The organism is Mesorhizobium sp. P3_A10 (assembly GCF_056403175.1).
In genome coordinates, this window is sequence record NZ_JBFUFZ010000006.1 from 169,388 (window position 1) to 281,627 (window position 112,240).

The following is a 112,240-nucleotide window of genomic DNA, read 5'->3' on the forward strand; positions in this document are numbered from 1 at the left end:
GTCCGCTCCCGTATCCAGCACATTTACGGGCGCGAGGCCCGCGTCGTTTTCCCGCCGGTTGCCCTCGCAGAACTGCCCTGTGTCGAGGACAAGCATGACTACTATGTCTCGGCATCTTTCCTCGCGCCGTACAAGCGCACCGACCTCGTCATCCGGGCCTTCAACGAGATGCCGTCGCGGCGGCTGGTCATCGTTGGCGAAGGGCAGCAATCAGCCACCCTGCGGGCGCTTGCCGGCCCGAATGTCACCTTCTCGGGTTATCTGCCCCGGCAAGACTATGTGAACACCCTGGCACGCGCAAAGGCGATGGTCTTTGCGGGCTGCGAGGATTTTGGCATAGCACTGGCCGAGGCGCAGGCCTGCGGAACGCCGCTGATCGCCTTCGGCCGCGGCGGAGCGGTCGACATTGTGCGACGCCTTGGGTCATCGCCCGAACCGACAGGGGTGTTGTTCAAGGCTCAAACCGTCGACCACCTCAAGGAGGCAGTCGAGCGGTTCGAAGAGAACCGCCATGCCATCGCGCCCCGCGCTTGCGCCAGGAATGCAGAACGTTTTTCCGAAGATAATTTCGACCGCGCCATCCTGGAATCGCTCGGGGCCGTCCAGGCACTGCACGAGATCATGTGAACTCTCGAGCCCTGACGACCTTCGTTTCCGTGTCGACGCCGTCTGCGGCCGCCATCGCCTTGAGATAGCGCAAGGCCGTCGCTCTCCAGCTGTATGCCGAGGCTCTCACCCGTCCCTTGCTTTTCATCTGCAGTCGCAGGGCGTCAGAATTGCGCAGCTGCATGAATCGGTCGAACCATGCCTCCGGGTCGTCGGGCGACGCAAACAACGCTGCGTTCGCGCAGACTTCAGGCAGGCTGGCTCGGTCGGAAGCCACCACTGGGCAGCCGACCGCCATCGCCTCGAGGGCGGGGAGGCCGAAGCCCTCCGTGAGCGAGGGGAAAGCCAGGCATAATGAGTCCCCGAGGAGCGCAGCCAACTCGCCATCGGAAATGCGGCCAAGCCACTGGATGTTTTGGGCTTTTGCACTGGTTGGTCCTGACTTGAAAACGCGCGAATCCGACATGCCGACAATCGCAATCCTGAGCCCGGCTTCGGCAAGGCGGTCAGCCATGTCCAGGATAAGCCCTACATTCTTGTGGGGTGCGGTACTGCCGATCATGACGATGGTTTCCCGCGAGGCCGCCATTCGTGTCCTGACCGAGTGTTCAGGCGTCCATCGCGAGGCATGCTCATGGCCGTTCTGGGCTACGAAAGCCCGTTGCGCGCGGATGACGCCGCGGTGGACCAGTTCGCCCAGCGAGTAGTCGGAAACCGTCGAAACACGCCACGCCGTCTTGCCGAGACATGGCAGCAACGTTTTGTAGAAGCTCCTGAAGGCACGCGAATAGCTTTGCGGCGCATTCCAGACATTTGCATCATGGATGCAGACGATATGCTTTCGGGAAAGCAGTGGTCCCGTGTTGCAGAGGCTGAGCAGTCCGCCTCCGTCGAGCGACAAAGGGAGTTGCGTCTGCTCCCAGATATGGCCGCTCGTGCGGCCGATCTCGCGGCGCTCGATGAAAGCCAGGGGGATCTTATCGGAGCCGGGGGGACAGTGCAGTCCGAGTTCGAGGCCCCGAGCGAGGGGATCCTGTTCCGCCATCAAGGCGTCGAGCGAGCGGACGACCTCGCGCGCGTAACGCTGGACGCCTGTTGTCGGCTGGGAAAGAAAACGCCCGTTGATTGTCCAGCGCCGTGCCATCGCGTCCCCTTTTGTGGCCTTCAGTGTGGGGCTGCGAAGACGCCGGGTCACCATGGCCATCGGGTCATCCGGTTAACCGGGAAGCATCCGGATAGGCGAGGTCCGGCATTGTGCCTACCTCAAACGTCTGAGGACCTTAGTGCCCCCGGGAATGCTAGTCTCGCCCAGGGCGCCGAAAGGACCGGGGAAGGTGGACATGGGCAAGCTCGAGTTCGGCACGACGCAGGCGCCACTGCCAAGACCGGCCGGACGGTTGAATGGCCACCACGCTGAGACACCACTGGCGAGATCGCCTGCCAACGCTGCCCATTCCGCGATCGGGCATTCCGCCTGGGCGTGGGCGGACCGGGATGCGCCAAGACGACGCTGGACGATAAACGGAGACTTCACGACGCTTCGGCCGACCGGAGTTGCCCGCTATGCCCGCGAGGTGACCATGGCCCTCGATGCCCTCCTTTCGGAAGGGCATCCGCTCGGTCGCGACCTGGAGATCGATCTCGTGGTGCCGCGTCCGCTCTCGGAACCTTTCCGCCTCGATGCCATCCCCGTCCGGGTCGTTCCTGAATTCAGCAGGCCGCGACTGCCGCAATTCTGGGTGCAGGCGCAGTTGCCCTGGCACGTGCCGGGAGGATTGCTGAGCTTCTGCAATCTCGCTCCCGTCGCGCTGCGGCGCCAGATCGCGTGCATCCACGATATGCACACCAGGCTCATGCCGTCGAGCTACGGGTTCGGTTTCCGCTGGGCGCACCGCCTGATCCTGCCGGCACTCGGCAGGCGGGCTGCCCGCATCACCACCGTCTCACAACTCTCGCGCAACCATCTGATAGATTTTGGCATCGCGCCGGACGAAAACATCGTCGTCACCTACAACGGCAGCGACCATGCGAAGAGATGGGATGCAACGAGATCGTCGCTGGCCGTCGACCGCGGCAGGCCGTATGTCCTCTGCCTCGGAAGGCGAGATCAGGAATACAAGAACATGGGGCTTCTCGCCAGGCTGGCCCCGCTTCTCGACGAGATGGGCCTCGATCTCTGGATGCCGGGCGATGTCGACGAGACCACGGTCCTGCGCTATGTCCCGGAAATGCCCGGCAACATCGTCCTGCTTGGCCGCATAGGGGACGACGACTTCAAGAAGGCGCTCGAAGGCGCTTTGTGCTTCCTGTTTCCGTCACGCATCGAGGGTTTTGGGCTACCCGCTGTCGAAGCGATGGCATCTGGTTGCCCGGTCGTGGCCTCGACCTCGCCATGCCTTCCTGAAATCTGCGGGGATTCGGCTCTCTATGCCGATCCAGACGACGTCCAGTCGTGGGCCGAGGCTGTCCGCCTGCTGATGCTCGCCCAAGACTTGCGGCAGCGATTGATCACCAAGGGGCACGCGAGGGCGAGCAGTTATTCCTGGCGTTGGATCGCGTGGAAATATCTCGAACTCATGGTTCACGTCGACGCCGATTTCGGGGAGTTCCGCAATTGACCGGCTGCCCGGCCCGCAGCAAGAAGAGCAGCGGCGGGTCAAAGCCCATATGCCTCAAACTGAGTAGTGATGCGCCATTTGGGTCAGTTCTCCGGTCCGCTCGGCACTGGTAAACTGGTCAGGGGGACCACTGGGCACTTGTATCGGCTTCCTTGGGTGGGGCGATGGTCTTCTCAACGATCGGCACGGGCAGCTTCGCATCGATAACGTCCAGGGCAACCGCGGAATACCAGCCGGCTGCCCGGACTGCTCAGGCCAGGAGGTTCTGGAACAATCCTCAGCTTCTGAGATTGGTATCCGCCTACGCCATCGCCTACATCCACATGGCTGGAGTGGTGAGCGCCGCCCACATTGATCCGGCTGTCCTGGCCGTTTTCCGTTTCGGAACGGATCTGTTCATGGTTCTGGCGGGTTTTCTCACCGCGCACGTGCTCGGCAACAATGGCAAGTCGGCCGGCGCCTATTTGCGAACGAGGCTCATTCGAATCGTGCCCTTGTATTGGATCTTCACGGTTCTCGCATTCCTTGTCGAAAACTACGCGATGAAAAGCCATCCGAAGTCCTTGTACGAGCTTTTCATGTCGCTCGCCTTCGTGCCCTCCGGACCCTATCCGATCCTGTACCCGACCTGGACACTACTGGTAATCGTCGAATTCAGCCTGATCATCGCGGCTTTCCAACTCATCAGCGTGAAAAACGGGATCTTCTATTCCGCCGCCTTCGCGGTTCTTCTGGCGGCCGCAGGCCAGACGTTGAACATCGAGAACCCCATTTTTAGGTTTTACACCAACCCCATCCTGATCGATTTCGCCCTCGGCATCATCATCTACTGGCTTGCCAACTCCGGGCCGTTCCCTGTCAAACTGCCGCAGCGCGGGGCCGTTGCCCTCGCGGCGGCGGCAGTCGCCATCGGAGCCATAGCCGCGATCTTGCGACCTTTCTGTTGGCCGGCACTGCCCCGTCTCCTCGCGCTCGGCGTGCCGATGTCGCTGCTGTTGCTGGGGGTTGTCGCGCTCGAGCAGCTCGGCGTCTACAGCGACTCCAAGCTCTTGAACTTTCTCGCCAAATGCACCTACGCGATCTACCTGACCCACTGGTTCGTGGATATCGTATCCGAGAAGCTCGTTACCGAAAGCGGAAATTCGGCGGGGCTCGCCACGGTGCTGTTGTTCGCGACGCCCGTGGCCTTAACCTGCGTTTCAGTGCTGGTTTATCTTTATGCGGAGGTGCCGCTGACCCGATATCTTTCCAATCGGTTCCCCGGCCAGAGCCGTAGCCTTGCCTGAGCTCGGTGCCCGCCTGGAGTGATTGCCACGGAGCGCCCTCGCGCGGCTACGCCATCAGCGGTCCAGCGCAGATGATCTCGTTGGCGTAGTGGTGCACTCAGGTCATCGGGTGCGTGACAAGACGCCCGTTGCCATGTCGCGGCAGTCAGTCGGCCGATCGCGCACGCCTCTATTGGGCCGCAACAAGGCGGTCGCCGAACCGGAGCACCTTGTCGGCCGTTTCGGTGCCGTCATCGTAGAGCTTGACGACTTCCTCTGGCAGGAGCCGGTTGACGTCGGCCGCGCAGATGTAGTCTCGCATGGTGGTTCCCGTGCTGCGGGAATCCACGTTGGCGGCGCCGCGGCGGGCGACCACGTCATCGAGATGCACCGTCCTGAAGTCGATGCTGTACCTCGCGACGCTGGTTGTGTTCGGAACGGTTTCGTGCAGCTGCGCGCCGGAGAAGGCGATGATGCCGCCGGGCGGCGGCAGGTAGCGGAGCGATCGTTCGTTCAATTCCTGCTGTGGCTTCGGCTGCTCCCGGGCATCGCTCTTGACGTGCTTGGCGGCGTCGGCGCGGTTCTTGGTGTTCCATTCGTAGTAATTATAGATTTCGGAATTGTTCTTCACCGGGGTATCGAAGTAGCCGGGATAGAAGCCCATCGCGTTTTCCGGATCGAGCGAATAGATCGGAATCCACCAGTTGATCTGGCACATCGGAGCCGAATACCAGGTGTCGCGATGCGGATGGAAAGCGTAGGCGATCCCTGACGACAGGAAATGGGACGGATATGCCGACCTCATCCTCGGTACGTCGAAATAGAGGTTTTCAAGGTCCATCCCCCGCTCCTGCATGATAAGGGAGATCAGCCTCTTGCATTCCGGGTGGTGGATGAAGGCGGGTTTGGTCTTGCCAAGAATCGAGGCGACGTGCTCCGCCGTCAAGTGCTCGTGAACCGCTCGCGGGTCATGCGGTGCGAACGCCGCTTCCAGCATCTCCCTGGCGAGGCCGATCAAGGCCTCGGTATTCGGTGTCGCCGAGAAGACAAAAATGTCTCCCGAGTAAAGCCTCCGGCGACGCTGTTCGTCATTGTGGTTCGAGTCGATGAACAAAGCTGCCATGGAAATATCCCCCGGAAACGGCTGCCGCAAATGCACGCGCCGGCTTCGAAAACTAACCTGCCGACCGCCGTCGGCGACAGCGCCTCATTCGGAGTAGGGAGCCAGGTGAGGCATGGCATTTTGTCTTAGCGACCTCGTGGCCAAAAGTAGCATCCCGTAAGCCTATCAGCCGAGGCACGAATGCTGGCGCAGACCTATTGCGGGCATCGCCGGGCACTCCACCGACGCCGACCTTTCTTGGGCACTGCTAACCCTTTTGGTCGATTGCTATCCCATAGCCTTTTAGACGGCATGACCTTCCAGCCGATCTGTTAGAGGATCGCTTCGGGGACCTAAGCCTTTGTCCTCGAACATGGTTTGGCGCCGTTCCGGGGTCACATCAGTTTGGATCGACAACAAGGCGTCTCACGAGAGGAACCTGTGCTGATGTCCAGCATCAATGTAGTCATACCTTGCTACAACGCCGGTCGGTTCCTCGCGCAATGTGTACACAGTGTACTTTCGCAAAACTTCGATGATCTCCGGATCGTTGTAATCGACAATGCGTCAACGGACGACAGCGTGGAGGTGGCGCGCCGACTTGCTGCCGAGGACAGCCGGGTTGAAGTCGTGTGCCACGCCAGGAACCTGGGACCGGTTGCGTCCTACAATGAAGGCGTGGACCTGGCGCGCGGCGACTACTTCATGCTTTTGTGCGCCGACGATCTGTTGACGGACGGCTCGCTCCGACGCGCAGTTGAGGTCCTCGATAGCAATCCCAGGGCTGTCTTAACCATCGGGCCCAAGCTCGACATGGTTGAGGGGGAAAACTTCGTCGAGCCGAGTCAGTCAGATCGCTGGCGAGTAACGGAAGGAGCGCGGTTTATCGAGGACTGCTGCCGCCATCTCGGCAATTCCATTGCCCTGGGAGCGGTGTTGGTCAGGATGGCTACGCAAAAGGCGGCGGGTCACTACCGCGCGTCGCTTCCCCACGCAAACGACCTGGAGCTGGTGCTTCGTCTGGCCCAGTTGGGGTCGGTCGTGGAATTCGAGGGCGCTCTCGGTATCAATCGTGTGCATCCGGCACAGATAACGGCCGTCCAATTTTCAGACAAACTAACCCAGTTGAAGCAACGACAGGCCGTATTTGACAGCTTCTTCTCGCGGGAAGGCGCTGCCATGCCGGGGGCAAGCCGATTGCATCGCATAGCCCTCCACAAGATTGCCGACGTTGCCTATTGGCAGGCTGTCTTGAATCTGTTGCGGGGAAAGACTGCCTTTGGTGTCGAGCTGCTCAGATATTGCTTTTCGTTGACACCCGCATCGAGGCTGTTTCCGCCGCTGGGACATTTCTATCGATCGAAGGGATCCTTCAAACGCGCGCTGTTGGTGCTTTCAGGCCGGGGCTTGGGGGGGCAACATCGGGGAGACCACGGCCGGGGTGGCGAAATTCGTGGCAAGCAGGATGTAGCGTTTACCCGTCCTCGCCATTAGCTCAACGGGCTCCATTGCCAAAGCATATCCAACCTGGGGGTACTCGGCCCCTGCGGAAATGCCAATGGAAACAGCCGAAATGTTCCCGCAGCCACCGGTCGATGTGTGTGCTTTATCAGGCGCTGGCCCGTTGCCGGCGCCGGAAGCTCAGCAGCACGTCCTGGAACAGGTTCAACTGTCCGAACACGAACAGCAAGACGAATCCGTAGATGCCACTCAGAACCACTCCTCCCGCCAGCAGCCGCACAAGGGAAGGAACCTCTGGGCCGAGATAGTGTTGCAGCGCCAGCGCGCCGGCCGAGGCCACCATGCCCGACATCCACGGCCTCACGATCACACGCAACAGATCCCCGACTGAAACCGGCGTGCCATGCAGGCTCCAGGCCAGGTGCGGATAGAGCCAGAGCATCAGCGCCGTCGAGTAGCTGAGGGCCACGCCCTCGGGGCCGAAGGAAATCCCGATGCAGTAGGAAACGATGACGAGAGGGGCGATGGCAAAGGCTATGTACAGGCTGCGCTTCTGCTTGCCGGTCGCGATCAGCAGCCAATACGTCGGATTGATGATTCCGAACACCAGGATGGTAGGGGCGAGCAGCCGAAAGATAGTGGCCGACTCCGTCCATTGCGGGCCCAGAATTACGGTGACGATGTCATGTGCGAACACACATGAGAACATTGTAATGGGTACCGTTACCGCAATGACGATCGAATACCCCTTGAGATAGAAGTTCCGCAACCGCGCGGGATCGTCCTGCATTCGCGACAAGGCGGAAAACAGCACCGCTCCGACGGCGCCGTTGATGGTCGCCGTGGGGATGCCGATCAGCTGAAAAGCCCGGGTATACAGTCCAAGCGGCCCGGCGCCCCAGAACCGCCCGAGAAGGACTTTCTCGGCGTTGTAGCCGACATAGACGACCAGGTTGTTCAGCGTGACGGTTCCACCGAAATGCAGGAGCGAGCGGATGTTGGCGCCGCGCCGGGGCGGTCCAGGAATCCAGCCGGTGGCGATCCAGAAGCCCAGGCTGTTGATTGCCGGTGAGATAAGCGTCGGGGCGATCAGTGCCCAATATCCAAAGCCATGCAACGCAAGCAGCACTCCAACCACAACGCCCACACACAGGGCGCTCGTATCGATCGCGCTCAGCGTGACATACCGCAGATTGCGCTCCAGCAGCGCGGCATGCTGAACCCCGGCGGCATTGAGCAGGAACCCTGGAGCGATCGCGAAGGCTATCCAGAGCAGGCGTGGCTCATGATAAAACGTGGAGATGAGGTAGGCGCTCCCGGCGCACAGCAGCGTGAGGAGGATACCTACCAATATGTTGACCCAGAAAAGCGCCGAGACCTGCTCAATCGAAATCTCATGCTTTTGGATGGTCGCGGAGGACAGCCCGGCGGTGGTAAAGGCATCGAAAATGCCTGTGAGCGCCACCACCATCGCAACCAGGCCAAAATCGTTGGGGCTGAGCAGGCGTGCCAGTATGGCAATGTAGCCTACCTTGAGTATCAGGTTCGCGGCCTGGTTCGCCATTCTGGCGACGCCACTTTGAACGGCTTCGCTCTTAAGGCTGCCGGCCTCGCGTTTCGCAACCAGGGGCTCGTTGTTCATGTGCCGCTGACTGCATGCGGGCGTGTCTCAGCTTGAGCGGCCGGCGCATGCCTTCTCTGATCAATCATCTCGCCAGGCACCCGTTCCAGCCAAATTTCTCGCCACCAGGGATACACGGCTCTCGGGCAGTGCATCCGGCAATCGCTATAACGTGAGTTGCAGCAGACTTTATCCAGGATGACGGCCGGACCCCTGAGACTGTTGATAAGTCCGGTCTTTTCATTGACGAACGTTGTTACGCGCGACCTGACTTTGAAGGTGTGACCACAATAAGGGACCATCTCCGCGTCGAAATACAGGCCACGGTTCTTATTGTCGGTGTCCAAGGTTTTGAGGATTTCTTCATAGGACCTGACCCTGATCAGCTCGCCGGGCTGAAGATCAAGCTTGATCGTTGGAGCCGGCTGGCCGGTGGGTATTGATCCCCGATATCGCGGGAATGGAACGCCTCCGTAGAGGCGTTGCACCCTGTCATAGACCCGGCTGACGCCCGCTGACAGCCTGGTGAGGCCCAAACGGCGGGTGTAGTGATAGCAACTGAATACCGCCACATAAACGAACCCCACGAAGAGGCGCCATCCGCCGGCATTTCCCGATGAATAGTCTTCCAGATACTGCCGAACATCCCACCAGGGAAGGGGGGTAGTCGCCTCCAGAAGTTCCGTGGCCTGGCATGAGTATCTCGGGCCACCCGAAATCGGCTGGCTCTTGGCGCGGGTGCCAGCCAGTACATCGCTTTCTGTGCAACCCTTTCCATTGGCCATCGTGGCCCGCAGCGGGATAGGCTCGTTCGAGGACGCCGAGTCCACAGGCTTGAGCCATGCCTCCTTCCAGAATACCAGGCACGCCGCCTGACAGCCTCCAAACGCGCTGCCGTCGCACCTCAGATTTTCAAGGTGGATGCCGTCGGATAGTTTGCGTCCGCCAGCAAAGTTGATCGTGTCGCATGTCTTGTGCGCGCGCTTGTAGACGCGAAAGCGGCGACCGCAATATTGAAACATCTGCGGCATGAACGGAAGCTTCTCAAGCCGACCATCTCTGTCCAGCGTACGAAGGATTTCTTCCTTCGACCGAACCTCCACCCAGTCGCCGGCCCTCAGTGACATGCAGCACTCCCGTTCACAGCGCGCTCCGCAACCAAAGCCATTTGCCTGGCGCCAGACCATACCATCCCCGGATTCCGACTGCCGGCCCCGAATTAGCGGTAGCGACCCACCACCTTTGACTGAGTGCGTCTCGCCGTCATTTTGGGCTCAAGCAGGAGCGCGCTGACTGCGGAAAGCGGTTCTGTGCGAGGATGCCGGATCGCTGGTGCGGAGCGGTCTTACGACTATGCGCAATAATCTGGAGTGTGCTCAGCAGCATGCCTCGGTATTGGCGGAAAACCTTCCAAAGGGAAGACAGGGTATCCATCGGACGTAGGATGCCCTCCCCGGAGGGATGCGTTGTGTTACCGCAGGACGCACCTAGGCTCTGAAACCTTGTTCTGACACGGCGGGAAATCCGATGAGCGGGCAAAACCGCGAGCTGTATGGACTTCAAATTCTCCGCGCCATTGCGGCCTCAGCTGTAATAGTCCGCCACACTCTTGAGATGTCCGATGGATCGGAAGCCGGACGCTTCAGTCCTCACTGGATAGCAACTTCCGGTGGTGCAGGGGTCGATCTGTTCTTCGTGATTAGCGGCTTCATTATGGTCTATGTGAGCTTTCCGCCTGGTCGGCTCCCGGAAACACCGAAGGACTTCATTATCAAGCGAGCAACGCGCATATTCCCATTGTACTGGATATGCAGTGCAGCCATTGTTGCAATATCCGTAGCCGGTTTCTTGCGAAACAAACAAATAGACTCGTATACGGTAATAAATTCAGTTCTATTGTTGCCTGGAGATAAGTTGATTTACGTCGCCTGGACGCTTTCGTACGAGATATATTTCTATCTGGTTTTTTCGGTGTGCCTCATGTTTGGGAGGATGGCGCCAACATCGGTCGGGGCGATCCTTCTGATGATACTTGGGATTGCTTTTGGGGGAGGAATTGAGAATCCGACATTTGCTAGTTTCGTCTCCAGCCCTCTCGTTCTGGAGTTTTGTTTCGGTATCCTCTTGGCCTTGTTCTTTTCAAGCGGCGGAAAAAGGAAAATCTCACCAACTCTCAGTATTCTCGGGTTTCTTGCCATAGTGGTGTCTTCGATCGTGGTAACGCGTCCCGATTTGTCCGACACTTTCCGGGTCATCGTGTGGGGCCTTCCGGCCACTTTGATCGTGGCGGCTTTCCTCAAAGTCGGGCGGCCGCAATCGAGAGCGGGGCGAGCAGCCGTGCTGCTAGGCGATTCATCCTACGCGATCTACCTGACCCACATCTTCGTTATGATGGCATATGGCTTGGCAATTAAGTCGACCTTTGTCGGGGGAATGTCACAAGCCGTCTTCGTTCCCGGCGTTATTTTCATATGCCTTGTTGTCGGTGTGTTGGCGCACCTACTCGTGGAAAAGCCACTTCTACAATTCATTTGGAAGGTCACAAAACATCAGCGGAGGCAGCGGCCGCTGGAGTCTAGCAGTTTGACGGGGTGATTCCCGCGGCGGCCATGACGATGCGGTCTCCGATCAGGGTACCTCCGAATGGGGTACTATGGGAACCCGATTCACCCGTATGGTGAAATTGCTTCCTACAACCGCAGTCCCGACTATCCACGCTGAATTGTCGGTCGGCCAGGGAGACTCTTGCCATGTCTTTTCGTTTCGCAGTTGCTGCAGCCTGCCTGCTGGCGACAGCCGCGCCGGCTTCCGCCGATTTCCTCTGGGGCGTCAACGGCCATCCGATAGCTGCCTATATGGGCGTCCCGATCGAAAGGCAGCTCGATTTCATTAGGGATCTCGGCTTGAAATCGTACCGGGTCAACGTCACCGGCGAGGACAATGCAGATAGCCTTGCCCAGCTTGTCGATGCCGGAAAGGCGAGGGGGATCGAGATCCTGCCAGTCATCACTCCGGCTGCCATCGATCTGGACAAGAACAGCCCGGACGAGCTTTACGGGAAAACCAGGAAACTGGCGGTGGCCCTCGGCACCAGATTCAAGAACGACATCCGTGTTTGGGAACTCGGCAACGAGATGGAGAACTATGCCATCATCAAGCCCTGTGAGAAACGCGATGACGGCTCGCAGTATCCATGTGGATGGGGGCCGGCAGGAGGGACGGGAACGCTCGACTACTACGGCCCGCGCTGGGCGAAGGTGAGCGCCGTCCTGAAAGGCCTGTCCGACGGCATGACAGAGGTCGACCCGGGGATCAGGAAGGCGTTGGGCACCGCCGGATGGGGCCACACTGGCGCTTTCGCGCGGATGAAGCAGGACGGGATCGCCTGGGACATCTCGGTCTGGCACATGTATGGCGAAGATCCAGAATGGGCTTTTCGTGAAATTTCGGGCTACGGCAAACCGATCTGGGTCACCGAATTCAACAATCCCGGCGGAAGTGAGCGCAGCGAACAGCAACAGGCCGATGGCATCAAGCAGGCAATGACGCGGCTTGGCGAGCTCAAGGCGAAGTACAAGGTCGAGGCCGCATACATCTACGAACTGCTCGACGAGACCTACTGGGCCCCGGGTTTCGAAGCCAATATGGGGTTGGTGAGGCTCGTGCCTTCCTCCGATGGCAAATGGCAGACCGGCGAACCGAAGCCTGCCTACAAGACGGTGCGAGACTTCACCCGCGGTCCCCTGCCGATAGTCAAGCCGCATCGGGACTGCGACACCGAGACTACGGCGGCAAACGAGTCCGTGCCGGTGCGGCAGGCAAGTTTCGTCTACTGCCTCATCCTAGGCCACAAGGGCGACGAGGCCGGCGTAAATCAGTGGTCGGCAGCACTTGAAGGCGGAGAGACCAAACTCACCGACATGATCATGGAAATGCTGCGCTCGGACGAGTTCGAAGCCAGATATGCCATGATCGGCCTGACCGATCGCGCCTATGTCGGGTTTTTGTATCTGCTGCTTCTGAACCGTCCCGCTGACAGCTACGGGCTTGACACCTATGTCCATCAGTTGCGTGCGGGCGCAATGACGCGTGAGGCCGTGGCCTTCGGAATCGTCACTTCGGCGGAGTTCAAATCCGTACACGCCGCCATCCGCGAGGCACCCGCTGTCGCTACTCCCGGGTGAAATTGAACCGATGGGCGCCGTTCGTTCTCGAGGGTCGGGAAAAGCTGATGAAGAGGCCGATGGAAGCGTCGCAACGCGGCGCCGGCTCGCGAAAGACAATCCTCACCACCCGAAAGGTGCAGTTGGCGAGAGGGCTTCATCCAACGGGGCACCCTGATCGCCTATTGGTGTTTCTCCCCACTACTTGAGCCCAGGTACCCCCCTTGGCATTGGGTCTTGTACTCGATCAGACCAAAGTAGTGCCCTTGGAGGACGGCAGCGGATCCGTGCGGAACTGCGGCGCATGCTCGCGGCGGCGGGTGAAGCGGCTTTCGAAGTAGCGGAACGAAAGCTCGGCGGCGGTCAATGTCAGCGTATAGGAGGCGAGGAAGCCAATGATTTTCCATCCGATGGACCAATTTTCCGGCAGCTGGAAAATTGCCGACATGAAAAGGCTGGAGACCAGTATCGCGAGCGGATGGTAGACATAAGCGCCGTAGGAGATTTCTCCGATGCGCTGCAGCAGGCGCGGCCTGAGCAGCCAATCGATCAACGGGTCTCTGGCAGCTGCCAGCGCAACCAACCCTCCGGCGGCCGCCGCCATGGCGGTATAGAGGAAGACCTCGCGATACTGACCCCAGAGGATACCGGATAGAACGTTTCGGAACATGTCCAGGCCTCGATCGCCTGCCGCATAGTTCAGGCCGATATAGACAGAAGCATAGATCGCAAGCGTGGCGCCGCCTGCAACGGCAAGCGGGCGTGCGATCCTGCCGAGGACCCCCCTTTGGTTCGCCAAGGCCAGCAGCGCGCCCGTCGCGAACGAATCGGTATGCAGGAAAGAACCCGAATAGATTGCGTAGGCGCTGGCTTCGCTGTCCCATCCAAGATGGGCCACCAGGAAAGAAGCCACCAGGCGCAGGACAGGGGAAGCGAGAAGCGCGACCAGCAAGAGAACTGCCACCGTGCGGCGGGACACCAGAAACCAAAGCAACCCATAGACGGCATAAAACTGCATCTCGATTGAAATCGTCCACAAATGCCCTACTGGCCACGATGGAAGCTCGCCGCGTCCGAGGACCATGGCGACATTGTTGATGAAGCCCAGCAGCGACCCCACGGCAACCATATCTGTGCCGGCTCCGGTGGCGAGGCAAACCAGCACGCCCAAGCCGATATAGGCATAGTAGACCGGTACGATCCGGAGGGCCCGGCGGCGGAAAAATCTTGCCAGACCCCGTCTTGCCGGCAAGTCAGACTGTCGGCCGATCATGGCAAGGGTCACGACGTAACCAGAGATGACGAAAAACAACCAGACCCCGGTCCATCCGAAGGGGAGGAGGCCGTTGTGCTGCGCCACCACGGCCGTCATTGCGAAACATCTTAGCGTATCGATTGATCCGACGCGGTTGCTGCCGTGTTGAAGCCCTGGGGAACGCGAGTCCATCGATGTTCCTCTGCTGCGAAGTTCCTTCGCGGGAATTCGCCCGGCGCAGCGATCGTTCCGAAAGGATCAACTCCGAGCTTATTTTTCGCACACGGGCGGCACGATTTCTCTTCAGTCTTTCGATTTAAAAAGGACACGCGGCTGCTCGCTGGACAGCCAAAAGAAGTAAGACTCCGGATGTTGCCCCGGCAAGTTGCAAGCCACATCTGCATCGGAGGTATTTTCCCTCTCTGATCAGGAAGAGCCGACGAATAGGCCGATGGAGCCATCACGATGCGGCGGACGGTGCTCTGAAGAAATTCCTCCGAAAGGATTAGGCGCGCACCACCCGAAAGGTGCAGTTGGCGGCAGGGCTTCGTCCAACGGGGCACCCTGATCGCCTATTGATGTTCTCCCTCACAGTTTTCCGCCCAAGTAGCCTCTGCGCGATCATATCCGCTGGAGAATAGGTGTGCGATGAAAGTCATGGTGACCGGCCATCAAGGCTATATCGGCTCGGTGATGGTGCCGATGCTGCTCAGTGCGGGGCACTCGGTGACGGGTTACGACAGCGATCTCTACCGGCGCTGTACCTTTGCTTCGGGCGGAGAGCAGGCTAACGTTCCGTCCATCCAAAAGGACGTCAGGGATGTGGATGCGCGCGACCTCGAAGGGTTCGATGCCGTCATCCACCTTGCGGCTCTTTCCAACGATCCGCTGTCCGATCTGGATCCGGGCATCACCTACGAGATCAACCACAGGGGCACCGTCCGTTTCGCGAAGGCGGCCAAGGAGGCCGGCGTGTCGCGCTTCCTGCTTGCGTCATCGTGCAGCAACTACGGACAGGCGGGCGACGGAATGGTCGACGAAACGGCCGTGCTGAACCCGGTTACGGCCTATGGCTGGTCCAAGGTGCTTTCGGAACGGGATATTTCAGAACTGGCCGACAGCAGCTTCTCTCCCATCTATTTCCGACCCGCCACGGCCTACGGTCTGTCGCCCCGGCTCCGCTTCGACATCGTGCTGAACAATCTGGTTGCCTGGGCCGTCACCAAGGGCATGATCCTGCTGAAGTCCGACGGGACACCATGGCGGCCGATCGTCCACATCGAGGACATTTCAAGGGCGTTCATCGCCGGTCTGGAAGCGCCGCGCGAGATCATCCACAACGAAGCCTTCAATGTGGGACGGACGGACCACAACTACAGGATCCGCGACATAGCCGAGATTGTCGCCAAGGTCGTACCGGGCTGCCGGCTTGAGTTCGCGTCGGATGCTGGTCCCGACAAGCGGTCCTATCGCGTCAGCTTCGACAAGATCGCGCGCGCTCTTCCTGCCTTCAAGCCGCAATGGGATGCGCGCAGGGGCGCCGAGCAGCTTTACCAGGCCTACAGCAAGTCGAATGTCACGCTCGAGGAATTCGAGGGGCCGCGCTTCCAGCGCATCGGTCACATCCGCTACCTTTTGGCCAGCGGACTTCTCGACGCGCGGATGCGGGTCACCGAACCTTCGCGAACGCTGGAGGCAGCGGCAGGGTAATCGGATGGAGCACGTGAACCCCGACGGACTTGGCCCCCCGCCGGCTTCCACCGGCGTCGGCCAGGAAATCTATGCCTTGGCCGAACGCCTCTTTCCGATTTGCAGGAGCATCACCGGAGACGGTGTGCGACGAACGCTGGATATCCTGTCTAGGGACGTTGACCTGGAACGGCATGAGGTGCCCACCGGGACGCAGCTGTTCGACTGGACAGTTCCACAGGAGTGGAACATCCGCTCGGCGAGCATTGCGGGCCTGGACGGGCAAACGGTGGTAGACTTTGCCGACTCCAACCTGCACGTCGTCAACTACAGCGTGGCCTTCAAGGGAACCCTGACGCTCGATCAATTGCGGCCGCACATCCATACATTGCCTGAACAGCCGGGCTTAATCCCGTACCGCACCTCCTACTACGCCCCGACATGGGGTTTCTGCATGGCCCACGATCGTCTGACCGAGATGCCTGACGGTCTCTATCAGGTGAAGATCGATGCCGAGCTGAAGGACGGCAGCCTGACTTATGGCGAATACCTGCACCGCGGGCAGACAGAGCGGGAATTCCTCCTCTCGGCACACATATGCCACCCGTCGCTGGCCAACGACAACTGTTCAGGCCTGGCCCTGCTGGCGACCCTTGCGAGAAGCCTGAAGGCAAGGAAAACGCGATACAGCTACCGCTTCCTGTTCGCTCCGGGCACGATCGGCGCGCTCGCGTGGCTGTCCCGCAACGAGGGCCGGACGCATCTCATTGACCATGGTCTGGTGCTGTCATGCGTGGGCGATGCAGGAAGCCCGGCATACAAGCGCAGCCGCCGCGGCGACGCCTTCATCGACCGCGCCATGGCCAATGTGCTCGGGCGCGAAGCCGGGGCAAAGCTGATGGATTTCTCCCCTTACGGCTATGACGAGAGGCAATATTGTTCGCCGGGTTTCAATCTTCCGGTCGGCATGTTCCAGCGGAGCGTCCACGGCACATTTCCCGAATACCACACGTCTGCCGACAATCTCGACTTCATCAGGCCGGAGCACTTGGAGGATTCCTTACGCATTCTGATGGACGTGATCGACATCGTCGAAGGGGACTGGACGCCGTTGAACCTTTTTCCCAAGGGCGAACCGCAACTCGGCAGGCGCGGCCTCTACGCCGCGCTGGGAGGGCAGAAGTCTTCGGGCGCCACCTCGATGTCCCTGCTCTGGGTGTTGAATCTCGCCGACGGGCAGCATTCGCTTCTGGCGATGGCGGAACGCTCGGGCCTGCCATTCGGGGAGCTGGCCGCCGCCGCGAAATTGCTGTCGGATCATGGTCTCCTGGCCGCGGCTTTATAAGACGCCAGCGGCAGTCCGCTGCTTGAGCAGCGGCCACGTCATGTCCCTTTCCGACATCGCCGTCGGCATCAAAGGCCAGCCTATCGAAAAGGCAGGGTCGTTGTAGCGGACACCCGTCGACGCGTGAGGCGTATAGAACTGCGATATGAGGTATGAGACCTCGGCATCATCCGTCAGGGTCTGGAGCCCGTGGGCGAACCCTGCAGGGATGTAGACCTGTTTCATGTTTTCGGGCGTCAGCTCGAAGGCCAGCCAGTTGTGGCGTGTCGGCGAGTCCAGGCGCAGGTCAACGACAACATCGAAAATCGCGCCGCGGACACAGGAGACGACCTTCACCTCGGTGTATGGTTCCTCCTGATAATGCAGCCCCCGAAGGGTTCCCTTTCTGACCGAATGTGCCCGGCTGTGCTGGACAAAGCGCGTCGCCAGGCCGCAATCGGCCATCTCCTTTTCGCAGAAGAGACGGGTGAACGCGCCGCGGTCGTCAATCACCGGCGTCGGCTCGATCAGCCAGACACCTTTCAGCTCCGTTTCGGTAAACTGCATGTCGCCCTAAACCCCAGTGGCCGGCAGTCCGATTGTCGACACCGCGTGCCCGGGCTGGAAGAGCTACCTAAGCCTTAGGTGGCTTCTCCGATCGCGGTATGCCGGGGCCGGCGGCACTACCCGTTCGGTGGTCTCGGCGGCGCCATTGCATCTGCCGTTTCCCTATAAGGATTAAGGCGCCCAACGGATTGGCAAATCGAACCCATGGGCGCTGCGTCCTAACCTGCGTCGAAAAAGAAGCACTCTCCAAAGAAGGTCTCTCTACGGAGGCGCGGAGGGCACAGGTTCATCGTCAAGCCCCCGCGTTTCCGTCTTTCACACCATCGCGCCAGGAGTACCGAATGAACATTGAGGCTGTCGAAATCGTTCGCGACCACAACACGACACGCCGGAATGTTGGTTGCAGGCTCTGCGGATCGCGCCTGCGTCACACTCTGGTCGACCTTGGCATGTCGCCTCCTTGCGAGAGCTTCCTGCAAGCCGAACAGCTTGACCAGATGGAACTCTATTTTCCGCTCAACGTCCTGGTCTGCGAGAGCTGTTACCTGGTGCAGCTCAAAGAGTATTTGAGCCCTGAGACCATTTTCAGCGAATACGCCTACTTCTCTTCATTTTCGACAAGCTGGGTGGCCCACTCGAAAGCCTATTGCGAAGCGATCACGAAGCGACTTGGACTTGGCGCCCACAGCTTTGCAGTGGAACTGGCAAGCAATGACGGTTACCTGCTGCAGCACTTCCTGCCACTGGGCGTTCCCGTACTTGGCGTCGAGCCGGCGGCCAACGTTGCGCGCGCGGCGGTCGAGAAGGGCGTGCCCACCCGGGTCGACTTCTTCGGGGTGCGGCTGGCACGTCAGATGGTGGCCGAAGGGCTAAGCGCCGATCTGATCATTGGCAACAACGTCCTGGCGCAGGTGCCCGACCTCAACGACTTCGTCGCCGGAATGAAAATCCTGCTCAAACCAGAGGGCGTCGTCACCCTTGAGTTCCCGCACATCGAGCGGCTGATGGCCGAGAACCAGTTCGACACCATCTACCACGAGCACTTTTCATATTTCTCATTGCTGACGATCGACCTGATGGCGGCCCGCCATGGACTGCGGCTGATCGACGTCGAGGAGCTGCCCACCCACGGCGGCTCGCTGCGTGTGTATCTCGCCCACGAGGGCAGCAGCAGGGCCACTCACGACCATATCGCTGAACTCCTTGATCGCGAAAAGCGGCATGGGCTTACGGAAATGACGACCTACACCTCGTTCGCCTACAAGGCGCAGCGCGCGAAGCGCGATCTCCTCGCGTTCCTGGTCTCGGCCAAAAACGAGGGCAAAAGGATTTGCGGTTATGGCGCGCCTGGCAAGGGCAACACGCTGCTCAACTACTGCGCCATCGGCACCGACTTCCTCGACTTCACGGTGGACCGCAATCCCTACAAGCACGGTCGCTTCACGCCGGGCATGCACATCCCGATCAAGCCCATCGACGCGATCGACCAGGCCAAGCCGGACTACATCCTGATCCTTCCGTGGAACCTGAAGGACGAGATCATCAAGCAGATGCACCATGTCGCCGCCTGGAACGCGAAATTCGTGGTGCCAATTCCGTTCGTAACCGTGATTGATCCATCGGAGCTACACAGATGAAAGTCGTTCTTTTCTGCGGCGGCCGCGGCACCCGGATTCGCGATTATTCCGAAAGCATACCGAAGCCGATGATTCCGCTCGGCCCCCAGCCGATCCTGCGCCACGTCATGCAGTGGTATAGCGACTACGGGCATGACGAATTCGTGCTGTGCATGGGCTACAAGGCCAACATCATCAAGGATTTCTTCCTGAATACCCGGCCGCAGACCTTTTCCGATTGCGTGGTCACGCACGGAGGGGAGGACGTGAAGCTGCTCGGCGACACGGTCAAGGACTGGAGCATCACCCTGCTCGACACAGGCATCTGGCGCAACATCGGCGAGCGCCTGTGGGCCGCGCAAAACCACGTCAGGAACGAGAAGATGTTCCTGGCCAATTATTCCGACGGCCTGACCGATGTCGACCTCGACGATATGATCAGGAAATTCGAGGCCAGTGGCAAGATCGGCTGCTTCCTCGCCGTGCACGCGCCACTGACATACCATCTGGCCGACATCGCGGAAGATGGCCGCGTACGCGAGTTCCGTGCGGCGCAGACATCGGAGATCTGGATCAATGGCGGCTACTTCATTTTCCGCCCCGAGATCTTCGACTACATGCGTGACGGCGAGGAACTCGTTGTCGAACCCTTCAAGCGGCTGATCGATGACAACATGCTGATGGCATACAAGCACGAAGGGTTCTGGCGTTCGATGGACACGTTGCGCGATTGGCAATCGCTCGAAGACATGGTCGAAAAAGGCGACATGCCCTGGAACATGAGGGTCACCGCCGAGAAGAACAGGCGCAGCGTCGTGTTGGCCGCATCATGATGGGCCTTGGCCTCGCACGTCGCGGGGAGGAACTCTCAATCCTTTGCCTTGGAGCCCATTCCGACGACATCGAGATCGGCGCCGGAGGCACGATACTCGGCCTGATCGCGTCGGGGGTCAAACTGAACGTCCACTGGTGCGTGCTGAGCGCAGGCGGCCTGCGCTCAGCGGAAGCCAGGAGGTCGGCCGAGGCCTTTCTCGAAGGATCGCGCTCGTCGACGGTCGATGTCGCGGATTTCGAAGACAGCTACTTCCCCGCCCACAGCCGATCGATAAAGCAATGGCTGATCGAGGTAAGATCACGGGTTGATCCCGACGTGGTGTTTACCCACGCCAGGTTCGACGCCCATCAGGACCACCGGGAGGTCAACCAACTGACCTGGAACGTGTTCCGCGATCATCTGGTGCTCGAATACGAGATCCCGAAATGGGATGGCGACCTTTGCCAGCCCAATGCCTATGTGTCGCTCACGGCCGCCGTGCTGGAACGCAAGATCGAACTCCTCCACGAGCACTTCGGGACGCAGCGCTCCAAGGACTGGTTCGACCGCGAGACATTCGCCGGGCTTGCGAGATTGCGCGGGATGGAATGCCGGGCACCCGAGCATTTTGCCGAGGCGTTCACACTCCGGAAGGCCAAAATTCTTTAGCAGTTTTTCGCAAATTCCCCCGCGAAAAAACTAACGGTGGATCAACCAACAAATCGCGTGAAGAGCCATTGAACTTGCCGGGCGATCTGCTAACAAATTCCTCTGTCGCCGTCGGGCGACGTCCGCTGAAAAAGACACAGAAGCAGCCAGCCATTCAAGGCCGGCGGATTTTTACTATCCATTTTGAAGTTGGGGAATCATCAACGTGGGCAAAGAAGAAATTGCTCGTGGATTTTCGCTCAGCGAAGCCCGGATCGGAACGGTGGAGGGGGGAGAATCCGGTGTTCTGGTGTGGAAATCCGACCAGCTGGTCGCCGTCCTTACCGAGATTGATGAGGAAGCCTATAGCACGAAAGGCAAATGGTTCCTCGAGACCGGCTTCGGGCTGCTGAGCGGGCAGCACAAGAACTTCGATACGATCGAGGAAGCCATTAGATGGGTGGGCAGATACACCTTCCCTGAGCCTGTTCCCGCTGTAGATTGATCGGCGGTCGCCAAGGCGGCAAGCCGCCCTGTACAGGTCCCTGAGAGCCCTCTCGACCTGTGTTCTGATACCTTCGTCGCCGGAGGGATATTGAACCGTTTGTCAGATTGTCAGACAGCCTTCGTCGACGTCCCAGACATGACACCCCAAACGGCGCGAGGACGAGATTCGCCGCGTAGGTGTGGCTGCTGCCAGCGACCTGATGCTATTCACTGCAATGGGTCATTCAACTTTCAAAGGCTGAACGCGCGAAAACGGCCCGCCGGGATTCGCCAAGGCGGGCCGTCTTATCGCTCGCAATCACTCTTCAACCAGAGCTCCTTCTGCGAAGAGATCGTTGACCTTATAGGCGACTTCCGTCCGGTTGGTCGCCTTCAGCTTCTTCATGATGTTTCGGATGTGGACCTTCACTGTGCTTTCGCGCAGGTTCAGTTCGTAGGCGATGATCTTGTTCGCCTTGCCGCGCCGGAGCGCCTGGGCGACCTCGGCCTGCCTGAGCGTGAACATGCCCGTCAACGGCCGCGTGTCGCAGCTGCCTGAATCTATCAGGTGCCGCATCGAAAGGACACTGCTCGCCGGGACGAAGATGCCTCCCGCCGCTGCAAGGTTGATCGCCTCGACACACACGTCGATCCCGACCGAAGTCGGAATGTAGCCGCGTGCGCCGCATTCGAGAGCCGTCAGTATCTGTGCAAGGTCTTCGGTGTCGGCCAGGATAACCACCGGCACCGATTTGAACTCGGACGAAATATGCCTGATCTCGTCCGCGATGCCATGATCGGTGACTTTCCTGCCGCCAAGGTTGAAGAGTATGGCAGCGAGGGGAGGGGCCGAACCCTTCTTCACCCGCCATTCTTCGATCGAACCCATGGCGACGACCGCCATGCCGAGTTCGTGGTCCTCGAGGGCCGATGCGAGACACTCGCGGTCTAGGGCCCTTCCGTCCAGGATGAGGAGGCATTGCCTGCCTGCCTGTTCGTGGACATTTTCCGTTCCGCTGGACGGAACTCTTGTCTGATTTGTGGAAGTGTAATCGTGCAATCCTACTGTAGAACCCATACTAGTACCCGCCTTTCCCCAACGCGATCTGCCTTGTGGCGGCCAATAGAGCTAGAGCTCCGTCATTCTTTTGGATTGAACTTTGATACCCAACCCACTCGAAGCTTCAGGCTGGGTTATCCCCAGCTTGGAGCCTTGAGCAGTTCCCCACTGCAGCCACCTAGAACAGCTTGAGCAGTCTATGGGTTATTTATAAGCAGTCTCTAACTTATGTTAATTTTATAAAGATTTTTAAGTCTTCAAAAAGACGTAGCCAAGCTGGAGCCCAAGGCGCTGCGATCCCTTGAAGACGCAGGAACGGGACGCTTGGCCAGCACCGGACCTTGTCGGACACATCATCAGCCAAGCAGATCACCCAGATTGCGCAGATCACCCCGATTGCGACAGTTCGGCCGGTCCTCATCCGATAGGCGGAAGCAGGATCCGCTCGTATCCCCTGACAACATTACATCTTACCTCCAAAAGCTTCGTCGACCCTCCAAAAGCTTCGTTGACGGCATATGTGCCAGGCTGAACATTGGAATGCCGGCGTCTGCTCAAGGCTTACGCGGCCTGTCTGCAGCGAAAGCGCGGAGACAGGATAGGGGAGTCACTGCCCGCCCAACGGCTCCCCTATCGCTCCGCGCGGCGAACACGCGGTCAGGCCAGGTTCCAGAGAAGTTTGATTTGGCAAGCAGGATCCGCTTGCAGGGCGTGGCTGACGTCGACGGAAATTAGCCGTCTACCCGAAGGCTTCGTGGACGCAGGATGAAGGCCTGGGTCTCAGGCGTTTCCTTGAGGATCAGCCTCGCTTAGCCACTGCACATCCAGAAGCGTTCCGTCCGTCTGGATCACGGTTTCGAAGGCGGCTATCAGCCTTTTGGCGGCTTTGCTGGCAATGTGGGACTCGGGGTACTTTGCCTCCACGGCCCGCGCACGCTCGTAAACTTCCTTGAGTTGCCTGACCTGCCTGGGACCGAATGCGCTATGTACAACCTGAATGGTCATACCGCTTCTCCTCCTCGTGCCGGAACTCCAACAACCCGCCCGTTGCCCGGCGCTCCCACGATTTCATCATTAACACAGGGCTGTGCAATTGACAGCAAAAACAAGCCTGCAGCCCTAGTATAAGATTGCCATTTCTCTTTGGTCGAGGCGTTCTTTAGGAGGCGTTCGCGGATTGAGGGTTAGCCCTTTGCAGGAAGGCGCAGGCCGGATTACGAAAAGACAGCCAGCGCGAAACAACTCGTGGAGTTCACCGACTCGTCGGTCACCGCTTTCCCGAGAGCGAAAAGGCGCGCATTTTTCACATCCTCCGATCATGCCGCCGCGAATTTGCGACGCAGCAGCCGAAACCGGGACATGCAGCCATTCAGTCTTCAAGCGCAGGCCAAGCGGACGATCACCCTTCGATACCCACCGTAGGTCGGAGTACCTGTCGTGTCCTGCGGATGCGGGTGTCAGGCTACGCCCTTTGGCTCTCTTGCTCGGGATATCCATCTGCCGAAAGATGAGCCGTCGGACAGTTTCGCGCGTCCGCATAACCCGGGGCCAAACCAAGCGGGAGGCTCGGTCAGCAATGCAGATGTCCTTGCCGGGGCTCCTGGTGGTCGCGGCCATTTTGATCGTTGCCTACTATTCCAGGGGAATGTTGATCATCGGCCTGGTCGCTTCCCAGGCATTCGGTGCGACGGCCGCCATGACGCTGATCTTTTTAGGTGGGTCGTCTCCGCTGATCTACACCATGTTTGCGGCCCTGCTCGTCACGGCCGTCGCCGCCAGACGTCGCATCTGGTTCGATCTTGGAAGCGTGTTCGGAAGCATCCGTCCGGTCTGGGTTCTGGCAAGCCTGATGGCTTACGCAATCATCGGGGCATGGCTGTTTCCAAGATTCTTCGCAGGACAGACCGCCGTCTTCGTGCAGTCGAAAACCCGGGTTGCGGTCGTCGAAGCATCTCTGGCCCCGGTTTCGGGCAACATCTCACAGACGGGGTACTTCATTCTTGGCGGGCTCACCGCCATCGCGCTCTGTGTGCTGCTGCTGCACTCCAACAGGATCGACCAGGTCCGCCGCGGCTTCTTCTTGTGGTGCGGTCTGCACACGGGCATGGGGCTGGTCGATCTTATCGGCAAGAACGCAGGAGCGGGAGACTTGCTGGCCCCGATCAGAACCGCCAACTACGCGCTTGTAACTGAAGCAGTCGAGGCGGGATTCGTGCGGATCACGGGGCCTTTTTCGGAGGCCTCTTCCTTTGCAAGCGTTTCCCTCTGCTGTCTGGCATTCTGCTACACGTATTGGAGAAAGGCCAAATCACGCCTCGCCCAGTGCTTGGCGGGCATCCTGCTCTTCCTGACCGTTCTGTCGACTTCGTCGACCGCTCACGTCGGTCTCATTCTCCTGTGCCTTCCGGTCGCCTTCTCGATGTTGGTTTCGGTCTTCAGGGGGCGGGTTGAGCGCGAGGAGATACTCTTAACCGCTTTGATGGCGACAGGCGTGGTCGCCATCATGGGCATCAGCCTCTACAACGCCGGCGTCCTTGAACCCTTCGTCAAGTTGATTAACGCCACCATCGTCAACAAGGCAGATTCGGCCTCCGGCGAGGAGCGCGCCTACTGGAACGTAAAGAGCCTGCAGTCCTTCCTGGACACCAGTGGCCTCGGCATTGGTTTCGGCAGTTCAAGGGCATCAAGTTGGCCGATCGCGGTGCTTTCCCAACTTGGCTTGTTCGGGTCGTTGATGATGGCGATCCTGCTCGGCGTCCTGGTCAGCGGATTGGGGCGGATGCGGGAATGGGTAGACCCAGAAACTGATGCCGTCGTGACAAGCGTCAGGAATGCTTCCCTCGCAGGCATAATTGCCAGCTCAGTGTCAGGTGGCAGTGCCGATCCAGGCATCCTCTTTTTCATCGGACTTGCCGTCGTTTCCGCCACCAGAGTTCGCGCCCGGCGCACCATGGCAGCGCTTGGGCGAACCACCCGACATCAGGCACCGGCAGTGGCAGAGACCCGTGAGGGCTTCCTCTCTCGTGGTGGAGGAGCCACGTGGGCACCTGCAGCAGGATCGGGCAACCGGGAATGAGATTCCGTGTGGCCGCGGTGATGCGCCGGAGCCGTCACCCGCCTCGCTCGCTCAGATCAAAAGCAGGCCCTTCATCGAGGCATAACCCTTCTTGCCGATGATGATGTGGTCGTGGACGGCGATGCCGAGCGGCTTGGCGCTGTCAATGATCTGTTTGGTCATCTCGATGTCGGCGCGCGATGGCGTCGGGTCGCCCGAGGGGTGATTGTGGACCAGGATAATCGCGGTGGCGGAGAGTTCGAGCGCGCGCTTGACCACTTCGCGCGGATAGACCGGCGTGTGGTCGACAGTGCCGACCTGCTGCACCTCGTCGGCGATCAGCATGTTCTTCTTGTCGAGGAACAGGATGCGGAACTGCTCGCGGTTCTCGAAGGCCATGACCGAGCGGCAATATTCGAGCAGCTGCGTCGACGATGACAGGAGCTCGCGGCCGCTGATCTTGCCGCGCGCCATGCGCTGCGCCGCCGCGGCAATGATCTTGAGATCGACCGCCACCGCCGGACCGATGCCCTTCACCTCCTGAAGCAGTGCCGCGGGCGCGCCGAGCACTTCGGCCAGGGTGCCGAAGCGGGCCAGTAGCGCCTTGGCGATCGGCTTGGTGTCGATCCGGGGGATCAGGCGAAACAGCAAAAGCTCCAGCAGTTCGTAGTCGGGCAGGGCGTCGGGGCCGGCGGCTGTGAATCGCGTGCGCAAGCGGTCGCGGTGACCGATATAATGCGGCTGTTCGATCGCCGCAGCCTTGGCAGGCGGCGGAATCCGCGCTTCGGAGAAGAAACCCCGTTCGTCGTCGTCGCCGATTTTCCCCATATGCCGCCCGGATCCAGGGTTTGCCGAGCAATAGTGCCCACCCGGCCTGGCAAAATACTAGGCCGGCAGGTTGGGGCGGTCGAGATTTTTTCGGCGGGTCGCGTGAAAATCTCCAATGCGGCCGCAGCGATCCGGCGGCGCTTCATTCGGGCCGCGCGGTTCGGTTGCGGAACTGTTGGGCCATCCAGTCGATGAACACGCGCAGGCGCGGCGACAATTGGCGCGTCGGCGAATAGAGGACATGAACCGGCAAGGGCGACGGGGGAAAGCCGGCGAGCAACTCGACTAGGGCGCCGCTGGCCAGTTCCGAGACGACCCGGTAGCGTGGAACCTGGATCAGCCCAAGGCCCATGCATGCGGAAGCGACATTGGTCTCGGGGCCGGTCACCGTCACCATGGCAGGCAAGGTGAACTGGCGGGTCTTGCCGTCGACGCTGAAGACGAGAGGGATGATCTCGGCTGCGTCCGGCGCCATCAGGCCAACCATTTCGTGTCCCCCGAGCTCGTCGGGCGTCTGCGGCGTGCCGAAGCGGCTGAGGTAGTCGGGGCTGGCGAAGGTGCCTCTTTCCAGCGTCGCCAAACGCCGCTTTATCAGCGGACTGTCGGCCAGTTCGCCGGCGCGCAAGAGACAGTCGAAGCCTTCGCGGATCATATCCATCGGCTGGTGCATCTCGCTGATATGCAGCCTGATATCCGGATACAGCTCACGAAAGCGGGGCAGGCCGGGCAGCAGGAAATACCGCGCCTGGGTGCCATGCATGTCGACGCGGACCAGGCCCGACGGCTTGGCGCCGACAAAGGCGCCCTCGGCGTCTTCCAGGTCGGCGACCAGACTGACGCAGCGCTGATAATAGGCTTCGCCGTCCAGTGTCGGGCTGACCTGTCGGGTCGTGCGCTGCAAAAGCCGCACACCCAGCCGTGCTTCCAGACTCTTGACCGCATCGGTGACCGATGAGCGGGGCAGGCCAAGATCGTCGGCGGCCTTGGTGAAGCTGCGCCGCTCGACGATGCGGATGAAGACGCGCATGGCGTCGAAGCGATCCATTGTTCGAATTCTCGAATGATGTTGTCGGATTATGCCTGATTATCCGCGACACTGGAAGGCACATCTTGTTGGCAGCCGATCAACGGCATCCAACAAGGAGACAGACCATGACCAACCAGGCCAATCAGACCGCCAAGATCGCCATCGTCACCGGCGCCTCGGGCGGCATCGGCGGCGCCGTTGCCGAGCGCCTCGCCAAGGACGGCTTCACCGTCGTGGTGAACTACGCCGGCAATGCCGCCTCGGCAGCGGCGATCGTCGCCAAAATTGAAGCCGCCGGCGGCAGGGCGGTGGCGGCCAAGGCCGATATCGCGGACGCCACCGCGGTGGCGCGTATGTTCGACACGGTCGAAACCGCTTTCGGCGGCGTCGACGTCCTGATCAACAATGCCGGCATCATGAACCTCGCCACGATCGCCGACAGCGACGATGCCCTGTTCGACCGCCAGATCGCCGTCAACCTCAAGGGCACCTTCAACACATTGCGCGAAGCGGCAAAGCGTCTGCGCGACGGCGGCCGGATCGTGAATTTCTCATCCAGCGTCGTCGGCCTGCTGCAGCCGACCTATGGCGTCTATGCCGCTACCAAGGCTGCGGTGGAGGCGATGACCAGCGTGCTTGCCAGGGAATTGCGCGGCCGCAACATCACGGTCAACGCAATCGCGCCGGGGCCGACGGCAACCAGGCTGTTCCTCGATGGCAAGCCGCAGGAGGTTGTCGATCGCCTGGCCAAGCTTGCTCCGCTCGAGCGTCTCGGCCAACCCGAGGATATCGCCGATGCGGTCGCCTTCCTCGCCGGCCCGGACGGCGCCTGGATCAACGGCCAGACCCTGCGGGCCAATGGCGGGATCATCTGATCTCGCCGGCAACCCGGAACCGCTTCAGCTCCCAGTGAGCTTCAATCAAGGAAACATCATCATGTCCAAATTCGTCATCCTCGTCACCGGCGCGTCCTCGGGCTTCGGCCTGATGACCGCCAAGTCGCTGGCCGAAGCCGGCCATACCGTCTACGCCTCGATGCGCGAGACCACCGGGCGCAATGCGCCCCAGGTCGCAGCCGTCGCCGCCTGGGCCGCCGAGCACAAGGCCGATCTACGCACCGCTGAACTGGATGTGCAATCGGACGCCTCGGCCGATGCCGGCATCGCCCACATCATCGCCGATGCGGGCCGACTGGATGTCATCGTCCATAATGCAGGTCATATGGTGTTCGGCCCCGCTGAGGCCTTTACCCCCGACCAGCTCATCCAGCAGTACGACGTCAACGTCCTGGGCGCGCAGCGGGTCAACCGCGCTGCACTTCCGCATCTGCGCGGGCGAGGCAAGGGCCTGCTGGTCTGGGTCGGCTCCTCCTCGACGCGCGGTGGCACGCCGCCGTTCCTGGCGCCCTATTTTGCCTCCAAGGCGGCGATGGATGCGCTGGCCGTGTCCTACTCGACCGAGCTCGCTCTGTGGGGCATAGAAACCACCATCATGGTTCCCGGCGCCTTCACCAAGGGCACCAATCACTTCGCGCATTCGGGCAAGCCGTCCGATGCGGCGCGGGTCGCCGACTATGAAGCCGGTCCCTATGCCGGTATCGCCGATCGGGCGCTTAAGGGGCTGGCCAACCTCGAGCCGGCCGACGCCGATCCGTCGGAGGTGGCCCGCGAGATCGTTCGCGTCGTGGACACGCCGTTCGGCAAACGTCCGTTCCGCGTCCATGTCGACCCGTCACAGGACGGCGCCGAGATCGTCAACGGCGTTGCCGACCGCATGCGTAGGGAGATGTACCGCAACATCGGCCTTGAAGACCTGCTTCACCCGGCTGTGGTTGCCTGAATTCGCGGGCCTGATCTCGCGGCAGTTAAACCGGCCTCGATATTCCTTGACCGCTCAGGCCGCCAGGCCGGGGCGGTCGAGGTTCTTTGGCGACAGCGTGAAAATCTCGCAGCCGGTCTCGGTGACGCCGATCGTGTGCTCGTACTGCGCCGACAGCGAGCGGTCGCGCGTCACCGCCGTCCAGCCGTCCGACAGCACTTTGACATGCGGCCGGCCAAGATTGATCATCGGCTCGACGGTGAAGATCATGCCCGGCCGCATCTCGACGCCCTCATTGGCGCTGCCATAGTGCAGGATGTTGGGCGCATCGTGGAACAGCTGGCCGACGCCGTGGCCGCAGAAATCGCGCACCACCGAGCAGCGTTCGCCTTCGGCAAAGGTCTGGATGGCGGCGCCAATGGCGCCGGTGCGGGCGCCCGGCCTGATCGCCGCAATGCCGCGCATCAGGCATTCATGGGTGACCTCGAGCAGGCGTTCGGCGGCGCGCTTGATGGTGCCGACCGGATACATGCGCGAGGAATCGCCATGCCAGCCGTCGAGGATGTAGGTGACGTCGATGTTGACGATGTCGCCATCCTTCAACGGCTTGTTGTCGGGAATGCCATGGCAGACGACGTGGTTGATCGAGGTGCAGCTGGATTTGGTATAGCCGCGATAGTTGAGCGTCGCCGGCAGCGCGCCGTGATCCATGCCGAACTCGAAGACGAAGCGGTCTATGGTTTCGGTGGTGACCCCGGGTTCGACCATTGGCACCAGTTCGTCGAGGCAGCGTGCGGTGAGGTCGCAGGCCTTGCGCATGCCGGCAAAACCTTCCTCGCCATAGAGGCGGATCTGGCCGGTGTTTCTCAGGGGTGCCGTGGCGGCGTCGAGGTAAGTGACCATTTTGTCCGTCTGCAAGGGTGGGCGGGCTGGAAATGTGAGCGCCGTTGCGAAAATCTCCCCAGATTTGGCACCGGACGGCGCAAGGTTCAAGGCCGAACTGCCGGCCATGGGCGTGCACAGGCGATATTCGGCTGCCCAGTGTGTGTGTCCGGCCCACGCCAAGCCATTCGGCCGCAAAGCTTTCCTTTGTTCAATTCGTAGGCTAGGGCGGTGGCAGAGTTCGGAGATTTTGCCTGCCGATGGCATCCAACCGCGCCACTTCACCGATAAAAGCAGCCTGCTCGGGCCTGATCGCCCTGCTGCTGCTGTCGCTGTTGTGCCTGGTTCAGGCAGATGCCACCGCCGCATCGGGCGGCGCGGGTATCAGTGCCGCCCGGCAGGGCGATGTGGCAGCACTGCTGCGTATCACCGGCAAGACGCACGCGCTTGAAATCCGCACCGCACGGCCGGTTCCAATCAAATTCGTCAGCGGCACTTCCGGCGCGCTTGCGCCTGAAGCCGCTTTCCTCCTGCTCGATCGGGCCCCGGCGGTCCAGGTAGCTTTCGCCTCTGCATTCGTGGCCCCGACACGGGCAAGCGCCAACCAGCCGCGCGCGCCGCCATCCGCATAGGCCGCCGGCGCTAGCCGCGCCTCTCAACCCATCCCTATCCAATCCGCGTCGCGTCCTGTGCGACGGCCATCGGCCGTCCACCGGCTGCGTGGCGCGTCAATTCCGGAAACATCCAGATGCAACGTATCAAAACAGTCAAAACGCTTACCCGCGCGGCCTCGGCTGCCCTGTTTCTCTCGGTGCAGGCGCTCATCTGCATCGGAACCGTCTATTGGGCGATTGCCGAAACGCTCGGCATGGCGGGAACGGCAGCCCTGGTCCTTGCCGCACTCTTTGCTGTGCCGTCGGTCTACATCCTGACCATGGCCGTGCGCATGGCCTACGATGCGGAGACCGATCCGGCGAACCAATAGCGCCCCTGCGCTTCAGCGCAGGCTTCTGTCCGGCAATGACCGCAGTGACGACACATTTTTCGGTGAAAAGCCGGTCACAGCAACTTTCTAGGACGAACGGCGTTGCTGTGGCGACGCCGTTTCGGGAGAGAAAAGATGGACAGATTGCAATTCGAGGTGCCGGTGCGCATCGCGCCCGCGCCCGGCCTGCCGGTCGAGGAAATCTACAGTGTCGAACAGGCGCTCGATGTCCTGCATGGCTGGCCGGCACGCCGGCAAGGCAAGGTTTACGAGGCTGCGTTCAACGCCTGTTTCGGCGCCACGGTCGATGTGGTCAAGACCGAGGACGCCTGCCGGGCGTTCATGGCGTTCTGCCGTGTCAGCGGCTTGCTGGCCAGGGACATGATGGTTCCTGGCAAGCGCGGCAGTGAGGCGAGGGGACTGAGGATCTAGGCTGGAGCCAGGGCAATTGGCCCCCCGATCACTGCCCATTGCGCTCGCCTCAATGGGCGCGCAGTCCGCTCGCGCAAATGACGCCTGGACTGCGCCGTTAAGGTTCCATTTCCAGTTTTGCAGCTAGGCCAGTGCCTGTAGTGCAGCGTCTGATTCGTTGCGTCAGTGTGATGGTCCAGAGATGTCGTCAGCAAATGTGCGAGCCTTTCCAATAGACCGACAGGTCGTCCTGGTGCGCGAGGTTGCCGCCAAGCTTGGCAATCTGCATGGCGACACCGCCACATCCTTCTGGAAGGCGACGGCGCGCGAACTCCTCGACCGCGCGATTGGGGCCGGCAACGACGCGGCTTCGGCCGCCAATGAGGTTCGCCGGTTTTTCGCGGCTGTGCAGAAAGAGATGCACGTGCTGACGGGTGATCTCGCCTAAAGCGCGTCGCGTTGAAGCGGATTCAGGCAACGCGCTTTAAGTCTTTGTTTCGATGCATGTCGTTGTCCCAAAACCGCTGCGCACTTTTGGGCGACATGCATTAGGCACCGCTGTGCCAGCCCGGTCCGAATCGGCTATGCCAGCAGCATGCAGGAGACGTCTCTTTACATCCCGGTGAAGCGGTTTCTCGAGAGCCTTGAATTCACTGTCAAAGGCGAAGTCGGCGCTTGTGATATTGTGGGCTTGCGCGACGGCGAGCCACCGGTGCTGGTCATCTGCGAACTCAAACTGCAGTTCAACCTCGAACTGGTTCTGCAAGGCGTCGATCGCGCCGCGGCATGCGACGAGGTCTGGCTGGCGGCGCGCATGTCCGGCAAGGGCCGTGAGCACGATCGCCGTTTTCGCGCCCTGTGCCGGCGGCTCGGCTTCGGGCTTTTGGCCGTCAGCGACACCGGCCATGTCGAACTGTTGCTCAGCCCGGCCGCTCTGCCGCCACGGCGCGACCCCAAGCGACGGTCGCGGCTGATGGAAGAGCACAAGCGCCGGCGCGGCGATCCGGTGGTCGGCGGCGGTTCGCGTGCGCCGATCATGACCGCTTACCGGCAAGATGCACTGGCCTGCGCCGCCGCGATGGCGGACGGCCCAAAACGCCCGCGCGACCTGAAGAGCATTTCACCGCGCGCCGCCAGCATCCTGCTTGATAATGTCTATGGATGGTTCGCCAGGGCCGAGCGCGGGGTCTATGCGCTGACCGAAGGCGGCCACGCCGCCTTGCTGCGCTGGCCGCAGCCGGTGCACGACCAGAGGTGATTGGCTGTTTGCACCGGTCCTCGGCGAAAGGGGCGCAGACGTGTCCTATTCCAGGCCCTTGGCGCGATTCCAGGCTTTCGACCACATTCTCAGGGCTTTCTGGTCGAGTGCTTTCGGCAGATGCAAGCGCTTCTGGGCGTCTGCTGAGGGACAGAGATTGGGGTCGGCGCGCAAGGTCTCGTCGAGCAGTGCAAGTGCGGCCTTGTTCGCGGTCGAGAAGCCGGTGTCCGTGGCTGCGGAAGCGGCGATTTCCGGGCGCAATACAAAGTCGATGAAGGCGTGCGCGGCCTCCGGGTGCGGGGCGTCGCTCGGGATCGCCAATATGTCGGCCCAGACCAGATTGCCTTCCTTGGACAGGCGGTAGGTGATGGAGAACGGCCGCTTCGCTTCCTTGGCCCTGATGTCGGCGATGTGCATGTCGCCGGAGAAGCCGAGTGATACGCAGGCGTCGCCTTCGGCGAGGTCGTTAATGTAGCTGGAGCTGTGGAACTTGCGCACATAGGGGCGCACCTTGGTGACCACGTCTACCGCCTTCTGCAATTCGTCGGGATTGGTGGTGTCCGGGTCCAGTCCGAGATAGATCAACGCCAAGCCCAGTACCTGCTCGGCGTCGTCGAGCATTGTGATGCCGCATGGTGCGAATTTGGCGGCGATTTCAGGGTCGAAAAGCATGCGCAGCGAGTCGACCGGGGCGTCGGGCATGATGGCGCGGATCTTCTCGACGTTGTAGCCGACACCGGTCGTTCCCCACATCCACGGCACGCCATGCGCGCCACCCTTGTCGACCTCGTCGAGGCGGGCAGCGACGGACGGGTCGACATTGCCGAGGTTGGAGAGGCGGCTCTTGTCCAGTGCCGCCCAGACGCCTGTGGGAAGTTCGCGTTGCAGATGCGGCGCGAGATTGATGGTGACGAGGTCGTAACCCGAGCCGCCGGTGAGCAGTTTGGTCTCGACGATGTCGTTGGAATCGAACATGTCGTAGGTGACCTTGATGCCGGTTTGCGCCTCGAACTTTTCGATGCTGCCGGGCCCGAAATAGGACTCCCAGGAATAGAGATGCAGGACCTTTTCCTCGGCCTGGGCCGAGGTCGCAAAAAGGCATGCCGCGGCGAGCGCGAGCCAATGTTTCATCATGTCCTCCTTTGGTGAACCCCGATCGGGGCCGTTCAGTCAGGCTGCATTTCTGGCAAGCAGGCGCTCCGGTGTGGGCTCCAGCAGCACGCCGTAGAGATCGGGACGGCGGTCGCGGAATACGCCCCAGCTGCGCCTTGCCTCCGCGATCTCGTCGAGGTCGAGCGCTGCCGTGATCACGCTGTCGGAGACGCGGTCGGCCTCAGTGAGCTTGGCGCCGGTGTGATCGGCGATGAATGACGAGCCGTAGAAGACGATCTCGTTTGCCTCGCCCCTTTCGACACCGACCCGGTTGGCGGCAATGACCGGGGTGAGATTGGCGCCGGCATGGCCCTGCATGACACGTTGCCAGTGGTCGCGGGAATCCCAACCGCGAAACGACGGTTCCGAGCCGATGGCCGTGGGATAGATCAGCACCTCGGCGCCCATCAGCACCATGGCGCGGGCCACCTCCGGAAACCATTGATCCCAGCATATGCCGGCGCCGATCTTGCCGGCGGCGGTTTCGAAGATGCGGAAGCCGGTGTCGCCATCGGCAAAATAGAGTTTTTCGCTGTAGCCCGGACTGTTCGGGATATGGCTCTTGCGATAGCGGCCGAGCACCTCGCCGTCGGCGTCGATCATGACCAGCGTGTTGTACAAGGCCGAGCCGTCGCGCTCGAACAGCGAAACCGGCAGGACGACGCCTGTCTCGCGCGCCAGAGCCGCCATCCGTGCAATGGTCTTGTGGCCGTCGAGAGGGAGGGCGCGGCTGTTGTGCCTGATGTCCTCATCCATGCAGAAGTAGACGCCTTCGAACAGCTCCTGCAGCACGACAAGCCCGGCGCCGCGCCTTGCGGCTTCGCGGACATGAGTTTCCAGTCTGTCGAGATTGCTTTCGACCTGATCGGTGCAGGAAATCTGGACAGCGGCGGCAATCAGTTGACGCACGGCTCACCTCACCTTGGTTGCTGTTGTGTGACGCAATGGATGCCGCCGCCATTCTCGTAGATGCGGTCCATGTCGAGCTGCACGATGCGGCGCTCAGGATGCAGACGCCCAAGCGTATCGACCGCCAAAGCATCGGCCTTCCTGTCGCCGAACTGCGGCGTGTAGAGCGCGTCGTTGCCGATGTAGTAGTTGGCGTAGCTGGTCAGAAAATCGTCGCTGGTCGAGCGCACGTTGGTGGCGGCCGGGATGGACACCACCTCGAAGCCCCGCCCGCGCGCATCTTTGGATCGCGCTAGTATGGCTAGCGCTTGCGCTTGGGCGCGGCCCCATTCCGAGGTGTCGCCGGTCACGCTGCTAGCGATGAGCAGGCCTGGTTTGACGAAACGGAGCGAGCCATCGATATGGCCATCGGTGATGTCGAGCCCGCGAACGCCTGGAACCCAGATCACCGTCTCGACGCCGAGGATCGACTTGAGATGCCGTTCGATATCGTTGCGCGAGACGCCCGGATTGCGGTTGTCGTTGACCCAGCAGCTTTCGGCCAACAGCAAGGTGCCGTCGCCGTCATATTCGATGCCGCCGCCTTCGCCACGGATCGCGGCGACGTGGCGGGTCACATTGAGGTGTTGCGCAACGTTGCCGGCGATCCTGGCATCGCTTGCATGCGCCTGTTTGTCGCCCCAGCCGTTGAAGCGGAAGTCGACGGCGGCAATGGCGCCGTCCTCGGCGCGCACGAACACCGGGCCGGAATCGCGCATCCACATGTCGTCAGTCGCGACACCAACGAGTTCGACCTTTGGACCGCACAGCCTTGCCGCCAGCTCATGCTCGGCTGCCGGGGCAGCCATCGCCACCGGTTCGTTCTGGGCGATTGCCGCGGCCAGCCGGCCCAGCGCTTCCTGCACGCTCTCGTAGTAGGCGCCTGGTCCGCCATAGACTGCCGGCGTGCTTGGCCAGGCCATCCAGGTCCGGGCATGCGGTTCGGTCTCCGACGGTGCGGTGACCTTCCAGCTTCCGGCCCTGGCTGCCGTGACCGCGATCTCAGGCATGAAAGCCCACCCTGTTGCTGCCATGATGGCGTGACGTCGTGTCCACCTCATCACACCGGTTGTTCCTGGGTGATGCAGTGGATGGCGCCGCCTGCCGGCACGACGGCGCCGACATCGACGGTGACGATGCGGCGATCGGGGAAAGCACGGGCGACGGCTGCTTTGGCTTCCTCGCCTGAGGGACGCCCGAAATCCGGCATGACGACGCCGCCATTGGCGAGCGCGAAATTGATGTAGGAGCGAGCGAATACTGCGCTCGTCGCCTCGACGTCATAGGCCTCGGGGATGGGGATGACCTCAAAACTGCGGCCGCGCGCGTCGGTCTGGCCGGCAAGGGCAGCAAGATTGTCGGCAAGGATGCGGCCGTGCAGGTCGGACGGATCGGGATTGAATTCGAACATAACCACGCCGGGCTTGACGAAGCAGCACATGCCGTCGACATGGCCGTCGGTCTCCAGATCCAGCGGATCGCCTGGAAGCCACACGACCTTTTCGAGGCCGAGCATGCGCAACAATTCCTTCTCGACCCAGGCCTTGGAGATGCCGGGATTGCGGTTGGAGTGGAGCAGGCTGGTTTCGGTCGCGATCAGCGTGCCTTGGCCGTCGGTCGTCAGCGAGCCGCCTTCGCAATGCAGGAAGGAGCGCAGGATCGATGCGTCTTCGCGGGCCAGCAGCCGCTCGGCAAGCGCATTGTCCTGGTCGTAAGGTTCGTGCTTGCGCCCCCAGGCGTTGAAGCGCCAGGACACGCCGGCGAGGCCGCCATCGGCCAGTTTCAGGAAGGTCGGGCCGGAATCGCGGATCCAGCAATCGTCGATCGGAATTTCGACCACCTCGATCCGGTTTCCAAGTTGGGCACGGGCGCTGTCGGCATGGTCGGGATGGGCCACCATGGTGACAGGCTCGAACTGGGCAATGGCGTGGGCAACATCGGCATAGGCCTTTTGCATGGCGGGCAGGGTGGCGCCATACAGGTCCAGTCGGTGTGGCCACGACATCCACGTCCTGGCATGGGGCTCGAACTCCGCGGGGCGGCGAAACTTCAAGTGCTGCGCCGGCCATTCGAGGGCATTCATCAAACTCTCCATTCATGTATCGATCTCATTGTTCATCGGCTTCAGCAGCCGTACAACTGAGAAAGGTTCCTGATTTCAGTGAATGGAATTCATGAATGGTGAAGTTCAGGCATATCCCGCCGACGCAGTTTCTGAAGGGGTTCGAGGCGGCATCGCGCCTGGAAAGCTTCAGCCGCGCGGCTGAAGAACTCGGCCTCTCCCAGTCGGCGATCAGTCACCAGATGCGCCTGCTCGAAGGCCATATCGGCCAGCCTCTGTTCATGCGTCACGGCCGCGAAGTGCGGCTGACGGATGCCGGGCGCGATTATCAGCGCACCGTGCGCCGCTGCCTCGACCTTCTGGAGGAGGGGTATCGGCGGCTGGAACCTTATCGAAAGCCCGGCAGCGTCGTGATCTATGCACCGCGCGATTTCAGCCGGCGCTGGCTGCTCAGTCGCCTGCCGGCTCTGCGTGCGGCCGTGCCGGCCTGTGAGCCTTGGCTCGATACGAGTGGCGCCTCCGTCGATTTCGAGACCATGGAACTCGATCTGGCAATCGTCTACGCGGACGCGCCTCCGGAAAATTGCGAAAGCCTGCTGATCGCCAGGGATTTTTTGACGCCGGTCGCGACGAAGGATCTGGCCAGCGCACTGCGCACGCCCGCCGACCTGCTTGGCGCTTCGCTGATCCATGACGAGCGCCCGACCGGCTGGGCGGACTGGTTGCGCAGCGTCGGCGTCGAAGCGAACGGCACCTGGCACGGAACCAATTTCAGCGACAGCGATCTGGCGCTTGCGGCTGCCGAGCATGGCCAGGGGGTGGCTTTGGGCAGCCTGCCTTTGGCGGCAGCGGCGCTCACATCAGGGAGCCTTGTCCAGCCATTCGACGACATCCTTGATGTGGGTCGCGGATGGTACGCCCTTTCCACGCAGGATCGGCTTCGGGATGTCGATGTGCGGGGAACATGGGACTGGCTGGGTCAGCAGGCATCGTTTCACCAGGTCTCGGATGCTGGCTGATGCTACTCACTTGACCTGTTCGATCTCCGGACCCGGCGTCTGGTCAATCGCGGGAGCCAGAGTGCAATCCTGGCCCTTGCAGTCCTGGACAGGGTCCTCGGTCGCAGGCAGGCAATTTCGCCCCTTGCTGCCGGGTGCGGTGGCGTTACTTCGCCGCTTTGTGGCTGCTTGCCCCGGCAGCCCTCAGACCACCGCGTCAGCGCGTCCAGAAATCGCGGTGTGCCTCGTGCAGTTCGTCCTCGATTTCGGGGAAGGGGCCAAAGACCTCGATCTTTTTCTGGCCGGAGCCGAACACGGTGCGCGAGGAAAGGCTCATCGTCGGGTTCTTCGGGTGATCGCCGGTCAGCGCCAGGATCTTGGTCTCGTCGGCCCCGTAGACAAGCCGCCCTATGTTCGCCCAATACATCGTGCCGGCGCACATCGCGCACGGTTCGAAGGTCGAGACCAGCGTGCATTGCCAGAGGAACTCAGGCTCGTAGGCCGCCGCGGCGCGGCGGGCGAGCTCGGTCTCGGCGTGATGCACGGTGTCGATATTGCCCTGGCGCATGAGGATGCGGTCGTCAGGCCCGACCAGGACGGCGCCGAAGGGATGATGTCCATGCGTCGCCGCTTCGCGCGCGACGGCGTCGGCGGAGCGGAGGTGGGCGAGCATCTGATCGCGGGTCATAGCAAAATCCTATCCAGCGATTGAACTGCTCGCCTCGGAAATCTTCCCTCAAGAGGGGAAATCAGGCCGGCTGAAGTGTCCCGACAGCGTCTTTGCGCATCCTCAACACCAGCAGGCGCGTCGCCGCGAACGGTGCCATGACGAGAAACGCCATCGTGATGTTGGCGAAGAGCGACAACAGACAAATCTCATTTTGGACGTAGCAAACAGATTCCATGACGTACCCCTTTCCACCATAATCCTGGTGGCCTCCTCACGCCGTGCGCCGAGCATGATCCTGCTCTTTTCCAAAAGCAAGCGATTGCTAATATAGTTCTGCCGCTGGCTTGGACTCATCGAGGGGATAGGAAGGAAACGCGTTTCGGCGACCGCAATTCCTGAGCCATTTTTGCCGCCTGGAAGATCGTCATCAAAACCAGGATCGGCTCACCCTCGGTCGGGTTGATCGTCAGCACCACACGGCCGATCTCGTCGCTCATTCCGCAAGTCCAGTCTTTGACTGCGATCACTTTTTTCCCGGCCATGTGCCCCCACCGTCTTGCTTTTCGCCGTTCCGCCGCGACTGCCTCGCCCTCGCTGCAGAACCAGCGCTCTGCGTATTGTGGGCTGATCTTCGTCTCCCAACAATGCTTCCTGGCCGGGGACATGGTAGATTCGCTCGCCGGTGCTGATGCTGATCTTGCCTTTGATGTCGCAACTGCGGGCGCCGCCGCTTATGACGCCACTGAGCCAACCCGCCGGAACGAAACTCGCGAGATCGTTTCACGGGGTCTCGAATGCCGGCTGATACTACTCACTTGACCTGTTCGATCTCCGGACCCGGCGTCTGGTCAATCGCGGGAGCCGGCGTGCAATCCTGCCCCTTGCACTCCTGGACGGGGTCCTCGGTCGGAGGCAGGCAATTTTGCCCTTCGCAATGAACTGCCGGCTGCAGTGGCGTTACTTCGCCGTTTGGTGGAACAGGCTTATCTTCAGCGCGAACGGCCGGTACCAAGCCGAAGATGACCGTGCAAAAAAGCGCTGTTCGCAGCAAGTTCATTCCCGCCTCCATGGCTGAGAGCGTGCTGAACTTACACTTCGAGTTTGGGCCGACATACAGTCACCCGCGAACGACGTTAACAGCGCGTTTCCGCCAGGGGAGGCGCCGATGCGGATGTGGACCGGATTCCTTGACGAGAAAAGGGGACTCATGAGCGCCGATCATGACTGTCTACCGGCAGGATGCGTTGGCCGGCTCCGCCGCGATGCCGGACGGGCCGAAGCGCCCATGCGCTGACTTTGCTGCGCTGGCCTCAAACCGCTCACGACCAAGGATGATTGACTGGGTGGGCTCATTTGCGGAACCGCTTGCGCACCAATGCTGCTTGCGACAGGCTGCCTGAATGAAACAAATGTCCTCGCCCATAGCTTTGGCCCTTTTCGTTGCAGCCAGCGTGCTGGCGCAGGCGGCACCTTCGTTGGCCAAGGACAAGACGATCACAGGCAGAATTCGCGGCTTCGAATGCGGCGACAACTGCTATCTGACCATCGTCGACAGCAAGAAGGCCGAGCAGGTCGGCCTGTGCGTCGCGCCGCAATGCAAGACCTGGAACGAGCAGGTGGCGATGCCGCGCCGCTACAAGGGAAAGCGCGTGACTGCCACGGTCGGGAAAGCACAGCAATTCGACGACAGCGGCAATGTCATGGGGGAAATGATGTCTTTCAAGAAAATCGAATTTCTCGACTGACCGCAGTTCGGCCGCCGCTTCCCAATCCACTGTCTAGTTCACGAATGCCTGGGCCCTGAAGGTTTCAAGATAATCGTCTATCTGACGGTCGTTCGGGTCGAAAGCTTGCCAATGCGGATCATCGTCGACGTTGGCCAGATCGAGAAATTCAGTGATGTCCACCCCGCCATTAAGGGTGGCAACGCCAGAGTTCAAACCCATATATTTCAGGTTGAAGTCAAAGCGAAAATCGGGTGATCGGAAGAACTTCGCCTTGCCGCACTCCGGGAATGGCAGGGCTCGGAAGTGGTCTAGCAGGCGCTGCTTTTCACCGATGCCTTCAGTAACTGAAAGCATATATGTTTCCGGCCGTGACAGGCTTTCGTTGATCCGACCGGCCGGCTTTCTCATTGCGCCCCAGAGGTGAGGCAGGCCAATTGCGGAAAAGAAATCCTGACCGATCGATTCGTCAGGCCAAAATTTAGGGTTGTATGGTCGAACGACAACACGATCGGCACCGAGTGCGGTAACAAACGGTCGCAGGATTTCGTAGAACTCAAGTTGATATTGCGCTGCTTCGATAGGGCCTACCAGGTAGTCTTTGACGCATTGCGAATACACGCGTTCAAGCAAGTGATCGAAGCGCCGCAAATAAAACACCACCTTCACCTCGGCGCCGACATCCAATAGGCTTTGGAAAAAAGATGGATGAGCGCTCGCTCGCGAAAATTCCTCGCCTGACATCAGCAACGTTTCGCAGTCGGAATCGAGCGAGAAGAACGCGCCAACGTTCTGCTCAAACGACTTGCCGTCGTCGTAGCCGATTGCGGCGATGCTGTGCTGCGGCCCGAACGCTTCATTCGCCGGGTCGTTGGGTTCGGGGTAATGGATCGAGTTGGCCGCCAACACGTCGCGGTTGGAAGCCAGGCTCGCCTGAAGATAAGAGCTTCCGGTCTTGTGAATTCCGCAATGCAAAATGAATTTTTTATAACGCGCCAATAGCGGCCACTCCCCTTGCTTCAGTTAGGCGCCTCTGCGTGCAGCGCAAGAAAGTTACCATGGACCGCAACTGGTGACATCACCCCGACTGCATGAGGTCGGGCAAAGGACGGATGCCGATCGGCCGCGGCACACGGACATCGGCTGACACGTCGGCCTGCTTGTTCGAACGATGGGCATGTTGGGCAGCTCGGCATGTTCCCGAATGTGAAGTAGCTGGTCCTTGCCGCGGCAGTCGTGCTGGTACTGATCGTCGGCTAGCGGCTGACGGAAAGCCAACGAAAGCCGGCACCCACCAACGCACTGGCAGGCACAGAACCGCAGCGGCGGCCAAGCGCGAAAAAACCAACGGTTTGCATAACACCTGCTATCCGTGCAGCCGATGTCCGCAACTGCGCCGCTACTGACCAATATGCGACGCGACCGACATCATCGCCTCAGAGTTCGGGTGGGCGCCCAAGCCGCCATCGAAAACCTCGGAGAACGTCCAGCGAACGACGCCGTTGCGGTCGAGCAGGAACTGGCCCGTGAGCTGGCCCACGCCGGTCGCCATCATTTGCTGGTCCGCTTCGGTGATATCGTAATTGTCTTTTTTGTTCAGATATTCGAGCGTGGCAAACGGATCCATCGGCTCAGGCATTTCGCCCGGCACGTTGAGCCGCATCGCCTTCACATCGCTCATCGAAGCCTTTTGCGGCCATGCGCTCTCGCCCTCAGTTATTTGCATATTGGGCAATCCAAAGGCGCGGTGTGAAACGCGCTCCGGATCGGATGCAGCAAGCAAACCAACCATCGGATGGTACCGGAGATAAAGGCGCGCTCGCTCGATGGGCGTGTTCACCACCGTGAGGCTTTCGATGCCCTTTGCGTTAAGGGCTGGTGTGAGCAGCGAAACCGTCGCGATATGACGCCTGCAAAACGGACAATGCAGACCTCGATACAGCCCAACCAGCACTGGCCTCTCGCCGCGGAAATCGTCGATAGCTATCTTGCCCTCGCGCGTAATTGCGTCGAGTACGAAATTGGGCGCTCGTTCGCCCAGTCGCAGAGGGCCTACGTCGGTGCGGTCGGACATGCCTGATCCTCCTCGCGGGTCAATCCAGTAACGGAAGCGCTGCGTGCATTGTAGCACAGAGATGGCGGACGTTGGGGCGCTACCTTAGTGGCGGCACTTTCCGAGCTTGAAACGCCAATCGGCCGCGGCCCAAACTGCTTCCTTAAAAGTGGAAGGGGCTTTGCGGATGGAAATCTTTCGGCAATTTCGGGACAACTGCTGACACGAAGCGATCCAGATCCGGCGTCTTTGACGCTAGGAGTCATCGATCCTGGCACAGCGGTACATAAAGGCGTTGATCTTGTGGGCGCCGATTGAAGCGACGTCCCCATTTGCCAGCCTGACAGGCATTCTCGACGGCGCGAAGAAAGCGATTTCCGAGTTTGACGAGATTGCATCGAACTCTCGGACAGTCGGCCTCCGCAGATCCATCGCCTCTTGGGCCGGACCGACCGGCTCTTGCGAAGCTACGGGATGGCGGTGAGATCGGCCGTCGGCGGTCTGATGAGCGCTGGAAGCACAGCCAGACCCACAGGACGCGTCTAATCATTCAGTACACGAAACGATCGAGCCCGCTGCCTCACGGTGGCGGGTTCTTTCATTTCTGGCGTTCACTGAAATACGCAAAGCCCGCTTTTCCCGCTTCGTCTAATGGTAGGACAGCGCCCTTTGAAGGCAGGCGCAACACCCCTAGCCGCCGTCACGGGACACGGCCAACCGGGTCGTTGCACTTGTAGACCGGGCAGCGGCCGTCACGGGTCGGGACATAGGCCGACATCGGCACCTGAGGCCAGTCGCACTCGTTGCCGAGTTGCCTGACATAGCGGTCATAGGTGTTGGGGCCGGTGGTCAGCACCACGGCGCGCCGGCTCTGGATCAGTTGCTGGAGCTGCCAGCAGCTCATCGTGCGGGTGTCGGGCCGGGCCTCACTGACACCGGTCGCGGCAAGCAGGATCGCTGCTGTCGTCAAAGCAGTTAGTGGGATGGACAACATGGGCGGTATCCTCGATCGGCCAGAGCATGCGAAACCTCGCATCCCGGCCAGCGGTTCCGCAAGAGCCAGTTGGCCGTCTTTTTGCGGCGCAACCCGTTTCCCCGGGTTAGCCCGCTGCCGGTGGTGGCGGGCTTCTGCGTGGTGGTAAGTCTCACAACGGCCATAGCAGATACCATCGTGTCGTCACCATCAGGAGGGATCTATGGTTTCGGCTATTGCAAGTCAGCATCGGCAGGTACCGGAAACTCAATTGAAAGCGGCAAAGCCAGGAACAGGCGAGGGATTCGCGCCAGGCAAGAGCGCCGACAGTGTAGGACATCGCGCCAAGGCAACGGTTGCCGAAACAGGCGACACCGATCCTAGCGCGCAAGGTCGCGCGGCATCGACGATCGCCAGAATGGACATCACCGTTTTGACGCCGCCGCCCGAAGACACGACCGCGGAGTAAAACTTAGGCCGGGCTAGCTGCCGTGCGGCTTTTGGCCCGCTGCTTCGGTGGCGGGCTTTTTGATTGCCCGGCCCCAGGCCTTAAGCGCGCTTGCTGCTGAACGCATACGTCGTGATGTCGTCACGGGAAATCCCGATGTCGCTGAGCATGTCGTCCGGTGACTCGCTCAGCTCGGCCGTTGTCTTCAACTGCGCCTTCTGTTCGGCTCGATGACGGAGCCAATCGGCAAGGGGACCAACTGCGACAAGAGGAAGGTTCAGAAGCATAGGAAGGTTCACAAGCATCGGAGTACTCCCTTCAGCGCTGGAGTAAACTTCACGCTGCAAGCTAGGCCGATGCGTCGTTGCGTCTGTGACAAAATTCACAGATGCCTCACGGTGGCGGGCTTTTTAGTGGGCAATCCACCTGCAGCACGACCGACCTCGATGGCGGCCATGACAACGGTCGCCGCCGTTACCAGTGCAGCCATCCAGCGTTCGAAATTGGCAAGGCGCCGCGCGGTCACAACCTGCTGCCCGTCCCAATAGAGTTCGCCGGTGCTTTCGTGGACTCCGAGCAGCGAGACGCCGTTGATGCTTATTGCCTTGACGCTAGGAGGCCATGTTGGAGGTGAGGGCTCACTGACGTGGCGATATTTTCGGATCTCATCCCAATCGATCATCCGCTCCCGCCCCTCTGAATGTCTTTTGTCGGAAGGCTAATAGTTGCAGGAATCAGCCCAAAATCAAATCAGGCTGCTGCCAAAGCCGACCGGATATTGGCCAAAAATTGGACAGGTGCGGGGGGATTTCCGCTAAGTGCTTGAAATATCTGGTACGCCCAAGGGGAATCGAACCCCTGTTACCGCCGTGAAAGGGCGGTGTCCTAACCGCTAGACGATGGGCGCGCTCAGACGAAGCGGCTTATAATTGCGTTGTTGGCAACCGGCAACCCATCAGCCCCAACATCCGGCAACTTTTTTCAGAAAGGGGCGAAAGCTGCCGTTTCGGCGGGCCAGCCCGTGGGTTTCTGAACCCATGATCGAATGTCTTTGGAGATTAGCCTTAATAGGCTTCACATTCGTCATCCACGGGCGGAGCAAGGAGCGTAGCGACGCGGCGCAGACCCGAGGATCCATGCCGCGACGTCTGAGCGTCGCAACGGTGCAGTTCTGCTCCGCTGTGTTCTCCGATTGGATTCCCGGCATGGATCCTTGGATCTGCGCGCCGCTTCGCGTCGCTACGCCCAAGGATGACGAAGTTGGGGAGGCTTCGGCTAATCTCGGATGTCGCTGATGGTACCGGAACGGGGGGCTGCTGACAGCCCCTCAACCCGTCGGCCGCATGGAGAGAACTAGCTGCGCCGGCGGCAGCGCCAGTTCCAGTCGCGCTCGGGGCCGACATCGACGTGGACGGAGTCGGTGTGGCAGTAGGTGCCGACACCGCCGCGGCCCGGCATGGTGCGCAGATAGCTCGCCAGTTCCCACTTCGAGACGCCGGGAACCTGGATGTCGGCGGCGGCGCAATACATGTGCAGCGAATTCTTGGCGCCGTTGGCGCGGCGGTTGCGAGCCGGATCGCGATAGCCTGATGTGACGATCATCTTGCGGCCGTAGTGGCCTTCGATGGTCTTCAGCACGCGCACCAGCGACGGCTTCAGGCAAGCGACGTCGACGCTCTCGTTCTGCTTCAAGAGGCCGTTGGGCGCCAGCCGGGCGAGGCCGGCGGCGGATGCCACCTGATAGGCGCCGCCCGAGCCTTCATCCTCGTTCAGATCGACGTCGCTTTCATCGTCGAGGCCGGATTTGCGCTTGATCTCGAACAAAGCTGTCTGGCGCACGCCGGGCAAGGCGTCGCTGCCGGTGATGTGGCCGGTCTCGTCACCGATCGAAGCCAGCTGCACCGGCTTGTCGGCCGAACTGGCGGAAGCCAGCGTGATGATCGGCTTTGCCGGCGCGGCTTTGGCTTGAGCGGTGGGCTGCTCGCCGGAGCGCGTGTTGATCAGCGGCGCGGGCGCCGCCGAGGCGGGCGTGGTGCTGAACAGCGAGGCTAGGAAGCCTTTCTTCGGCGCATTGATCTGCGCCTGCGGAGGTTCGCCAGCGGTGACATAGACAGGGTTGTTCATCACCGGGGCGGTGGTGTCGTCCGATTTCGGTGCGATGGTGTTCGCATCGGCGGCAGCGATCTTCTGCGCGACTGCGTCGGTCTCGGCGGCTGTCTGCGCCGGCTGCACCAGTGGCTGCGGCGTTTGGCCGGCGATGGTGTCTGCACCGGCAGGCACGTTGATGGGGAAGGCCGCTCCGGGCTTGGTCACCGGCACATAGGCGACCTTTTCAGGCAAAGGTGTGTCTCCCTCGCTCATCACGGTCGATGCCGCCTCCGAGGAGGCTGACGTCACCTGCACGGACGAATCAGTCACTATTGCCGGCGTCGCGCTCGAGGCTGCTTTCATATCAGCCGAGGTGGCGTTGTAGCCGGGCATGCCGACAGACATGGTGGGGTCGCCGGCGGAGGTACAGGAGGCAAGGAGCACGGAGAAAAGCGCCGCCGCAATGCTGCGGCTTTCCCTTCGTGCGAGACGCCAACCTGCTGATTTCAAAACTAAATTCCCCCTCGGCGTCCGGCCGGTAAGTTGTTGGCTCGGCGTCTAGACGCTCTGTACCAATAACCCCTGTTCCCAAACCGGAAACGAGACCTGTGTCAAATCTGCATGCCTTCAACTTAATCGGTGGCTAGAGGCGAATTGAGGCCGCTTGATGGTTGACGCCACCATTTCGCCCTCTTTTACCGGCCCGTCAACTCACCAGACATTACAGTCCGTTACACACGCACCTTGACGTAGGTTCCCGGCGCATCGCCCAAGGTTTTCATATGCTTGCCGGGTTTGCGGGCAGGAACGCGGGTGTCGTCCTGGGTCTCGATCCAATGCTGCCAGTGGGTCCACCAGGAGCCGGGATGCTCCACCGCGTTGGCAAACCACTGGGCAAAATCGCCCACCGGTTTGCCGCCGGTCCAGTACTGATACTTCTTGGCCGCCGGCGGGTTGACGACGCCGGCAATATGGCCTGAACCGGCCATCACATATTCGACGTCGCCGCCGAAATATTGCGAGCCGAGGAACACCGAAAGCGCCGGCGCGATGTGATCTTCCTTCGACGCCAGATTGTAAACCGGGATAGTGACGTCGGCGAGCGAGACTACACGGCCTGCCAGTTCCATCACGCCGCGCGTCAGATTGTTCTCGAGATAGCAGTTGCGCAGATAGAAGGAATGGTTGGCCGCCGCCATGCGGGTGGAATCGGCGTTCCAGTAGAGAAGGTCGAAGGGCAGGGGATCCTTGCCGCGCATGTAATTGTTGATGACATAGGGCCAGATCAGGTCGCCCGAGCGCAGCATGTTGAAGGCGGTCGCCATCTTGGTGCCGTCGAGATAACCCTTTTCGTTCATCGATTTCTCGACGGCCGCCACCTGGTCCTCGTCGACGAACACCTTCAGGTCGCCGGCATGGGTGAAGTCGACCTGCGTGGTGAAGAAGGTCGCCGACTTGATGCGGTTGTCGCCTTCCTGCGCCAGCAGCGCGAGTGCGGCCGCCAAAAGCGTCCCGCCGACGCAATAGCCGATGGCGTTGACGTCCTTCTCGCCGGTAGCCTTCTCGACCATGTCGAGGCCGTATTGCAGGCCCTCTCGGATATAGGCCTCCCAGCCTTTGGCGCCGTGGCGCTCGTCGGGATTGATCCAGGAAATGACGAAGACGGTATGGCCCTGCTCGATTGCCCAGCGAATGAAGGATTTTTGCGGGTTGAGATCGAGGATGTAGTATTTGTTGATCCAGGGCGGGCAGATCAGCAGCGGACGCTTGAGTACGGTTTCGGTCGTCGGATCATACTGGATGATCTCGGCGACATCGCTGCGGCCGACCACCTTGCCGGGTGACGTCGCGACGTTCTTGCCGATCTCGAAGGGCGAGTAGTCGGCCTGCCTTAGCTTCAGGTCACCCTTGCCGGCGGCGATGTCCTCGGCCAGCATCTTCATGCCGCGCACCAGGTTTTCGCCGTTCGAGGCGACCGTTTCGCGAAACAGCTCCGGATTGGTCAGGATGAAGTTCGACGGCGAGATGGCGTTGGACACCTGCTTGACGTAGAAGCTGGCCTTGTGGCGGGTGTGCTCGTCGAGGCCTTCGGCGTGCTCGACCAGGTCGGCCGCCCAGCGCGAGGTGACGAGATAGGCCTGCTTGAGGAAATCGAAGAAAGCGTTGCGGCCCCATTCCGGGTCCTGGAAGCGCTTGTCGCCGCGTTCGGGCTTGACCGCATCGTCCAGCGCTTCGGCATTCGGGCTGACGCGCTGGATGGCGTTTCCCCAGACGGTCATGTAGCCGCCGAACAGCCGCGTCTGCGCTTCCAGTGCGCGCTGCGGATCGGCAAGCCAGTATTCGCTGAGCTTGGAGAAGGTTTTGACCATGTCGACGACAGGTTCGGCGACGTGGTCGCGCACCTCACCCTTTTCGCGCGGCTCGGCCCAGGCGGAGGCCGCTTTTCCCGCCTGTTCGATCATGCGCGCCATGTTCAGGGCGAAGCGTTCCGGGTCCTTCACCAGATATTGCTCGACGGTCGACGGTCCGCCATCTTCCGCTTTGCCCGAATCGGGTGTTTTGGACATGGTTCGCGGGGTTCCTCCCGGGGCGTTTTCTTGACATATTAACATGGGACATCTGACCGGGTCCAACACGCTCTAACCCGGCTGCCAGGAAAACAATATGACGATTAATATTGGCGAGACTGTTTTTTCGGGTACCGGTCGTTTTTGCCGCATCGCTGCGGCGATGATGCTGGTGACCGCCGGCGGGGCCTTGCTGGCGGCCGGTGGCTGCGCCAGCAACGACACAGGCGGCGGAACAACGGTTTCCGGAGTCGACGGTCCGAAGGACACCGGCTCCTATCCGAATTTGAACATCCCGCCGCAGGTGGCGGCGCAGCAGCTCACCCCTGAAGAGAGCAACGCCAAGCTCGCCCAGCTGAAGGCCAGCCAGCAAGCGCAACTGGGCAAGGGCGGCAAGGTCCAGGGCACAAGCCCGGCGGCGCTGAACTCGCTGGCGAAAAATCACGGCGACGAAACGCTGAAGCAGATCGAAGCCAAATGCGACCCCGCCCTCGACCCTACCTGCAAATAGGGTTATATCGCGCGCCGAAACTACCTTTCGCCCCATTGATCGTCTGGAACTGACATGGAAGAATTTCACAAGGTCCGCCGGCTTCCGCCATACGTCTTCGAGCAGGTCAACCGGCTGAAGGCCAGCGCCCGTTCGCGCGGCGCCGACATCATCGACCTTGGCATGGGCAATCCGGACCTGCCGACGCCGAAAGCCATCGTCGACAAATTGTGCGAAGTGGTGCGCGATCCGCGCACGCATCGTTACTCGTCGTCGCGCGGCATTCCAGGCCTGCGCCGCGCCCAGGCCGCCTACTATCAGCGTCGCTTCGGGGTGAAGCTCAACCCGGACACGCAGGTGGTGGCCACACTTGGCTCGAAGGAAGGCTTCGCCAACATGGCGCAGGCGATCACCGCGCCCGGCGACGTGATCCTGTGCCCCAACCCGACCTATCCGATCCATGCCTTCGGCTTCATCATGTCGGGTGGCGTCATCCGTTCGCTGCAGGTCGAACCCGATGACGGCTTTATTCCAGCGGTCGAGCGCGGCATCCGCCATTCGATCCCGAAGCCGCTGGCGCTGATCCTCAACTATCCGTCGAACCCGACGGCGCTGGTCGCCTCGCTCGATTTCTACAAGGACGTGGTCGCCTTCGCCAAGAAGAACGACATCATCATCCTGTCGGACCTTGCCTATTCGGAGATCTATTTCGACGGCAATCCACCGCCCTCGGTGCTGCAGGTGCCGGGCGCGATCGATGTCTGCGTCGAGTTCACCTCGATGTCGAAGACCTTTTCCATGCCCGGCTGGCGCATGGGCTTTGCCGTCGGCAATGAGCGGCTGATCTCGGCGCTGACGCGGGTCAAATCCTATCTCGACTACGGTGCCTTCACGCCGATCCAGGTGGCGGCCGCGCATGCGCTGAATGGCGACGGTGCCGATATCGCCGAAGTGCGCGACATCTATCACAAGCGCCGCGACGTCATGGTCGACGCCTTTGGCCGCGCCGGCTGGACTATTCCCGCGCCGGCGGCGTCGATGTTTGCCTGGGCGCCGATCCCGGAGCCGTTCAAGCATCTCGGGTCGCTGGAATTCTCCAAGCTTCTGATCGAGCACGCCGACGTGGCGGTGGCGCCGGGCGTCGGTTTTGGCGAGCACGGCGACGACCATGTGCGCATCGCATTGGTCGAGAACGAGCACCGTATCCGGCAGGCGGCGCGCAACATCAAGCGCTTCCTGGCGTCCAGCACCAAGCAGCCCAACAATGTGGTGCCGCTCGCCGCGCATCGTTGAGTTGCCTGATATCACATCGACAGAATTCTTGAGGGGCGTCGCCGGACATGGCTGAAGCGTTGCGTGTTGGAATTGCCGGTCTTGGCACCGTTGGCGCCTCGGTGGCGCGCGTGCTGCGCGACAAGGCGGCGGAACTGACCCGCCAGTGCGGACGCGACGTCATCGTCACCGCCGTTTCGGCTCGGGATCCGAAGCGCGATCGTGGCGTCGATCTCAGCACGGCCAAGTGGTTCGACGATCCGGTCAAGATGGCTCAGACCGCCGATATCGACGTCTTCGTCGAACTGATCGGCGGCGACGAGGGGCCGGCGCGATCGGCAGTGAAGGCAGCGCTTGAAGCCAGCCGCCATGTCGTCACCGCCAACAAGGCGCTGCTGGCCAAGCATGGCGTGGCGCTGGCCGAGATCGCCGAGAAGAAGGGCGTGCTGCTCAACTACGAAGCGGCGGTTGCCGGCGGCATCCCGGTGATCAAGACGATGCGCGAGGCGATGGCCGGCAATTCGGTGACCCGCGTCTTCGGCATCCTCAACGGCACCTGCAACTACATCCTGACCCGCATGGAGGCCGAAGGCATCTCGTTCGACGCCTGCCTGAAGGACGCGCAGCGGCTGGGCTATGCGGAAGCCGATCCGACCTTCGATATCGAGGGTCACGACACCGCGCACAAGCTGTCGATCCTGACCAGCCTCGCCTTCGGCACCCGGATCGCCGCCAACGACATCTACATGGAAGGCATTTCCAACATCAGCCAGGCCGATATTCGAGCGGCCGCGGATCTCGGTTACCGCATCAAGTTGTTGGGCGTCGCGCAGCGCACCGACAGCGGCATCGAACAGCGCGTGCACCCGACCATGGTGCCGACGGCCTCGGTCATCGCGCAGGTGCATGGCGTCACCAATGCGGTGGCCATCGAAACCGACATTCTGGGCGAGCTGCTGCTCTCGGGTCCCGGTGCCGGCGGCAACGCCACCGCCTCGGCGGTGGTTGGCGATATCGCCGACATCGCCAAGAGCCGTCCGGGCTTCCAGCACGGCCCGGTGTTCGGCCTGCCGGCCAAGGAATTGCGCCCGTACAAGAAGGCGCAGATGCGCAGCCATGCCGGCGGCTATTTCATCCGGCTGACCGTGCACGACCGCATCGGCGTCTTTGCCGCGATCGCCAAGCGCATGGCCGACAATGACATTTCGCTGGAATCGATCGTGCAGCACGCGGTCAGCGCCGAGACCGATGCGCAAAAGACGGTGATCCTGGTCACCCACGAGACCACTGAGGCTGCGGTGCGCAAGGCTGTCGACGGCATCACCAAAGACGGTCATCTGACCGACAAGCCGCAGGTGATCCGCATCGAGCGGGCAGGGTGAACCCAGTCATCTCTAGCTTTTAATCGATTGATATTGCAGCGCTTTCAAAAAACGCGTTGCGCAGGTCTTGCTGTTGTCATGGACCTTTGACACAAGAAACGCGCCTCTGGCGAGAGGCGGTGTGCCAACCAGGATCTTCCCCCGATGAATGTGGCCCAGAACATTGTCGCCGGTCTTGACCGGATCCTCACCATGGAATTGGTGCGGGTCACCGAGCGCGCCGCGGTCGCGGCCGCCAGATTGCGCGGACGCGGCGACGAGAAAGCCGCCGACCAGGCCGCTGTCGATGCCATGCGCCAGGAGCTCAACCGGCTCGCCATCAAGGGCACGGTGGTGATCGGCGAGGGCGAGCGCGACGAGGCGCCGATGCTCTATATCGGCGAAGAGGTCGGCAGCGGCATCGGTCCGGCGGTCGATATTGCGCTCGACCCGCTCGAAGGCACGACGATCTGCGCCAAGAACCTGCCCAATGCGCTGGCCGTCATCGCCATTGCCGAAAAGGGCAGCCTGCTGTTTGCGCCCGACGTCTATATGGACAAGATCGCCATCGGTCCGGGCTACGCGGATGGCGTCATCGACATCGACGCGTCGCCGGCCGAGAACATCGCCAATCTGGCCAAGGCCAAGGGTGTCGCGGTGTCGGAGATCACCGCCTGCATTCTCGACCGGCCGCGCCATGGCAGGCTGATCGAAGCGGTCCGAGCCACGGGCGCGGCGATCCGGCTGATCGGCGATGGCGATGTCGCCGGCGTCATCCACACCACCGACCCGGAAGAGACCGGCATCGACATCTATCTCGGCATTGGCGGAGCGCCGGAAGGCGTGCTGGCGGCAGCCGCCTTGCGCTGCACCGGCGGCCAGATGCAGGGCCGGCTGATCCTCGACACGCCGGAAAAGCTGGCGCGCGCAGCCAGGATGGGCATCTCCGATCCGAAGCAGGTCTACCGGGCGCAAGACATGGCGCGCGGCGACGTGCTGTTTGCCGCAACCGGCGTCACCGACGGCAATCTGCTCAACGGCGTCAGGTTCGGTCGCGATACCATCACCACCCACACCATCGTGCTGCGCTCGTCATCGCGCACCGTGCGCGAGATCAAGGCGCGCCACCAGGATCTGGATAAGTTCTAGCCGCTCCCCAGCAAGCTGTTGGTTCTTGCGTAGCAGCAGTGCAGTTGCTAGCCCTATGGCTGCATCCGGCCGCAAGGACATGAAGATGAAATCGTTCGACTGGCACGCGGCTGCGATTTCGCGCACGACCGCCATCACAAAATCCTATCGCAACACCCAGAACGTGCGGCGCTTTTTCATCAAGGAGTGCGGCCGTGCGTTCAAATTCGATCGACCTTTCATGGCCTGGCTCAAGGACGGTGCGGAAAAGACGATGGGTGACGCAGCCGACGAATGGCTGCGGCGCGACGCTGAAATGCGGAAAGCGTAGTTTTTCTTGAAATTTTCTGACAAGGCGCATCACAGCGAACCGCTTGGCTTTGCCGGCCTTAGGATATTGCTTGTGCATGTCGTCGTCCCCAAAACCGCTGCACACTTTTGGGCGGCATGCACTATCCTGCGGCCACACACGGGCTGGCAGATCGCATGACCGGCGAAAAACGCCTCTTCCTCAATGTCAGGCAGTCGGCGACAGGTGTTTCCTGGGAACACCGGTTGACCGAACGGCAGGACATGGCAGCACTGGCCATTGCGCAAGGCTATGGGGTGCCCGACATCGTCGCGCGCGTGCTTGCCGGGCGCGGTGTGACCGCCGCCGAGACGGAGCGCTTCCTCGATCCAACGATCCGCGATCTGTTGCCTAACCCGGCCTCGCTGACCGATATGGACAAGGCCGCCGCCCGCATCGCCCAGGCAATCGTGGCCAGGGAAAAGGTGGCGATCTTCGGTGACTACGATGTCGACGGCGCGGCCTCGTCGGCGCTGTTGAAGCGGTTCCTCAGCCATTTCTCGGTGCCGTCGGAAATCTACATTCCGGACCGCATTTTCGAAGGCTACGGTCCCAATCCGGAAGCCATGCGCGAGCTTGTCTCGCGCGGCGCAACGCTGATCGTCACTGTCGACTGCGGCACCAACAGCGCCGTTTCTATCGACGCGGCGAAAGTGGCCGGCGCCGATGTCGTGGTGCTCGACCATCACCAGGTCGGCGGCCCGCTGCCGGAGGCAGTCGCCATCGTCAATCCCAATCGCCAGGACGACCTTTCAGGCCAGGGCCATCTTTGCGCCGCCGGCGTCGTCTTCCTCACTCTGGTGCAGACGGCCAAGATCCTGCGCAGCCGCTTGCCGGATGCAGCGCCGCCGGATCTGCTTTCGCTGCTCGACCTGGCGGCGCTGGCGACGGTGTGCGACGTGGTGCCGCTGACCGGGGTCAACCGCGCCTTCGTGGTCAAGGGGCTGCAAATGGCGCGCCAGCAAAAGAACGAAGGGTTGGCGGCGCTCGCACGGGTATCGCGCATCGGCGAGCCGATCAGCACGTTTCATCTCGCCTATCTGATCGGGCCGCGCATCAATGCCGGCGGCCGCATCGGCGACGCCGCACTCGGCAGCCGGCTGCTGGCCACCGACGATCCGGTCGAGGCCCGCACCATTGCCGAGACGCTCGACCGGCTCAATCAGGAGCGGCAGCAGATGGAGCTGGAGATGCTGGCGCAGGCGCGCGCCGAGGCTGATGCCGAGCTTGCCGGCGGCAACGGTCCGGCCATCGTCGTCACCGCCAGCAACAGCTGGCATCCGGGTATTGTCGGCCTGCTCGCCTCGCGGCTCAAGGATCATGCCCGCCGGCCGGCCTTCGCCATCGCCTTCAACCCCAATGGCATCGGCACCGGTTCTGGGCGCTCGGTGTCCGGCTTCGACCTTGGCCGGCTGGTGCGCGAGGCGGCCGATGCCGGGCTGATCGTCAAGGGCGGCGGCCATGCCATGGCGGCCGGCATCACCGTCGAGCGGGCAAAGCTCGGCGACCTCAGGGCGTTTTTCGAGGAGCGAGCGGCGGCCGATGTGTTCCGGCTACAGGGTGAGGAAAGCCTGGCGATCGATGGCGCGCTCGCCGCCGAGGGCGCCACGCTCAGCCTGCTCGATGCGCTGGAAAAGGCAGGCCCGTTCGGCGCCGGCCATGTCGCGCCGGTGTTCGCGTTGCCGCGCCACCGGCTGGCCGATGCGCGGCCAGTCGGCACCAACCACATCCGCGTCGAGCTTCAATCGGAAAGCGGCGGCCGCATCCAGGCGATCGCCTTTCGCGCCGTCGATACGGCCCTTGGCGAATTCCTGTTCAAGAACCGGGGCAAGACGGTGCATGTCGCCGGATCGCTGTCAGGCAATTACTGGAATGGCAACCGCACGGTGCAGTTCCGCATCACCGATGCGGCAACCGCCTGAGAGCCGTTCGGCGATGGGTCAGGCCAGAACCGTCTGCAGCCGGGTCAGTTCGCCGATCTGCGCCATCGTCGCTTGATAGCCGATGCTGATCGCTTCTTCGGCGCGGTGGAATTCGGTCAGGCCGATATGGCTGAGCTTCGGCTGCAGCGACATGTCGGGCGGATCGCCGGCCAGCCTGGCGCGCGAAATGCGATCCTGGATGATGTTGAAGGCTTCGACCATGACCCCGGTGATGCCGAGCCGCGCTTCACGCGACTGACGCTCGGCGTCGGCCTGGCCGGGCCTTGGCGCATCTCTTTCGACGACCAGCTCGCCGGCGCTGTGCTTGATCACAGCGGCGCGGCCGAACAGATCATAGTGAAGGTTGACGGCGACGACGAGCGGCTGTTCGTGGGCGCGGCAGACCGAGACCGGCACCGGATTGACCAGCGCGCCGTCGACCAGCACGCGACCGTTGCAGGTCACCGGCTCGAACACGCCGGGCAGCGCATAGGAAGCGCGCATGGCAGTGATCAGCGAGCCGTTGGACAGCCAGATCTCATGGCCGGTGCGGATTTCGGAAGCAACGCAGACGAACGGTTTCGACAGGTCTTCGAAGCGAATGCCGGCCACATGTTCGCGCAGCCGCGCGTCGAGCTTCATGCCGCCGAACAGGCCGTTGCCGCGCAAATTGAGATCGAGAAGGCCAAAGATGCGGCGCTTGGTCAGGCTTCTGGCGAAATCTTCAAGCTCGTCGAGCTTGCCGGCGAGATAGCAGCCGCCGACCAGCGCGCCGATCGAGGTGCCGGCGATCATCGACACTTCGATGCCGGCTTCGTCGAGCGCGCGCAGCACGCCGATATGGGCCCATCCGCGAGCACAGCCGCCGCCCAAAGCCAGTGAAATCCCGGTTTTCCTAGCAGGTTTTGCCTCGGACGCGCCGCCTGACGAAGAGAGGCCGTTGGCTTCCCGAACGTCTGGTCTGTTGCGCAATGACGCCCACTCGAGCATCACAATCTCCGTTGTCCCAGGTCCTTTGTAGCGGAAGGACGTTTTAGATTAGTGAACATGGGTGATCTCAGACTGTCGAATGGTTCACAAAGGCTTCAGATACGTCTTTTCCGCATCGAACAGCGGTTTGCTGCCGTCGTCGGCAAGCGTCCCCTTGCCGTCGATCAGGCCCACCGTCCGATAAAAACATGAACGACGGCCGGTGTGACAGGTTGCGTCGTGGCCCAACACTTTGACGCGCAGCCACAGGGCGTCCTGGTCGCAATCGGTGCGCATCTCGGCGACGCTCTGGAAATTGCCCGAGGTTTCGCCCTTCTTCCACAGCGCGTTGCGCGAGCGCGACCAGTAATGGGCAATGCCTGTTTCCAACGTCAGCGCCAGCGCTTCTGCATTCATGTGGGCCACCATCAGCAGCATGCCGTCCTCGGCATCGGTGACGACCACGGTGACGAGACCGGCCCCATCGAAGCGCGGCGAAAAGACTACGCCTTCCTCCAGCGCTTTCTTGTCTGCCGGAGCTTCGGGAAATTGCAGTGCCGACATCACCGGTCCTTGCTCGATCCAAAGATATTCAGGGGAGGCCGGGCCCGCAAAATGGCTGCATCCTGCGCTTCCGGTGCTCACGTACTCAAATACGCTCAGCGCCGGACCACGGATACCACCATTTTCGACTAAGCCTACGCCTTTGGCAGGTGTCGGCAGACGGTCAGCCGCGCACCATGGTGACGAAGCGGACCTGCTCCTCGGGGGTGTCCTTGAAGACGCCGGTGAAGGTCGAGGTCAGCGTGGTTGAACCTTGCTTGCGGATGCCGCGCATGGCCATGCACATATGCTCGGCCTCGATCATGACGGCAACGCCGCGCGGGTTGAGCACGTCCTGGATGACGCCGGCGATCTGCGCCGTCATCGCTTCCTGGGTCTGCAGGCGATGGGCGAAGATGTCGACGACGCGGGCGATCTTGGACAGGCCGACCACCTTGCCGTCGGGGAGATAGCCGACATGCGCCTTGCCGATGATCGGCACCATGTGGTGTTCGCAGTGCGAGTGGAACTTGATGTCCTTGACGATGACCAGATCGTCATAGCCGGCGACTTCCTCGAAGGTGCGGCCGAGCTCGTCGGCGGGGCACATGTCGTAGCCGTTGAACATTTCGAGGAATGCCTTGGTGACGCGCTTCGGCGTGTCGATCAGGCCCTCGCGCTCCGGATTGTCGCCGGTCCAGCGCAGCAGCACGCGCACGGCGGCCTCGACCTCGGCCTCGCTCGGCCGGTGGGTGACCGGCTTCTCCAGATAGTCGGAGGGAGGCATGATCTTCTTGATGACGGCGTCCATAAAGGCGTCTCCCGTAGTCCCCCTCTCTGGAGGGACGAGTTGAACGGACCACGACCTTCGGGTGTCAGAAACCCGCCCGGTTTCCAGCCCGCAAAGCGGCGTGAACAAATTAGGGCAAAGACAAGAGCTTGTGGTTGTCTTGTCGATGCCCGACTGCCAGCATTATATATGGTCGTGCCGAGCGAATGAAAGACGTATCAGCGGCAATCGCTGTTCGTTGGGCGGCGACGGATTGGAAAATTATGATCGACGACGTCTACAATGCGAAAATTCTGGGTTTTGCCGGAAACATCGCGCGCATCGGCCGGCTCGATCATCCGGACGCGACGGCTAAGGCGCATTCCAAATTGTGCGGCTCGACCGTGACCGTCGATCTGAAGATGGATGACGGCGTCGTCACCGATTTCGCGCATGATGTGAAGGCCTGCGCGCTTGGCCAGGCGTCCTCCTCGATCATGGCGCAGCATGTCGTCGGCGCCAGTGCCGACGAATTGCGCGCGGTGCGTGAGACGATGTTCAAGATGCTGAAGGAGAATGGCGCGCCGCCGGAAGGCCGCTTCGCCGACCTGAAGTTTCTGGAGCCGGTGCGCGACTACAAGGCGCGCCACGCCTCGACCATGCTGACCTTCGACGCCGTCGTCGACGCCATCGGCCAGATCGAGAAGAAGCGCGCCGAAGAAGCGGCGTGACATAGCGCCGGGCTTCGTGCAGGCCATGAGGGAGGAAGCGCTTGCATTGGTCGATCGCGGCTTTGGGTTTTGCAGTTTCGCTGGTGACGAGCGGCTATGCTGTCGGAGCAGAAAGCGCTTCGAAGCAGAAAGCTGCCGCCTATCTTTCTGACAAGTTGGCTGGCTGCTGGATTATTCCAGCCTACGACGAGTTTGTGATCACGCGCGTCCAAATCAGCTTGAACCGGGATGGCTCGCTCACCGGACCGCCAAAGATACTCAACCCCGCGACAGCCCCACAGGGCAAGAGGTTCAACGATAGTGCAGTTCGGGCAGTTACCCGTTGCGCGCCCTTCACTGGCCTTGCGGCTTATGTTGATAGCTACCAGGCCTGGCGCGAGACGACGGTCAATTTCGACGCCCGATTGATGTCACCCAGCGCGCCGCAGAAATAGAAACCGAAGGCTTAGGAATCACGCCGGCTTAGGTCTGCTGTTCCCGCGCCCGTCTGCTTTCAGCAAATTCGCTTCTCACCCAGTCGGCAAAGGCTTTGGCCGGTTCCGGCAGATCCTTCAAACTTCTGGCCACCAGCCAGTAGGCTCCAGATGCGACGTCGATGTCGAACGGCTTGACTAGAGTGCCGGAAGTAATCTCCTCGCCGATCTGCAGCATGTCGCCCAGCGCCACGCCGTGACCCAGCAAGGCTGCCTGCTTTGACAGCGACAGATCCGCCAGCATCGGGCCGCGCGCCGTTATAGCGTCTGCCGACACGCCAGCTGCCTCGAACCAGCGCGCCCAGCCCTGACGGTTTTCCTCGTGCAGTAGCGTGTAGCGAGCCAGATCGAGTGGCTTTTCGAGGGCAGGGCCCGATGCCAGCAAGGCCGGCGAGAGGACGGGTGAATCAACGGTCGAGGCAAGCCATTCGGCCTCGCTGCGCGGCCATGTGGTGTTGTGTGCGCTGAAGCGCAGGGCAAGTTCAGGCTGATCACTGCGGAACTCGATCGGCCTTGGGTCGACTTCCAGGGAAACGTCGATATCGGGCCGCAATTTGCGGAAGCGGTTGAGCCGTGGCACCAGCCATACCGAGGCAAGCGATGGCTCGACGCTGACGCGAACCACGGACTGCGTGGGGGCAGCCACCAGCTCGGAAAGCAGCCTGTCGATGTCGTCGAAACTTCTGACCAGCTGATCGAGCAGGCGTTGGCCCGCCTCGGTCAGCTCGACGCGGCGGTGATGGCGGTGGAACAAAGGCCGGCGCAGGAATTGCTCGAGCTCGCGGATCTGGCGACTGATTGCGGCCTGCGAGACAAACAGCTCCTCGGCCGCCCGGCTGAAGCTCAGGTGCCTGCCTGCCGCCTCGAAACTCCTGAGTGCCGTCAGTGGAAGACGCCCGCGCTTCATTCGCATAACCCAAAGTTATCCGAGGCGGAAATTATACTCGTTTGAAAGCGAAGGCCAGCGGCAGTCTAATCGGTCTCAAAGGAGACACGACCATGATCCAGTTCCTGACCATCTTTGGCGATGTCATGCGGATCGCGACGTTTCAGTGGTATGACGAGCAACGGCCCTATGTCGGACGCTGCCAGGAGAGGCCAGCCAGTCCGTCGCGCTGGACGCATTCGGCAGACCGGCATCCCTTTCGCCGTTCAGGACCCTGAGGCGGCCGACAAAGCGGTGCGTGGAAGGGGATTGCGTTCTGCGGCCGAAGCCCACATCTATCCCTCGGAGAAACGCGATGCGGAGACTGCGGTGCGCGACCAACATCGGCATGCGCATGAGACCAGGCCACTGCAGCGCGGCCGCAACTGGCCAGGCCCCTGGCGCAAGACGCCCGGCCGTATTCTCGGCACGTCGTTTGTCCGGTTTTACCAGCTGACGCTGTCTGGTTTTGTCGGCAATTCGTGCCGGCACCTGCCGACCTGCTCGGAATATGCGCATGAGGCGATTGCCCGCCATGGGCTGTGGGCTGGCGGCTGGATGGGGCTTTTCCGGGTGCTGCGCTGCGGGCCCTTCGGCACGCACGGCATCGACCGCGTCCCCGAGGCGCTGGCCGACCGCTTTGTCTGGTTCACGCCCTGGCGCTACTGGCAGATCGGAAAGAAGCGCGGCGAGGCGCAAGGCTGACTGTGCCGGTCCTCGCCAACCTGCCGATTTACGATCTGGTAGGGTTAACGCCAGCCTGCACAAAGACTGCGCATTTGAGACAAAATCGAGACAAGAGACCTCGCTAAGCCCTCCTGAACCCCTTCAGGAGCAATTGCCGCATGCGTCAGGTCGACCGTCTTCCCTTCATTTTTGCCGTGGTCCTGTTCCTGCTGGCGTGGCTGCTGGGTTTTCCGATGCGCGCCCAATCGGCCCCGCTCAGCGATGTCGAATGCACGCTGATCCTGGATGCTGCGAGTGCAAGACATACCCAAGGGTCTGAGGACGCGGGCGGGCGTTCCTGAAAGGATCTGCCGCAGTTGATAAAATGAGCCTGCTGTTTGTTTTGCGCAATTCCGGACGGAAAACCGCGACACACTTTTCCTGGAATTGCTTCAACCGCTTCGACGGGCGCGGATGATGTGGCCACCGGAATTGCTCGTTGCCTTCGGCGCGCCCGAAAAACGGGCGGCTATGTCGCTGCTCTCAAGATCTTCGATCTCATCGAAGCCGAGGTCTTTGAGAGATGTGGCGAGCTCGCCGGGGGCGAAGAAGCTGATCCATGGCTCGCCGACGGAAGCGACGCGCGCTGCATAAAAAGCCAATGCAGCCTGTCCCGCTGCATCGCGGTTCTGCTCCGGCTCGCTATAGTCGAACACGACTTCCGAACCGGAGGTACCAGCGATGTAGGCCAGCGTGTTGAAGATCGCCTCCTGCGTCAAATACGGTACCACCCCCAGCCAGATGAAAAAGCCTGGCTCGGCTGATTTGAAACCGGCCGTTGCCAGTTCCTCCGACAGACTCTGCCGCTCAAAATTGACCGGCACGAATGTGGCGCCAGGCGTCTCGGCAAGACCGGCATCGGCGATGCATTTGCGTTTCCAGGCTTGCGTGGCGGGGTGATCGACTTCGAACACTGTGAGGCCCGGGTGGGGGTTGCGCAGCGAAAACGTGTCGAGGCCGGCGCCAAGCACCACCGCCTGCCGGACGCCGCGGCGCACCGCTGCCGCCAGCCAATCCTCGGCGAGGCGGGCACGCGCGGCCACGAACAGGCGCATTCGCCGGCTGTGTTCGTCCTCCTGCGCCAGCTGTTGCTCGTCGGGAGTGCCTTCACCAAGAATCGCAATCGCGTATGGATCGCGAAACAAAGCTGCCTGCGGTGAAATCTGATGAATGGCCCTCAAGCGCGCGACGCGCAGGGCGGTTCGGCTGGGTGTTGCGTCTTCCATGTCGATGATTCCAAGTCATGACGGCGAGATTCGCAAGCCTTGACGACCGCCCTGCGACATACTGGCGACATTTCCTGACGGACTGGTCACTCAGCGCCCTTTACCTGACGTGGCACTGCCTCTAAAACCTCGCCCGCTGCCGGACGCATCCGGCCTTACCCCACGACCACCCGCGCTCGTTTGCGGGACTGGATAGGAGAACTCTGATGCTGAATTCCGTTTCCCTGACATTTCCCGATGGCTCCGTCCGCGACTACGACGCGGCGATGACCGGCGCTGGCCTGGCCGAATCGATCTCGAAGTCGCTGGCCAAGAAGGCGGTCGCATATGCGATCGACGGCACCGTCCGCGATCTTTCCGACCCGCTCGGCAAGTCCGGCAAGGTCGAGATCGTCACCCGCGACGACCCGCGTGCGCTGGAGCTGATCCGGCATGATGCGGCACACGTGCTGGCGGAAGCCGTGCAGGAGATATGGCCGGGAACGCAGGTGACCATCGGGCCGGTGATCGAGAACGGCTTCTACTACGACTTCGCTCGCAACGAGCCGTTCACGCCCGACGATTTTCCAGTGATCGAGGAGAAGATGCGCGAGATCATCGCGCGCAACAAGCCTTTCACCAAGCAGGTCTGGTCGCGCGAACAGGCGAAAAAAGTGTTTGCCGACAAGGGCGAGCGCTACAAGCTGGAACTGATCGACGCCATTCCCGAGGACCAGGATCTCAAGATCTATGCGCAGGGTGACTGGTTCGACCTCTGCCGCGGACCACACATGGCCTCGACCGGCCAGATCGGCAGCGCCTTCAAGCTGATGAAGGTCGCCGGCGCCTATTGGCGTGGCGACAGCAACAATCCGATGCTGACGCGCATCTATGGCACCGCCTGGGCCGACCAGGCGCAGCTCGACGCCTATCAGACCATGCTGGAGGAAGCCGAGAAGCGCGACCACCGCAAGCTCGGCCGCGAGATGGACCTGTTCCATTTCCAGGAAGAGGGCCCCGGCGTCGTCTTCTGGCACGCCAAGGGCTGGAAGATGTTCCAGAACCTGGTCAACTACATGCGCCGCCGTCTCGACGAGCAAGGCTATCAGGAGGTCAACGCGCCGCAGGTGCTCGACAAGAGCCTGTGGGAAACGTCCGGCCACTGGGGCTGGTATCGCGACGCCATGTTCAAGGTGACGGTCGCCGGCGACGATACCGATGACGACCGGGTGTTTGCGCTGAAGCCGATGAACTGTCCGGGCCACGTGCAGATATTCAAGCATGGGTTGAAATCCTACCGCGATCTGCCCGTAAAGCTTGCGGAATTCGGCAATGTGCATCGCTACGAGCCATCAGGCGCGCTGCATGGGCTGATGCGCGTGCGCGGCTTCACGCAGGACGATGCGCATATCTTCTGCACCGAGGAGCAACTGGCGGCCGAATGCCTGCGCATCAACGACCTGATCCTGTCGACCTATGCCGATTTCGGTTTCGACGAGATCAGCGTCAAGCTGTCGACGCGGCCGGACAAGCGCGTCGGCACCGACGAAGCGTGGGACCATGCCGAAGCGATCATGGGCAATGTTCTGGAGACGATCAGGAACCAGTCGGGCAATCGCATCAAGACCTCGATCAATCCGGGCGAGGGCGCCTTTTACGGGCCGAAGTTCGAATATGTGCTGAAAGACGCCATCGGCCGCGAGTGGCAATGTGGCACGACGCAGGTCGACTTCAACCTGCCGGAACGCTTTGGCGCCTTCTACATCGGCTCGGATTCGGAGAAGAAACAGCCGGTGATGGTGCACCGCGCCATCTGCGGCTCGATGGAGCGGTTTCTCGGCATCCTGATCGAGAACTACTCCGGCCATTTCCCGCTGTGGTTCGCGCCGCTGCAGGTGGTGGTGGCGACGATCACCTCCGACGCCGACGACTATGCGTTGAAGGTCGTCGCGCAATTGAAGGCGGCCGGGCTGCTGGCCGAAGCCGATCTGCGCAACGAGAAGATCAACTACAAGGTGCGTGAGCACTCATTGGCCAAGGTTCCGGTCATTCTCGTCTGCGGCAAGCGCGAAGCGGAAGAAGAGACGGTCAACATACGCCGCCTCGGATCGCGCGACCAGGAATCGCTGGGCCTAGGCCAAGCGGTGGCGATGCTTACCGAAGAGGCGCTGACGCCGGATCGCCGGCGCAAACGCGCGGCATAAGTCTTTGATTTTCGAGGATATGGCGGTGGAGCGATCCACCGCCATTTTCACATCCCTGTCACGTCGATCTTGTAACGAGCCGTCATGCTCAAGCTGAAATTGCGCGAAAAACCATTTCCCGAGCTGTCCTATGCCAATCCGCGACAGCCGGCGCTGACGCGCTGGGTCATTCATTCGATCGAGGGCCTGTCGGGCCGCGATCGCTTCGCGGCGCTCTACGATTTCTGGCGCCGCCAGGTGGTGCCTACGGGCGAGGCCGTGTTCAGCCGCATGCTGGAGTTGATCGACGTCCGGATACGGACCGCCGATCAATGGCCGCCGGCAAACCTGCCTGACACGCCGCTGGTGATCGTTGCCAACCATCCGTTCGGCATCGGCGACGGCATTGCCGTGCTGTCGCTGGCCGAGCAGTTGGGGCGCCCGTTTCGGGTGATGATCCACAAGGATCTGCTCAAGATCCGCGAGATGGAACCTTATTCGCTGCCGATCGACTTTTCCGAGACCAAGGACGCGCTGAAGAACAACATGGCGGTGCGCCATGAGGCGGTGCGGCTGCTGAAGGAGGGCGTCACCATCGTGGTGTTTCCGGCTGGCGGTGTCGCCACGGCGCCAAAGGGCTTTGGCCGGGCGCGCGACCTGCCGTGGAAGATGTTCCCGGCCCGCCTCGTCCAGGACGCCAAGGCGTCGGTTATCCCGATGCATTTTTCCGGGCAGAACGGCAGGCTGTTCCACCTGGTGAGCGGCCCGATGAACCTGGCCGAGCGCGACGGTCGGGTAGCAAAATTCGTCGGCAAGGCCTCGCTGACGCTGCGCATTTCGCTGCTCATCCATGAGTTCGCGCGGCTGTCCGGCAAGCCGATCGACGTGCGCGTCGGCGATGCGCTGAGTTGGAGCGAACTGGAGCCGCTGCGCGACCGCAAGACGTTGCTCGACCGTCTGCATCGCGGCGTCTTCGATCTGGCGCCGGCCGTGCCGCGTCGCCGGATTCCGTTTTTGCCGGCGCGCGCCAAGCTGGCCGCCTGAACTCGGCAAACGGACGGCTGAGATTCTTTTGTTTAAACACAATTCCGGACGGAAAACCGTTTCACTGTTTTCCTGGAATTGCTCTAGTCCGCCCCTTCCTCGGGATCGATGGCCGAGGCGTCGGTGGCCAGAACCTCGATTTCCTGATTCTGCCCGGCGACAACGGCAAAATCCTTCTGGTAGATGCGGTCGCGGTTCTTGGCGATGATGGTGTAGTCGCCCTCGGCCAGCACCATTGAGGCGAAGGCGCCGACGGTTTCCTGGATCGGATCGCCGGATTCGTTGAGCAGCGACCAGGAGGTGTCGGCGATCGCCTCGCCACCGGTCTCGCGCACCAGCTTCATGGTCATCTCGGCCGCCCGGTGCTCGACGGTGGCTTCGGTGAGCTTGCCGGCCTCGACGCGGATGTCGGAGCGGATGACCGCATTCACCGAGCCATAGTTCGAGACGACATGATAGACGCCGGCGTTGAGCCGCACGACGCTGTTCGGCTCGACGTCGCGGATCACCTCGGCCTCACCCTCATAGATGGAGAAGCGCAGCTTCTTCGGCGGTATGCGCACGCCGCCCGACAGCACGGCGTCGAGCTTGAGGCCGCCGGCATCGAGCACCAGGCTCTCGCGCTTGGCTTCCTTGCCGACGGTGATGCGCTTGGTGGCGCCGGCCCTTCCATAGGAGGCATGGACGAGGTAGCTGCCGGGCTCGAGCTGAAACACGGCGGTGCCGCCATGAGCGGAAGCAACCATCGGCAGCTTGCCGTCGCTGGCGGCTACAGGCTTGAAGACGCGCCAGACAATGCCGCGCGTGATGTCGGCGCCCTTGTCGGTCAGTTGCGCCGACAGCGTGATCGCGCCGCTGCCGGCCAAAGCCAGCGGTGTTTCGCTTTTCGGGGTTGCATAGCTCGAAATGCCGGGAAGTTTCAGGTCACTGACACCGTCGGCGTTCTGTGCGACGGCAAGCGAGGCCGGCACCATGAACAGTGCGGCGCAGAGCCAAATCAGGAAAAGACGCAATGTCCCCTCAAACATGCCTTGCGTTGAAGCCCAAGGCGGTGGCAATTTCAAGGCTTAAGAGTCCGATCCGCTTCTGCTAGAGGCTCTTTCGTCCGGCGCATAGCGCCAAATGCCCGAGCCGCCCGATGTTCCAATGGCGTGCTTCAGCTCAAAATTGAGTGTTTCAGGAGACTAGCGCCCATGGCGTCGCCGATCATCGACTTCCTGCTGACCCGCAATTCCGCGCCGATCCCGGAGCTGAAGGAACCGGCGCCCAGCGATGCGGATATCGCGACCATGATCGCCGCCGCCACGCGCGTGCCCGATCACGGCCGGCTCGAGCCCTGGCGCTTCATCCTCTATCGCGGCGAGGCTCGTGTCGAGATCGGCAAGAAGCTTGCCGCCCTTGCCGAACAGCGCGAAGGGCCGTTGCCCGAGAACCGCCACAACCAGGAACTGGCGCGCTTTTCGCGCGCGCCGCTGGTGATCGGCGTGGTGTCGGTGCCGAAAGAGAACCCGAAAATCCCGCAATGGGAAATGTTCCTGTCGGGTGGCATGGCAGCGATGAACCTGATGATATCGGCCAATGCGCTGGGCTTCGGCACCAACATGATCAGCAACTGGTATTCAGACGTGGCGGAGGGCAGGGCGATCCTGGGGCTGGCACCGCATGAGCGCGTCGTCGGCTTCGTCCATATCGGCTCCTACCAGGGGCCGGCGCCGGAACGGCCGCGTCCTGATCCGGCAAAGCTCTATGCCGATTATTCCGGGCCTTGGAACGGCTGACACGCGAAAGCGATTCCCCTTTATTTAAACACAGGCTAAGAGGGCGACTTCGGCGATGCGTTGGGTTGGCGCATCGACCTTGGGATAGTGCGGGGCGCCGGCGACATGAAGAAACGAGACTCGCTGGGAATCCGGCTGCGCTACTGGTTTGACAAGAGCATGGCCGCCGGCCCGATCGCGCTGATCGGCTGGCTCGCCGTCCTTTCCCTGCTGATCATCATCGCCGCCGCGGCTTTCCTGGCAGTAACCCGTATCGCTCCGGAAGGCGGCGAACCGCTGAACTTCGTCGAAGCGTTCTGGGAATCGCTGATGCGCACGCTCGATTCCGGTACGATGGGCGGTGACACCGGCTGGGCCTTCCGTCTGGTCATGCTGCTGGTCACGCTTGCCGGCATCTTCGTCGTGTCGGCCCTGATCGGCGTGCTTAGCGCCGGCGTCGACAGCAAGCTCGATGAATTGCGCAAGGGCCGCTCACGGGTGCTGGAGACCGATCACACCATCATCCTCAACTGGTCGCCGTCGATCTTCGACGTCATCTCCGAACTCGTCATTGCCAATGCCAGCCGCCGGCATCCGCGCATCGTCGTCATGGCGAACATGGACAAGGTCGAGATGGAGGACGAGATCGCGGCCAAGGTCGGCAAACTGGGCAACACGCGCATCATCTGCCGCAGCGGCGACCCGACCGATCTCTACGACCTCGCCATCGTCAATCCGCAGACCTCGCGCTCGATCATCGTGCTGTCGCCGAACGGCGACGATCCGGATTCGCAGGTCATCAAGACCGTGCTGGCGCTGGTCAACGACCCGGACCGGCGCACCACCCCCTACAACATCGCCGCCGAGATCCGCGATGGCAAGAACGCCGAGGTCGCGCGCGTCGTCGGCGGAGCCGAGGTGCAGCTCGTGCTGGCCGACCAGCTGATCTCACGCATCGTCGTGCATTCGAGCCGGGAGTCGGGTCTCAGCGGCGTCTATTCGGAGCTGCTCGATTTCGACGGGTGCGAAATCTACACGACCGAGCTGCCGGACCTCACCGGCAAGACTTTTGGCGAAGCGGTGATGGCGTTTGAGCACTGCGCACTGATCGGGCTTTGCGACCAAAAGGGGCGGGTTAATCTCAACCCGCCGTCGGACCTGGTGATCGAGACGGGCATCCGCGCCATCATCATCGCCGAGGACGATGCGGCGATGAAGCTGGGAAGCGCCAGGATCGAGACCAACGCGGCGGCGATCCATGGCCCGCGGTCCATCGAGGCGAAGCCGGAGCGCACGCTGATCCTCGGCTGGAACCGGCGCGGTCCGATCATCACTTACGAACTGTCGCGCTACGTCGCGCCTGGTTCGATCATGACCATCGCCGCCGACACGCCCGGCCTCGAACAGGAAGTTGCCGCACTGCCCGTCGTCGGCGACAATCTGTCGGTCTCGTGCCGCATCACCGACACGTCGAGCAGCACTGCGCTTGCAAGCCTGGACGTGCCGTCCTACGACCACGTGCTGGTGCTCGGCTACAGCGAAACCATGGCGGCGCAGCCTGCCGACACGCGCACGCTGGTGACGCTGCTGCATCTGCGCAAGATCGCGGACGATGCCGGCCAGCACATCTCGATCGTCAGCGAGATGATCGACGTGCGCAACCGGGAGCTTGCGGCTGTCACCAAGGCCGATGATTTCGTCGTCAGCAACAGGCTGGTCAGCTTGATGCTGGCGCAGGCGTCGGAGAACCAGTACCTCGCCGCGATCTTCGATGACCTGCTCGACGAGAAGGGCTCCGAAATCTACATGCGCCCGGTCGCCGACTATGTCGCCATCGACCAGCCTTTGACCTTCTGGACGATCGCGGAATCGGCGCGGTTGCGCGGCGAAATCGCCATAGGCTACCGGCGCATCCGCGCCGGAGAGGTCGACCAGCGGTCGCTGGGCGGCGTCACCGTCAACCCGATGAAGTCGCAAGCGCTGGCCTATCTGCCGGAGGACCGGATCATCGTGCTGGCGCGGGACTGAGACTAAACTCCGGCTGCCCTGGCTCGCGCCAGAAGCCGTTCGGCTAGCCGCAGATGCGGGCGGTCGACCATCTTGCCGTCGATGCCGACGACGCCGGGATTTCCCGCCGCTTCGAACGCCGCGACGATCGCCAGCGAGTGTTGCACCGCTTCGACTGAGGGCGTGAAGGCGACGTTGATGACCGGCACTTGCGCCGGGTGGATCGCCATCTTGCCGGTGAAGCCGTCGCGCTCGGCTTCCGTGCATTCCGCCTCGAAGGCAGCCATGTCGCGAAAGTTCGGAAAGACAGTGTCGATCGCCGCGACCTCGGCAGCGCCGGCAGCGAGGATGGTCATGGTGCGGGCAAGCCGAAAGACGTCGGTATAGCGGCCGCGTTCGTCCCGCGCCGTGCGGGCACCTATCGCCGCTGAAAGATCTTCAGCGCCCCAGGTGAGGCCGACAAGCCGGGCGTTGGCCTTGGCGTAGCTCGCAGCCGCCAGCACGCCGGCCGCGGTCTCGGTGATGATCGGCAGGATCTTTATCGCGCCGTCCGGCAGGCCGTTCTCGGCCTCATGCACCCTGAGCTTTGCCGACAGATGCTGGACATCCTGGCCGCTGTTCGACTTCGGCAGCATGATGCCGTCGGGTTTCGCCGCAACCAGTGCGGCGAGATCGTCGTCGGTCAATCCGGTCGAGAGATCGTTGACCCTGACATAGATCGCGGACTTCGAGTGTAGCCGCTGTTCGACGATGACCCTTGCCGCGATGTCGCGCGCCAGAGACTTGTTCTGTGGCGCCACCGAATCCTCGAGGTCGACGATGACCACGTCGGCGCCGGCGGCAAAACCCTTTTCCAGCTTCCGTTCGGAATCGCCGGGAACAAAGAGCAGCGAGCGCATGAACTAGATCGCCTTCTTCATCATCATCGCTTGCCTCGTGCATTTGGCGACGAGCACATCGTTTTGATTATAGGCGCGGTGCTCGAATTCGACGATGCCGCGGTCCGGCTTCGATTTCGAGTCGCGCACGGAGATCACTGTGGTCTCGACGCGAATGGTGTCGCCGTGGAAGACCGGGTGCGGAAACACCGTCTCCTTCATGCCGAGATTGGCGACGGTGGTGCCGACGGTGATGTCGTTGACCGAAATGCCGATCATCAGGCCGAGCGTAAACAGCGAATTGACCAGCGGCTTGCCCCATTCGCTTTTGGCGGCGAAGTCGAAATCGATGTGCAGCGGCTGCGGGTTCAGCGTCATCACCGAAAACAGCATGTTGTCGCTTTCGGTGACGGTCTTGCGCAGCGTGTGCTTGAAGACGTGGCCGACGACGAACTCCTCAAGATAAAGCCCGGCCATGATCGATCTCCTCACTGCTCAAGGTTGATAGGCGCTGCCTATTCCGCTCGCAAGCCAGTTAATAAACATGGTGAACGCTTCGTAAACCATTTCTGCCTACGGTCTACACGGGGCCAGAACGGACTCGGGCGTAGGGGCGTTAGCGGACGGCATGGTTGTTTCGCATTTCCTGAAATGGATCTACACGGCGAGGGTTTCCGAGCGCGCCGCCGCGGCAAGCGCGCTGGCCCGCGCCTATATCAATGCCGACCTGCCGTTCGAGGACCGTTGCGCAGCCGAAGCCGCGCTGACGCTGCTGCTCGACGACGCATCGTCAAAAGTGCGACAAGCGATCGCCGAAGCGCTGTCGATGAGCCATCACGCGCCGCTGCAGATCATCAGCGCGCTGGCCTCCGACCAGCCGGAAGTGGCCGCGCTGGTGCTGGCGCGTTCGCCGCTGCTTACCGATGCCGACCTGATCGATCGCGTTGCCAGCGGCCAGAAGGCGACGCAGAAGCTGATTGCCGACCGGCCGGTCGTTTCGATGTCGGTGGCCGCGGCCATCGCCGAAATCGGCGAACCGGAAGCCTGCGCCACGCTTCTCGCCAACAGCGGCGCCGACATTGCCTCGCTCAGCTTTCGCCGCATGGCAGAACGGCATGGCCATGTGCCTGCGGTGCGCGAAGCGATGATCGCCGACGCGCGCCTGCCAGCCGACTGCCGGCATATGCTGCTGGTCAAACTCGGTGAAACGCTGAAAACCTCGCCACTGGTGATGGCGCTGATGGGAGCGGCCAGAGCCGAGCGCGTCACGCGCGACGCTTGCGTCAAGGCTTCGGTGACGCTGATCGAAGGCACCAAGGCGGCCGAACACGCAGCCCTCATCGAACATCTGCGCCTGCGCGGCGATCTCACCGCGAGCTTCATCATCCGCACCATCGCGCATGGCAAGGTCGATTTCTTCGGCTCGGCGCTGGTCGCGCTCAGCCAGCAATCCGAGCAACGGGTGAGGGCGCTGCTGGCCGGCGGCCACGACGTGGCGCTACAGGCGCTGTTCCGCAGCGCCGGCCTCGCCGCCGCCACCCACGCCGTCATCCTGCGCGCCCTGAAAATCTGGCGCGAGGTTGCCAATGGCAAGCGCGTCGCCGGCGTCCAGGAAGTCAGTTGGCTGATGCTGAAGGAATTGGGCGGACAGTCGGCGGAAGGCGATCTTGCCGGGTTGGTCAAGTCGATCCATCTCGACGCGCTGCGCGAAAACGCGCGGGGACACGCGCTGGCGATCGCCGCGGCCTAATTCTTCGCGAAGAACTCCGGAAAGTCCTCGATCGCAGCGGCGACGATGCGCAGCGAAGCGGCGATTTGCAGCACATCAGCGCTGTCGCTGCGCTCGGTGAGGGCTGCCGCATATTGCCTGGCAACGGCGATGGTCGTGGTTTGCTGTTCGCCTGGCCTGTGAAACAGCAGCTCGCGCGCCAGTCCACGCAGAAAATTGGTGACCGAAAGCGCGGTTTCGGGTGGGGTAGAGGGATTCTGCTGTGCGCTGCGCAGGCGCAGGATTTCGAGCCCGACGGTGACGGCGGCGATGCTGCCGTCGAGAATGGCATCGCCTTTCTTGCCGGCGCGCTGAATCAGCGGCATCAACTGGTTGACCCGGTCATAGGCGAGGCTCTCGAAGGCCGAGCGTCTAGGCACGCGCTCATGCAGGCAAAGCCGCGCCAGATCTTCGCGCATGGCCCGGACGATGCGGTTGATGGTGACCCAGGGGTCGGCGGGCAGCACGACGAGGAAGACCCCGATCGCCAAAAGGATGCCGACCAGGATCGACGCCGACCCGGCAAAGAACGGCCCGGGATCGTAGGTCATCGCCTGGTGCGGGCTGAGGAAGGCCAGGAAATTGATGGCGAAGGCGGTGGCGACGCCGACATAGCGCGGATTGGCCATTGCGAGTGCCGCCGGCACCAGGATCGGCACCACTAGGAGCGCGAACCAGCCGAAGCCGGGCAAGGCAGGAAGGGCGACCTGACCGACGAGGAAGGCAAAGGGCAGGGCCAGCAACGTTCCCTTGAAGAAGCCCCAGGCCGACTGCACCGGATCAGGGCGCGCAGCAAATAGGCTGGAGACGACGGCGACAAGAATGACCGTGCCTGCCGCTTCGGACCATTTCGTCGTCAGCCAGAAGGCGGCGACCAGCAGCGTGGCGAGTGCGGCGCGCGCGGCGTTGCGCCAGGCCGCATGGTAGTCGCGGTGCACGACCAGCGCCGGCTGCTTGCGGTCGCGCGCCGGGCGAGAGGCGGGAGAGCGCAGCGCATCGAGGCCGCGCAACACCTGCTTCAGGGCTTCCGCGAAATCGGCGGCAATGGTGAGCCGGGTGACGGTGCCCAGCCTGTCGCCATCTTGCACGGATGACATGTCCGGCGTTTGCCGGGCCTTGGCGGCGATCGCATCGAGCCGCGCCACCCAGGGCGGAGTGTCGTCGAGGGCGCCCGGTTTGGCCGCCAGTTCGCCGACCAGGGCCTGCAGCTCGGTGCGCACCGGAATGAGGGCGGCATTTTTCGGTGCGGCATGGGCATGCAGCGCGCGCGCAGCCGACAGGCCCGACAGAAGCTGGCCGATGGTGCGCCTGACCGGATGGGCGCGGGTGGCGAAGCTCGGCGCTTCCAGCCTGGCATAGGTGCGCATTTCGCCGAGCGTCTGGGCATCGGTGATCAGCTTTCGGTGCAGGCCGGCAAGCATTGCCGTATCGCCGCCGGAGAAGGCGCCGCCGGCATAGACGGCAAGGTCGAGAATGCTACGCTTCAGCCTGGCGATGATGGCGTCGGCGGCCAGTTTCGGCAGGATCAGCCGGCTGGTCAGGCCGGCGCAGACGATGCCAAGCACGATCTCGGCGCAGCGCGCCACGGCAAGATCGACAACGAGGTGCGGCTGCCCGAAGGCCGGCAGGCCGATGATCATGGCGGTATAGCCGGCAAGTGCTGCGCCATAGGCTTCTGGATTGCGCAGCAGCGACGAAACCAGCGTGCAGAGGCCGATCCAGACCGCCAGCGCGGTGACCAGCAGCCACGGGCCGGTGCCGAAGACGGTGGTGATGCCGATCGCCGCCAGACCGCCGGCCAGCGTGCCGAGCAGCCGATAAAAGCCTTTCGCCAGCACCATGCCGGCAACCGGCTGGGCGACGATGAACACCGTCATCATCGCCCATTGCGGGTGGTCGAGCTTGAGGGCGTAGGCGGCGAGAAGCGCGATCAGGCCGGCCGAAACGGTGCGCAGGGCAAAAATCCAGTCCGAGCGCGTCGGCTGTGTCAGCGCGGCGAAACTCGTGCCGATATGCTCGTTCAGCCGCGCCCAGGTCACATGCTCGTCTCCTAGAACGGCAAATTAGAGTAGCGGGCGCTTAGATATCCAGCACTTCCGTTGCGGCGAATTCGGCGCGTTCCTGGATGAAACGGAAGCGTGCCTCCGGCTTGGTGCCCATCAGCGCATCGACCGCATCCTTGGTCGCAGCCACGGCATCGATCACGTCGACCCTGAGCAGCGTGCGCTTCCTTGGATCCATGGTGGTTTCCTTGAGCTGCGCGGCCATCATCTCGCCCAGGCCCTTGAAGCGGCCGATCTCGACTTTGCCGCGGCCGGTGAATTCGGTGCGCAGAAGCTCGTCCTTGTGGCCATCGTCGCGGGCATAGGCGACCTTGCCGCCTTGCCGGATCGAATAGAGCGGCGGCACCGCCAGATAGAGATGGCCGCCGTTCACCAGGTTAGGCATTTCTTGGTAGAAGAAGGTGATCAGCAGCGAAGCGATGTGGGCGCCGTCGACGTCGGCGTCGGTCATGATGATGACCCGGTCGTAGCGCAAATCCTCGTCGCGGTACTTTGACCGCGTGCCGCAGCCGAGCGCCTGGATCAGGTCCGAGATCTGCTGGTTGGCAGCCAGCTTGTCGTTGCCGGCGCTGGCGACATTGAGGATTTTTCCACGCAGCGGCAACACCGCCTGGCTGGCGCGGTCGCGTGCCTGTTTGGCCGAGCCGCCGGCCGAATCGCCTTCGACGATGAACAGTTCGGCGCCGGCGGCGGCGTTCTGCGTGCAGTCGGCGAGTTTGCCGGGCAGCCTGAGCTTGCGCACCGCGCTCTTGCGCGACACTTCCTTTTCCTGGCGCCGGCGCACCCGTTCGTCAGCGCGCGCGATCACCCACTCAAGCAGCTTTGAAGCTTCCTGCGGGTTGTCGGCCAGCCAGTGGTCGAAGGGGTCGCGGATCGCGGTTTCGACAATGCGAATTGCCTCGATCGTCGCCAGCCTGTCCTTGGTCTGGCCGACGAATTCCGGTTCGCGGATGAACACCGACAGCATGCCCGCCGCCGAGATCATGACGTCTTCCGAGGTGACGATCGAGGCGCGCTTGTTGCCAACCAGATCGGCATAGGCGCGCAAACCCCGCGTCAGGACGTTGCGAAAGCCGGCCTCGTGCGTGCCGCCTTCGCCGGTCGGGATGGTGTTGCAGTAGGAATTGATGAAACCGTCGCCGCCGAACCAGGTCACCGCCCATTCGAGCGAACCGTGGCCGCCTTGTTTCTCGCTCTTGCCGGCAAAGATTTCGCGAGTGACCTGGAAGTCGTCGCCAAGCGATGCCTTCAGATAGTCCTTGAGACCGCCCGGAAAATGGAACTCGGCTTTCGCCGGCGTCGTGTCCTTGTCCTTGATCAGCGAGGGATCGCAGGTCCAGCGGATCTCGACGCCGCCGAACAGATAGGCTTTCGAGCGCGTCATGCGGTAGAGCCGCGCCGGCTCGAACGCCGCGCCCTTGCCAAAAATCTGCTCGTCGGGATGGAAACGGATTTTTGTGCCGCGCCGGTTGTGCACCTCGCCGAGCTGCTCCAGGCCGGTTACCGGAACGCCGCGCGAAAAGCGCTGGCGATAGAGCTGACGGCCACGGGCGACTTCAACCTCGAGATGGTCCGACAGCGCGTTGACGACGGAGACGCCGACGCCGTGCAAACCGCCGGATGTCTCGTAGACCTTCGAGTCGAACTTGCCGCCCGAATGCAGCGTCGTCATGATGACTTCGAGCGCCGGCTTCTTGAACTTCGGGTGCGGATCGACAGGAATGCCGCGGCCATTGTCGGTGACGGCCAGATAGCCGTCGGCGGTAAGCTCGACGTCGATGAAGGTCGCGTGGCCGGCGACCGCCTCGTCCATCGAATTGTCGATGACCTCGGCGAACAGATGGTGCATCGCCTTGTCGTCGGTGCCGCCGATGTACATGCCGGGCCGGCGCCGCACCGGCTCCAGTCCTTCCAGCACCTCGATGTCGGCGGCACTGTAGCCCTCGCTGCCGTCGCGGGTTGCTGCCGGGCGCTTGGCCGCCTGGACAATCGGATCAGCCGCGCGTGGCGCGGCGCGAACCGGTTGCGGCTGCTTGTCCAGGCTACCGAAAAGATCGTTGTTGTCGTCCATGCTGGCCATAGATTCCGATGCTGCGAATCACCGTTCGATACTGCCACGCTTTTTGCGGGCGAACGAGGGTTCCTGTTCCGTTCGGGGGATCGGAACGTCTTAGCCTAAAACCATTCGATAACCAAGCTGGCGGAAATAGGTCCAACGGAGCCGGCCACAATTCCTGTTTCTTTAACTATGCGGCCTAGCGTCGGCTCCAACAAACAAAAGACCACAGGTTCCAGGGGTATCGGTGTGAGGGGCAAGGCCATAACCATGATCGGCATCGCCGCCGTTTTCGGGGCGATCTCGATCTTTGCCGCGGATTTCTGGGTAAAAAGCCAGGCCAAGGCCGATCTCGGAGAGAAGACGGCGTCGATCTCGGTACCGGAAGCACCCAAGATCGAGTTCAAGACCATCGTGGTGGCGAACGCGCCGCTGCGTTACGGCATGCCACTCGACCGGGCACAGCTCAGCGAAATCCCGTGGTCGCAGGATTCCGTCCCGCAAGGGGCCTTCACCACCGTCGATGCCTTGCTTGCCGACGGCAACCGCGTGGTGCTTTCGCCGATCGAGATCAACGAACCGGTGCTGCTCTCCAAACTGTCGGGGCCGAACGGCCGCGCAACCCTTTCCAACATGCTGTCGCCGGGAATGCGGGCGGTGACCATCCGCACCGACGAGATTGCCGGCGTCGGCGGCTTCGTCACACCGGGCGACCGGGTCGATGTCGTGCTGACGCGCGATGCGGGTGAAATCCAGGAAGTGGCCAAGAACGCGCAAGGCGCGTCGGGTTCGACCGTCACCTCCGAAATCGTCGTATCCGACGCCAAGGTGCTGAGCGTCGGGCAAGGTGCCGACGAGCGCCAGACCACGCCGCAGATCGCCAATTCGGTGACCATCGAGGTGACGACCGAGGGCGCGCAGAAAGTTGCACTTGCCCGCACCGTCGGCACCTTGTCCTTCTCGCTTCGCTCTTCCAGCGAAGGCGGTGACGGCAAGAACGGTGTCACCACCATCTCATCCTTCGGTGGCTCGGTCGCATCCAGTGTCCAGGCCACGGCCGGTTCGCTGTTCGATGCCATGACGAAGGAGCCTGAGAAGCCGAAGTTCAAGACAATCATCGTGACGCGCGGCACGCAGGCCGAGGAATACCAGGTTCCTGCACGGGACCAGAAACAATAGCCGGTGGGGACCGGACGGGGACGGGACAATGTTTGGGCTGAATTCATATCGGATGACGACAGGTCTGCGCCTTTTGCGGGCCATGGCGGCAGCGGCTACGCTGGCCGCGGCGGCAACGCTCGGCATCAGCGGGCCGGCCACGGCCAACAATGACATCGTCTATGTCTCGGCGACCAAGAACGCGTCGATCAAGGTGGCCAAGGGCAAGCCGAAGACAATCGTGACCAGTGCGGCCTTCTACCAGATCGTCATCGGCGATCCGGAGATCGCCAACGTAAATCCGCTTACCGACAAGTCCTTCTACGTGCTCGGCAACAATCTCGGCACCACCGGTGTCGCGCTGTTCGACGAAAAGAAGCAGCTTGTCGGCACTGTCGACATCGAGGTGACCCTCGATACCGACCAGTTGGCAAGCACCATTCGCGCCAGCGTTCCGGACGCCAACATCAGGGTTGGTTCCGCCAATGGCCGCGTCGTGCTGTCGGGCGAGGCGGACGATGCGGTCGCCGCCGAGAAGGCGAACCAGATCGCCACGCGCTTTTCCGGCAAAGAGGACGTGATCAACTCGGTCAACATCTCGTCGTCGCAGCAGGTTCAGCTCAACGTCCGCTTCGTCGAGATCAACCGGCAGGCCGGGCAGCAGCTTGGCGCGAAATACAGCGCCAATTTTGCCTACGGCATCGGCGGGCGCGACGTCACGCTGGAGCCCGGGGCAATCGCGCCGGCAGGGTCGGGCGAGATCATCGGCCGGCTGTTGTCGAATGGCGTTTCGATCGACATCGCCATCAAAGCATTGGAAGACCACGGGCTCGCCCGGCGATTGGCCGAGCCGAACCTGATCGCCCGTTCGGGCCAAACGGCGAGCTTCCTCGCCGGCGGCGAGTTCCCGATCCCGGTCTCCGAGGACAATGGCAAGATCTCCGTCAGCTACAAGAAATATGGCGTCAGCCTGGATTTCACGCCGACGGTGCTCAAGGATGGGCTGGTCAGCCTGGACATCGCGCCGGAAGTGTCCTCGATCGACGCGTCGGCTTCCTACAACATTGGCAACATTTCTGTGCCGGGCTTCATCGTGCGCCGCGCCAAGACCTCGGTCGACCTGAAGAACGGACAGAGCTTCATGATTGCCGGCCTGCTGCAATCGCAGAACGACATCACGACGTCGCGCATTCCCGGCCTTGGCAAACTGCCGGTGCTTGGGTCGCTGTTTTCCTCCAAGGCCTATCAGCGGCGCGAGACCGATCTGGTGATCATCGTCACGCCCTATCTGGTCAAGCCGGTCGACCCGTCGAAAAAGCTCGCCGAGCCGACCGACGGCACGCAGCCGGCCAGCAATGCCGACTACTTTCTCAACAACACCGAGGAAGTGAAGGCGTCCGACGCCAACCGTGCGTTGGCAATGGCCGGCGGCAGCACGGCACAGCCGACCGCAGTCACCACGGTCGGGCATTTCCTCGACCTGCCGAAGGATTGAAGCCATGCGCCTGGTTCCAGGACTATGCATCACCCTGTTGCTCGCCGGCTTTTCCAGCGGCTGTACCAGTGACGACTATGTGCGCAGCGAAGGGCCGACGACAGGCGCCGGCAACGCGCAGGCTGCCAATACGGTCATGCAGATGGTCGATCCGTGGAAATACGGCGTCCAGAACACAAAGCTTCTGGTTCCGGCCCAACGCAGCAGTGCGGCGGCCGGCGCCGCCGATCAGGCGGCCGGCACCCAGGCTGCACAGGCGACCACAACCAATTGATTGGCGTTTTTATTGGCGAATGAGCTGACAGGCTGAAAAACAATGGCAAGCGGCATCAAGACCAAGAATATCCTGCTCGTATCCGGTGATAGGGCTTTCCTGCAGGACACGCGCACGGCGTTCGCCGCCTCGGAGGTCATCCAGCTTTCGACGGTCGAGAAAAATGTCACCGAGCTTCGCGGTGAGGTGCAGGAGAGCGATTTCGGTGCCCTCATCGTCGACATGGATGCCGCAAAGCTCGAAGAGATCGAGTCGCTGCAGCGCATCATGCGCCGGCTGGAAGGCCGCGTTCCGGTCGTCGTCGTCACCCAGGAATTCAACGCCGCCGCGGTGCGCATCCTGGTCCAGCTCAAGGTCGCCGACTTTCTGGTCAAGCCGATCACCACCGCCGATCTGGTGCGCTCCGTCATCCGCGCGCTGCAAGGGCCGGGTCGCGAGGAAAACACCGAGTCGCAGATCTACACCTTCATGCCGGCCGCCGGCGGCGTCGGCACCACGACGCTCGCGCTGCAGACCGCTTTTCAGCTGCACCATTCGGTGACGCGCGGCGCGTCGACTTGCGTGGTCGATCTCAATTTCCAGCAAGGCGCCTGCGCCGAATATCTCGACCTCGAACCGCGCTTCGACATCACCGAAATCGAGAACCAGCCCGAGCGCCTCGACCGGCAGCTGCTCGATGTCATGCTGTCCAAGCATGCGAGCGGGCTCTGCGTGCTGGCGGCGCCGACGCGCCCGTCGGAAATGCGCTCCTTCAAGACCGACGTCGTGGTGCGCATGCTCGATCTCGTCTCGGCCTATTTCGACAATGTCGTCATCGACATGCCGCGTACCTGGTTTCCGTGGACGGAGACGGTGCTGCTCGGCTCCAACAAGCTCTACATCGTCGCTGAAATGACGGTGCCGTGCCTGCGCCATACGCAGCGCCTCATCCAGGCCGTCTACGAGACGGCCGGCAAGGAAGTGAAGCCGAACGTCATCGTCAACCGCTTCGAACAGAAGATGTTCGACAGCGGCATCAAGCATGCGGATGTGCAGGAAATCCTCGGCGAGCATTTCGTCGGCGGCATCTCCAACAACTATCGGCTGGTGCGCGAGGCGGTCGATCGCGGTGTGCCGCTGCACGAGATCGACCCGAACGCCAATGTCGTCAACGATCTCAAGAAAATCATCCTGCCAGAAGAAGCGGTCGCGACGCCCGAGAAATCGCGCTCGCTGTTCAGTATCGGCAAGGGATTGCTGAAGAGGAAGGCCGGATGACCAGCCGCTTTTCCACACTGCAGAATCGCGACACGCGCCCGCAAAAGCTGGCTGATGTCGCGCCGGTCGCGCACCACGCCGTTGTCATTCCGACGACCCGCAAGGCGTTGCCGGCAAAGCCGGAAGCCACGCCGGCCAAGGGCGGCAACAAGGTGGGCGACGCGCGCGTTCGTATCCACCGGATGTTGCTTGAGGAAATCAACCTGGTCGCACTGGAACGGCTGCCCAAGGACGAGATGCGCCGCCAGGTTCATGAATTCGTCTCCGAAAAGGCGCGCCAGGAGCGGATGGCGATCAACACTGTCGAGCTCGACGCGCTGGTTGACGACATTGTCGACGAGATGGTCGGCCTCGGCCCGCTGGAGCCGCTGCTGAAGGATCCCGAGATCAACGACATTCTGATCAACGGCCACCAGAACTGCTTTGTCGAAAAACGCGGCAAGCTGCAGCAGGTCCACATCCCCTTCAAGGATGAGGCGCATCTGCTTCGAATCATAAACAAAATCGTCGCTGCGGTAGGCCGGCGCGTCGACGAATCGCAGCCGATGGTCGATGCGCGCATGCTGGACGGCTCGCGCTTCAACGCCGCCATTCGGCCGGTCGGCGTCGACGGGCCGCTGGTGTCGATCCGCAAGTTTTCCAAGAACAAGCTCGGCCTGCACAAGCTGGTCGAGTTCGGCGCCATCACACAGAATATGGCCGAAGTGCTGGCCGCGGCCGTGCATGCCCGCAAGACGACCATCATCTCCGGCGGCACCGGCACCGGCAAGACGACGATGCTGAATGCGCTGTCGGCCTTCATTCCGGAAGACGAACGCTTGATCACCATTGAGGATGCGGCGGAGCTGCAGCTGCAGCAGCCGCATGTCGCGCGCATGGAAACGCGTCCGGCCAACATCGAAGGCCATGGCGAATTGAGGCAGCGCGACCTGGTCAAGAACGCGCTGCGCATGCGTCCGGACCGCGTCATCCTCGGCGAGTGCCGCGGCGAGGAAGCCTTCGACATGCTGCAGGCGATGAACACCGGCCATGAAGGCTCGATGGCGACCATCCACGCCAACACGCCGCGCGATTGCATTTCGCGTCTGGAACAGATGCTCGGCATGACCGGCATGCCGATGACAGTGCAATCGATCCGCAGCCAGATCGCCAGCGCAATCGACCTCATCGTGCAGCTGACCCGCCTGTCCGACGGCAAGCGCAAGGTGACCAGCGTCGCCGAGGTGACCGGCATGGAAGGCGACGTCATCCAGATGCAGGAGATCTTCCGCTTCGTGCGCACCGGCATGGAGGCCGACGGCAAGATCCTCGGCTACTACGAGGCGACTGGCATCCGTCCGCGCTTCCTCGAAGATCTGCGCGCCATGGGCATCGAATTCCCGGGAAAATATTTCGAACCAGGCCGGCCGCAGGAGTAGGCGGTGTTCCAGAATTTCAGCGCCATCTACGTCGTCTACGCGGCGGCAGCACTCACCGGCATCATGATCGCCGAGGGTTGCTATCTGCTCTATGCCGGGCGCAGCGACAAGCGCACCGCCATCAACCGGCGCATGAAGCTGCAGGAAAACAAGATCAGCCAGGAACAGGTGCTGATTCAGTTGCGCAAGGAGCGGGGCCTCGAAGCCGGCACGTCGCTGTTTTCACCCGACCGATTCCGCGCCCTGCGCACGCAGTCGGGCATGACCATGCCGCTGTCGAAATTCCTGATGATCACTTCGGGCGTGGCGCTGGCGATGACGTTCGCCGCACTCTGGTACGGCCTGTCGCTGCTGCTCGGGCTTCTGTTGCTGGTCGTCCTGGTGCCGCTGCTGCCGGTGATCGCAATGCGTTCCATGCGCGGCAAACGGCTGAAGCGGTTCGGCTTGCAGTTGCCTGAAGCGCTGGAATTGATCACGCGCGGCCTCAAGGCCGGCCATCCGGTGCCGGTGGCAATCGCCATGGTGTCGCGCGAAATGCCCGATCCGATCGGCACCGAGTTCGGCGTCATCGCCGACGAGGTGACGTATGGCTCGGATCTGGTTTCGGCGTTGAATTCGCTGTTCGACCGGGTCGGCCATGAGGATCTGCCGCTGTTCATCACCGCCGTGTCGATCCAGACCAGTTCGGGCGGCAATCTGCGTGAAATCCTCGACGGACTGTCGACGACGATCCGCGAACGCGGCAAGCTGCGGCGCAAGGTGCGCGCCATTTCGTCAGAAGGCCGCATGTCGGCCTACATCCTGACCGCGGTGCCGGCGCTGCTGTTTACCGGCATCATGGTGTTGATGCCGCAATTCTATCGCGATGTCTGGGACGTACCGAAGACCTGGTACCTGCTTGGCGGTTCGATCTTCTGGCTGATGCTGGGCAACGTCATCATGTTCAAGATGTCGAACTTCAGGTTCTGACATGGAACAAATCATCCAATTCCTCGCTTCGCTGGCGCCGACCTCGCTGATGCCCGTGGCGGTGATGCTGCTGGCGTTGGGCGGCGGCGCGGTGGCGTGGCCGCTGGTGGTGGCGAAAGGGGACCGCAACGACCTCAAGCGCCGGCTCAAGGTCGAGCACAACAAGGTGGTTGAACAGGCCGAACCGACACCGAAAAAGAATTCCAATGCGGTGCGCGAAAAGGCGGTGAAGCGGGCGCAGGACTTTTATGCCAAGAGCGACCCGGAAAATGTCGCCCGGCTGCGCATGAAACTCATCCAGGCCGGCTATATGGAACCGCGCGCGGTCGGCACGTTCTTCCTGGTCCGTTTCGCCGCCTTTGTCGGCGGCGCGATCGGTGCGTTTGTGGTCAACGAATGGATGGCCAGCGCCGATGCGACCGCGACCAGCCGCTGGACCTTCATCATCCTGTCGGGAGCGGCCGGCTATTTCCTGCCAGGCCTGGTGCTGACCCAGAAGGTGCGGGAAAAGATGCGCGAATACCGCAACGGCTTTCCCGACTTCATGGATTTGATGATCGTCTGTTCCGATGCCGGCATGAGCATGGAAGCCGGCATTGAGCGCGTCTCGAAGGAGCTCGCCAAGACCTATCCAGCGCTGAGCCAGAACCTGCAGCTGGTGTCGCTGGAGCTCAGGGCCGGGCGCAGCCTCGACGACGCTCTGAAGGCGCTCGCCGACCGCCTCAGCCTGGACGAGGTGCGTTCGTTCGCGACGCTGCTGCAGCAATCGAAGGAACTCGGCACCAGCCTGTCGGGAGCGCTGCGCGTCTTCTCCGACGAAATGCGCCACAAGCGCATGTCGTTGGCCGAGGAGAAAGCGCACGCTTTGCCGGCCAAAATGTCGGTGCCGGTGGTGGTCTGCATCCTGCCGGTGGTGCTGATGATTGCCGTCATTCCGATTATCGTCAAAATGACGGCGCATTAGCTAGAATTAGCGCTCCTGAAAGTCAGTCCCGGATGCAGAACAGGGCCTGACAACCGATCATTCTGCCCGAGAACCCCATGCGAATATTGTTGCGAACGCTCTTCCTCGGCCTCGCTGCCACCAGCCTGTCGCCCGCCTGGGCCGCGGCCGACGATTGCGGCGATGCTGCTGCCCTGGTGCAGCAGGCCTATCCCAAGGCCCAAAAGAGCGCGGACGGCGCCTCGTTCACACTTGAGCCCCACACCAGCATCTCTCTGACATCCCCACAATACGACTACGATACGCCAGGCCTGGTCTGCAAGATCTGGCCTGCCCATGACGATCTGCTGTTGGTTGCGGTGCCGCTGATCGACAGCGCCCAACCCAGCGACAGGCATGTCGGCGATGTGGAGATTCTGGTCGTCGACAGGAACAACCTGCAGGTGCGCCAGCGCCTGCTCCAGCCCGTGACCGACGATGCCATCGCCATCCGCAAGGTCGAATTCGATACCGGCCGCTATAGGCTGGCGCCCGAGATCACAGCCTTCGGCCTGAGCATCGACAGGGCAAACCATTCGCAGCCCAATCCCTTCAGAGAAACCGCCCTGCGGCTCTATGCCGTGGACGACGATGCCCTGCGGTTGGTGCTCGACGGCCTGGTCGTGGCCGGCTTTGGCGGCGAAGGCGATGCCAGTTGCGCCGGATCCTTTCATTCCAGCCAGGTCAGCCTGGCGATGAGCCGGGCGAGCCATCACGGTTATCGCGACATCAGCGTGGTCGAGCGGACGGATACCGACGAACCCGCGATCGACAAGAATGGCGAGTGCCAGTCGCATCCCGGCAAGTCCGTGACGCGGACCTACCGGCTGCGCTATGACGGCAGCCGCTATCCGGTTCCCGCGGCACTCAAGATCATGGGGCCGGAATAGCCTTCGTGTGGTTAATGGCCGGTGTGCCCGAAACCAAAATTTAGGTGCGTTTCAGCACTGAAGTTTAATTGCTCTCTTGTAGTCTGCTTCCTGAAGAACGACCCGGCAAATCGGGCGATTGAGGCAGGGGCATGCGTTACAGAACTCTCACGGCAATGGCCGCGATTGCGGCCGTCTTGATGGTCACAGGTTGTACGTCGAGCGGTGTCGATGCGACCAAGACCACCGCCATCCCACCAGTGGCAAAGGACGTCAGCTCGTCCGACCTGACGGAGGGCAAGGCGCAATTTCGCGACGCCAATTACGGCCTTGCCGAGAAGCATTTCCGCAAGGCGGTGGAACTGAAGGCCGACAATGCCGAGGCTTGGATGGGGCTTGCCGCTTCCTATGACGAACTCGGCCGCTTCGACTTTGCCGACCGCGCCTACGATCAGCTGTTGAAGGTCGCCGGACGCAAGCCGCAGATCATCAACAATATGGGCTATTCGCAATTGTTGCGCGGCAACCGCAAGAAGGCCAAGGCGCTGCTTCTGGAAGCCAAAGCCGGCATGACCGACCCGACGGTGGTCGATGCCAATCTGGCGCTGCTGAACAAGGGCTGAAACTTCGCCTCTACCGTGCGCTGCTGCTTCCGCGGGGCGCGACAGCGACGCTTTGTAAACCTTGTCGAAAGGTAGCGTCGGACGGCCTGCCGAAAATACGTATCTGCAGCCTTTAGCTGCCCTAGAATGCAGCGCACCCGACGATCTCCCCAAGAGGCTGCTGCTCACACATGTTGGATTTCAGTTCGCTCCTGCTTGCAGCTGCGCTGTCCGGTCTGTGCCTCAGCATCACCATGTTTGCGATCTGGCTGAGCGCGCCGCGCGGGCGCTTCGTGCTGAGCGTGGCGTGCGGCATTCTCGTTCTGGTCGCGCATGTGATCTTGTTTTGGCAGTACACAAGGGCTCCGAGCCCGTGGCTTTGCCAGATCGTGCTGGCGCTACTCGGTCTCGGCTTTCTGACGCTCTGCCTGGCGGCCATGCAGTATCTCGGCGTGCACGAGTACAGACGTGTTGTTCTGCCGACGCTGCTTGCGATGGCTGTGTGCGCGGGCGTGACTTACCTCGGCCTCGACGGTTTCGGTTTCATCGTTACCTACGCTGCTGTAACGGCGCTGCTTGCGGTGATCGGGGCGATGTTCTGGATCAAAGGTGGCGGTCACGAGCGCCGGATCCTGCTGGTGGTTTCGTTCCTGAGTGGCGCCTGCGGGCTGTCGTTCGGACTTTGTGGCGCGATGCTTGTCATCAAGGGTCAGTGGGTGCTCGGCGTTGCCCCTGACAATTGGGCCGAACGACTGAATACCGTCGTGGCGGTTGCCTGCATGACCGGGCTCGGCGCTTTGACGCTGTCGCTGCATCATTTGCAGGCGCAGATCGAATTGAAGGCCGAGACCATGACCGATCCACTGACCGGGCTGATGAACCGGCGCGCGCTGACGGCATTTTATGGCGAGCGTGTCTTCGGCCCGTTCATGTCGGTCGTCATGTTCGATCTCGATCACTTCAAGAAGACCAATGATGTGTTCGGCCATCCGGTTGGCGATCAGGTTTTGTGTCGCTTTGCCGCGGTGATCCGGAAATATGGCAGGACCGGGGTCGATGCCTTTCGGCTGGGCGGCGAAGAATTCGTGCTGGTTATGTCCCGGGTGACGGAAGAAAAAGCCTACGACCTCGCAAGCAAGATCAGCGTCAGCTTCGGTACGGAAGTGGTGGCCACCCCGCTTGGTCCGTTGCGCAGCACGGTCAGCGGCGGCATCGGCTTTGGCGCGGCAGACGGCGCCAGCCTCGACGTCGTGCTGGCCGATGCCGACACTGCCCTTTATGCGGCCAAGCGCGCCGGGCGAAATCGCGTCGTCGTCCAGAACAAGGCCGGCAAGGCCGACGAGCCGGCCCTGCGCTCTGCCTGACTGTAGCCGAGAGGGTTACTCGGCGGCGCCCAGATATTCCGACAGCGGTGGACAGGAGCAGACGAGGTTGCGGTCGCCGGCGACATTGTCGATGCGCGACACCGGTGGCCAGTATTTTGCGGCGCTATCGGCGTCACCGGCGGGGTAGGCCGCCTCCAGCCGCGAATAGGGATGGCTCCAGGTGCTGGCCAACGCCTCTGCGGCGGTATGCGGCGCATTGACCAGCGGATTGTCGGCCGGTGGCCATTCGCCCGTCGCCACCTTTGCCGCCTCGCCAGCGATAGCAATCATCGCCTCGCAAAACCGGTCCAGTTCGCGCTTGGGCTCCGACTCGGTCGGCTCGACCATCAGCGTGCCGGCGACCGGGAACGACATGGTCGGCGCATGGAAGCCGTAGTCGATCAGGCGCTTGGCGATATCGTCGACGCTGATGCCGGCGCTGTCCTTGAGCACGCGGGTGTCGAGGATGCATTCATGCGCGATGCGATCGTGCCTGCCCTTGTAGAGCAGCGGGAAGTGCGGCGCGAGCCGTGTCGCCACGTAGTTGGCCGAGATAATGGCGGTCTCCGTCGCCTGCTTCAGGCCGGAGGCGCCCATCATGCGAATGTACATCCAGGTGATCGGCAGGATCGAGGCGCTGCCGAACGGTGCGGCCGACACGGCGTGGCCTGAGCCTTCGGTGACGTGACCCGGCAGATAGGGCTGCAGATGCGCCTTGACGCCGATCGGACCGACGCCGGGACCGCCGCCGCCATGCGGAATGCAGAACGTCTTGTGCAGGTTCATGTGGCAGACATCGGCGCCGATGTCGGCGGGCCGCGCCAGGGCAACCAGCGCGTTGAGGTTGGCGCCGTCGAAATAGACCTGGCCGCCATGCTCATGGATAAGGGCGCAGAGGTGGCGTGCGCCTTCCTCGTAGACGCCATGTGTCGAAGGATAAGTGAACATCAGCGCCGCGAGATTCTTGGAATGCTCGTTGGCCTTGGCCCGCATATCGTCCATGTCGATGTTGCCGTCCTCCAGGCAGCGCACGACGACCACGCTCATGCCGGCCATCGCCGCGCTCGCCGGATTGGTGCCATGCGCGGAGGAGGGGATCAGGCAGACGGTGCGATGGCCTTCGCCGCGCGAGCGGTGATAGGCGCGGATGGCGAGCAGGCCGGCATACTCGCCCTGGCTGCCGGCATTGGGCTGCAAGCTGACGGCGTCAAAACCAGTGATTTCCGACAGCCATCCCTCGAGTTCGCCGACCATGGCGCGATAGCCGGCCGAATGGCTGCTAGGTGCGAAGGGGTGCAGATTGGCGACGCTCGGCCAGCTCACCGGCATCATTTCTGCCGCCGCATTGAGCTTCATGGTGCAGGATCCCAGCGGGATCATGGCGCGGTCGAGCGCCAGATCCTTGTCGGCGAGACGGCGCAGGAAGCGCATCATCTCGGTTTCAGAGTGGTTGTCGTGGAAGACCGGTTGGCTGAGGAACTCCTTGCCGCGCGGTTTTCCGGGCACGGTGCTGGCGGCAGCGTCGCCGGCCTTGGCGCCGAACAGGGCTGCGATCGCGATGAGATCGGCCTCGGTCGAGGTCTCGTCGAAGGCGATGCTGATGCGGTCGGCATCGACGACACGCAGCAACCGGCCGGTCTTTTCGGCGGCAGCGGCGATCGAAGCAGCCTTGCCCTTCACCTCGGCCGTCACCGTGTCGAAGCGGCTTGTGCCAAGCACCGAAACACCGGAGGCCTTCAGGCCCGCCGCCAGGCGGCTGGCGAGCCCATGGACGCGCCCTGCAATCGCCTGCAGGCCGGCGGGACCGTGCCAGATCGCATAAGCCGTCGCCATGTTGGCGAGCAGCGCCTGCGCGGTGCAGATGTTGGAGGTCGCCTTGTCGCGGCGGATGTGCTGTTCGCGCGTCTGCAGCGCCAGCCGATAGCCGGGACGGCCCTTGCTGTCGGTGGACTGGCCAACAAGGCGGCCGGGCATCAGCCGGGTCAATTTGTCGGAGACGGCACAATAGGCGGCGTGCGGCCCGCCAAAGCCCATCGGCACGCCAAAACGCTGCATCGGGCCGACAGCGATGTCGGCGCCCAGTTTTGCCGGCGCATCGGTCAGCGTCAGGCCGAGCGGATCGGCGATGAAGACCACGATGGAGCCTGTTGCTCGCGCCTTTTCGATCGCCGCCTTGTGGTCGCCATACACGCCAAACGTGTCCGGCCAGGAGACGAGCAAGGCCGCCGTGTTGTCGTCGATGGTTTCGCCATCGATCTCGATGCCGAGCGGCTCGGCGCGGGTGCGCACCACGTCCAGCGTCTGTGGGTGCGGCGTGCCGGCCAGCGCCACCTTGCTGCGCTTGTCGCGGTGATGGCGCAGCGCAATGCCGACCGCTTCGGCGACCGCGGTTGCCTCATCGAGCAGCGAGGCCGACGCCACCGGCAGGCCGGTCAATTCTGTGACCAGGGTCTGGAAATTGAACAACATTTCCAGCCGACCCTGGCTGATCTCGGCCTGATAGGGCGTGTAGGCGGTGTACCAGGCGGGGTTCTCGAACAGATTGCGCTGGATGACCGGCGGCACATGGACGCCGTGATAGCCGGCGCCGATGAAGCTCTTCAGCACGGTATTCCCAGCCATGGTCGCCGCCAATTCGGCCAGCGCTTCGGCTTCGCTGGCGGGCGGGGGCAGGGTCAGCGGCAGATCGAGGCGGATCGACTGCGGCACGGCCTGGCTGATCAGCGTCTCAACGGAGGGGACGCCGATCACGGCAAGCATGGCTCTGACATCGTTGACATCAGGGCCGATATGACGGGCCGAGAAGGGGGTAAGTGCTGAGCTCATCGTTTTCAGTCCTGTTATCAGCCGATATGGGCTTTGTAGGCGGCCTCATCCATGAGGCCTGCGAGCTGGCCTTCGTCGGCGAGCCTCATCTTCCACAGCCAGCCGTCACCGGTCGCCGCCGAATTGACCAGCGACGGGTCCGACGACAGCGTGCTGTTGGCCTCGGTGATCTCGCCGTCGACAGGCGCATAGACGTCGGATGCCGCCTTGACGGATTCGACGACGACGGCGGTGTCGCCCTTGGCCAGTTTTTTGCCCAGCTCCGGCAATTCGACAAACACGAGATCGCCGAGCTGCTCCTGCGCGTAGTCGGTGATGCCGACGGTGGCGATGCCACCCTCGACACGGAGCCATTCGTGATCTTCGGTGAAATAGGTTTTTGCCATAAGGACTATCCTTTGCGGTAGCGGTGAGGAATGAAGGGCAAGGGGTTGATATCGATCGGGATTTTGGTCCCGCGGACGTCGGCGAAGACCTGTGTTCCTGTTTTGGCCAAGGGTGTTGAGACGTAACCCATGGCGACCGGATGACCGGCCGAAGGGCCGAAGCCGCCTGATGTGACCTGTCCGGCCGGGTTGCCGTCGACGTCGAACAAGGCGGCCCCGCCACGCACCGGCTGCCGGCCCTCCGGCTTCAGGCCAACGCGTTTCTGTGCCGGGCCGCGTGCGACGATGGCGCGCAAGGCGTCTGCGCCAATGAAGGAACCGGTCGCGCGAACATCCTTGGGGATCGCCCACATCAAACCGGCACTGGCCGGGTCGATCTCCGGCGTGATGTCCAGGCCATGCAGGCAGAGGCCGGCTTCCAGCCGCAAACTGTCGCGGGCGGCAAGGCCGATCCACAGCACGCGTTCGTCTTCGAGTAGTTTGGCGACGAGGATCCGCGCGTCCGCTTCCGGCAGGCCGATCTCGAAGCCGTCCTCGCCGGTGTAGCCCGAGCGGCTCACGAACCAGTTTTTCTTCGGCTCGATGCCATGCATGAACAGCAGCGAGCCGGTCTCGATGCCCGCGCGGGAGAGTGCCGCCCAGGCTTCCGGGCCCTGGATCGCCAGGAAGACGCGGTCGAGCGCATCGACCTTGACCTCGAAGTCCTTGGCAAGAGCGCGCAGATGCTTTTCGTCGGCTTCCGCATTGCCGGCATTGGCGACGACCATGAAGCGCTCGTCGCCGAGCCTGGTGACGATCAGATCGTCCAGAATGCCGCCTGCTTCATTGAGGAAAAAGGACAGTTTGGACTGCGAGATTTCGAGGCCGCCGGCATCCAGAGGGCAGGCGCGATTGAGCAGGGAAATCGCGCCCGGACCGCTGAGCTCGAACAGCTTCATGTGCGAGATGTCGAACAGGCCGGCATGCTCGCGTGTATGAAGATGTTCCTTCATCACGCCGGCCGGATAGGTCAGCGGCATCGACCAGCCGGCAAAGGCGCCGAAGCGCGCGCCGGCGGCAGTGTGCAGATCCTCGAGGGGAAGGTGTTTTGGGTCGCCCGTCATGTCATCTCCAGAGTCGCACGCAATCGGCCGCGAATGGCGACCAGTCCGTGCCCCTCTGTCTGAAGCCTGAGAGACTCGCGCCCCGTAACTCTGTCGGCAGCGCTTACACCTTCGGCGCGGGGGCAAGCCCCGACTTTCCAGAGTGTCTTTCCCGTCTACGGTTCTTTTGCCTGAGAGATTTCGGGCGATTTCCCCTTCGGCGGCAGCTTTCGCTGCTCTCTCCCGCAAACAGGTAGGACTCGCAAAAGTCCTCGACTCGCCATCCATAGCCCGTGAACGACACCTTGTCACCTGCCAGCGACATCTAAAGCGCGCTGCGCTTAGATCTTTGTTTTGGGTGACATGCATTGGCCGACAAGTCTTCGCTAACCACGCCGTTTGCCGGTTTTTCAAGACACTGCTGATACAAGGGTTGGAGATGACGCTTGGCGACCGGCAGCAGCCGGTAGCGGACGGGGACCGAAAAATGGGCGAACTCATCATGACCGCGCCGGTGGCGGGGCTGACTTCGAAGAACTGGATCACGGCCGAGGACGTGGTCATGCTGCGCCGCGAAGTGTTCGGCGACGGCGTGGTGACGCGCGGCGAAGCCGAAGCGCTGTTCGCACTCGACGCAACGGCCAAGGACAAATGCGAGGAATGGCCGGTGTTCTTTGTCGAGGCCATCGGCGACTATATCGTCCATCAGGAAAAGCCGGCGGGCTATATCTCTGGGGATAATGCTGACTGGCTGGTCCGGGCGATTTCACGCGACGGCATGGTCGACAGCCGAACGGAGCTCGAACTGCTCGTGCATGTTCTGGAGCAAGCGAAATCCTCGCCGAGCCGGCTTTCCGCCTATGCGCTGCAACAGGTTTCCGACGCCGTGATCGACGGCAAGGGACCGCTGATGCTTGGCGGCAGCCTGGTTCCCGGGCTGATCGCCAAGGCCGAGGTCGAACTGCTGCGCCGCATTCTCTATGCCCATGGCGGTGACGGCAACATTGCCATCACCCGCGCCGAGGCCGAGGTGCTGTTCAAGATCAACGAGCGGACCGCGGCGGCCAGCAATGATCCGTCCTGGAACGATCTGTTCGTCAAGGCGATCGCCAATTTCGTCATGTGTTCGGCTGGTTACGAAGCGCCGACGCGCGACGTGGCGCTGCGCCGGGATTCCTTTTTCGAGCAGGCCGAACCCGAGATCGGGGGCTTCTTCGGCCGTATGGTGTCAGGTGGGTTCGCCGGCATCATGGAAGCCTATCGGTCGCCTGACAATATCGAGGCCGAGTGGGAATCGAAGAACAGGGCGACAGAGGCGCTGGCACGCCGCGCCGAGACGGTCGATGCCAGCGAAGCGAAATGGCTGGCCGAGCGCATCGGTGGCGATCGGCCCCTCTATGAAAACGAGCGCGCGCTGCTGACGTTGATCAAACACGCCTCGCCGGAAATCCACCCGGCGCTGAAGCCGCTGCTCGACAAGGTCGCTTGAGGACCATTGATATTCAGGTGATGCCGGCCTGCGAATGGCTGATACCTGCGCTTCCGGTGCTCACGTACTTCAAGTACGCTCCGCTCCGGTTCTCGGTATCAGCCATTCTCGACTCGGCCTGACCTGAATCTCAACAGGCCCTCTACAGTCATCATTGGTCCATCAGATCCCACCGTACCAGTCGTAGCCATTGTCTTCCCAATAGCCGCCGCGGCCGCCGCCGACATCGGCGAAGCCGTCGACCAGTTCGATCTTGTAGAGATATTTCGGCATCTTGTAGCCGAGCTGGCGTTCGACACGCACACGCAGCGGCGCGCCGTTCTCGACCGGCAGCGGTTTGCCGTTCAACCCATAGGCAAGGATCGTCTGCGGATGGCGGGCGTCGATCAGGTCGATCGTGCCGTAATATTTGACGTCGCCCGACAGGCTGCGATCGATCGTGTCGAGGCAATGGAACATGACGTAGCGCGCCTGCGGCTTGACCACCGCCTGGTCTAGCACCAGCGACAGCGGTGTGCCCGTCCATTTGGCGATGCAGCTCCAGCCTTCAACGCAGTCGTGGCGGGTGATCTGCGTGCGGCTCGGCATGTTCTGCAGCTGCTCGCGGGTCAGCGATAGCGGCTTTTCGACAAGGCCCGACACTTCGAGGCGCCAGTCGGCGAAATTGTTGGCGAGCAGGCTTTTGTAGGTGTCGTCGTCCGGCGCGGTGACGCCGTTCGGCCGCTGCGGCTGGCGGATATCGGCTTCTGTGAATTCCGGCGCCAGCGCGTCGCGGCCGGCGAGCAGCCGTTGCGCGCGCCAGGTCAGGCCGTTGGCGTTTTCGAGGAAACTGCGCAGGCCGTCGCCCATGCCGAGCTGGCTGTCGAAGGCATCGCAGCCCGACAGCATGATGCCGGACACGCCGAGGCTGGCCGAGGTCAGGAATTTTCTGCGGCTGATTTGGAATTTTGCCATGTCAGGCGCTCCTCTCGGACGATGTTTCGCTGCCATGCGCCGGCGGGTCGGTGCGGTACCAACCGGTGATGATCGAGCGCAATTCGTTGATCGGCCCGGCGGCGAGTATCATCAGGATGTGGATGACGAAGAAGCCGACCAGCAGCAGCATCACGGTGAAATGGATGGTGCGCGCTGTCTGCCGGCCGCCCAGCAATTCGTTGAGGAACGGCAGCACCGAATTCATGCTCGGCGACATGGCCAGGCCGGTGATGATCATCAGCGGCAAAAGCACGAACAGCACGCCGCCATAGGCCATCTTTTGCAGCGTGTTGTATTCGCGCGTGTGGTGGAATTTCAGCTTGGCGTGGTCGATGATGTCCTGCGGCAACCGCTTGAGATCGTCGAGGCGCGGCGCGAGATCGCGGCGCAGATGGCCGTTGATCGCGCTCGCGACCAGCCAGACGATGAGTGTCGTGGTCAGGATCCAGGCGAAAAAGAAATGCACGACGCGGGCGGTGCCGAGGTCATAGTAGGACGGGATTGTCGCCCAGGACGGGAAGCCGCGCGCTGTCTCCTGGCCCGCCGGCCCCGACCAGCCAAGCACGCCGGTGGTGTCGAAGCGGTGCCCGAAGATCTCGGTGTAGCCGCGCGGGCCCGTTGTGGTGTTTTCGGCGCCGATGGCGAAGACGGTGTTGTTGTATTCGAAGCCCGACTGCTTGCCGATGTAGAGCTGCGGGCGGGCGTTGAAGATCTGCAGGCCGGAAAGCAGCATGAAGAACAGCGAGATCGCCCACAGCCAGTGCGTCAGCCGCGTCCAGCGCGACTGCCGGTAGATCAGCGTTTCTTCCCTGGGCGGGGCGGCGTCTGCCCCCGATGTGGATTGGCTTCTGGCAACCGTTTCCATGTTTATTCTTTGCCTCCCGGCCGCGCGATTTCGGCGCGGCGTCTGCGATCAACCTTCTCCTCCCAATACGTCGCCAGCCAAAGCGATGTTTCACTCGATCACGGATTTATTACGAACTGCCGAGGCTGACGGCGAGATTGACGACGGCAGCAACGATGACCGTGTTGAAGAAGAACGACAGGATCGAGTGCACAAGCACGACGCGGCGCATATGCGAGGTGGTTATGGCCGTGTCGGCGGTCTGCGCGGTCATGCCGATGACCGTGGCGAAGTAGAGGAAATCCCATCCCTCCGGCCGTTTGCTGCCGGGAAAATCGAGGCCGCCGACCGGCATCTTCGTCTTGGTTTGGCTATCGATCGCTTCGCCGTCCATCCAGTAGACATGCGCATAGTGAAGTGCTGCCATGGCATGGATGGTGAACCAGCCGAGCGGGATCGACAGCATCGCGAAGCCGAGCTCGATGGGGTCGCGATCCCTGTGGTTGATCAGCAGGAACAACAAGACGACGGCAATGGCGACAACGCCAAGAGTGATGGCAAAGATGCCCAGCACGGGCAGGTCGATCTCGCGCGCATTCTTGCTGAGATAGCGGCCGGAAAGCAGCGGCATCTTGGCGATGACGAGCGCGATGAAGACGACGAAGAACACATTGGCCCCGATCGAAATCGAATAGGCAAGCGGCACGCCCGAGATCAGTGCAATCGCCAGAGCCGGGATGCCGACGCAGGCCGACACCAGGAATTGCTTGTGCCGGTGCAGCGGGTTCGTGATGGGGATGTCTGTCGCCATGGTCCGGCCTCTGGTGCCGTTTCTAGCTCGGTGTGGCGGATTTGAGCGCACGCCGCAAGATGCGGTCGAGCTCGCCGAGGAAGCGCGAGCGGTCCTGCGGCGCGAAGCTGGCATTGTAGCCCTTGCTTTCGCCGGTCTCGCGCAAATGCTGCTTGAGATCGCGCATCGCCACCGCCATGCCGATCGTTTCCGGCGTGAACGGGCGTCCGGTGGGACCGAGCACATGGGCGCCCAGCGCCACCGTGCGGGCGGCGAGCGGGATGTCCGCGGTCACCACGATGTCGTTGGGTTTGGCGTTGTCGACGATCCAGTCGTCGGCGGTGTCGGCGCTCTTGGACACCACTACATTGCGGATCATCGGATCACGCGATGGGCGAAGCCCGCCATTGGAAACGTAAGTGACGACGACGCCATGGCGCTCGGCGACCTTTTCCACCTCGGCTTTGACCGGACAGGCGTCGGCGTCGACGTAAATGGCAGGTGCGGGCATCGTTCGTTCCAAAGAATATGGGGCCGGGGTTTCTCCCGGCCCCATCAATAGCATTTTGAGCCGTTGCTATGCCGGCAATGCGCCAGACTTTTTCGCGGTCCAGGTGGCGATGTAGTCCATCAGGCCGGGATTGAGGCAGTCATAGGGTTCGAGGCCGATTGTCTTCAACCGCGCACGAATGCCGTCCATCCGCTTCGGGTCGACACCGGATTCGATGATCGACGAGACGAAAGCGGTGAAGCCCGGCGGTGACCAGCCATCTTCCTGGAAGCGTTCGGGGTGGATGAAGGTGAGGCCCTTGAACGGATGGTCGCGCTCGACCGGTCCGTGCATGTGGACGCCGCAGCCGGTGCAGGCGTGGCGCAGGATCAGCGCGCCGGGGTCGACCACTTTGAGCTTGTCGCCATTCTCGGTGACGGTGACGTCGCCGGTGCCGGCGACGGCCACGACCGAAAACACCGCGCCTGCCGGCTTCCAGCATTTGGTGCAGCCGCAGGCATGGTTGTGAGCAATCTGACCTTTGACCTTCACCTTGACCGGCTTGCTTGTGCAGGCGCAGACCAGCGTGCCACCGGCAAAGCTTGCGCTCTCCTTGGGCAGTCCATTGTCGATCTTGGGATGCAATTTCTCAGGCATTTTCTTCCTCCCTTGTTGAACCCGTGCAACTTCAGTCGCTGGCCCTTCGGTCGGCGGCTCTTTCTCCTCAGTAAACCACGACGCTTCGGATCGACTTGCCCTCATGCATAAGGTCGAAGCCCTTGTTGATGTCTTCCAGCTTCAGCAAATGGGTGATCATCGGGTCGATCTGGATCTTGCCGTCCATGTACCAGTCGACGATTTTTGGCACGTCGGTGCGGCCGCGCGCGCCGCCAAAGGCGGTGCCCATCCAGGTGCGGCCGGTGACCAGCTGGAACGGCCGCGTCGAAATCTCCTGGCCGGCGCCGGCAACGCCGATGACGACCGACTTGCCCCAGCCGCGATGCGACGCCTCCAGCGCCTGGCGCATCACCTTGGTGTTGCCGGTACAGTCGAACGTGTAGTCGGCGCCGCCGATCTGATCGGCGCCGCGCTTGGTCATGTTGACCAGATGCGGGACCACATCGCCGTCGATCTCCTTCGGATTGACGAAATGCGTCATGCCGAACTTCTCGCCCCAGGCCTTCTTGTCGTTGTTGAGGTCGACGCCAATGATCATGTCGGCGCCGGCAAGACGCAGGCCCTGGATGACATTGAGGCCGATGCCGCCGAGGCCGAAGACCACGGCCGTGGCACCTTGCTCGACCTTGGCCGTGTTGATGACGGCGCCGATGCCGGTGGTGACGCCGCAGCCGATGTAGCAGATCTTGTCGAAGGGGGCGTCGGGATTGACCTTGGCCAGCGCGATCTCGGGCAGCACGGTGAAGTTGGAGAAGGTCGAGCAGCCCATATAGTGAAAGATCTTGTCCTTGCCGATCGAGAAGCGCGACGAGCCGTCCGGCATCAGGCCCTGGCCCTGCGTGGCGCGGATGGCCGTGCACAGGTTGGTCTTGCGCGACAGGCAGGACGGGCACTGGCGGCATTCCGGCGTGTAGAGCGGAATGACGTGGTCGCCCTTCTTGACCGAAGTGACGCCTTTGCCGACATCGACGACGACGCCGGCGCCTTCATGGCCGAGGATCGCCGGAAACAGGCCTTCGGGGTCGGCGCCAGACAAAGTGAACTCGTCGGTGTGGCAAATGCCGGTCGCCTTGATCTCGACCAGGACCTCGCCGTCGCGCGGACCATCGAGGTCGACCTCCATGATCTCCAGCGGCTTTCCGGCGGCGACTGCAACTGCGGCGCGGGTTTTCATCGGACAATTCCTCCCAAGGCGATTTTTAAGCCCAAGCTTTCAGGTTTTATCGACGCGATCAACTGGAAGCTGGTGGCAAGACTGGGCCACAGCGACGAATTGGAATCGCAAATCGATTGAAGGGTGGTGAATTGCATGGTCGGCTTGACCGTACAAGCACAGGCCATAAAAGAGACGGCTGGAGGCAACGACATCAGCATGTTCACCAAAATCCTGATCGCCAACCGCGGCGAGATCGCTTGCCGCGTCATCAAGACGGCGCGCAAGATGGGCATCGCCACGGTTGCCGTCTATTCCGATGCCGATCGCGATGCCGTGCATGTCGAGATGGCCGACGAGGCGGTGCATATCGGACCGTCGCCGGCCGCGCAGAGCTATCTCTTGCCGGAAAAGATCATCGCCGCCTGCAAGCAGACCGGCGCGCAGGCCGTGCATCCCGGCTACGGCTTTCTCTCCGAGCGGGCCGCCTTTTGCGAAGCACTCGAGGCGGAGGGCATCATCTTCATCGGCCCGAAGCCTAGAGCGATCAAGGCGATGGGCGACAAGATCGAATCGAAGAAATTCGCCAATGCCGCCAAGGTTTCGACGGTTCCGGGCTGGCTCGGCGTCATCGAGAATGCCGACCATGCGGAAAAGATCGCCGGCGAGATCGGCTATCCCGTGATGATCAAGGCTTCGGCCGGCGGTGGCGGCAAAGGCATGCGCATCGCCTGGAGCCAGTCGGAGGTGCGCGACGGCTTTGACCGGGCGCGCTCGGAAGCCAAAAGCTCCTTCGGCGACGACCGCGTCTTCATCGAAAAGTTCGTCGTCGACCCGCGCCACATCGAGATCCAGGTGCTGGCTGATGCGCATGGCAACACGCTGTATCTCGGCGAGCGTGAATGCTCGATCCAGCGCCGCAACCAGAAGGTCGCCGAAGAAGCGCCGTCGCCTTTCCTCGACGCCAAGACCCGCAAAGCCATGGGCGAGCAGTCGGTGGCGCTGGCCAAGGCCGTCGACTACCAGAGCGCCGGTACGGTCGAGTTCATCGTTGATGCCGACAAGAACTTCTATTTCCTTGAAATGAATACGCGATTGCAGGTCGAGCATCCGGTGACGGAGCTCGTCACCGGCATCGATATCGTCGAGCAGATGATCCGCATCGCCGCCGGCGAAAAGCTCGCCATCAAGCAGGGCGACGTGAAATTGAATGGCTGGGCGGTGGAAAGCCGGCTTTACGCCGAGGATCCCTATCGCAACTTCCTGCCGTCGATCGGCCGGCTGACGCGATACCGGCCGCCGGAGGAAGGACAGTTCGGCGACGTCGTCATCCGCAACGATACCGGCGTCACCGAAGGCTCGGACATTTCGATGTTTTATGACCCGATGGTGGCAAAGCTGTGCACCTGGGCGCCGACGCGGCTCGCGGCCATCGACGCCATGTCGGAAGCGCTGGACAGTTTCGTCGTCGACGGCATCGAGCACAACATCCCGTTCCTGGCCGCACTGATGCAGCATCCGCGCTGGCGGGAAGGCCTGATATCGACCGGCTTTATTGCAGAGGAATATCCCGACGGGTTTGCGCCGATCGTTCCCAACGATGAAGAAAAGGCCGTGCTGGCATCGATCGCCATCGCGGTCGAGTTGCTGCGCCGCGACCGGCTCGACCGGCTGGGCGGGCGGCTGGCGCCGCATTCGGGCGCGCTGAAACGCGACTGGGTGGTCAAGATTGGCGAAGACTATCTCTCCGCCGCCATCCTCGAAGGCATGATCTCGATCCCGATGGAAATCGACCTGTCGATCGACGGCGGCAAGGCGCTGACCGTCGCCTCCGATTGGCGGCCGGGTGACCTCATTTGGCGCGGCACGGTCGGCCCCGCCAAGATCGCGGCGCAGATCAGGCCGTTGCCGAACGGGCTGCGCATCGCCTGGAAAGGTATGTCGGTGACGGCGCGCGCCATGCTGCCGCGCATCGCCGAGTTGGAAAGACTGATGCCGGCAAAAGTGCCACCGGATACGTCAAAGATGCTGCTCTGCCCGATGCCGGGCCTGGTCGTGTCGATTGCCGTTGCCGAGGGGCAGGAGGTCAAGGCGGGCGAGACTTTGGCCGTGGTCGAGGCGATGAAGATGGAAAACGTGCTGCGCGCCGATCGCGACCTGACCGTGTCGAAACTCAACGCCAAGCCGGGCGACAGCCTTGCCGTCGATGCGGTGATCATGGAGTTCGCCTGATCTTTTGGCGGTCAGGCGTCTGCGGCCAGCATGCTCTGGTCGGTGACGACGTAGACACAGGCGCGGCAGGCATCGGCGCCGCGCTGGCTGTACCAGCGGCAGGAGCCGCGGATGGCGCAGCGCGGCAGGTGTTCGGCCGGCGCGATCATCTGGTCGGCCATGCCGGTCAGCACCTTTTCGATGACGCCGCAGGAATTGCCGGTCCACTGCTTGCATTTGCCTTCGACGCAACGGCCGGCAAAGCGGAAGCGCGCTTCCGGCACGCCTGCCTTGCTCGCCAGATCGACGAATTCGGCATCGATCTCCAGGCGCGTCGGGATCGGCTGGACGATGCCGTCCGCGCCGACAACGCCGATGAGCAAGGCTCCCGGTTCGGCGCGAGCGCTCGGACAGGATTTTTCGCCAGCCTCGGCGATTTTCGGGCTCGCCGAGGTCTTTTTCATGTCTGAGGCAAGTACCATGGGTGTCAGCGCAGCATTCCGTTGATCTCTTTGTCGAGCGCGGGCAGCTGATGCTGGTCGATATGCGCGACCAGCCCGAGCCATTCACGGGGAAAGCGCAAGACGAGTTCCGGCTGCGTGTGCGTCTCGGCGAGCGACGCCAGCACCGCGTGCTGGATGGTCTTCGCCAGCTTCTCATCCATACCCTTGGAGAGCTTGAGACCGCTGAGATCGACGACAAAACGGTTGGCCATGAAAATCTCCTGTCAAAAGATGACTTCGTCCACATTGGCAGTGTGCCGACGCCGGTGCCCGCCGACCATGAAGCGCTTCACATGGACCGATCTCGGGCGCTGCCGGCCATTCGCGCCGGCGTTGAGTTTGTCAGGGGATCGGCAGATATCGGGACCGGGAATGCTGGCGGGCGGTGGCGCGGGAGCCTAGATTGGGGCGACAACCAGATTCGCCGGCAGAATTGAGAGCCAAGTCGAGTGGTAGACGAGAAGACGACACGCGATCCGCTGATGCGCGAGGCCATTGCGCGAGCTGCCAGGCCCGAAGCACCAGCGCGGCCTTTCATCCATCTGCGCGTGCATTCGGCCTATTCGCTGCTCGAAGGCGCCTTGCAGCTTGGCAAGATCGTCGGCCACGCCGTGCAGGACGAGTGCCCGGCGATCGCCGTCACCGACACCAACAATTTGTTCGGCGCGCTCGAATTCGCCCAGAAGGCGGTGAAGGACGGCATCCAGCCGATCATCGGCTGCCAGATCGATTTGGCCTTTTCCGGCGAAACCAGCGACGCGCAGCGCGACCGCCGCCGTCATGGACCCGAGATGAGCCCGGTGGTGCTGCTCGCCGCGACGGAGGCCGGCTACACCAATCTGGTCAAGCAGGTCAGCCGCGTCTATCTCGAAACGCCGCCTGGCGAGCCAGTGCATCTGACCACCGAGATGCTGGAGGGGCATTCCGACGGTCTGATCTGCCTCACGGGTGGACCGCGCGGCCCGATCGGCCGGGCCTTGAAGGAAGACCGCCGCGATCTCGCCGAGGCGCGGCTCCTGGCGCTGAAGGCGCTGTTCGGCGACCGGCTCTATGTCGAGCTGGACCGGGTTTCCGGCTATGACCGGGCGATCGAGAAATCCTCGGTCGATCTCGCATACAGTCACGACCTGCCGCTCGTCGCCACCAACGAGGCGTTTTTCTTTGCGCGTGACGACTATGACGCGCATGACGCGCTGATCGCCATCGCCGAAGGCTCGGTCGTTGCCGCCGACAACCGCCGCCGGCTGTCGCCAGACAATTTCCTGCGCAGCCAGGCCGATATGGCGCGGCTGTTCGCCGACCTGCCGGAAGCCATCGACAACACCGTCGAGATCGCGCTGCGCTGTTCGTACTATCCGAAAAACCGCAACCCGATCCTGCCGCGCTTTACCGGTGGCGATGTCGCCGACAATGAATTGGCGCTGAAGGCAGAGGCCGACGAACTGCGCCGTCAGGCGCATGAGGGGCTCGACGCGCGGCTGGCGGCGCACGGACCCACCGTCGGCTACACGGTCGAGCAGTATCGCGAGCGGCTGGACTTCGAGCTCGGCATCATCGAGAAGATGAAGTTTCCCGGCTACTTCCTGATCGTCGCCGACTTCATCAAATGGGCCAAGGCGCAAGGCATTCCCGTCGGACCGGGCCGCGGTTCGGGCGCGGGATCGCTGGTCGCCTATTCGACGACGATCACCGACATCGACCCGTTGCGCTTCTCGCTGCTGTTCGAGCGCTTCCTCAATCCCGACCGCGTCTCGATGCCCGACTTCGACATCGACTTCTGCCAGGACCGGCGTGAGGAGGTCATCCGTTACGTCCAGCAGAAATACGGCCGCGACCAAGTCGGCCAGATCATCACTTTCGGTACGCTGCAGGCCCGCGCCGTGCTGCGCGATGTCGGCCGCGTCTTGCAGATGCCCTATGGCCAGGTCGACAAGCTCTCCAAGATGGTGCCGCAGAACCCGGCCAATCCGGTCAAGCTTGCCGACGCCATCGCCAACGAGCCGCGCTTTGCCGAGGAGGCCGAGCGCGAGCCGATTGTCCAGACCTTGCTCGACATGGCGCAGAAGCTTGAAGGGCTCTACCGACACGCCTCGACGCACGCCGCCGGTATCGTCATCGGCGATCGGCCTTTGTCGGAACTGGTGCCGATGTACCGCGATCCGCGCTCGGACATGCCGGTTACCCAGTTCAACATGAAATATGTCGAGCAGGCCGGGCTGGTAAAATTCGACTTCCTCGGCCTGAAGACGCTGACGGTGCTGGAGACCGCGGTCAAGCTGATCCGCCGCCGCGGCATCGAGATCGATCTGGCGACGATCCCGCTCGACGATGCCGACACCTACGCCATGCTGTCGCGCGGCGAAGTGGTCGGCGTGTTCCAGGTGGAAAGTGCCGGCATGCGCAAGGCGCTGATCGGCATGCGGCCCGACTGCATCGAAGACATCATCGCGCTGGTCGCGCTCTATCGTCCCGGCCCGATGGAGAACATCCCGACCTACAATGCCAGAAAACATGGCGAAGAGGAGATGGCCTCGATCCATCCCAAGATCGACCATCTGGTGAAGGAGACGCAGGGCGTCATCGTCTACCAGGAACAGGTCATGCAGATCGCGCAGGAGCTGTCCGGCTATTCGCTGGGCGAAGCCGACCTGTTGCGCCGCGCCATGGGCAAGAAGATCCGCGCCGAGATGGACAAGCAGCGCGAGCGCTTCGTCACCGGTGCCGTCGAGCGCGGCGTCGGCAAGCCGCAAGCCGATTTCATTTTCGATCTGCTGGCCAAGTTCGCCGACTATGGTTTCAACAAATCACACGCCGCCGCCTATGCGGTCGTTTCCTACCAGACCGCCTTTCTGAAGGCGCATTACCCGGTCGAATTCCTGGCCGCGTCGATGACGCTCGACATGGGCAACACCGACAAGCTCGCTGATTTCCGCCAGGATGCGCTGCGCCTCGGCATCGTGGTCTCGGCGCCGTCGGTGATGACGTCGTTCCGGAATTTCGAAGTCGGTGAGAACCGCATCTTCTATTCGCTGGCGGCGCTCAAGGGCGTCGGCGATGCGGCGGTCGAGCATATCGTCGCCATGCGCGGCGAAAAACCGTTCAAGAACCTCGCCGATTTCTGCGAAAGGGTCGATCCGAAGATCGTCGGCAAGCGCGTCTTCGAAAGCCTGATCACCGCCGGCGCGCTTGACTGCTTCGGCCACGACCGCGCCGCGATGATGGCCGGTGTCGAGCGGATGATGGGGCTGGCCTCGCTGGCGCAGCAGAACGCCGTCTCCGGTCAGGCTGACATCTTTGGCGCTTCGCTCGGCGCACAGTCGCAGGCGCTCAACCTGCCGGTGACCGAGCCATGGCTCGTCGCCGACCGACTGCACCGCGAATTCCAGGTGGTCGGCTTCTATCTGTCGGCGCATCCGCTCGATGAATACAAGGCTGCCTTGCAGAAGATGCGGGTGCAGAACTGGGGCGAGTTCTCGGCTGCCGTCAAACGCGGTGCCGCCGCCGGGAGGCTGGCCGGCACCGTGACCACCAAGCAGGAGCGCAAGACGCGCACTGGCAACAAGATGGGGGTCGTGGCCTTTTCCGACACATCGGGCCAGTACGAGGCGGTGCTGTTTTCCGAGGGGCTGGCGCAGTATCGCGACCTGCTCGAGCCAGGCCGCTCGGTGGTGATCACCGTTTCGGCCGAGGACCGGCCCGAGGGAGTCAACCTGCGCATCAATTCGGTGCAATCGCTGGAGGACGAGGCCAGCCGCATCCAGAAGGCGCTGCGCGTCTTTGTGAGAGACGAAGGGCCAACGTCAATCATTCAATCGCAGCTCAAACAGCGTGGCGACAGTCAGGTCAGTATTATCGTGATCAAAGGAGAGGCGCAGGGCGAGGTCGAGATCGCTTTGCCAGGCGGGTATCGCGTCTCGCCACAAATCGCATCCGCCATGCGCGCGGTGCAGGGCGTGGTGGAAGTCGAACTGGTGTAGCGCGACGTCAAAGGCTTGCACGACAAGGACTTTGGCTAGCGCGGCTTTGTCTTCGAAGACCCTGACGGCAACCGCATAGATATCGGCCGGCGCATCGCGGATTGAAACCGTGCTGGGCCTTACACCGCGCCCGACAGGGCAGCGTGCCGGATGTGCCGCTCTTACGACGAGAGCATAAAATTTCACCAATTACTTGATGGACCACATAACCCGCCGACGAAGGCACGGCTCTCGTATATCATTGACTAACTTGTTCTTGCTAAACGTTGCCGCTAGGCAGCGGAAATGTTGGGTGTAGCCTGGTTGTCCGTAAGGGCTTACGATTGGGCGGAGCGAGGCACGATGATCGCGAAGGCAGATCTTGCGGCGGTCCAGGCCGATCTGAATGTCCTGCGCGCCGATGATGCGGGCGCACCTCTCGTGTCGGCCATTATTCCTTGCCTGAACGAAGAGCGCACGCTCGGCATCTGCATCCAAAAGGCTCTCGATGTGTTTGCAAAGCGGGGCATCGCGGGCGAGGTGGTCGTCGGAGACAATGGGTCGAGCGATCGGTCGGTTGAGATTGCAGAGTCCCTCGGTGCGCGTGTCGTCCACCAGGGGGTCAAGGGATACGGCGCGGCGATCAGCGCGGCGGCTGAATCTGCACGAGGCAAGTATCTCATCATGGCGGACGCAGACGATTCCTACGACTGGAGCAGCCTCGGAGATTTCATCGATGCGTTGGAGGGTGGTGCCGAATTGGTCATGGGCAATCGCTTTGCTGGCGGTATCGAGCCTGGCGCCATGCCTGCGCTGCACCGATATCTCGGCAATCCGGTGCTTTCGACGATCGCCCGCTGGCTTCACCACTCTCCGATACACGATTTCCATTGCGGCATGCGGGGTTTCACCCGCGATGCGTTCCGAAAGATGGGCGCGCGCTCGCCCGGCATGGAATTCGCCTCGGAGATGGTCATCAACGCGCATCGCGCAGGCTTGGTGATCCGCGAAGTGCCGATCAAACTCTATCCGGACAAGCGTGGCCGCCCGCCTCATTTGCGCTCATTCCGCGACGGTTGGCGACACCTGCGGCTGATCGTAGCCCATGCACCCGATACCATGTACCTCATACCGGGACTGACCCTGCTGGTGATTGGCATTGTTGGCCTTGCAATCCTCGCTACTGGGCCTGTCCGCATCGGGGGGTGGTATTTCGGAATTCACTTCGTCGCGCTCTCCGCCATGGCGACATTAATCGGCCTTTCAGCCATCCTCTTCGGTATGCTGGCCAAGGTGGCGATCGCTATTTATCACCCAGTCCACGGAGGCCGTATCGTGCCCTGGCTGATGCGCGGCCGCCCGTTGGAATGGCTGGTCTTTTCCGGAGGCGTTCTCGCGGTGGCGGGCTTTGTCGCGGACGTGCTGCTGGCGCTGCATTGGATTTTCATTGGCGGCCCGATGGAGCAGTCGGTGCATCTAACGTTTGTGATCACCACCGCCTGCGTGGCCGGCATGTCCATGGTGCTGTCCGGCTTTGTGCTCAAGTTGCTGCTTGACAATCTGGAGTGACAGGGATGGGTTCTGACCACCCGACTGGCTTCCGAGCGGAAACTCGCGTAGGTGGCTGTGTCGACGAAAAGCCATTTCTGTCCGTCGTTATGCCGGTCCACGAAGGGGCGGCATGGATTGATGCGACGCTTGACTCGCTGGCTGCTGAGCCGACCGACAAGCTGGAAATAATCGTTGTCGACAGCAGCCCGACGAGCACCACTGCTGCCATCGTGGAGCGATTTGCTCACCGATTACCCCTTCGGCTGCTTCAGCGAAGAGATCTTGTGCCTTGGCAAACGAAGACCAATTTAGGCGTCGAGTTAGCGGCCGCAGATCACGTCTGCATCCTCCATCAAGATGACCTGTGGCTGCCCGGGCGCGTCGAGGCCGCGCACCGCTGGCTCGCGACCTCACCCGAAGCCGGGCTTCATTTGGCCCCGACGGCCATCATTGACCGCTACGGCCGCCGAATTGGGCGCTGGAACTGCCCTTTGCCGGCTGACGAGGTGCTCGAAGCTCAATTCCTGCTGGAGCGGCTGCTTGTTCAAAACTTTGTCTCGGTGCCAGCTCCGATATTCCGCAGAGCCGCGTGGCTGGCATGCGGGGGCATGGATGAGAAACTCTGGTATACGCCAGATTGGGACATCTGGGCGAAGCTCGCCAGTACCAGTCCGGTCGTTTATCACGACGAGATCACTACAGCCTTTCGGGTTCACGGCAGTTCGCTGACTGTAACCGGATCCCGTGACGTTGGTGAACTCCGGGCGCAAATGCAGATTGTTATGGAGCGCCATCTTTCCCGGCTTCCGGCGAGCAGCCGACGCCGGGTTGAACCCGTCGCCGGGGCGTCGATCAGCGTCAATGTGCTGCTGGCCGCCGCGTCGGGCGGCGACTTGAAGGCCCTGGTTCGCGCGGCTCGTGTCGTGCTGTCGCTCGGACCGGCAGGCATGCGGCGCTACTTTCGCGACTCGCGGTTGCGAGAGCGTGTCGCGTGCCGGCTTCGCGCGAAATTGACGGGAGCTTTCTGACGCCTATGCTTGGTCCAGTTATACGCACGGATGAGGAAGTGGAGCAGAAGCGCTACGCGGATCCACGCAAAAGACCGCTTGTGGAACGAGGGTGGCGGTACACGCTGGTGGGAGCGGTCTGCGCAATTGCGCATAACGCCATCATGATTGCAGCCGATCAAGTGGGGATACATTACCTGCCGGGCACCGTGATTTCGTTCTTGGCTGTGACGCCACTCGGATACGTACTACACAGTCGGTTCACCTTTGCCGAACCACTTCGCGTGAAGGCATTCACACGTTTTGTAGGAGGCGTTGCCACGGCTTACCCAATTTCGGTAGCCATGATGGCGGTCCTCTGTTCCGGCTTCGGTCTCAGTGTTGCGATCGCGACTCCAATCGCCACCGTCGCCCTATTCGTCTGGAATTTTGTCGCTGCGCACTGGGCCATCCTGCCGCGTCTCCATTTGTACCCGGCGGCCGTGCCGACGGCACCCACTCATCCGGCGAAACGCCAATCAGCAAGAAACGAGGAATAAGAATGCTGGCACCAGGTCAGGTCGCGCGCAAGGTTCTCGGCCGCCATTTTGAGCCGGTCGGCAATGTATATCGTCGCGTGTTCGTCAATCTCAACCTGATCGCGGATTTTCTTGACGGTGAATTGCCGAAGGGCGCGAAGATCGTGGACATAGGCGGCGGTGACGGCGCGCTTGTCGAGCGGCTTCTGAATCGACGCCCTGACCTGGCTGTTACGATGTGCGATCTAGCTCCTTCAATCGGTACTTTCATAAAGGAGGTACATCGGGCGAGGGTTGAACTTCTGCCTGCGACCGATCTCGCCGACGTGACAGGGCTTTACGATGCTGTCACGATTTCCGACGTCATCCATCACGTGCCGGTCGATCAACGCGATTCATTTTTCAAATCGCTGGCCAGCAGCTGCGAACGCTGGGCTTGCCGGAAGATCATCTTGAAGGACATTGAGCCGGGCGGCGTGCGCGCCACGCTGTCGCTTCTTGCGGACCGGCACATCACCGGAGACAAGCATGTCGTGCTGTTTTCACGCTCGGACTTTGCGGTCATGGCGCGACGGTATTTCCCAAAGGCGCAGAGAGTATCGGCTGTACCTGACTGGCCGAACTATTGCGAAGTGTTGAGTTGGTAGTCTCTAGTCTAAACCAACTGACCGGCAAGGCCGCGATGTCGGGCGATCAATGCCACCGCCCGGGGTTACGATGCGGGTGTTCGGCGCTATGGTGCGGACGCACAGCCCGTTGAACTATTTGGTCGCGATTGTGCCGAGCATACTGGCGATCCGATGACTCTCGGGGCGATCGACAAGCAATTTGTCGACGAACTTGAGCGGGAACGTTAGCGTTAGGACCGCTCCTTTCGCCGACATGTAGCGGGTCCGGTTCTCCCGGCCCACAATCACGCCGACGTACTCTGAAAGGATGTCGACGATTGCGCTCGTCGGTCCCTGATGTGTTTGAACCTCAACACCTCCGAACCGGCGGAGGAGCTGTTCGATCCCGTCCTTGGTGAACCGGAACGGGTTAGTGCACAACAGCTTGCCGCTAAGTCTTAGGACGCGGAGCACTTCATCGACGGCCGTGGCCAGATTGGGAACATGCTCGATTACGCTGTCCAGAATGACGTAATCGACCGAATTGCTAAGAAGCGGGGTGCGCTCGATATCCGCGACGAGATAGACATTCGGTGTGGGGAACAAGTCGATGTTGAGCACATCGGGAGCGGATACGCCGTGCGCGGGAGCCGAACTCAACAATCATAGCGCCTTGACGTACCGGCGCTGGAAACGAATTTCAGTGTGCCATGCGCTGGTGCCGGCATACGCCTCTTCATGGAAGTTGGCGTCGAAGCCTTGCCTTGTCGATGGCTCGGGTAGGCAGGATGGGAGACACTACGACAACGCGCTCGCCGAGCCGATCAACAGACTCCAAGACGCCAAGGCGTCATACCGCATCCGGTAATGCTCTTTCTGGCACCGGCAGTCTTTGGTGTCTGTTTTGTTGTCGCCTACCTGCTTGTCATGGACGCCATCGGCAAGCATGAACTGTTCATCGCCGAGTATGCGTGCTTTCGCAATCTTCTGCGGCTTTCCACTTGGTTCTTCATTGTCGAATTTTATTTGAACATTGCCGCTGTAGGGATCGGGTTGACTGCCCGGCGCCATTACTCTTTGGCGAGCGATGCTCATCAGGTTTTCTACTTCAGCTTCACGATCACCATTTGGCTGCGCACGGCTACGGAACCCCGCGCCGGCCAGACGGGCATATCGGCAGATGAGGTTTTGGCAGACTGAACGACTTCCGGTGACGGGAAGTTGTTGACCGGAAAATAGAACATCAGCGCCCGCGTTGAGGCCCAATCGATAGCATACATGCTCGCAAGCATTGTGTTGCCGACGAAACCTCTCGATGTGTCGAATAGCCGATAGGGCAGGTAGCTCGTATCCTGAGTAGTCCCGATTACTGTAATTGTCATGCCGGGTCGGTATTCTGGCAGGTCTCTGATCCGGACGGCAATCGCCTGGGTCATGTCCATGTCGGCGCGGTTCCGCATCTCCATGAATTGGTGCCAGTTGTTCGCCTGAAGGATGAAGATCGCGACCAGAAACGCTCCCAGAGCGCTTACGAGAGCGCGCATGCGACCGCTGGTCAGAAGCCACGCGATCAGGAATGTGCCAGCATAGACGCCAACGAACGAGAAAAGGATGCGATCAAATAGCATCTCTTTCGGAGGACTGGTCACCCAAGCGGCGCCGAAGACGCACAGAGGTGCCGCGCACACGAGTAAGATGCCGGTCAGTGACCGTCTTAACGCCAGAGCGCATAAAAGAATAGCCGCAATGGCAAGGAGGGCGTATTTGGCCACGGCAGGGAACAAGAAAATTCCCTTGGTCAAAAGCTCCATGGTCGCTTGTAGAAGGATCTTCGCAACCGTCATGAATTCAGTTGGGCTAGTGACGACGTGCACAAAGCCGGCAAGCCGGCGTCCTCCAATGTGGAAGAAAACGGTGCAGACGAAATACACCATGAGGTAAAGAGCCAAGCCGGCCAAAACCATAACTGCTCGCGGGATCGCAAATGTACGAAAGGCCCGTTCTCCTTTGGTGATCCGATACGCCGTGACGTAGAAGGCCACGACCACCGCTAGGTAGACTGCTGATTGGTACGTTGCCAGTGCGGCGCATATTAGCATGGCCCCGATGAGCGCACTCGGGACGGCGAGGGCCAGCAACGCTAGTAATGCGGCCAACGGCACCGTCAGCCGAGTCGCGGCGTATGACCATAGTTCAAACATCATCGGGAAGGTGGCGAAAAGACAGCAAGTGATGACCACAGGCGTCCAGTGCGTGACGTTGAGCAGCCGGCAGAGCACGACACCGCACCCGGCCATGCAGGCCAGCCCGAGTATTAAAAGAAGGTTGGGCGGCAAGAAGCCGAACGAGAGAAGGCGGAGGAATTCGCCGAGATAGCGACCATCCGCACCGTAGGCGTTGTAGGTCAGATAGGTCGTATAGAAGTAATCGTTCGAGAAAGTCGTGTAGCCGATCTCGGGAATATACGCCGCCAGCAGAATGGCGAAGACAGTCAGGTAAGCACGCGGCGTCCAAATTGCCCTGAGATATTCAAGTTCCATTAATTGATCCTGATATTGTCGGAGAGGGATTTCCATACGCCTTACGTCCTCATTAGGCTACTCATTCAAGCTGCCATAGGCCTGTGGCCGCGTCGAGCCCGCCTGCTGTGGTGCTGGCCGTCAACAGCCTGATTATCCCATGTGACCGGTGCGCCAAGATTTACGACATCTGCCATGGCAAGATGCGGCTGAACGGCAAGCCGGGTGGTCCGGGCGTGACGGAGACGGTCGACGAGCGCACAGGCCAAGGCGATTGAGGCACAGCGCATCTCCAAACTCTAGGGCGCAAACCAAGCCTGATAGATTGGGATGCCAGTTCAACCAGAGTGCTTCCTGCTCTAAGGCCTTTCTTAATGAGCGAGAGGCTAAAAGTAGTTGAAATCATTCAACGCAGGCTGACCGAAACGGAGACCCGCAAGCACCCGAACCTGCATGGGCGACCAAGATAAAGTCACGCAATGCGGTTTCACGCGACGCTCGGAGCATAGCCGCGCGAAGGCCTACTCTGCGAGGCGGAGCTTCTCTCCATAAATTCGCTGGTCGAGAGTGGATCGGCGGCAGCCCGGGATAGCGCGAAGGGCGCTGCCGTTGGGTGCGGCGAAGGCGCCGGCAGTCCTGCTTGAGACACGGTTTGGGGGATATCTTGAATACACAGGGGGCGAGACTCGGATCAAACGAGCCATTCGGTCTCGGGCGGCGCCCGGCGACGATTTTTCTGAGTGTCCTGATCACCCTTAAGATCGTTTTGCTCTTCACCTTGGCGTGGAACGCTCGCTTTGTCATGGATGAATTCGTCCAACTCGGATGGGCTAAATATTTCTCTAACGGCCTGTTCCATACAATCTGGCACGCCAAGGCGGTCGGCTACGCGGTCTTCTACGAGATCGCCCACCTGATCGGTTGGGATGCCAGGTCGATCCTGCTTGCCGGTCGTATGCAGACTGCGCTGTTGGCATGCGCGACCATTGCTTTGGTCTACGCATGCGCTCGCGCACTTGGAGAGGATCGGGTCCGTGCTTTGGTCATTGTCCTCCTCCTCCTGTGCTTCTCGAATTTCATGGAGCGCATCTTTCGCACCATCGCCGAACCGTTGGCGGTGTTCTTGGCCGTGGCGGCGCTGCTGGTCGTCCTGCGGGCACGTGAATTGAGCAGACTGCAGCTTGTCGCTGCCGGCATCCTGAGCGGCCTATCGTTCCTCGCGACGCAGAAATCAGTCTACTTCAATCTTGCGCTTGGCCTTGGTCTGGTCGCCGACGCGGCTTTGATGAGACGCTACGCAGCAGGCATGGCCCGTGGCGCATGGCTCGTGCTGGGATGGACCGTTCCCATCATCGCCTATTGCTTTGTCTTCGGCGGCGCCGACCCTGTACCTGTTGCTAGGAACCTCATACTCGGCCCCATTGAGATTGCGACCCGCGGAGGAGGTGATTACGGGGTGCTGAGGCAATACGTGCTACAGACGCTCGTCCGCAACTATGTTCTTTATGTCGTCTGTTTCTCCGGCATGGCTCTGTCTCTGATGCAGATCATGAAGCTCGACGCGCGAAGGCGAATTGCGCTGATCTTCTCTGTCGTTGTCACTGTGCTGGTCTTCGCGCACTCCCAGCCGTGGCCTTACGTGTTCATCATGGCGTTGCCGTTCATGTCGCTATGGTCATTGACGCTGTTCGACGGCGTCGCCCGCGTGCGTTACCTGCGCGTTGCGTGGATAGCGCTCGCCGCCGCCATGGCGGTAAGCTTCGTTGCCAATGTACATTACCTCCGCTTCGACAATGCAGCCCAACTTGAATTGGTGGCGCGTGCAGAGTCATTGCTTGCACCAGGCGAGCGGTATTTCGACGGCGTTGGAATGCTGCCAAATCGAATGGAGCCGACAACTCTATGGCTCGACAAACACTACCTGCTCAAAACTTTGCGGGAAAGCGGGCACTCCGAGGCCTATAATGTGCTTAGCAAGTCTCCCCCGAAACTGATCCTGTGGTCCTACCGGATGGACTATATCTATCCGGTGGTCGCGCCTCTGATCTTGAACAGTTACGTCCGTATTGCGCCCAACCTCAGGATAGCTGGTAGCAGAATTTATCCGGGTCAGCGGAAGATTTTTGATGTTCCGATTGCTGGAAGCTATGCGCTCTACAGTTCCGATGGAACGCCCCTATGGGGCCAGGTTGAAATCGACGGCACCGTGCTTGGCCCGCCATTTCACCTTGCGACCGGGCCAAAGACCGTAACATTGCGCAACGGTACAGGCGAAGCATTGCTGCTGCCGACGGGTTCGTACGCCGGACACTTCAAGGACGGCGATGACAACAAGCTTCTATTTAATGGCGTCTATGACTGAGCCGAGTGCCGCTCGATCGAGGCGAGTGACGGCAGTCGTATCGACGCCAGCCAAGCTGTCGGATCGCGATCGAACCAGGCATTGACTGCGTGAATAGCCTTATGGCTAGGATGCCGCGATCTCGGCTGCTTGCGGTGCCTTGCGCTGCAGGTTGAGCAGATTGCCCATCAGGATCAGCAGCGCGCCGCCGGCGGTGAAGGCGTCGATCTGCTCGCTGTAAAGCAGCCAGCCGATCAGCGCCGACAGCGGCACGCGCAAAAAGTCCATTGGCGAGATGACCGTCGCGTCGGCATAGGCGAGCGCGCGGGCCATGCAGAAGTGCGAAGACATGCCGCTGAAGGCGATTAGCACGATCCACGGCCAGAGTTCGAGCGGCGGATTGCGCCATTCGTAGAGCGCCGGGATCAGGCCGACCACCGACTGGATAATCAGCATCCAGAAGATGATGCGCACGACGCTGTCGGTGCGCGTCAACGACTTGACCATGACCACCGAAATGCCGAAGCAGACGGCGGCACCAAGCACGATGAGGTGTCCCGGGTCGACAGCGCCGACGCCGGGCCGCACGATGATCACCACGCCGATCAGGCCCAGCGCGATCGCCGCCAGCTTGGGCCGGGACAGCCTCTCGCCGAGGAAGCCGACGGCCAGAAGCGCCGTCCAGATCGGCGTCGTGAATTCGATCGAGATCAGCACGGCCAGCGGGATCAGCGTCAATGCATAAAGCCATGCCGCCTGGCCGGTGTAGTGGATGACGTTGCGGGCGAGATGGGCGACGGGGCGCTGCGTGCGCATTGCGGCAAAGCCGCCGCTCATCATCACCAGCGGCAAAAGGATGAAAAAGCCGATTACCGAGCGCAGTTCCAACACCTGGAAGACGTTGAGTTGGGCAGTCGTGGCGCGGCCGGCGACAGACATCGCCAGGAACGACGCGATCGACAGCGCCATCCAGAACGCGGCCTTAGGGATCGAGGGTGCAGGAGCCATGCGCGCTATCTCGCAAGTCGGGACCTTTGCCGCAACCGCTAGCCGCCGCATTCGAC

Annotated in this window: 107 protein-coding genes, 1 tRNA gene, 3 pseudogenes and 1 riboswitch (1 of these 112 only partly in view); of the genes and pseudogenes, 57 read left to right on the forward strand and 54 right to left on the reverse strand. The window is 61.8% G+C overall.

Annotated elements, in window-relative coordinates:
* Positions 1–627, forward strand: partial view of a glycosyltransferase gene (locus tag AC1DXU_RS22470; protein WP_477372515.1) — the final stretch only. It extends 642 nt beyond the left edge of the window; only the last 627 of its 1,269 coding nucleotides appear in the window; the start codon falls outside the window, past its left edge; the stop codon is at positions 625–627.
* Here the strand turns inward: AC1DXU_RS22470 and AC1DXU_RS22475 are convergent.
* Positions 620–1,810, reverse strand: coding sequence for a glycosyltransferase family 4 protein (locus tag AC1DXU_RS22475; protein ID WP_477314002.1), 1,191 nt, complete (start codon positions 1,808–1,810; stop codon positions 620–622). The two genes, AC1DXU_RS22470 and AC1DXU_RS22475, sit on opposite strands and share 8 nt — an antisense overlap.
* A 136-nt stretch (positions 1,811–1,946) precedes the next feature.
* Here AC1DXU_RS22475 and AC1DXU_RS22480 point away from each other — a divergent pair, with 136 nt between their 5' ends.
* Complete coding sequence (locus tag AC1DXU_RS22480; protein WP_477372517.1) at positions 1,947–3,224, forward strand: glycosyltransferase family 4 protein; 1,278 nt, start codon at positions 1,947–1,949, stop codon at positions 3,222–3,224.
* A gap of 164 nt (positions 3,225–3,388) precedes the next feature.
* A complete protein-coding gene (locus AC1DXU_RS22485) occupies positions 3,389–4,510 on the forward strand; it encodes an acyltransferase family protein (protein ID WP_477372519.1) in 1,122 nt (373 codons plus the stop codon).
* A 169-nt stretch (positions 4,511–4,679) separates the two neighbouring features.
* On the opposite strand, the gene AC1DXU_RS22490 is transcribed toward AC1DXU_RS22485, so the two are convergent.
* On the reverse strand, positions 4,680–5,642 hold the full coding sequence (locus tag AC1DXU_RS22490) for a phytanoyl-CoA dioxygenase family protein (RefSeq protein ID WP_477372521.1): 963 nt from the start codon (positions 5,640–5,642) through the stop codon (positions 4,680–4,682).
* A gap of 396 nt (positions 5,643–6,038) precedes the next feature.
* On the opposite strand from AC1DXU_RS22490, the gene AC1DXU_RS22495 reads away from it, so the two are divergent.
* The gene (locus AC1DXU_RS22495; RefSeq protein ID WP_477372523.1) at positions 6,039–7,085 is read left to right on the forward strand and encodes a glycosyltransferase family 2 protein; all 1,047 of its coding nucleotides are present in this window, start codon (positions 6,039–6,041) and stop codon (positions 7,083–7,085) included.
* Positions 7,086–7,200: 115 nt separating this feature from the next.
* Here the strand turns inward: AC1DXU_RS22495 and AC1DXU_RS22500 are convergent, their stop codons facing one another.
* Together AC1DXU_RS22500 and AC1DXU_RS22505 are read right to left on the reverse strand one after the other, a co-directional pair.
* Positions 7,201–8,694, reverse strand: a complete 1,494-nt coding sequence (locus tag AC1DXU_RS22500) for a lipopolysaccharide biosynthesis protein (RefSeq protein ID WP_477372524.1) — start codon at positions 8,692–8,694, stop codon at positions 7,201–7,203.
* Positions 8,691–9,800, reverse strand: coding sequence for a hypothetical protein (locus AC1DXU_RS22505; protein ID WP_477372526.1), 1,110 nt, complete (start codon positions 9,798–9,800; stop codon positions 8,691–8,693). Before AC1DXU_RS22505 ends, AC1DXU_RS22500 begins: the two co-directional genes overlap by 4 nt.
* A gap of 400 nt (positions 9,801–10,200) precedes the next feature.
* Here AC1DXU_RS22505 and AC1DXU_RS22510 point away from each other — a divergent pair, with 400 nt between their 5' ends.
* Positions 10,201–11,268, forward strand: a complete 1,068-nt coding sequence (locus AC1DXU_RS22510; protein WP_477372528.1) for an acyltransferase family protein — start codon at positions 10,201–10,203, stop codon at positions 11,266–11,268.
* 155 nt (positions 11,269–11,423) lie between these two features.
* Complete coding sequence (locus AC1DXU_RS22515) at positions 11,424–12,857, forward strand: DUF4214 domain-containing protein (RefSeq protein ID WP_477372530.1); 1,434 nt, start codon at positions 11,424–11,426, stop codon at positions 12,855–12,857.
* Between the two features lie 226 nt (positions 12,858–13,083).
* On the opposite strand, the gene AC1DXU_RS22520 is transcribed toward AC1DXU_RS22515, so the two are convergent.
* On the reverse strand, positions 13,084–14,283 hold the full coding sequence (locus AC1DXU_RS22520) for an acyltransferase family protein (RefSeq protein WP_477372532.1): 1,200 nt from the start codon (positions 14,281–14,283) through the stop codon (positions 13,084–13,086).
* Between the two features lie 456 nt (positions 14,284–14,739).
* Between AC1DXU_RS22520 and AC1DXU_RS22525 the strand changes: the two genes are divergently transcribed.
* The gene (locus tag AC1DXU_RS22525; protein ID WP_477372534.1) at positions 14,740–15,801 is read left to right on the forward strand and encodes an NAD-dependent epimerase/dehydratase family protein; all 1,062 of its coding nucleotides are present in this window, start codon (positions 14,740–14,742) and stop codon (positions 15,799–15,801) included.
* A gap of 4 nt (positions 15,802–15,805) precedes the next feature.
* Positions 15,806–17,125 (forward strand): DUF4910 domain-containing protein, encoded by a 1,320-nt coding sequence (locus AC1DXU_RS22530; RefSeq protein WP_477372536.1) that lies wholly within the window; start codon positions 15,806–15,808, stop codon positions 17,123–17,125.
* Here AC1DXU_RS22530 and rfbC read toward each other — a convergent pair.
* Positions 17,120–17,671 (reverse strand): dTDP-4-dehydrorhamnose 3,5-epimerase, encoded by a 552-nt coding sequence (gene rfbC / locus AC1DXU_RS22535; RefSeq protein ID WP_477372538.1) that lies wholly within the window; start codon positions 17,669–17,671, stop codon positions 17,120–17,122. The two genes, AC1DXU_RS22530 and rfbC, sit on opposite strands and share 6 nt — an antisense overlap.
* A gap of 341 nt (positions 17,672–18,012) precedes the next feature.
* Here rfbC and AC1DXU_RS22540 point away from each other — a divergent pair, with 341 nt between their 5' ends.
* The 4 genes from AC1DXU_RS22540 to AC1DXU_RS22555 all read left to right on the forward strand — a co-directional run bounded on the left by AC1DXU_RS22540 (position 18,013) and on the right by AC1DXU_RS22555 (position 21,254).
* Positions 18,013–19,308, forward strand: a complete 1,296-nt coding sequence (locus AC1DXU_RS22540) for a methyltransferase domain-containing protein (protein ID WP_477315095.1) — start codon at positions 18,013–18,015, stop codon at positions 19,306–19,308.
* Complete coding sequence (locus AC1DXU_RS22545; protein ID WP_477314024.1) at positions 19,305–20,120, forward strand: sugar phosphate nucleotidyltransferase; 816 nt, start codon at positions 19,305–19,307, stop codon at positions 20,118–20,120. Before AC1DXU_RS22540 ends, AC1DXU_RS22545 begins: the two co-directional genes overlap by 4 nt.
* Entirely contained in the window at positions 20,117–20,770 is a 654-nt protein-coding gene (locus AC1DXU_RS22550; protein WP_477372540.1) for a PIG-L deacetylase family protein, read from the forward strand. Before AC1DXU_RS22545 ends, AC1DXU_RS22550 begins: the two co-directional genes overlap by 4 nt.
* A gap of 205 nt (positions 20,771–20,975) precedes the next feature.
* A complete protein-coding gene (locus AC1DXU_RS22555; protein WP_477314026.1) occupies positions 20,976–21,254 on the forward strand; it encodes a hypothetical protein in 279 nt (92 codons plus the stop codon).
* Between the two features lie 300 nt (positions 21,255–21,554).
* Here AC1DXU_RS22555 and AC1DXU_RS22560 read toward each other — a convergent pair whose 3' ends face one another.
* Both AC1DXU_RS22560 and AC1DXU_RS22565 read right to left on the reverse strand, forming a co-directional pair.
* Positions 21,555–22,313, reverse strand: coding sequence for a LuxR C-terminal-related transcriptional regulator (locus AC1DXU_RS22560; RefSeq protein WP_477372542.1), 759 nt, complete (start codon positions 22,311–22,313; stop codon positions 21,555–21,557).
* 762 nt (positions 22,314–23,075) lie between these two features.
* On the reverse strand, positions 23,076–23,300 hold the full coding sequence (locus AC1DXU_RS22565) for a hypothetical protein (protein WP_477372544.1): 225 nt from the start codon (positions 23,298–23,300) through the stop codon (positions 23,076–23,078).
* Positions 23,301–23,871: 571 nt separating this feature from the next.
* On the opposite strand from AC1DXU_RS22565, the gene AC1DXU_RS22570 reads away from it, so the two are divergent.
* Positions 23,872–25,371: a hypothetical protein gene (locus AC1DXU_RS22570; RefSeq protein ID WP_477372546.1), complete on the forward strand. Its 1,500-nt coding sequence runs from the start codon at positions 23,872–23,874 to the stop codon at positions 25,369–25,371.
* Between the two features lie 51 nt (positions 25,372–25,422).
* Here the strand turns inward: AC1DXU_RS22570 and radC are convergent, their stop codons facing one another.
* On the reverse strand, positions 25,423–26,178 hold the full coding sequence (radC, locus tag AC1DXU_RS22575) for a RadC family protein (RefSeq protein ID WP_477372548.1): 756 nt from the start codon (positions 26,176–26,178) through the stop codon (positions 25,423–25,425).
* Between the two features lie 142 nt (positions 26,179–26,320).
* Entirely contained in the window at positions 26,321–27,223 is a 903-nt protein-coding gene (locus tag AC1DXU_RS22580; RefSeq protein ID WP_477372550.1) for a LysR family transcriptional regulator, read from the reverse strand.
* 107 nt (positions 27,224–27,330) lie between these two features.
* On the opposite strand from AC1DXU_RS22580, the gene AC1DXU_RS22585 reads away from it, so the two are divergent.
* A complete protein-coding gene (locus tag AC1DXU_RS22585) occupies positions 27,331–28,080 on the forward strand; it encodes an SDR family oxidoreductase (RefSeq protein WP_477372552.1) in 750 nt (249 codons plus the stop codon).
* A gap of 61 nt (positions 28,081–28,141) precedes the next feature.
* Positions 28,142–29,044: an SDR family oxidoreductase gene (locus AC1DXU_RS22590; RefSeq protein WP_477372554.1), complete on the forward strand. Its 903-nt coding sequence runs from the start codon at positions 28,142–28,144 to the stop codon at positions 29,042–29,044.
* Between the two features lie 54 nt (positions 29,045–29,098).
* Here AC1DXU_RS22590 and map read toward each other — a convergent pair whose 3' ends face one another.
* The gene (gene map, locus AC1DXU_RS22595; protein WP_477314044.1) at positions 29,099–29,926 is read right to left on the reverse strand and encodes a type I methionyl aminopeptidase; all 828 of its coding nucleotides are present in this window, start codon (positions 29,924–29,926) and stop codon (positions 29,099–29,101) included.
* A gap of 239 nt (positions 29,927–30,165) precedes the next feature.
* Between map and AC1DXU_RS22600 the strand changes: the two genes are divergently transcribed.
* The 5 genes from AC1DXU_RS22600 to AC1DXU_RS22620 all read left to right on the forward strand — a co-directional run bounded on the left by AC1DXU_RS22600 (position 30,166) and on the right by AC1DXU_RS22620 (position 32,559).
* Positions 30,166–30,537 (forward strand): hypothetical protein, encoded by a 372-nt coding sequence (locus tag AC1DXU_RS22600; protein WP_477372556.1) that lies wholly within the window; start codon positions 30,166–30,168, stop codon positions 30,535–30,537.
* A gap of 116 nt (positions 30,538–30,653) precedes the next feature.
* On the forward strand, positions 30,654–30,890 hold the full coding sequence (locus AC1DXU_RS22605; protein WP_477372558.1) for a hypothetical protein: 237 nt from the start codon (positions 30,654–30,656) through the stop codon (positions 30,888–30,890).
* A 135-nt stretch (positions 30,891–31,025) separates the two neighbouring features.
* Positions 31,026–31,322: a DUF982 domain-containing protein gene (locus AC1DXU_RS22610; RefSeq protein ID WP_477372560.1), complete on the forward strand. Its 297-nt coding sequence runs from the start codon at positions 31,026–31,028 to the stop codon at positions 31,320–31,322.
* Between the two features lie 181 nt (positions 31,323–31,503).
* Entirely contained in the window at positions 31,504–31,749 is a 246-nt protein-coding gene (locus AC1DXU_RS22615) for a DUF6074 family protein (protein WP_477314052.1), read from the forward strand.
* A 147-nt stretch (positions 31,750–31,896) separates the two neighbouring features.
* Positions 31,897–32,559, forward strand: coding sequence for a DUF2161 domain-containing phosphodiesterase (locus AC1DXU_RS22620; protein WP_477372562.1), 663 nt, complete (start codon positions 31,897–31,899; stop codon positions 32,557–32,559).
* Positions 32,560–32,604: 45 nt separating this feature from the next.
* Here the strand turns inward: AC1DXU_RS22620 and AC1DXU_RS22625 are convergent, their stop codons facing one another.
* From AC1DXU_RS22625 to AC1DXU_RS22640, 4 genes are read right to left on the reverse strand one after another with little or no spacing between them, the layout of a single operon-like run.
* Positions 32,605–33,690 (reverse strand): extracellular solute-binding protein, encoded by a 1,086-nt coding sequence (locus AC1DXU_RS22625; protein ID WP_477372564.1) that lies wholly within the window; start codon positions 33,688–33,690, stop codon positions 32,605–32,607.
* Positions 33,691–33,729: 39 nt separating this feature from the next.
* A complete protein-coding gene (gene aguB, locus AC1DXU_RS22630; RefSeq protein ID WP_477372566.1) occupies positions 33,730–34,620 on the reverse strand; it encodes an N-carbamoylputrescine amidase in 891 nt (296 codons plus the stop codon).
* An 8-nt stretch (positions 34,621–34,628) separates the two neighbouring features.
* Entirely contained in the window at positions 34,629–35,669 is a 1,041-nt protein-coding gene (locus AC1DXU_RS22635) for an agmatine deiminase family protein (protein WP_477372568.1), read from the reverse strand.
* 50 nt (positions 35,670–35,719) lie between these two features.
* A complete protein-coding gene (locus AC1DXU_RS22640) occupies positions 35,720–36,742 on the reverse strand; it encodes an agmatine deiminase family protein (protein WP_477372570.1) in 1,023 nt (340 codons plus the stop codon).
* Positions 36,743–36,837: 95 nt separating this feature from the next.
* Here AC1DXU_RS22640 and AC1DXU_RS22645 point away from each other — a divergent pair, with 95 nt between their 5' ends.
* Positions 36,838–37,740 (forward strand): LysR substrate-binding domain-containing protein, encoded by a 903-nt coding sequence (locus AC1DXU_RS22645; protein ID WP_477372572.1) that lies wholly within the window; start codon positions 36,838–36,840, stop codon positions 37,738–37,740.
* A 196-nt stretch (positions 37,741–37,936) separates the two neighbouring features.
* Here the strand turns inward: AC1DXU_RS22645 and AC1DXU_RS22650 are convergent, their stop codons facing one another.
* The 5 genes and pseudogenes from AC1DXU_RS22650 to AC1DXU_RS22670 form a co-directional block, all read right to left on the reverse strand.
* Positions 37,937–38,407 carry a nucleoside deaminase gene (locus tag AC1DXU_RS22650; protein WP_477314066.1) on the reverse strand — a complete coding sequence of 157 codons (471 nt, stop codon included), beginning with the start codon at positions 38,405–38,407 and terminating at the stop codon, positions 37,937–37,939.
* 61 nt (positions 38,408–38,468) lie between these two features.
* Positions 38,469–38,624 (reverse strand): hypothetical protein, encoded by a 156-nt coding sequence (locus tag AC1DXU_RS22655; RefSeq protein WP_477372574.1) that lies wholly within the window; start codon positions 38,622–38,624, stop codon positions 38,469–38,471.
* Positions 38,625–38,739: 115 nt separating this feature from the next.
* A complete protein-coding gene (locus tag AC1DXU_RS22660) occupies positions 38,740–38,886 on the reverse strand; it encodes a hypothetical protein (protein ID WP_477372912.1) in 147 nt (48 codons plus the stop codon).
* 54 nt (positions 38,887–38,940) lie between these two features.
* A pseudogene (locus AC1DXU_RS22665) lies at positions 38,941–39,121 on the reverse strand (sunset domain-containing protein); the annotation flags it as partial.
* Between the two features lie 79 nt (positions 39,122–39,200).
* Complete coding sequence (locus tag AC1DXU_RS22670; protein WP_477372575.1) at positions 39,201–39,446, reverse strand: hypothetical protein; 246 nt, start codon at positions 39,444–39,446, stop codon at positions 39,201–39,203.
* Between the two features lie 352 nt (positions 39,447–39,798).
* Here AC1DXU_RS22670 and AC1DXU_RS22675 point away from each other — a divergent pair, with 352 nt between their 5' ends.
* On the forward strand, positions 39,799–40,134 hold the full coding sequence (locus AC1DXU_RS22675; protein ID WP_477372577.1) for a hypothetical protein: 336 nt from the start codon (positions 39,799–39,801) through the stop codon (positions 40,132–40,134).
* 33 nt (positions 40,135–40,167) lie between these two features.
* Here AC1DXU_RS22675 and AC1DXU_RS22680 read toward each other — a convergent pair whose 3' ends face one another.
* The 8 genes from AC1DXU_RS22680 to phaC form a co-directional block, all read right to left on the reverse strand.
* Positions 40,168–41,112 carry a hypothetical protein gene (locus tag AC1DXU_RS22680; RefSeq protein ID WP_477372579.1) on the reverse strand — a complete coding sequence of 315 codons (945 nt, stop codon included), beginning with the start codon at positions 41,110–41,112 and terminating at the stop codon, positions 40,168–40,170.
* A 400-nt stretch (positions 41,113–41,512) separates the two neighbouring features.
* A complete protein-coding gene (locus AC1DXU_RS22685) occupies positions 41,513–42,187 on the reverse strand; it encodes a peroxiredoxin-like family protein (protein WP_477372581.1) in 675 nt (224 codons plus the stop codon).
* Positions 42,188–42,866: 679 nt separating this feature from the next.
* Positions 42,867–43,160, reverse strand: coding sequence for a hypothetical protein (locus AC1DXU_RS22690; protein WP_477372583.1), 294 nt, complete (start codon positions 43,158–43,160; stop codon positions 42,867–42,869).
* A 528-nt stretch (positions 43,161–43,688) separates the two neighbouring features.
* Positions 43,689–43,892 (reverse strand): YjiS-like domain-containing protein, encoded by a 204-nt coding sequence (locus AC1DXU_RS22695; protein WP_477372585.1) that lies wholly within the window; start codon positions 43,890–43,892, stop codon positions 43,689–43,691.
* 77 nt (positions 43,893–43,969) lie between these two features.
* Entirely contained in the window at positions 43,970–44,269 is a 300-nt protein-coding gene (locus AC1DXU_RS22700; protein ID WP_477372587.1) for a hypothetical protein, read from the reverse strand.
* Positions 44,270–44,419: 150 nt separating this feature from the next.
* Positions 44,420–44,494: transfer RNA gene (locus tag AC1DXU_RS22705), tRNA-Glu, on the reverse strand.
* Between the two features lie 446 nt (positions 44,495–44,940).
* Positions 44,941–46,080, reverse strand: a complete 1,140-nt coding sequence (locus AC1DXU_RS22710; RefSeq protein WP_477372589.1) for a YcbK family protein — start codon at positions 46,078–46,080, stop codon at positions 44,941–44,943.
* A 326-nt stretch (positions 46,081–46,406) separates the two neighbouring features.
* Positions 46,407–48,242, reverse strand: coding sequence for a class I poly(R)-hydroxyalkanoic acid synthase (gene phaC, locus AC1DXU_RS22715; protein WP_477372591.1), 1,836 nt, complete (start codon positions 48,240–48,242; stop codon positions 46,407–46,409).
* Positions 48,243–48,339: 97 nt separating this feature from the next.
* Here phaC and AC1DXU_RS22720 point away from each other — a divergent pair, with 97 nt between their 5' ends.
* The 6 genes from AC1DXU_RS22720 to recJ all read left to right on the forward strand — a co-directional run bounded on the left by AC1DXU_RS22720 (position 48,340) and on the right by recJ (position 54,764).
* The gene (locus AC1DXU_RS22720) at positions 48,340–48,753 is read left to right on the forward strand and encodes a hypothetical protein (protein WP_477372593.1); all 414 of its coding nucleotides are present in this window, start codon (positions 48,340–48,342) and stop codon (positions 48,751–48,753) included.
* 54 nt (positions 48,754–48,807) lie between these two features.
* Positions 48,808–50,025 carry an LL-diaminopimelate aminotransferase gene (locus tag AC1DXU_RS22725; protein WP_477372594.1) on the forward strand — a complete coding sequence of 406 codons (1,218 nt, stop codon included), beginning with the start codon at positions 48,808–48,810 and terminating at the stop codon, positions 50,023–50,025.
* Positions 50,026–50,072: 47 nt separating this feature from the next.
* Entirely contained in the window at positions 50,073–51,386 is a 1,314-nt protein-coding gene (locus AC1DXU_RS22730) for a homoserine dehydrogenase (RefSeq protein ID WP_477372596.1), read from the forward strand.
* Between the two features lie 144 nt (positions 51,387–51,530).
* Positions 51,531–52,514, forward strand: a complete 984-nt coding sequence (gene glpX, locus AC1DXU_RS22735; RefSeq protein ID WP_477372598.1) for a class II fructose-bisphosphatase — start codon at positions 51,531–51,533, stop codon at positions 52,512–52,514.
* Positions 52,515–52,599: 85 nt separating this feature from the next.
* Entirely contained in the window at positions 52,600–52,824 is a 225-nt protein-coding gene (locus AC1DXU_RS22740; protein WP_477372600.1) for a DUF6434 domain-containing protein, read from the forward strand.
* Positions 52,825–52,979: 155 nt separating this feature from the next.
* A complete protein-coding gene (gene recJ, locus AC1DXU_RS22745) occupies positions 52,980–54,764 on the forward strand; it encodes a single-stranded-DNA-specific exonuclease RecJ (RefSeq protein ID WP_477372602.1) in 1,785 nt (594 codons plus the stop codon).
* A gap of 18 nt (positions 54,765–54,782) precedes the next feature.
* Here recJ and AC1DXU_RS22750 read toward each other — a convergent pair whose 3' ends face one another.
* From AC1DXU_RS22750 to folE, 3 genes are all read right to left on the reverse strand, one after another.
* Positions 54,783–55,754 carry a patatin family protein gene (locus tag AC1DXU_RS22750; protein ID WP_477314100.1) on the reverse strand — a complete coding sequence of 324 codons (972 nt, stop codon included), beginning with the start codon at positions 55,752–55,754 and terminating at the stop codon, positions 54,783–54,785.
* 84 nt (positions 55,755–55,838) lie between these two features.
* Positions 55,839–56,297, reverse strand: a complete 459-nt coding sequence (gene hisI, locus AC1DXU_RS22755) for a phosphoribosyl-AMP cyclohydrolase (protein WP_477372604.1) — start codon at positions 56,295–56,297, stop codon at positions 55,839–55,841.
* A 163-nt stretch (positions 56,298–56,460) separates the two neighbouring features.
* Positions 56,461–57,087 (reverse strand): GTP cyclohydrolase I FolE, encoded by a 627-nt coding sequence (gene folE / locus AC1DXU_RS22760; protein WP_477314104.1) that lies wholly within the window; start codon positions 57,085–57,087, stop codon positions 56,461–56,463.
* 242 nt (positions 57,088–57,329) lie between these two features.
* Between folE and AC1DXU_RS22765 the strand changes: the two genes are divergently transcribed.
* Both AC1DXU_RS22765 and AC1DXU_RS22770 read left to right on the forward strand, forming a co-directional pair.
* A complete protein-coding gene (locus AC1DXU_RS22765; RefSeq protein WP_477372606.1) occupies positions 57,330–57,776 on the forward strand; it encodes an iron-sulfur cluster assembly scaffold protein in 447 nt (148 codons plus the stop codon).
* 41 nt (positions 57,777–57,817) lie between these two features.
* Positions 57,818–58,210, forward strand: coding sequence for a hypothetical protein (locus AC1DXU_RS22770; RefSeq protein WP_477372608.1), 393 nt, complete (start codon positions 57,818–57,820; stop codon positions 58,208–58,210).
* A 28-nt stretch (positions 58,211–58,238) separates the two neighbouring features.
* Here AC1DXU_RS22770 and AC1DXU_RS22775 read toward each other — a convergent pair whose 3' ends face one another.
* Positions 58,239–59,156, reverse strand: a complete 918-nt coding sequence (locus AC1DXU_RS22775; protein WP_477372610.1) for a LysR substrate-binding domain-containing protein — start codon at positions 59,154–59,156, stop codon at positions 58,239–58,241.
* 92 nt (positions 59,157–59,248) lie between these two features.
* On the opposite strand from AC1DXU_RS22775, the gene AC1DXU_RS22780 reads away from it, so the two are divergent.
* From AC1DXU_RS22780 to AC1DXU_RS22790, 3 genes and pseudogenes are all read left to right on the forward strand, one after another.
* Positions 59,249–59,413 carry a hypothetical protein gene (locus tag AC1DXU_RS22780; RefSeq protein WP_477372612.1) on the forward strand — a complete coding sequence of 55 codons (165 nt, stop codon included), beginning with the start codon at positions 59,249–59,251 and terminating at the stop codon, positions 59,411–59,413.
* Positions 59,414–59,504: 91 nt separating this feature from the next.
* Complete coding sequence (gene yidD, locus AC1DXU_RS22785; RefSeq protein WP_477372904.1) at positions 59,505–59,879, forward strand: membrane protein insertion efficiency factor YidD; 375 nt, start codon at positions 59,505–59,507, stop codon at positions 59,877–59,879.
* Between the two features lie 140 nt (positions 59,880–60,019).
* A pseudogene (locus AC1DXU_RS22790) lies at positions 60,020–60,157 on the forward strand (class D beta-lactamase); the annotation flags it as partial.
* A gap of 135 nt (positions 60,158–60,292) precedes the next feature.
* On the opposite strand, the gene AC1DXU_RS22795 reads toward AC1DXU_RS22790, so the two are convergent.
* Positions 60,293–61,126 (reverse strand): SAM-dependent methyltransferase, encoded by an 834-nt coding sequence (locus AC1DXU_RS22795; RefSeq protein ID WP_477372614.1) that lies wholly within the window; start codon positions 61,124–61,126, stop codon positions 60,293–60,295.
* 206 nt (positions 61,127–61,332) lie between these two features.
* On the opposite strand from AC1DXU_RS22795, the gene thrS reads away from it, so the two are divergent.
* Together thrS and AC1DXU_RS22805 are read left to right on the forward strand one after the other, a co-directional pair.
* On the forward strand, positions 61,333–63,309 hold the full coding sequence (thrS, locus tag AC1DXU_RS22800) for a threonine--tRNA ligase (RefSeq protein ID WP_477372616.1): 1,977 nt from the start codon (positions 61,333–61,335) through the stop codon (positions 63,307–63,309).
* An 84-nt stretch (positions 63,310–63,393) separates the two neighbouring features.
* Positions 63,394–64,332, forward strand: a complete 939-nt coding sequence (locus tag AC1DXU_RS22805; RefSeq protein WP_477372618.1) for a lysophospholipid acyltransferase family protein — start codon at positions 63,394–63,396, stop codon at positions 64,330–64,332.
* 83 nt (positions 64,333–64,415) lie between these two features.
* On the opposite strand, the gene AC1DXU_RS22810 is transcribed toward AC1DXU_RS22805, so the two are convergent.
* Entirely contained in the window at positions 64,416–65,360 is a 945-nt protein-coding gene (locus AC1DXU_RS22810; protein ID WP_477372620.1) for a hypothetical protein, read from the reverse strand.
* A gap of 165 nt (positions 65,361–65,525) precedes the next feature.
* Between AC1DXU_RS22810 and AC1DXU_RS22815 the strand changes: the two genes are divergently transcribed.
* Positions 65,526–66,110, forward strand: coding sequence for a nitroreductase family protein (locus tag AC1DXU_RS22815; protein ID WP_477372622.1), 585 nt, complete (start codon positions 65,526–65,528; stop codon positions 66,108–66,110).
* Positions 66,111–66,215: 105 nt separating this feature from the next.
* Positions 66,216–68,117, forward strand: a complete 1,902-nt coding sequence (locus AC1DXU_RS22820; protein ID WP_477372624.1) for a CASTOR/POLLUX-related putative ion channel — start codon at positions 66,216–66,218, stop codon at positions 68,115–68,117.
* Positions 68,118–68,119: 2 nt separating this feature from the next.
* On the opposite strand, the gene AC1DXU_RS22825 is transcribed toward AC1DXU_RS22820, so the two are convergent.
* Both AC1DXU_RS22825 and AC1DXU_RS22830 read right to left on the reverse strand, forming a co-directional pair.
* Positions 68,120–68,995 (reverse strand): HpcH/HpaI aldolase/citrate lyase family protein, encoded by an 876-nt coding sequence (locus AC1DXU_RS22825; RefSeq protein ID WP_477372626.1) that lies wholly within the window; start codon positions 68,993–68,995, stop codon positions 68,120–68,122.
* 3 nt (positions 68,996–68,998) lie between these two features.
* Positions 68,999–69,451 (reverse strand): MaoC family dehydratase, encoded by a 453-nt coding sequence (locus AC1DXU_RS22830; protein ID WP_477314128.1) that lies wholly within the window; start codon positions 69,449–69,451, stop codon positions 68,999–69,001.
* A 151-nt stretch (positions 69,452–69,602) separates the two neighbouring features.
* Here AC1DXU_RS22830 and AC1DXU_RS22835 point away from each other — a divergent pair, with 151 nt between their 5' ends.
* On the forward strand, positions 69,603–70,724 hold the full coding sequence (locus tag AC1DXU_RS22835; protein ID WP_477314130.1) for a DUF2336 domain-containing protein: 1,122 nt from the start codon (positions 69,603–69,605) through the stop codon (positions 70,722–70,724).
* Here the strand turns inward: AC1DXU_RS22835 and AC1DXU_RS22840 are convergent.
* Together AC1DXU_RS22840 and parE are read right to left on the reverse strand one after the other, a co-directional pair.
* A complete protein-coding gene (locus tag AC1DXU_RS22840) occupies positions 70,721–72,781 on the reverse strand; it encodes an FUSC family protein (RefSeq protein ID WP_477372628.1) in 2,061 nt (686 codons plus the stop codon). The genes AC1DXU_RS22835 and AC1DXU_RS22840 overlap by 4 nt on opposite strands.
* A gap of 40 nt (positions 72,782–72,821) precedes the next feature.
* Entirely contained in the window at positions 72,822–74,876 is a 2,055-nt protein-coding gene (parE, locus tag AC1DXU_RS22845) for a DNA topoisomerase IV subunit B (protein ID WP_477372630.1), read from the reverse strand.
* A 255-nt stretch (positions 74,877–75,131) separates the two neighbouring features.
* Here parE and cpaB point away from each other — a divergent pair, with 255 nt between their 5' ends.
* The 10 genes from cpaB (at position 75,132) to AC1DXU_RS22895 (ending at position 85,249) form a co-directional block, all read left to right on the forward strand.
* Positions 75,132–76,040: a Flp pilus assembly protein CpaB gene (gene cpaB / locus AC1DXU_RS22850; protein WP_477372632.1), complete on the forward strand. Its 909-nt coding sequence runs from the start codon at positions 75,132–75,134 to the stop codon at positions 76,038–76,040.
* Between the two features lie 52 nt (positions 76,041–76,092).
* Entirely contained in the window at positions 76,093–77,514 is a 1,422-nt protein-coding gene (locus tag AC1DXU_RS22855; protein WP_477372634.1) for a type II and III secretion system protein family protein, read from the forward strand.
* A 4-nt stretch (positions 77,515–77,518) separates the two neighbouring features.
* A complete protein-coding gene (locus tag AC1DXU_RS22860; RefSeq protein ID WP_477314138.1) occupies positions 77,519–77,788 on the forward strand; it encodes a hypothetical protein in 270 nt (89 codons plus the stop codon).
* Positions 77,789–77,830: 42 nt separating this feature from the next.
* A complete protein-coding gene (locus AC1DXU_RS22865; protein WP_477314140.1) occupies positions 77,831–79,045 on the forward strand; it encodes a CpaE/TadZ family protein in 1,215 nt (404 codons plus the stop codon).
* Positions 79,042–80,463, forward strand: coding sequence for a CpaF family protein (locus AC1DXU_RS22870; protein ID WP_477314142.1), 1,422 nt, complete (start codon positions 79,042–79,044; stop codon positions 80,461–80,463). Before AC1DXU_RS22865 ends, AC1DXU_RS22870 begins: the two co-directional genes overlap by 4 nt.
* Before the next feature lie 3 nt (positions 80,464–80,466).
* Positions 80,467–81,432, forward strand: coding sequence for a type II secretion system F family protein (locus tag AC1DXU_RS22875; RefSeq protein ID WP_477372636.1), 966 nt, complete (start codon positions 80,467–80,469; stop codon positions 81,430–81,432).
* A 1-nt stretch (position 81,433) separates the two neighbouring features.
* A complete protein-coding gene (locus AC1DXU_RS22880) occupies positions 81,434–82,396 on the forward strand; it encodes a type II secretion system F family protein (protein ID WP_477372638.1) in 963 nt (320 codons plus the stop codon).
* A gap of 77 nt (positions 82,397–82,473) precedes the next feature.
* A complete protein-coding gene (locus AC1DXU_RS22885; protein WP_477372640.1) occupies positions 82,474–83,304 on the forward strand; it encodes a PA3715 family protein in 831 nt (276 codons plus the stop codon).
* Between the two features lie 131 nt (positions 83,305–83,435).
* Complete coding sequence (locus tag AC1DXU_RS22890) at positions 83,436–83,906, forward strand: tetratricopeptide repeat protein (protein WP_477372642.1); 471 nt, start codon at positions 83,436–83,438, stop codon at positions 83,904–83,906.
* A gap of 170 nt (positions 83,907–84,076) precedes the next feature.
* Entirely contained in the window at positions 84,077–85,249 is a 1,173-nt protein-coding gene (locus AC1DXU_RS22895; protein ID WP_477372644.1) for a GGDEF domain-containing protein, read from the forward strand.
* A 15-nt stretch (positions 85,250–85,264) separates the two neighbouring features.
* Here the strand turns inward: AC1DXU_RS22895 and gcvP are convergent, their stop codons facing one another.
* The 3 genes from gcvP to gcvT are packed head-to-tail and all read right to left on the reverse strand — an operon-like array spanning position 85,265 to position 89,564.
* Positions 85,265–88,075 carry an aminomethyl-transferring glycine dehydrogenase gene (gene gcvP, locus AC1DXU_RS22900; protein WP_477372646.1) on the reverse strand — a complete coding sequence of 937 codons (2,811 nt, stop codon included), beginning with the start codon at positions 88,073–88,075 and terminating at the stop codon, positions 85,265–85,267.
* A 17-nt stretch (positions 88,076–88,092) separates the two neighbouring features.
* A complete protein-coding gene (gcvH, locus tag AC1DXU_RS22905) occupies positions 88,093–88,461 on the reverse strand; it encodes a glycine cleavage system protein GcvH (protein ID WP_477314156.1) in 369 nt (122 codons plus the stop codon).
* A gap of 5 nt (positions 88,462–88,466) precedes the next feature.
* The gene (gene gcvT, locus AC1DXU_RS22910) at positions 88,467–89,564 is read right to left on the reverse strand and encodes a glycine cleavage system aminomethyltransferase GcvT (RefSeq protein WP_477372648.1); all 1,098 of its coding nucleotides are present in this window, start codon (positions 89,562–89,564) and stop codon (positions 88,467–88,469) included.
* A gap of 148 nt (positions 89,565–89,712) precedes the next feature.
* A riboswitch (glycine riboswitch) is annotated at positions 89,713–89,799 on the reverse strand.
* 231 nt (positions 89,800–90,030) lie between these two features.
* Here gcvT and AC1DXU_RS22915 point away from each other — a divergent pair.
* Positions 90,031–91,032, forward strand: a complete 1,002-nt coding sequence (locus tag AC1DXU_RS22915; RefSeq protein WP_477372650.1) for a hypothetical protein — start codon at positions 90,031–90,033, stop codon at positions 91,030–91,032.
* A 162-nt stretch (positions 91,033–91,194) separates the two neighbouring features.
* On the opposite strand, the gene AC1DXU_RS22920 is transcribed toward AC1DXU_RS22915, so the two are convergent.
* The 7 genes from AC1DXU_RS22920 to AC1DXU_RS22950 form a co-directional block, all read right to left on the reverse strand.
* A complete protein-coding gene (locus AC1DXU_RS22920) occupies positions 91,195–91,986 on the reverse strand; it encodes a molybdopterin-binding protein (RefSeq protein ID WP_477372652.1) in 792 nt (263 codons plus the stop codon).
* 1 nt (position 91,987) lies between these two features.
* Positions 91,988–92,872, reverse strand: coding sequence for a cytochrome b/b6 domain-containing protein (locus AC1DXU_RS22925; RefSeq protein ID WP_477372654.1), 885 nt, complete (start codon positions 92,870–92,872; stop codon positions 91,988–91,990).
* A gap of 109 nt (positions 92,873–92,981) precedes the next feature.
* Positions 92,982–93,662, reverse strand: coding sequence for a DUF1345 domain-containing protein (locus AC1DXU_RS22930; RefSeq protein ID WP_477372656.1), 681 nt, complete (start codon positions 93,660–93,662; stop codon positions 92,982–92,984).
* A gap of 22 nt (positions 93,663–93,684) precedes the next feature.
* Positions 93,685–94,152, reverse strand: a complete 468-nt coding sequence (locus AC1DXU_RS22935) for a YaiI/YqxD family protein (protein ID WP_477372658.1) — start codon at positions 94,150–94,152, stop codon at positions 93,685–93,687.
* A gap of 66 nt (positions 94,153–94,218) precedes the next feature.
* Positions 94,219–94,788 (reverse strand): S-(hydroxymethyl)glutathione synthase, encoded by a 570-nt coding sequence (gfa, locus tag AC1DXU_RS22940; protein WP_477372659.1) that lies wholly within the window; start codon positions 94,786–94,788, stop codon positions 94,219–94,221.
* Between the two features lie 67 nt (positions 94,789–94,855).
* Positions 94,856–95,983, reverse strand: coding sequence for an S-(hydroxymethyl)glutathione dehydrogenase/class III alcohol dehydrogenase (locus AC1DXU_RS22945; RefSeq protein WP_477372661.1), 1,128 nt, complete (start codon positions 95,981–95,983; stop codon positions 94,856–94,858).
* Entirely contained in the window at positions 95,980–96,183 is a 204-nt protein-coding gene (locus tag AC1DXU_RS22950) for a hypothetical protein (protein WP_477372663.1), read from the reverse strand. The genes AC1DXU_RS22945 and AC1DXU_RS22950 overlap by 4 nt, the downstream gene beginning before the upstream one ends.
* Between AC1DXU_RS22950 and AC1DXU_RS22955 the strand changes: the two genes are divergently transcribed.
* Entirely contained in the window at positions 96,182–98,194 is a 2,013-nt protein-coding gene (locus AC1DXU_RS22955) for an acetyl-CoA carboxylase biotin carboxylase subunit (protein WP_477372664.1), read from the forward strand. The two genes, AC1DXU_RS22950 and AC1DXU_RS22955, sit on opposite strands and share 2 nt — an antisense overlap.
* A gap of 11 nt (positions 98,195–98,205) precedes the next feature.
* Here AC1DXU_RS22955 and AC1DXU_RS22960 read toward each other — a convergent pair whose 3' ends face one another.
* Together AC1DXU_RS22960 and AC1DXU_RS22965 are read right to left on the reverse strand one after the other, a co-directional pair.
* Positions 98,206–98,637 carry a hypothetical protein gene (locus AC1DXU_RS22960; protein WP_477372666.1) on the reverse strand — a complete coding sequence of 144 codons (432 nt, stop codon included), beginning with the start codon at positions 98,635–98,637 and terminating at the stop codon, positions 98,206–98,208.
* A 23-nt stretch (positions 98,638–98,660) separates the two neighbouring features.
* Entirely contained in the window at positions 98,661–98,888 is a 228-nt protein-coding gene (locus AC1DXU_RS22965) for a hypothetical protein (protein ID WP_477372668.1), read from the reverse strand.
* Between the two features lie 270 nt (positions 98,889–99,158).
* Here AC1DXU_RS22965 and dnaE point away from each other — a divergent pair, with 270 nt between their 5' ends.
* From dnaE to AC1DXU_RS22995, 6 genes and pseudogenes are all read left to right on the forward strand, one after another.
* Positions 99,159–102,653 (forward strand): DNA polymerase III subunit alpha, encoded by a 3,495-nt coding sequence (dnaE, locus tag AC1DXU_RS22970; RefSeq protein WP_477372906.1) that lies wholly within the window; start codon positions 99,159–99,161, stop codon positions 102,651–102,653.
* Positions 102,654–102,758 (forward strand): annotated as a pseudogene (locus AC1DXU_RS22975) (VOC family protein); the annotation flags it as partial.
* A gap of 237 nt (positions 102,759–102,995) precedes the next feature.
* Positions 102,996–104,201 carry a glycosyltransferase family 2 protein gene (locus AC1DXU_RS22980; RefSeq protein ID WP_477372670.1) on the forward strand — a complete coding sequence of 402 codons (1,206 nt, stop codon included), beginning with the start codon at positions 102,996–102,998 and terminating at the stop codon, positions 104,199–104,201.
* Positions 104,202–104,206: 5 nt separating this feature from the next.
* A complete protein-coding gene (locus AC1DXU_RS22985; protein WP_477372672.1) occupies positions 104,207–105,211 on the forward strand; it encodes a glycosyltransferase in 1,005 nt (334 codons plus the stop codon).
* Between the two features lie 38 nt (positions 105,212–105,249).
* Complete coding sequence (locus AC1DXU_RS22990; protein ID WP_477372673.1) at positions 105,250–105,729, forward strand: GtrA family protein; 480 nt, start codon at positions 105,250–105,252, stop codon at positions 105,727–105,729.
* A gap of 2 nt (positions 105,730–105,731) precedes the next feature.
* Positions 105,732–106,355: a class I SAM-dependent methyltransferase gene (locus AC1DXU_RS22995; protein ID WP_477372675.1), complete on the forward strand. Its 624-nt coding sequence runs from the start codon at positions 105,732–105,734 to the stop codon at positions 106,353–106,355.
* Between the two features lie 114 nt (positions 106,356–106,469).
* On the opposite strand, the gene AC1DXU_RS23000 is transcribed toward AC1DXU_RS22995, so the two are convergent.
* The 3 genes from AC1DXU_RS23000 to AC1DXU_RS23010 form a co-directional block, all read right to left on the reverse strand.
* Entirely contained in the window at positions 106,470–106,976 is a 507-nt protein-coding gene (locus AC1DXU_RS23000; protein WP_477372677.1) for a methyltransferase domain-containing protein, read from the reverse strand.
* A gap of 138 nt (positions 106,977–107,114) precedes the next feature.
* Complete coding sequence (locus tag AC1DXU_RS23005; protein ID WP_477372679.1) at positions 107,115–107,411, reverse strand: hypothetical protein; 297 nt, start codon at positions 107,409–107,411, stop codon at positions 107,115–107,117.
* Between the two features lie 8 nt (positions 107,412–107,419).
* Positions 107,420–108,856, reverse strand: a complete 1,437-nt coding sequence (locus tag AC1DXU_RS23010) for a hypothetical protein (RefSeq protein WP_477372681.1) — start codon at positions 108,854–108,856, stop codon at positions 107,420–107,422.
* Between the two features lie 643 nt (positions 108,857–109,499).
* Here AC1DXU_RS23010 and AC1DXU_RS23015 point away from each other — a divergent pair.
* Complete coding sequence (locus AC1DXU_RS23015) at positions 109,500–111,197, forward strand: DUF7055 domain-containing protein (RefSeq protein ID WP_477372683.1); 1,698 nt, start codon at positions 109,500–109,502, stop codon at positions 111,195–111,197.
* Positions 111,198–111,302: 105 nt separating this feature from the next.
* Here the strand turns inward: AC1DXU_RS23015 and AC1DXU_RS23020 are convergent, their stop codons facing one another.
* Positions 111,303–112,184 carry a DMT family transporter gene (locus AC1DXU_RS23020; RefSeq protein WP_477372685.1) on the reverse strand — a complete coding sequence of 294 codons (882 nt, stop codon included), beginning with the start codon at positions 112,182–112,184 and terminating at the stop codon, positions 111,303–111,305.
* Between the last annotated feature and the right edge of the window lie 56 nt (positions 112,185–112,240).

Excerpts from the sequence above, each read along its gene's own strand:
- AC1DXU_RS22645 (WP_477372572.1), top strand. The coding sequence starts at position 36,838 with ATGGTGAAGTTCAGGCATATCCCGCCGACGCAGTTTCTGAAGGGGTTC.
- AC1DXU_RS22720 (WP_477372593.1), top strand. The coding sequence starts at position 48,340 with ATGACGATTAATATTGGCGAGACTGTTTTTTCGGGTACCGGTCGTTTT.
- AC1DXU_RS22580 (WP_477372550.1), bottom strand. The coding sequence starts at position 27,223 with ATGGATCGCTTCGACGCCATGCGCGTCTTCATCCGCATCGTCGAGCGG.
- radC (WP_477372548.1), bottom strand. The coding sequence starts at position 26,178 with ATGGGGAAAATCGGCGACGACGACGAACGGGGTTTCTTCTCCGAAGCG.
- recJ (WP_477372602.1), top strand. The coding sequence starts at position 52,980 with ATGACCGGCGAAAAACGCCTCTTCCTCAATGTCAGGCAGTCGGCGACA.
- rfbC (WP_477372538.1), bottom strand. The coding sequence starts at position 17,671 with ATGCAGTTTACCGAAACGGAGCTGAAAGGTGTCTGGCTGATCGAGCCG.
- AC1DXU_RS22820 (WP_477372624.1), top strand. The coding sequence starts at position 66,216 with ATGAAGAAACGAGACTCGCTGGGAATCCGGCTGCGCTACTGGTTTGAC.
- AC1DXU_RS22925 (WP_477372654.1), bottom strand. The coding sequence starts at position 92,872 with ATGGAAACGGTTGCCAGAAGCCAATCCACATCGGGGGCAGACGCCGCC.
- AC1DXU_RS22590 (WP_477372554.1), top strand. The coding sequence starts at position 28,142 with ATGTCCAAATTCGTCATCCTCGTCACCGGCGCGTCCTCGGGCTTCGGC.
- AC1DXU_RS22775 (WP_477372610.1), bottom strand. The coding sequence starts at position 59,156 with ATGAAGCGCGGGCGTCTTCCACTGACGGCACTCAGGAGTTTCGAGGCG.
- AC1DXU_RS22615 (WP_477314052.1), top strand. The coding sequence starts at position 31,504 with ATGTCGTCAGCAAATGTGCGAGCCTTTCCAATAGACCGACAGGTCGTC.
- AC1DXU_RS23005 (WP_477372679.1), bottom strand. The coding sequence starts at position 107,411 with ATGAGCATCGCTCGCCAAAGAGTAATGGCGCCGGGCAGTCAACCCGAT.
- AC1DXU_RS22995 (WP_477372675.1), top strand. The coding sequence starts at position 105,732 with ATGCTGGCACCAGGTCAGGTCGCGCGCAAGGTTCTCGGCCGCCATTTT.
- thrS (WP_477372616.1), top strand. The coding sequence starts at position 61,333 with ATGCTGAATTCCGTTTCCCTGACATTTCCCGATGGCTCCGTCCGCGAC.
- AC1DXU_RS22545 (WP_477314024.1), top strand. The coding sequence starts at position 19,305 with ATGAAAGTCGTTCTTTTCTGCGGCGGCCGCGGCACCCGGATTCGCGAT.
- AC1DXU_RS22825 (WP_477372626.1), bottom strand. The coding sequence starts at position 68,995 with ATGCGCTCGCTGCTCTTTGTTCCCGGCGATTCCGAACGGAAGCTGGAA.
- AC1DXU_RS22860 (WP_477314138.1), top strand. The coding sequence starts at position 77,519 with ATGCGCCTGGTTCCAGGACTATGCATCACCCTGTTGCTCGCCGGCTTT.
- gcvP (WP_477372646.1), bottom strand. The coding sequence starts at position 88,075 with ATGAGCTCAGCACTTACCCCCTTCTCGGCCCGTCATATCGGCCCTGAT.
- cpaB (WP_477372632.1), top strand. The coding sequence starts at position 75,132 with ATGATCGGCATCGCCGCCGTTTTCGGGGCGATCTCGATCTTTGCCGCG.
- AC1DXU_RS22815 (WP_477372622.1), top strand. The coding sequence starts at position 65,526 with ATGGCGTCGCCGATCATCGACTTCCTGCTGACCCGCAATTCCGCGCCG.
- AC1DXU_RS22835 (WP_477314130.1), top strand. The coding sequence starts at position 69,603 with ATGGTTGTTTCGCATTTCCTGAAATGGATCTACACGGCGAGGGTTTCC.
- AC1DXU_RS22700 (WP_477372587.1), bottom strand. The coding sequence starts at position 44,269 with ATGATCGATTGGGATGAGATCCGAAAATATCGCCACGTCAGTGAGCCC.
- AC1DXU_RS22980 (WP_477372670.1), top strand. The coding sequence starts at position 102,996 with ATGATCGCGAAGGCAGATCTTGCGGCGGTCCAGGCCGATCTGAATGTC.
- folE (WP_477314104.1), bottom strand. The coding sequence starts at position 57,087 with ATGGACGCCGTCATCAAGAAGATCATGCCTCCCTCCGACTATCTGGAG.
- AC1DXU_RS22865 (WP_477314140.1), top strand. The coding sequence starts at position 77,831 with ATGGCAAGCGGCATCAAGACCAAGAATATCCTGCTCGTATCCGGTGAT.
- AC1DXU_RS22780 (WP_477372612.1), top strand. The coding sequence starts at position 59,249 with ATGATCCAGTTCCTGACCATCTTTGGCGATGTCATGCGGATCGCGACG.
- AC1DXU_RS22570 (WP_477372546.1), top strand. The coding sequence starts at position 23,872 with ATGCAGATGTCCTTGCCGGGGCTCCTGGTGGTCGCGGCCATTTTGATC.
- AC1DXU_RS22685 (WP_477372581.1), bottom strand. The coding sequence starts at position 42,187 with ATGTCCGACCGCACCGACGTAGGCCCTCTGCGACTGGGCGAACGAGCG.
- AC1DXU_RS22640 (WP_477372570.1), bottom strand. The coding sequence starts at position 36,742 with ATGAATGCCCTCGAATGGCCGGCGCAGCACTTGAAGTTTCGCCGCCCC.
- AC1DXU_RS22945 (WP_477372661.1), bottom strand. The coding sequence starts at position 95,983 with ATGAAAACCCGCGCCGCAGTTGCAGTCGCCGCCGGAAAGCCGCTGGAG.
- AC1DXU_RS22515 (WP_477372530.1), top strand. The coding sequence starts at position 11,424 with ATGTCTTTTCGTTTCGCAGTTGCTGCAGCCTGCCTGCTGGCGACAGCC.
- AC1DXU_RS22530 (WP_477372536.1), top strand. The coding sequence starts at position 15,806 with ATGGAGCACGTGAACCCCGACGGACTTGGCCCCCCGCCGGCTTCCACC.
- dnaE (WP_477372906.1), top strand. The coding sequence starts at position 99,159 with ATGCGCGAGGCCATTGCGCGAGCTGCCAGGCCCGAAGCACCAGCGCGG.
- AC1DXU_RS22765 (WP_477372606.1), top strand. The coding sequence starts at position 57,330 with ATGATCGACGACGTCTACAATGCGAAAATTCTGGGTTTTGCCGGAAAC.
- AC1DXU_RS22955 (WP_477372664.1), top strand. The coding sequence starts at position 96,182 with ATGTTCACCAAAATCCTGATCGCCAACCGCGGCGAGATCGCTTGCCGC.
- AC1DXU_RS22675 (WP_477372577.1), top strand. The coding sequence starts at position 39,799 with ATGTCCTCGCCCATAGCTTTGGCCCTTTTCGTTGCAGCCAGCGTGCTG.
- AC1DXU_RS23010 (WP_477372681.1), bottom strand. The coding sequence starts at position 108,856 with ATGGAACTTGAATATCTCAGGGCAATTTGGACGCCGCGTGCTTACCTG.
- AC1DXU_RS22960 (WP_477372666.1), bottom strand. The coding sequence starts at position 98,637 with ATGAAAAAGACCTCGGCGAGCCCGAAAATCGCCGAGGCTGGCGAAAAA.
- AC1DXU_RS22625 (WP_477372564.1), bottom strand. The coding sequence starts at position 33,690 with ATGAAACATTGGCTCGCGCTCGCCGCGGCATGCCTTTTTGCGACCTCG.
- AC1DXU_RS22870 (WP_477314142.1), top strand. The coding sequence starts at position 79,042 with ATGACCAGCCGCTTTTCCACACTGCAGAATCGCGACACGCGCCCGCAA.
- AC1DXU_RS22965 (WP_477372668.1), bottom strand. The coding sequence starts at position 98,888 with ATGGCCAACCGTTTTGTCGTCGATCTCAGCGGTCTCAAGCTCTCCAAG.
- AC1DXU_RS22950 (WP_477372663.1), bottom strand. The coding sequence starts at position 96,183 with ATGCTGATGTCGTTGCCTCCAGCCGTCTCTTTTATGGCCTGTGCTTGT.
- AC1DXU_RS22495 (WP_477372523.1), top strand. The coding sequence starts at position 6,039 with ATGTCCAGCATCAATGTAGTCATACCTTGCTACAACGCCGGTCGGTTC.
- AC1DXU_RS22935 (WP_477372658.1), bottom strand. The coding sequence starts at position 94,152 with ATGCCCGCACCTGCCATTTACGTCGACGCCGACGCCTGTCCGGTCAAA.
- AC1DXU_RS22710 (WP_477372589.1), bottom strand. The coding sequence starts at position 46,080 with ATGTCTGTCGGCATGCCCGGCTACAACGCCACCTCGGCTGATATGAAA.
- AC1DXU_RS22650 (WP_477314066.1), bottom strand. The coding sequence starts at position 38,407 with ATGACCCGCGATCAGATGCTCGCCCACCTCCGCTCCGCCGACGCCGTC.
- map (WP_477314044.1), bottom strand. The coding sequence starts at position 29,926 with ATGGTCACTTACCTCGACGCCGCCACGGCACCCCTGAGAAACACCGGC.
- AC1DXU_RS22600 (WP_477372556.1), top strand. The coding sequence starts at position 30,166 with ATGGCATCCAACCGCGCCACTTCACCGATAAAAGCAGCCTGCTCGGGC.
- AC1DXU_RS22830 (WP_477314128.1), bottom strand. The coding sequence starts at position 69,451 with ATGGCCGGGCTTTATCTTGAGGAGTTCGTCGTCGGCCACGTCTTCAAG.
- AC1DXU_RS22920 (WP_477372652.1), bottom strand. The coding sequence starts at position 91,986 with ATGGCAAAATTCCAAATCAGCCGCAGAAAATTCCTGACCTCGGCCAGC.
- AC1DXU_RS22525 (WP_477372534.1), top strand. The coding sequence starts at position 14,740 with ATGAAAGTCATGGTGACCGGCCATCAAGGCTATATCGGCTCGGTGATG.
- AC1DXU_RS22695 (WP_477372585.1), bottom strand. The coding sequence starts at position 43,892 with ATGCTTGTGAACCTTCCTATGCTTCTGAACCTTCCTCTTGTCGCAGTT.
- AC1DXU_RS22505 (WP_477372526.1), bottom strand. The coding sequence starts at position 9,800 with ATGTCACTGAGGGCCGGCGACTGGGTGGAGGTTCGGTCGAAGGAAGAA.
- AC1DXU_RS22890 (WP_477372642.1), top strand. The coding sequence starts at position 83,436 with ATGCGTTACAGAACTCTCACGGCAATGGCCGCGATTGCGGCCGTCTTG.
- glpX (WP_477372598.1), top strand. The coding sequence starts at position 51,531 with ATGAATGTGGCCCAGAACATTGTCGCCGGTCTTGACCGGATCCTCACC.
- AC1DXU_RS22635 (WP_477372568.1), bottom strand. The coding sequence starts at position 35,669 with ATGCCTGAGATCGCGGTCACGGCAGCCAGGGCCGGAAGCTGGAAGGTC.
- AC1DXU_RS22805 (WP_477372618.1), top strand. The coding sequence starts at position 63,394 with ATGCTCAAGCTGAAATTGCGCGAAAAACCATTTCCCGAGCTGTCCTAT.
- AC1DXU_RS22740 (WP_477372600.1), top strand. The coding sequence starts at position 52,600 with ATGAAATCGTTCGACTGGCACGCGGCTGCGATTTCGCGCACGACCGCC.
- AC1DXU_RS22660 (WP_477372912.1), bottom strand. The coding sequence starts at position 38,886 with ATGAGCGACGAGATCGGCCGTGTGGTGCTGACGATCAACCCGACCGAG.
- AC1DXU_RS22895 (WP_477372644.1), top strand. The coding sequence starts at position 84,077 with ATGTTGGATTTCAGTTCGCTCCTGCTTGCAGCTGCGCTGTCCGGTCTG.
- AC1DXU_RS22810 (WP_477372620.1), bottom strand. The coding sequence starts at position 65,360 with ATGTTTGAGGGGACATTGCGTCTTTTCCTGATTTGGCTCTGCGCCGCA.
- AC1DXU_RS22480 (WP_477372517.1), top strand. The coding sequence starts at position 1,947 with ATGGGCAAGCTCGAGTTCGGCACGACGCAGGCGCCACTGCCAAGACCG.
- AC1DXU_RS22655 (WP_477372574.1), bottom strand. The coding sequence starts at position 38,624 with ATGGAATCTGTTTGCTACGTCCAAAATGAGATTTGTCTGTTGTCGCTC.
- AC1DXU_RS22730 (WP_477372596.1), top strand. The coding sequence starts at position 50,073 with ATGGCTGAAGCGTTGCGTGTTGGAATTGCCGGTCTTGGCACCGTTGGC.
- AC1DXU_RS22885 (WP_477372640.1), top strand. The coding sequence starts at position 82,474 with ATGCGAATATTGTTGCGAACGCTCTTCCTCGGCCTCGCTGCCACCAGC.
- gfa (WP_477372659.1), bottom strand. The coding sequence starts at position 94,788 with ATGCCTGAGAAATTGCATCCCAAGATCGACAATGGACTGCCCAAGGAG.
- AC1DXU_RS22930 (WP_477372656.1), bottom strand. The coding sequence starts at position 93,662 with ATGGCGACAGACATCCCCATCACGAACCCGCTGCACCGGCACAAGCAA.
- hisI (WP_477372604.1), bottom strand. The coding sequence starts at position 56,297 with ATGTCGGCACTGCAATTTCCCGAAGCTCCGGCAGACAAGAAAGCGCTG.
- AC1DXU_RS22520 (WP_477372532.1), bottom strand. The coding sequence starts at position 14,283 with ATGGACTCGCGTTCCCCAGGGCTTCAACACGGCAGCAACCGCGTCGGA.
- AC1DXU_RS22620 (WP_477372562.1), top strand. The coding sequence starts at position 31,897 with ATGCAGGAGACGTCTCTTTACATCCCGGTGAAGCGGTTTCTCGAGAGC.
- AC1DXU_RS22795 (WP_477372614.1), bottom strand. The coding sequence starts at position 61,126 with ATGGAAGACGCAACACCCAGCCGAACCGCCCTGCGCGTCGCGCGCTTG.
- AC1DXU_RS22510 (WP_477372528.1), top strand. The coding sequence starts at position 10,201 with ATGAGCGGGCAAAACCGCGAGCTGTATGGACTTCAAATTCTCCGCGCC.
- AC1DXU_RS22855 (WP_477372634.1), top strand. The coding sequence starts at position 76,093 with ATGACGACAGGTCTGCGCCTTTTGCGGGCCATGGCGGCAGCGGCTACG.
- AC1DXU_RS22725 (WP_477372594.1), top strand. The coding sequence starts at position 48,808 with ATGGAAGAATTTCACAAGGTCCGCCGGCTTCCGCCATACGTCTTCGAG.
- AC1DXU_RS22985 (WP_477372672.1), top strand. The coding sequence starts at position 104,207 with ATGGGTTCTGACCACCCGACTGGCTTCCGAGCGGAAACTCGCGTAGGT.
- AC1DXU_RS22485 (WP_477372519.1), top strand. The coding sequence starts at position 3,389 with ATGGTCTTCTCAACGATCGGCACGGGCAGCTTCGCATCGATAACGTCC.
- AC1DXU_RS22550 (WP_477372540.1), top strand. The coding sequence starts at position 20,117 with ATGATGGGCCTTGGCCTCGCACGTCGCGGGGAGGAACTCTCAATCCTT.
- phaC (WP_477372591.1), bottom strand. The coding sequence starts at position 48,242 with ATGTCCAAAACACCCGATTCGGGCAAAGCGGAAGATGGCGGACCGTCG.
- AC1DXU_RS22610 (WP_477372560.1), top strand. The coding sequence starts at position 31,026 with ATGGACAGATTGCAATTCGAGGTGCCGGTGCGCATCGCGCCCGCGCCC.
- gcvH (WP_477314156.1), bottom strand. The coding sequence starts at position 88,461 with ATGGCAAAAACCTATTTCACCGAAGATCACGAATGGCTCCGTGTCGAG.
- AC1DXU_RS22915 (WP_477372650.1), top strand. The coding sequence starts at position 90,031 with ATGGGCGAACTCATCATGACCGCGCCGGTGGCGGGGCTGACTTCGAAG.
- AC1DXU_RS22605 (WP_477372558.1), top strand. The coding sequence starts at position 30,654 with ATGCAACGTATCAAAACAGTCAAAACGCTTACCCGCGCGGCCTCGGCT.
- AC1DXU_RS23020 (WP_477372685.1), bottom strand. The coding sequence starts at position 112,184 with ATGGCTCCTGCACCCTCGATCCCTAAGGCCGCGTTCTGGATGGCGCTG.
- AC1DXU_RS22560 (WP_477372542.1), bottom strand. The coding sequence starts at position 22,313 with ATGGGTTCTACAGTAGGATTGCACGATTACACTTCCACAAATCAGACA.
- AC1DXU_RS22475 (WP_477314002.1), bottom strand. The coding sequence starts at position 1,810 with ATGGCCATGGTGACCCGGCGTCTTCGCAGCCCCACACTGAAGGCCACA.
- AC1DXU_RS22585 (WP_477372552.1), top strand. The coding sequence starts at position 27,331 with ATGACCAACCAGGCCAATCAGACCGCCAAGATCGCCATCGTCACCGGC.
- parE (WP_477372630.1), bottom strand. The coding sequence starts at position 74,876 with ATGGACGACAACAACGATCTTTTCGGTAGCCTGGACAAGCAGCCGCAA.
- AC1DXU_RS22880 (WP_477372638.1), top strand. The coding sequence starts at position 81,434 with ATGGAACAAATCATCCAATTCCTCGCTTCGCTGGCGCCGACCTCGCTG.
- AC1DXU_RS22540 (WP_477315095.1), top strand. The coding sequence starts at position 18,013 with ATGAACATTGAGGCTGTCGAAATCGTTCGCGACCACAACACGACACGC.
- AC1DXU_RS22565 (WP_477372544.1), bottom strand. The coding sequence starts at position 23,300 with ATGACCATTCAGGTTGTACATAGCGCATTCGGTCCCAGGCAGGTCAGG.
- AC1DXU_RS22750 (WP_477314100.1), bottom strand. The coding sequence starts at position 55,754 with ATGCTCGAGTGGGCGTCATTGCGCAACAGACCAGACGTTCGGGAAGCC.
- AC1DXU_RS22500 (WP_477372524.1), bottom strand. The coding sequence starts at position 8,694 with ATGAACAACGAGCCCCTGGTTGCGAAACGCGAGGCCGGCAGCCTTAAG.
- AC1DXU_RS22670 (WP_477372575.1), bottom strand. The coding sequence starts at position 39,446 with ATGAACTTGCTGCGAACAGCGCTTTTTTGCACGGTCATCTTCGGCTTG.
- gcvT (WP_477372648.1), bottom strand. The coding sequence starts at position 89,564 with ATGACGGGCGACCCAAAACACCTTCCCCTCGAGGATCTGCACACTGCC.
- AC1DXU_RS22690 (WP_477372583.1), bottom strand. The coding sequence starts at position 43,160 with ATGTTGTCCATCCCACTAACTGCTTTGACGACAGCAGCGATCCTGCTT.